Genomic DNA, 114042 nt, shown 5'->3' on the forward strand with positions numbered 1-114042 from the left:
GGCCCCGAACGGCAACACGCTCGCCGAGGTCTTCGCCGACCCGGCCGGTCTCGTCCTCCCGGTGGTGACCGGTGCCGCCGCCATAGTCGCCGTGTTCAGCCGGTACATGCGGTCGTCGACGCTCGAGAACCTCCAGGAGGACTACGTGCGCACCGCGCGGGCCGGCGGCGCACGACAGGGTGCGATCCTCCGACGGCACGTCCTCCGCAACTCGCTCACGCCGGTGATCGCGATGCTCGGGTACTACGTCCCGGTGCTCTTCGGCGGATCGCTCGTCGTCGAGCAGCTCTTCAACTACCCGGGCATGGGCCTGCTGTTCTGGAGTGCCGCGCAGTCGTCCGACTACCCGGTGCTCCTCGGCTGCGTCCTCGTCATCTCCGTGGCCACCGTCGTCGGCACGCTCCTGGCCGACGTCATCCAGTCGATCGTCGACCCCCGCGTCAGGGCGGCGACGGCATGACCGGCGACCGGTCCCCGAACCCCCGAAGCAAGGCAGGTCCCGCATGAGCGCCGTCCTCCAACCCGGGCAGACGCCACTGAGCCCGGACTCCGCCGCCGGGCCCGCCGTCGAGGTCGTCGGTGCCACCGGCTTCCGGATCGCGCTGCGCCGGTTCCTCCGCAACCGGCTCGCGGTCGTCGGCCTCGTCGTGGTCGTCCTGTTCGTGCTGTTCTGCTTCGTGGGCCCACTCGTGTACCCGACCGACCAGACGCACACCACGCTGTCGCAGGCGAACCTCCGGCCCGGCGGCGCACACCTGCTCGGCACCGACGCCGTCGGCCACGACGAGCTCGGTCGCCTGATGTACGGCGGGACCGTGTCGCTCCTCGTCGGTCTCGCCGCCGGGCTGCTCGCCACGGTCATCGGCACGCTCTGGGGTGCGATCGCCGGGTACGCGGGCGGATGGGTCGACGCGGTCATGATGCGCGTCGTCGACGCCGGCATCGCCATCCCCGCGCTGTTCATCCTGCTCGTCATCTCGGCGATCTCGACGCCGGACGTCCTCGGGCTCATCGTGATCCTCGGCCTCGTGTCGTGGCTCGTGCCGTCGCGCCTCATCCGAGCCGAGACCCTGACGCTCAAGAACCGCGACTACGTCCTGACACTCCGGGCGATCGGCGGCACGCACGCCCGCGCCGTCATGCGTCACGTGCTCCCGAACTCCGTGTCGACGATCGTCGTCGCCGCGACGTTCCAGGTGGCCGACGCGATCCTCCTCGTCGCCTACGTGTCCTACCTCGGCCTCGGCGTGCAGCCACCCGCGACCGACTGGGGTGGCATGCTCTCGGCGGGCCTCACCGCCGCGTACTCGGGCCGGTGGTGGCTCATCCTGCCGCCCGGCCTCGCCGTGATCCTCGTCGTCTGCGCGTTCAACGCGATCGGCGACGGGCTCCGGGACGCCTTCGACGCGAGAGGACGCGGCTGATGCCGACGACCACCCAGACGACCGTGCCGATCCTCGACGTCGAGGACCTCGACGTCACCTTCGCCACCGAGACCGGCGCCGTGCCCGCGGTGCGCGGGGTGTCCCTCCAGGTCCGGCCGGGCGAGACGCTCGCTCTCGTCGGCGAGTCCGGATCGGGCAAGTCCACGATCGCGCTCGCCGCGATGGGCCTGCTCGCCCCGAACGCCACGCCGAGCGGCCGAGCCACGGTCGGCGGGACCGACGTCGTCGGCGCGTCCGAGCCGTCGCTCGCGGCACTCCGTGGCCGGACGGTGTCGATGGTCTTCCAGGAACCCGCGACCGCACTCGACCCGCTCACCCGGATCGGCGCCCAGATCGCCGAGGTGATCCGCAACCACCGGCAGATCACCGCGGCCGACGCCGCTCGCGAGGCCGTCGACCTGCTCCGCCGCGTCGGCATCCCCGACCCCGAGCAGCGCGCCTCCGCGTTCCCGTTCCAGCTGTCGGGCGGCCAGCGGCAGCGCGTCGTCATCGCGATGGCCATCGCGAACGAACCGCGGCTCCTCATCGCCGACGAACCGACCACCGCACTCGACGTGACCGTCCAGGCCGAGATCCTGGAACTCCTCCGCCGCCTCGCCGTCGACACCGGCACCGGGGTGCTGCTCGTCACGCACAACATGGGCGTCGTCGCCGACTTCGCCGACCGCGTCGCCGTCATGCTCCGCGGCGAGATCGTCGAGACGGGCAGCGTCGAGGACGTCCTCCTCCGACCGGAGCACGAGTACACGAAGCGGCTCCTCGCCGCCGTGCCGCGGCTCCTCGTGGCGGATCCGGACCGGCCCGCGCCCGTCCCGGACGACCCGTCGACGGTCGGGAGGGACGGCACGCCTCCGGTGGTCGACCTGCGGGACGTCGGGGTCGCCTTCGGTCGAGGCCGCCGCGCCGTGCAGGCCCTCGCCGGGGTCGACATCCGCGTGCACGCCGGGGAGACCGTGGGCCTCGTCGGCGAGTCCGGGTCGGGCAAGTCGACCGCGGCGCGCGTGGCGCTCGGCCTCGTGCTGCCCACCTCCGGGACCGTCGCGCTCTTCGGCCAGGACCTCCGCCGGACGCGAGGGCGTGCACGACGGGCCCTCCAGGGCGGAATCGGGGTGGTCCTCCAGGACCCGGTCGCGTCGCTCGACGCCCGCATGGCGGTCGGCGAGTGCATCGCCGAGCCGCTCCGCGTCCACCGCCGGGGCATGGGTGGTGCCGAACGGGACCGCCTCGTCGCCGAGGCCCTGGACGCCGTCCGGCTGCCCCGTGCCCTGGCCGGACGCGCGCCGCGCGAGCTCTCGGGAGGGCAACGGCAACGCGTCAGTCTCGCCCGGGCCCTCGTGCTCGGGCCGAAGCTCCTCGTGGCCGACGAACCGACGAGTGCCCTCGACGTCAGCGTGCAGGAGGCCGTGCTCGAGGTCATCACCGACCTGCAGCACGACCTCGGGTTCGCGTGCCTGTTCGTGTCGCACGACCTCGCCGTCGTGCAGCACTTCGCCGCACGGGTCGTCGTCATGCGCGGCGGGCGGATCGAGGAGCAGGGCCCCACCGGCCGGACCCTGCTGCACCCCGAGACCGACTACACGCGCCGGCTCCTCGCGGCCGTGCCGGTCCCGGACCCCGTGCTCCAGCGCCGCCGACGGTCGGAGCGACAGGCGGCGCTCGCCGCCGGCTCCGGAGGACCGGTCCCGGGGGAACGCGCGTGAGCCGCACGGACACCGCGGCCCCGGCCCTCCCGACCGATGCGCCACGTCGCCTGCTCGGCGGGATCGACGTCGGCGGCACGAACACGAAGGTGCTGCTGTGCACCGAGGACCTCGTGGTGCTCGACCGGACGGACGTCCCGACACCGGCGCACGACGGCGGCGCTGCGATCGTCCGCGCGGCGGTCGCGGCGGTGGGCGCCTTGCTCACGCGGCAGCACGGCACGCTCATCGGCGTCGGGGTGGGCGCGGCCGGTGTCGTCGACGCGGCGAGCGGCACCGTGCTCGTGACCGGCGACTCGTTCACCGGCTGGGCCGGCTTCGGGGTGACCGCAGCGATCGAGGCCGCGCTCGGCGTCCCGGCGACCCTCGACAACGACGTGAACGCGTTCCTCCGCGGCGAGGTCTCGGCCGGCGCCGTGGCGGGGGAGCGGGACGTGCTCGGCATGACGCTCGGCACCGGGGTCGGCGGCGCCCTCATCCTGGCGGGCGAGCTGTACGACGGGCCCGGTGGTGCCGCCGGCGAGATCGGTCACGTCCCGGGGTTCGGCGACGCCCGGTGCACCTGCGGGCAGCGCGGGCACCTCGAGACCCTGGCGTCCGCGCGGAGCATCAGCGCGCGCTACGCCGAGCGCACGGGCCGGACCCGCCACGCGCACGAGGTCGCCGCCGCTGCCGAGGCCGGCGACGCCGACGCCCGTGCGGTGTTCGACGCCGCCGGGTGGGGGCTCGCGCGGGCGATCCTCCTGACCGCGGGGATCCTCGACGTCCGGACCGTCGTCATCGGCGGCGGGGTGTCCGCCGCGTGGGCGTTGCTCGAGCCGCCGATGCGCCGGGCGCTCGAGGCCGAACCCCCCGTCAGCGGTGCCGTCGTCCGGGTCGAGCGGGCCCGGCTGGGCAGCGACGCGGTGGCGCTCGGTGCGGCGTCGCGCGCCCGGGCGCTCCTGGCCGGCTGACCGTCAGTCGGCGGAGGCCCCGGCCACCGGCACCCCCGCAGCCCACACCCCCGAGACGGTCCAGTCCCCGCGGAACGCGACGACGTCGGCCGCGTACCCGGGTGCCAGTCGGCCCAGGCGCTCCCCCTCGCCGATGGCACCCGCGGGGACGGCCGTGAGCGCCGCGACGGCATCGACGAGCGACACGTCGGTCTGCGTCAGGGCGATGCGGAGGGCGGCGTCCTGCGTCAGCGTCGATCCGGCGATGGTGTCCGAGCCGGCCACGTGCGCGACGCCGTCGGTCACCCGCACCCCCAGGTCGCCGAGCATGTAGTCGCCGTCGGGGGAACCAGCGGCCGCCATCGCGTCGGTGATCAGGGCGACACGGCCGGGCGCGGCACGGAGCAGGATCTGCGCGACCGCCGGCGCGACGTGGACACCGTCGAGGATGAGCTCGAGCGTCACACGGTCGTCGGCGATCGCGGCCGAGATCGGCCCGGGGGCACGGTGGTGGATCCCCGGCATGGCGTTGAAGGCGTGGGTGAGCATCGAGGCACCGAGGTCGAAGGCCCGCTGCGCGGTCCCGTGGTCCGCCGTGGTGTGCCCGACCGCGGCGACGACCCCGGCCTCCACGACGGCGGGGATCGCCCGCTCGGCGCCGGGCAGTTCCGGCGCGATCGTGATCTGGCGCAGGACTCCCTCGCCCGCGGTGAGCAGCGCGGCGACGGCGTCCGGCTCCGGGGGGACCAGGTACGCGGGGTGGTGCGCTCCGCGGTTGTCGGGCGACAGGAACGGTCCCTCGAGGTGCGCGCCGAGCACGAGTGGGTCCCGGGCGGCGAGCGCGCGGATCGCGGTGAGGTGGTCGACGAGCACCGGCACGGGGTTCGCCACGAGGCTGATCACCGACCGCGTCGTGCCGTGTGCACGGTGGACGGCGAGTCCCGTCGGGATCTGGTCCGGGTGGTCGTAGGCGCCGCCGCCCCCACCGTGCCCGTGGAGGTCGACGAACCCGGGCGTGATCGTGGCCGTGCCGAGGTCGACGACCTCCGCCGCTGCGGGCGCGTCCGGTCCGCTGCCCGTCGCTCGGATCGTGTCGCCGTCGAGCAGCAGCCACGGGTCCTCGACGATCCCGGACACGTCGACCGCGCGAGCGGCGCGGAGGAGCGTGGTCCGGGCCTCCCCGCCGGTCACGGTGCGGTCTCCCGGCGACCGACGACGATGCCCGACACCGCGGCGACGACGATGAACACGAGTCCGACCCACGGCCGGCCGATGGAGAGCCAGGCGCCGCCCGCGGCGACGATGAGCGCGACCTCGACGATCGTCTTGCCGACCGCGTCCGTCGGGATCGGGGACCGCGGCGAGCGGAAGAAGAACCACACGAGTGCGGCGAACACCGGCGCGCCGACCATGAACACGACGGCGGGGCTCGGGAAGGCCCACGAGATGTAGCCCCAGTACGCGAGCGAGAACAGGCCGAACACCATGACGGCCACCCGGACGACCGTCCAGACGTCGACGCGGGGGCGCGGCCGGGAGGCTCGGGGAGCCCCCGCCGCCGACGTGCGGCCCACGGCGGGTGCGGCGCGGCCTGGAGCGGGGGCGGCGTGGCCCGCGCCGGCTGCGGGCGGTGGGACGTCCTCCCAGTCGACGGGGGACTGCGGCGGGTTCGACATGTCGCTCACCGGAAGATGATCGTGCGGGAGCCGCCGTCGAGGAGCACGCGGTCCTCGGCGATCCAGCGGACGGCCTGGGTCAGCGTGCGCGACTCCTCGTCCTGTCCGATGGACACGAGCTGCTGCGGCGTGCGGGAGTGGTCGACCCGGACGACGTTCTGCTCGATGATCGGCCCCTCGTCGAGGTCGCTCGTCACGAAGTGCGCCGTCGCCCCGATGAGCTTGACGCCCCGCGCGTGGGCCTGCCGGTACGGGTTGGCGCCCTTGAACCCGGGCAGGAACGAGTGGTGGATGTTCACCGCACGGCCGGCGAGCGCGGCGCACAGCTCGGGCGAGAGGATCTGCATGTAGCGTGCGAGCACGACGAGCTCGATGTCGTGCTCCTCGACGGCCTGGAGGACCCGCGCTTCCATGGCACGCTTGCTGGCGTCGTCGACGACCGCGCGGTGCTCGAACGGCACGGAGTAGAACGCGGCGAGCTCGCCGAGGTCCGGGTGGTTCGACAGCACCAGGGGGACCTCGATCGGGAGCTGCCCGTTCCGCTGCCGGTACAGCAGGTCGTTCATGCAGTGGCCGGCCTTCGACACGAGCACGAGCGTGCGCAGGGGGCGTCCGACGACGTCGAGCTGCACGGTCATGTCGTACCGCTCGACCACGGGGGCGAGTGCGGCCTCGAACGCCGCACGCGAGACGGGTGCGAGCACCTGGAGCCGCATGAAGAACGTGTTCGTGTCCTCGCTCGAGAACTGCTGCGACTCGGTGATGTTCCCCTCGGCCGCGACGACGGCGCCGCTCACCGCGTGGACGATCCCGGGGCGGTCCTGGCAGACGAGGGTGAGTGTCCAGTGGGTCGGGTCGGTCACCCGCTCAGCGTATCGGGGCGAGCGGACGGCCCGGGAGGCCCGGCGCACGTCCGCTCCGGGTCAGCCCGCGGCGCTGCGATCCGCCCGCCGCAGTGCCCGGTCGAGGATCGTCAGTGCGGACAGCAGCAGTGCGACGCCGACGATCACCCATCCGAGCAGGTGCAGGTCCGGCGTGGTGGGGCGCTCGCCGAAGACACCGCCGATGAGGGACGACGCCGCGATCGCCCCGATGTACACGCTCGTCCGGGACAGCCCGGCCGCGGTGCCGATGTACGACGAGGGCACCTGCCGGTACAGCGCCGCCTGGTTCGAGACCGACGCGAGCCCCTGCGGCACCCCGAACATGGTCGGCACGAGGGCGATGAGCCAGACCGGGCTGCCGGCGTGGAGGCCGAGGAGCAGCAGCCCGCCGACGACCGGGACCGTGGCTGCGATCACGAGCGGCGTCCGGACGCGGGTCCGTCGCGCCACGAGGAACGACACGACGCCGGCGATCACGGCGGAGGGCAGCTGGATGTACCCGGCCTGGTCGCTCGAGTAGCCGGCGACGTCCTGCACCCACTGCGAGAACCCGTAGGTCATCGTGTACGCGACCATGTACACGAGGAACAACCGGACGTAGGTGCGGCTCAGCGCGCGGTTCGTGGCGAGGAGCCGTACGTCGATGAACGGCTTGACGGCCCGGAGCTCGCGGAGCACGAGCGCCACGAGCAGCGCGACGGCGACCCCGAGCAGCCACCAGAGGCCGTCGGACAGGTCGAGCAGGAACACGAGCAGCGCGGACACGGTCCCGGTCATGAGGAGCATGCCGGCAGGGTCGAGCGCGGTGAGCACCGGCACCCCGTCGTCGTGGCGGGGCCGCGACGCGTCGGACGGCAGCCACAGCCCCGCGACGACGAACCCGAAGGCGGCGAGGGGCACGTTGACGAGGAAGATCGCGTGCCACCCGAAGGCGGCGATGAGTGCGCCCCCGAGCGGTGGCCCGGCGGCCGCGGAGACCAGGGACGTGATCGAGAGCGCGCCGAGCACGAGCGGCGGGGTCGGCTTGCCGATGCGCTCGGACTGCTGGCGGAGTGTGGTCAGGGCGGCCGGGTAGGCGGACGAGGTCCCGATGCCGATGAGCACGCGAGCGGTGACGGCGCCCCCGAACCCGGTGAGGAACTCGGGCACGAACCCGGCGACGCCGACGATGACGAGCCCCGTGAGGAACACCTTCTTCGGCCCGAACCGGTCAGCGAGCTTCCCCATCGACGGCTGGGCGACGGCGCTCGCGAGGTACAGCGCCGCGACGAGCCAGATCGCCTGCGCGGACCCGATGCCCAGGTCGCGGGAGATCGGCGCGAGCGCGACGGACACCATCGTGGTGTTGATCGGGTTGAGGAGCGGCCCGACGAGCACCGGGACGAGGAGCTTCGGGCCGAAACCGGGGTGGCGCTGCCGTGCGGGGCCGGTGGTGGGGACGGATGCGGTGGACGCGGACGTGACGGCGGCTTTCGGTCGGTGCGGCGAGCGGGAGGTACGGCGAGCTGGAGGTACGGCGAGCTGGAGGTGCGGCGAGCGAGCGACCGAGCGGGCGGGGTGGCGGTGGAGCCACGGCGGGAGCGCGGTGCGGCGCCCGCGTCAGGGGTCGACGAGCGACCCGAGCACGTCGACCGCGCGCTCGACGGCGGCGCGGTCCTCGGCCGGGAGGCCCGCGAGCCGGTCCGCGACGAGGCGCGTGCGGCTCGCGTGGGAACCGGCACGGGCCTCCCGGCCGGCGGTGGTGAGCTGGACGAGCGCCCGCCGGCCGTCCGTGGGATGCGGCTCACGGACGGCGAGACCGAGTTCGACGAGACCCGCGATCGTGGCACCCATCGACTGCGGGCGCACGCCCTCGGCGCGGGCGAGGTCCGCGGTGGTCTGCGGGCCGTCGCGGAGCAGGCGGCCGATCACGGCGGACTGGGTCGGCGAGATCTCGTCGGTCTTGGCGACGAGGAGCGTGCGACGGAACCGGCCGTGCACGGCGATGAGCGCCTCGGCGAGGTCGATGTCGGGTGCGCTGCGCTCGGTCACGCGACGACGCTACGCCTGGGAAGCCAGCCTTGCAAGGCAGGCTTCCATTGTGGGGCTCAGTCCCCGTGCCCCTGCAGGGTGACGACGAGGTGTTCCTGCACGTAGCCGAGCCAGTCGTAGACGTCGCGGAGTCCGATCTCGCTCCCGACACCGTCCGGATCGGCGTCGGGGTCGTCCGGGTCGTGGTCGGTGATCCCGAGCCGCTCCGCGACGGTGAGCCGCAGGTCGGTGAGGCAGCGGAGCCACGCCTGTTCGGCCTCCCGGTCGAAGGGTCCCGACGCGCGGCCGGTCAACCAGTCGTGCACGATGCGGGCGTTCTCGGCCTTCTGCGTCTGCAGGTCGACGATCGTGTAGCGGCGGAACTCCGCGGACGCCTCGGGGTCGTCCGGGTAGGCGACGGGGAACAGCCGCAGCGCGACCGGATCACCGGCCAGGTCCCCCTGCAGGATCTGCATGAGCTGCGCCGTCAGGCTCTCGAGCACGCTGCGCTCGCCCCGCGACAGCGTCAGGTGCACGCCGTCGCGACGTCGGACGAACGGGATCACGTGGCGTCCCTGCCGACCGTCGCCTGCAGACCGAACCCGTGCATGGCCTCGACGTGGCGCTCCATCTCCTCGCGCAGACCGCGCGCGACGACCGCCCTGCCCTCGTCGTTCACCTGTCGCATGAGCCGTTCGGCCTTCTGTCGCGGGAAGCCGAAGTAGGTCTGGAACACGTACGTCACGTACGACATGAGGTTGACCGGGTCGTCCCACACGACCGCGACCCAGGGCGGGTCCGAGCGCGTGCGCTCCCGTACGTCCAGGTCGGGCTCGAGCATCGTCACCCCTCCAGGGTCGCACGCGCCCGGTCGCTTCGCCCACTGCTCGTGCAGGCTCGGCCCTCGCGCCCGGGAGGCCTGCCTTGGTACGATCCCTGCTGTCGCGACTGGCGTTGGATGGGTCACCATCGGGGAGCGGCAACAGACACGGATCGCGGCCGTACGCCTGGGCCACGAGACCCGACCGTTCCGTGAACGACCACGAGGAGCCACCGTGTCCATCTCCGAGCCCAGCGCCGCCACGTCCGACCGCCTGCCGTCCACCTTCAACGCCCCGCTCGCCGAGGTCGACCCGGAGATCGCCCGGGTCCTCGAGCTCGAGCTCGGGCGCCAGCGCGATTACCTCGAGATGATCGCGTCCGAGAACTTCGTGCCCCGCGCGGTGCTCGAGTCGCAGGGCTCCGTCCTGACGAACAAGTACGCCGAGGGCTACCCGGGCAAGCGCTACTACGGCGGATGCGAGTTCGTCGACATCGCCGAGCAGCTGGCGATCGACCGGGCGAAGGCACTGTTCGGCGCCGCGTACGCGAACGTCCAGCCGCACTCCGGCGCCCAGGCGAACGCGGCCGTGCTGCACGCGCTCGCCTCCGCCGGGGACACCATCCTCGGGCTCGAGCTCGCGCACGGCGGGCACCTCACCCACGGCATGAAGCTCAACTTCTCGGGGCGGCTCTACAACGCGGTGGCCTACGGCGTCGACCCGGAGACCTTCGAGGTCGACTACGACGACATCCGGGCGAAGGCGCTCGAGCACCGGCCGAAGGTCATCATCGCCGGGTGGTCGGCGTACCCGCGGCAGCTCGACTTCGCGACGTTCCGGGCCATCGCCGACGAGGTCGACGCCAAGCTCTGGGTCGACATGGCGCACTTCGCCGGGCTCGTCGCCGCGGGCCTCCACCCGTCGCCGCTGCCGCACGCGCACGTCGTGTCCTCGACCGTCCACAAGACCCTCGCCGGGCCGCGGTCGGGCGTGATCCTGTCGAACGACGAATCGCTCTTCAAGAAGCTCAACTCGGCCGTGTTCCCCGGGCAGCAGGGCGGGCCGCTCATGCACGTCATCGCGGCGAAGGCCACGGCGTTCAAGCTCGCGGCCGAGCCCGAGTTCAAGGACCGCCAGGAGCGCACCGTCCGCGGCGCCAAGATCCTCGCCGAGCGCCTGACGCAGCCCGACGCCAAGGCAGCGGGCATCGACGTCCTGACCGGCGGGACCGACGTGCACCTCGTGCTCGTCGACCTGCGCGCGTCCGAGGTCGACGGCAAGCAGGCCGAGGACCTCCTCCACGAGGTCGGCATCACCGTGAACCGCAACAGCGTGCCGTTCGACCCGCGGCCGCCGATGGTGACCTCGGGCGTCCGGATCGGCACGCCCGCCCTCGCCACCCGCGGGTTCGGCGACGCGGAGTTCACCGAGGTCGCGGACGTCATCGCGGCCACGCTCATGCCGGAGCCGGACATCGCCGCGCTCTCGGCCCGGGTGAAGGCCCTGACCGCCGCGTTCCCGCTGTACGCGTGAGCGACACCGGCACGGCGGCGGAGCACGAGCTGCCGCCGCTCCCGCGCGACCGCTTCGACGCCGACAGCACGGCGATCCGGGTCGACGGCGCCGCGTTGGCCGCTCGCGTTCGGGGCGAACTCCGGAACCGCGTGGCACGACTGCACGAGCACGGCGTGCGCCCCGGACTCGGGACGATCCTGGTGGGCGAGAACCCCGGTTCGCTGTCCTACGTGGCCGGCAAGCACCGTGACTCGGCCGAGATCGGCATCGAGTCGGTGCGGATCGACCTGCCCGCGACGGCGTCGGCGGCCGACATCCGCGCGGCGATCCTGCAGATGAACGACGACCCCGCGGTCACCGCGTTCATCGTGCAGCTCCCGCTGCCCGAGGGCATCGACCCGACGCCGATGCTCGAGCTCATGGACCCGCACAAGGACGCCGACGGCCTCCACCCGACGAACCTCGGTGAGCTCGTGCTCGCGGTGCCGGGAGGCGCGGGGACGATCGACGCGCCGCTCCCGTGCACGCCGCGCGGCATCGTCGAGATGCTCCGCGCGTACGACGTCCCGATCCGAGGACAGCACGTCACGATCATCGGGCAGGGGCTGACCGTCGGACGACCCCTCGGGCTCCTCCTCACCCGGCTCGAGGCGACGGCCACGCTGACGCACTCGCTCACGTCCGACGTCGCGGCGGAGACCCGACGGGCGGACATCGTCGTCGCGGCCGCTGGTGTCGCGGGTCTGGTGCAGCCCGACTGGGTGCGCCCCGGTGCGGCGGTCATCGATGTCGGGATCACCCGCGTCGTCGACCCCGAGACGGGTCGGGCGAAGCTCCGTGGCGACGTCGACCCCGCCGTGGCGTCCGTGGCCGGGTTCCTGTCGCCGGTGCCGGGCGGCGTCGGGCCGATGACCCGGGCGATGCTCATGAAGAACGTCGTCGAGGCCGCCGAGCGCCACCGACACTGAGCTCACCGCGCCGGGCGTCGGCGTCGAACACGCTGATGCCGTTCGAACACCGGGATCCCCGTGTTCGAACGGCATCGCGCGGTTCGATCTCGCTGCTGGTCGGCGCCGTGGGAGCGTCGTCCCGACCGCCGGCGCTACGCGTCGTGCCGGGCACCCTCGTCGGCGTGCACGGTGAACACGGTGGGCGCGGAGTGCCCGGCCGCGGCGAAGGCGGCGGTGACCGCGTCCGCGATCGTGTCCTGGGCCTCCCGGTCGACGAGCGCGATGGCGGCGCCACCGAACCCGCCTCCCGTCATGCGGGCGCCGACGGCGCCGTGCTCGAGCGCGGTCTCCACCGCGAGGTCGAGTTCGGCGACCGAGATCTCGAAGTCGTCGCGCATCGACGCGTGCGACGCGACGAGCAGGTCGCCGATCGCGCGTGGACCCTGCTCGCGCAGCGTGCGGACGGTGTCGAGGACACGCTGGTCCTCGGTGACGACGTGCCGGACGCGGCGGAAGGTCTCGTCGTCGAGGAGCTCCTGCGCGCGGGGGAGGTCGTCGACGGACAGGTCGCGGAGCGCGGACACGCCCATCACCGAGGCCCCCCGCTCGCAGGACGCCCGACGTGCGGCGTAGCCCCCGGTGGCGTGGGCGTGCTGGACGTGCGTGTCGATGACGAGCAGCTCGAGCCCCGCGGCGTCGAAGCCGAGGTCGACGACCTCTGCCTCGAGCGATCGACAGTCGAGGAACACGGCCGCGTCCTGCCGGCCGAGCAGCGACGCCGATTGGTCCATGATGCCCGTGGGTGCCCCGACCGCCTTGTTCTCGGCCCACTGCCCGACGCGCGCGAGCTCCTGCCGGTCGAGGCCGAGGCCCCACAGCTCGTCGAACGCCAGCGCGACGCCGCACTCGATCGCGGCGCTCGACGACAACCCCGCCCCGACCGGGACCTCGGAGTGGATGAAGACGTCGAGCCCGGTCGCGCCGGACAGGTCCGCCCCCCGGTCCTGCAGGGCCCAGGCGATCCCGAACACGTACGCCGACCAGCCGTCCATGTCGGCGAGGTCGAGCGCGTCGAGTGAGCGCTCCTGCAGGCCGCCCTCCGGGTCGAACGACGACGCGACGCGGAGCAGCCGGTCGTCGCGCACGCGGATGTCGGCGACGGTGCGGCGGTCGATCGCGAACGGCAGGACGTACCCGTCGTTGTAGTCGGTGTGCTCGCCGATCAGGTTCACCCGGCCCGGTGCCGAGTACCGCGTGGTCGGCTCCGCGCCGAAGACGCTCTGGAAGTCGGTGGTCATACGCGTTCGATCCCTCCTCGGATGAACTCGGCCTGGGCCTCGGGGACGACGTCGCCGATCCAGGCGCCCATCGCGGCCTCGCTGCCGGCCAGGTACTTGAGCTTCGTCTCGGCACGCCGGGGCGACGTGATCTGCAGCATCAACCGGACGGCGTCGCGGCCGATCGACACCGGCGCCTGGTGCCACGCCGCGATGTAGGGCGTGGGGGAGTCGTAGAGGGCGTCGAGGGCCCGTGTCAGGCGCAGGTGCATGTGCGCGAGCTCGTCCTTCTCGGCGTCGGTGAGGCCGGCGAAGTCGGGGACGTGCCGGTGCGGCAGCATGTGGATCTCGAGCGGCCATCGAGCGGCGAAGGGCACGAACGCCGTGAAGTGCTCGCCCGCGAGGACCACCCGGTCCGATGCCCGCTCGTTCGCCAGGTGCTGCTCGAACAGGTCCGGTCCGAAGCGCTCGATCGACGCCAGGAGGCGCTGTGTGCGCGGTGTCACGTACGGGTAGGCGTAGATCTGCCCGTGCGGGTGGTGCAGCGTGACCCCGATCGCCTCGCCGCGGTTCTCGAACGGGAACACCTGCTCGATGCCCGGCATGGCGGACAGTGCGGCCGTGCGGTCGGCCCACGCCTCGACGACGGTCCGGGCGCGGGACTCGGTGATCGACGCGAACGAGCCGCTCGTCTCCGGGCTGAAGCAGACGACCTCGCAGCGCCCGACGGACCGGTAGGTGCGGTTGAGGCCGACCTCGGACAGCGCGGCCACCGACGGTGGTGCGTCGTCGGCCTCGAGGTCGGGACCGAACGAGGGTGACTTGTTCTCGAAGACGGCGACGTCGTACCGGCTCGGGATCTCCGACGGGTTCTCGTCCGTCTGGGGCGCGAGCGGGTCGAGGTTGGCCGGCGGCAGGAAGGCGCGGTTCTGTCGAGCCGAGGCGATCGACACCCACTCGCCCGTCAGGACGTCCTGCCGCATGTGCGCCGTGGCGGGACGGGAGTCGAGCACGCGCTCGTCGATGCGACGCTCGGCGGGCAGCTGCGTGTCCGCGTCGTCGAAGTAGATGAGGTCACGACCGTCCGCGAGGCTCGTCGCCCGCTTGGTGATCCCGCTCACTGGTGTTCCTTCCCATCGGTGGACACCGGGCCACCCTACTCCCGGACGAAGGATTGCGAAACGGAACGGAAGCAGACGAAACTGGTGTGATGACCGACCTGTCGCAGCGGGACCCCGACGCGGCGGAGCCGAGCGCGCTGCCGGCCGTCCTGCGCCACGACCGCATCGTCGAACTCATCGAGGAGGCACCGGGCCTCGTCCGGACCGCCGACCTCGCCGCCGCCGTGGGGACCAGTGCGGTGACCGTCCGCGCCGACCTCGCGACCCTCGACGCCGCCGGCCGGATCCGACGTGTGCACGGTGGTGCCCTGCGCCCGGCGCAGCCCGGGCGCGACGAACGCCCCTACGAGGAGACCGCGGTCGAGCACGCCGCCGCGAAGCGGGCGATCGGCCGGGCCGCCGCTGCCCTCGTCCGGTCGGGGCAGTGCGTCGTGCTCGACGTCGGCACCACGCCCGCCGCCGTCGCCGAGGAACTCGTCGCCCGCCGCGACCTCGCCGACGTCACCGTCGTCACGAACTCCCTGACGAACGCGCTCGTGCTCGAGCGGGCCGTGCCCCGGTTCACGGTCGTCGTGACCGGCGGCACGCTGCGTCCCCTGCAGCACTCGCTCGTCTCCCCGTTCGTCGGCACGGTCCTCCCGATGATCGCCGCCGACCTGGCGATCATCGGCTGCACGGGCGTGTCCGTCGAACGCGGCGTCACGAACGTCAACCTGCCGGAGACCGAGGTCAAGCGCCTGCTCGCCGGAGCGGCTCGGCGTACTGTCGTCGTTGCCGACGGGGCGAAGCTCGGTCGGTCCCACATCGGTGTGGTCGGTGCCCTCGACAGCGTCGACGTCCTCGTGACCGCCGGCGTGCGCGGGTTCGACCTCGCCCCCATCCGTGCCGCGGGCGTCCAGGTGCTCGTGGCGGACGATCCCGAGGAGGACCACGCATGAGCGGAGCACCCACCGGCGGCCAGTACCACCTGCGGCACGCCGGACCCGACGGTGTCGTCGAGGCCGACATCACCCAGGTCGCGGCCGGCATCCGGCAGCTCAGCGTGAACGGGTTCGCGCTCACCGAGTCGTTCGGTCCGCACGAGATGCCCGCGGGCGCGTGCGGGATCGTCCTCGTCCCGTGGCCGAACCGCGTCGCCGGGGCGACGTGGCAGCTCGACGGCACGACCCAGCAGCTCGACGTCACCGAGCCGAAGTACGGCAACGCCAGCCACGGGCTCCTGCGCTACGCGCCCTACCGCGTCGTCGAGCAGACCGAGTCGACGCTGGTGCAGGAGGCGACGGTGTACCCGCAGCACGGGTGGCCGTTCCTGCTCGAGACCCGCGTGCATCACGAACTCGTCGACGACGGCCTGCGCGTCACGCACGAGATCGTGAACCGGTCCGATCGCCGTGCGCCGTTCGCCGTCGGCAACCACCCGTACCTGCGGGCGGGGGACGCCCCCGTCGAGGAGCTCACCGTCACCCTGGATGCCGCGACCCGGTTCACGACCGACGAGCACAAGGTGCCGGACGGCTCCGAGTCGGTCGAGGGGACGCCGTTCGACCTCCGGGGTGGCCGCGTCGTGGGCGACAGTGACCTCGACACCGCGTACACGGACGTCGCCGCGGACGCCGAGGGCGTGCGACGGACCACCGTCCGGGCGGCCGACGGCGACGGCGTCGAACTCTGGCAGGACGCCTCGTTCCCCTACGTGCAGGTGTTCACCTCGCGCGAGTTCCCCCGCGGCGACGGTGTCGGGCTCGCGCTCGCGGTCGAGCCGATGACCGCGCCCGCGAACGCCCTCAACAGCGGTGAGGGGCTGCGCTGGCTCGAACCGGACGAAGCATGGACCGGCAGCTGGGGCATCCGCCGGGTCTGGTCGCGGTAGCGGGGGCGGGAGCCGCAGCCCGAGCGGCTCAGGCTCGGCGCATGCGGAGGGCCTCGACCGCGAGGGACTCGGATGGGTAGCGGCCGATCTCCTCGGCCCAGGCGGGGTCGTCCCCGCGGAGCGCCACGAAGGACTTGCGCTGCCCCTTGACGTACCCGAGCACGCGCGTGGGCGTGTGCACCTCGACGAAGTCCGCGCGGATCCGCCGCGTCGAGACCCGCGCGTTGCGGCGGAGCTCGTCGAGCAGGCGGTCATCGGAGAGCGCGAGGCGCCCCGTGGCCGGGGCCATCGCCCGTCGCGCTGCGCCGGTGGTGCTGGTGTGCGTGTCGTGGATGGGTTCGGTCACGGTGTACCCCGTTCCTCGTTGCTGGTGGTGCCGGTGTCGGGATCCACCTGGTGGATCCGCGAACGACGCTATCGGCGCCTCCCCCTCGAACCACTGAGCGGCAGCTGAACAGTGGACAAGATCAGCCGTGACAGCGCTGAGGAGCGCGTGTACCCCGCTGCGCCCACCTCGGGCGCGTCGCCCGAGGCGCGGGGACGCCGACCGTGCCCCGAGCGGACGCCGCGGGAACGACGAAGCGCGGGCCCCGATGAGGGACCCGCGCTCCGAACAGAGACCGGGAGGTCAGATGACGCGGATGTTCTCCGCCTGGAGCCCCTTCGGGCTGGTCGCGACGTCGAACTCGACGCGCTGGTTCTCCTCCAGCGAGCGGTAGCCGCCCGTCTGGATGGCGGAGTAGTGAGCGAAGAGGTCGCCGCTGCCGTCGTCGGCAGCGATGAAGCCGAAACCCTTCTCGGCGTTGAACCACTTGACGATGCCTGTAGCCATGACTGCGTTGTTTCCTTGTTCTGCTGGTGCGGTACGCGTCTGTTCTGCGCATCGACTGTCCGCCCAACCTACGGCATCCGGCCTGACAACGCGACGGTGGATCCGATGGATGTGCGTATTTCATCTGCGGGTCACGGTCCCGTCACCCGGACGGAGACCCGCGCCGCTGCCGCCACCACTCGGAGGGGCGCCCCGGATCGCGTTCGCGACGGTGGGCCCCGTGGGGCTCGAACCCACGACCCTCGGATTAAAAGTCCGGTGCTCTACCGACTGAGCTAGAGGCCCTCGCCCTCCAGCGTATCGGCCGACGGAGCGCCGTCCCACCTGACCACCGTGTCACCGGTCCCGCCTACACTGACGCCGATGCCACGCGACTACCACCGACCCGTGCAGTTCACCGCCGCCGAGTTCGAGGCCATCCAGGGCGGCAACGACCCGGCGCTCATCAACCGTGTCGCGCACGAGACCGCGACGGCGTTGGTGCACCGCGTCCGCACCGATCCGGACCCCGCCGTCGTCGAGCGCCTCGTGACCTACACGGACGTGCACGGGATCGACGCCCTCGCAGAGCTCTGGGCACGGGTCGGCGCCCACACCCTGCCCGGTGCGCTCTGGCGGATCTACCTCGTCCGCACCCTGATCCGGCAGAACCCGGACGAGGTCGCGTACCTCTTCGAGCGCGGCACCGAGGCGGTCTCGACGATCGACCAGGCCGTCGCGGGCGCGGAGCAACCGACCGGACCGGCCGAGATCGTCACCCTGGCGGACGAGATCCTCCGCGGCCTGTACACCGGCGACTTCGCGGTCGCGCTCGAGCGCGGAGCGGCGTTCTGCCGCCTGACGGCCGCCGGAGCGACGAGCGTCGCGGACGACGCCGACCTCACGGCGGAGGACCGAGCCAGTGAGCTCACCCGTCGTGCGTTGCGCCTGTCCGAACTCGCCGAGGACCTCGCTGCGGCCGCCGGGTTGTGGCGCCGCGACAGCCTCGACTGACCGCACCGACGCGCCCGGGGCGCGCGCACGTCCTCTCTGCGTGAACACCCGACGGTGGCCAGGGCGCCTTCGCTACACTCGTCCACGTCGGGCCGCAGTAACCCCGGGCTCCAAAATTCGCCGCTCCGAGCGGCCTCGCGCCGAGAGGCGTTTCTGCGGTCCGGCGTCCACGTCACGACGGGCCCGGCGGTTCCCTCCGCCGGGCCCGTCGTCGTTCCCGCGACCCGGATCATCGGGCGTCCGGTGCCGACGACGGTCCCGCTGGAGCCTGATGCGGGAGCGGGCGCAGGTGTCGACGGGGCCGCTGTCGTTCGACCTCCGCACTGTCGTGTCCGCCGCCCCGGACCTTCTGCCGCCCCGGACCTTCCGCGGCACCCCGCCGGAAGCCCGCCCAATCCGATCCGCGGGGGACGCCGAATCCCTGCTGTGACGGCGGGACGGCCGCTCACCACCGGAACCACCCCGTGCGACCCGGGCCGACGGCCCATTCCCTGCGGGTCGCACGGGGTCCGGTGCCGTCGCCGTCCAGCCGCCATCGACGTACCCGGAACCACCAGCGCGTCGTGGACAACGGCTGCGCTCCGACGCCCTGTGAGGAGGAAAACCTGCGATGCTGACTCTCGTGGAACGCGACACGAACGGCTACGAGGCCCCCTCGTCCCCACTCGTTGCGTCGCCTGACGAACTCCTCACACGCGTCGCCGCTGGCGATCAAGAGGCGTTCGGAGCCCTGTACGACCAGCTCTCGGGCCGCGTCATGGGTCTCATCACGCGGCTGCTCCGAGATCATGCCCAGTCCGAAGAGGTGACGCAAGAGGTCTTCCTCGAGGTCTGGCAGAACGCCAGCCGGTTCGACGCCGCGCGCGGTTCGGCCCCGAGCTGGATCCTGACGATGGCGCACCGACGCGCGGTCGACCGGGTGCGGGCCGCACAGTCCTCGCGTGACCGGGACACGAAGGTGGGCATCCGCGACTTCGAGACGGACTTCGACTCGGTGACCGAGTCGGTCGAGATCCGCATCGAGCACGAGCGGGTGAGCCGGGCGCTCGCCCGCCTCACCGAGTTCCAACGCCAGGCCGTCACCATGGCCTACTACGGCGGCTACTCGCACAGCGAGATGGCCGCGATCCTCGGTGTCCCGATCGGCACCGTGAAGACCCGTCTCCGTGACGGGATGATCCGACTCCGCGACGAGATGGGGGTGAGGTCATGACCATCCGACCCGACGACGTGGCGCTCATGACGGGTTCCTACGCGACCGATGCGGTCGACGCCGTCGAGCGCGCTGCGGTCGACGCGGCGATGGCCGCATCCGACCCGGTGCGTGCCGAGGTGGACTCGCTCCATGAGACCGCACTGCTGCTGGCCTACGCGGTCGAGCCGGTCGAGCCGCCGCGCGACCTCCGGGCCGCGCTCATGGCGAAGATCGCCACGACGCCCCAGCTCCCGGCGCTGCCGGTCGAGGACGCACAGGGCGGCTCGTCCGTGGGTGACCTCGCCGCCGCCGCGCCCGGCTCCGCACAGTCCGTCGCGCCGCAGCCGGTCGCCCGGGAGGCCCGGCATGCGGCCGTCACGGACGTCACCGCCGCCCCCGCCGGCACGGCGTCGGGGAACGCGCGGGTCCGCTGGTTCCAGCGTCCGGCTCGCGTGGTCCTGGCCGCCGCCGCGGTGGCCGTGATCGCCGGCGGCACCCTCGGGATCCAGTCGCTCGCCGAGCACGAGACCGGACCCGGACAGGGGCAGGTCCAGGCCTCGACGAAGCTCGACCAGATCTACGCCGCCGCGGACTTCCAGCGGGCGTCGACGGCGGTCAAGGGTGGAGGCACGGCCACGGTCGTGTGGTCCGACCAGCTCCGCAAGTCCGCCGTGATCTTCAAGGGCGTCAAGGCCGCGCCCGCCGGCAAGACGTACGAACTCTGGTACATCGGGTCCTCGATCACGCCGGCGGGACTCGTCGGCTCGGTCGACGGTGGCACGACGAGCGCGGTGCTCTCCGGCGCCAAGGCGGCGGGCGACACCATCGGCATCACGGTCGAACCCGCCGGGGGCTCGAAGCAGCCGACCACGAAGCCGATCGTGGCGGTACCCACGAGCGCCTGACGACCAGGTCCAGGACGGACGGGAGGCGGTGCACCTGCTGGTGCACCGCCTCCCGTCATCCGCTCTGCCCCGCGGCGCGTGGCCGGTGGGATCACCCGAAGCGGCCCGAGACGTAGTCCTCGGTGGCCTGCACGGTCGGGTTCGAGAAGATGTTCGCCGTCTCGCCGTACTCGATGAGGTGACCGGGCTGGCCGGTGCCCGCGATGTTGAAGAACGCGGTCTTGTCGCTGACTCGGGAGGCCTGCTGCATGTTGTGCGTCACGATGACGATCGTGTAGTCCTGCTTCAGCTCCTCGATGAGATCCTCGATCGCCAGGGTCGAGATCGGGTCGAGCGCCGAGCAGGGTTCGTCCATGAGCAGGACGTCGGGCTGTACCGCGATCGCCCGAGCGATGCACAGGCGCTGCTGCTGCCCACCGGACAGGCCCATGCCGGGCTTGTCGAGGCGGTCCTTGACCTCGTTCCACAGGTTCGCGCCCTGGAGGGACTTCTCGACGATGTCGTCGGACTCCGAGCGGCTGATGCGCTTGTTGTTGAGCTTGACGCCGGCGAGGACGTTGTCCTTGATCGACATCGTCGGGAACGGGTTGGCGCGCTGGAAGACCATGCCGACCTGTCGACGTACGAGCACCGGGTCGACGCCGGGCGCGTAGAGGTCGTCGCCGTCGATGCGGACCTCGCCCTGCACCGTCGCGCCGGGGATGACCTCGTGCATGCGGTTCAGGGTGCGGAGGAACGTCGACTTGCCACAGCCGGACGGGCCGATGAAGGCGGTGACCGTCCGCGGCTCGATCGTCATCGAGACGTCCTCGACGGCCTTGAACTTGTTGTAGTAGACGTTGAGGCCGGAGACCTCGATGCGCTTGGACACGCTGGTTCCTTCTGGGATGGGTGGTCGGGTGCCGGTGGCCGGGGGAGTGGCTACCGACCGATCTTGGGTGCGAAGACGCGGGCGATCAAGCGGGCGATGAGGTTGAGCAGCATGACGATGAGGATGAGCACGAGCGCTGCGGTCCAGGCGCGGTCGACGAACGGCACGGGGTTCGCGCCCTGCTGCGAGTACTGCGTGTACGCGAACACGGGCAGCGTCATCATCGGGTTGCCGAACAGGTCGTAGTTCATGCTCGTCGTGAAGCCGGCGGTGACGAGCAGGGGGGCGGTCTCGCCGATGACGCGGGCGATCGCCAGCATGACGCCGGTGGTGATGCCCGCGAGGCTCGTGGGCAGCACGACCTTGACGATGGTGAGCCACTTCGGCACGCCGAGGGCGTACGAGGCCTCGCGGAGGTCCATCGGGACGATCTTCAGGACCTCCTCGGTCGACCGGACGACGACGGGGATCATGAGGACCGACAGCGCGACCGACCCGATCGCGCCCGTGCGGGTGCCCGGCCCGACGATGAGCGCGAACAGCGAGTAGGCGAACAGCCCGGCGACGATCGAGGGGATCCCGGTCATGACGTCGACGAAGAACGTGATGCCGCGGGCGAGCCAGCCGCGGCCGTACTCGACGAGGTAGATCGAGGTGAGGAGCCCGATCGGCACGCTGATGAGCGTCGCGAGCAGGGTGATCTCGACGGTGCCGACGATGGCGTGCAGTGCGCCGCCGCCCACGGTGATGACGTTGCGCATCGAGTACGTGAAGAACTCGGCGTCGAAGCGGTGCAGCCCCTGGGCGATGACGGTCCAGAGCAGCGACACGAGCGGCAGCACCGCGACGATGAACGCGGTCGCGACGAGCGAGGTGACGAGCCGGTCGATCGCCTTGCGGCCACCCTCGACGATCCGCGAGATCACGACGATGAGGACGTCGAACAGGACGGTCCCGAGGAACAGTGCGCCGACGACGTTGAAGTCCGCGACGGTACCGCCCGCGTTGAGCAGGGCGAAGACGAGGCCGAAGGCGATCCAGCTGCCGGCGAGCAGGATCCAGGGGAACGGCTTCGGGAGCTTGCCCGACGCGTAGACGTTGCCGCGGGCGGGGCGGAGCGCGATGGTCATGGTTCTGGCCTTCCCGTCAGGCGACGCGCTTGCGGACGATGAACCGCGCGGCGATGTTGATCACGAGGGTGATGGCGAACAGGATCAGGCCCGATGCGACGAGCGCGTTGAGCCGGACGCCGGACGCCTCGCTGAACTGCAGCGCGATGTTCGCGGCGATGGTGCTCGGGTTGAGCGAGGTGAGCACCTTCGGCGTGACGCTGTTCGACACGGACAGCACGATGGCGACCGCGAGTGTCTCGCCCAGCGCGCGCCCGAGGCCGAGCATGATCGCCGAGACCATGCCGGACCGGGCGAACGGGAACACCGACAGCCGGATCATCTCCCAGCGCGTGGCACCGAGGGCCAGGGCGGCCTCCTCGTTGAGGCGCGGCGCCTGCAGGAAGATCTCGCGCATGACCGCGGTCATGATCGGGATCGTCATGACCGCGAGCACGATCGCCGCCGTCAGGATCGTGCGACCCGTGCCGGACACCTGTCCGGAGAACAGCGGGAACCAGCCGAGGGAGTGGTTGAGGAAGACGTAGAAGGGCTGCACGAAGCGAGCCAGGACCAGGACGCCCCACAGGCCGAACACGACGCTCGGTACGGCGGCGAGCAGGTCGATCACGTACCCGAGCAGGGCGGCCATCCGTCGCGGCGCGTAGTGCGAGATGAAGAGGGCGATGCCGATGGAGATCGGCGTCGCCATGACGAGCGCGAGGAGCGCCGCCCAGACGGTCCCGAAGACGAGGGGACCGACGTAGTCCCAGAAGCCCGTGGCGTCGTTCGGCAGGTCCCCGGGCTTGGCGGAGAACGCCGGGATGCTCTGCCAGACGAGGAACAGGGCGACGAGGGCGAGGACGAGGAGGATGAGCCCGCCGGCCAGGACGGTCGCGGTGGAGAACATGCGGTCGCCGATGCGGACGGTCGCACGCGGCTTCGGGGGCTGCACGGCCTGCGGCTGCGGTGCCGGGGCTGCGGACATGGGGCTCCTGTCGGGGAGGGCGCCGGGGGAGGCGTCGGGTGGGGTGTGCTCGGTGGCTGCGATGGCTGCGGTGGCTGCGGGGCCGGGAGGAACGGTGCGGGTCGGGTGGACCGCGCGCCGGTCGGAGCCGCTCGCGGTCGGAGCCGCTCGCGGTCAGGCCCGTGAACGGGTCCGGCCCAGACGTCCGGTCGGATGGGTGGTGACCGGGCGTCTGGGCTGACACGGTGTCACTTGATGGTGGCGACGGCCTTCTGGACCTTGCTCTCGAGGTCCGAGGACAGCGGGGCAGAGCCGGCCTGCTGCGCGGCGGCCTGCTGGGCGTCCGACGAGGCGACGTAGTTCAGGTACGCCTTGACGAGGTCGGCCTTGCTGCTGTCGCTGTACTGCTGGCACGCGATGGCGTACGAGACGAGCACGAGCGGCCAGGCGCCCTTCGCGGTGTCCTTGCGGTTGATGTCGATCGCGAGGTCGTTCTTCGCGCGGCCCGACACGACGTCGGAGTCCGCGACGACCTTGGCGGCGCCGTCGGCGCTGATCTTGGTGGCGGTGCCGCCGACCATGAGCTTGGCCTTCGAGAGGCTACCGGCGCCGGAGTCGTCGATGTAGGTGATCGAGTTCGACGCACCACCCATGGCGCTCGCGACACCCGAGGTGCCCTGCGCGCCGTCACCGACCTTGTACGGGTAGGTCTGGCTCGGGGCGGCGTTCCAGACGTCCGACGCGTTCGCCGAGAGGTACTCGGTGAAGTTCTGCGTCGTGCCCGAGTCGTCCGAGCGGTGGATCACGTTGATCGAGGCGGACGGCAGCGACGCGCTCTTGTTGAGCTTGGCGATCGCCGGGTCGTTCCACTTGGTGATCGTGCCCTTGAAGATGCCGGCGACGGTCTCGGCGTCGAGCGTGAGGTTCTTGACGCCGTCGACCTTGTAGGCGATGGCGATCGGCGAGATGTAGATCGGCAGGTCGATGCCCTTGGTGCCGGTCTTGCACTCCTTGAAGTCGCCCGACAGCTCGGTGTCGGCGAGTGCTGCGTCGGAGCCGGCGAAGTCGGCGGCACCCGAGATGAAGCTCGAGCGGCCCGCGCCGGAGCCCTGCGGGTTGTAGTTGACCGTCACGCCGGACGCCTTCGACTGGAAGCCCGAGATCCAGGTCGTCTCGGCGGTCCCCTGCGCGCTCGAGCCGATGCCGTTCAGGGTGCCGGAGAGGCTGGAGAGGTCCGCGCCCGTCGAGGCGGAGGACGAGGCGCTGGCGGAGCTGCCGCTGCCGCTGCCCTCGTTCGCCGCGCAGGAGGAGAGCACGATCGCGCCGGCGATCGCGATGGCCGCGACCGAACCGATTCGCTTGATGTTCACAGGGGTCCCTTCGGGGATGTCAGGTGCAGGGGCGGCCGGTGGGTGGCCGACCTGCGAGTGACAGTAAGGAAGGGAGGTGACGGGGACGACGCCGCTCGGTGAACGACGGGTGAACGAGCGGGGAACGGGATCGCGGGATCGTGCGGCGCAGTGCCGAGCGCGCTATACGTGGATCCGTGTGTGCCCGCTCCGGCACCGCAGGCGCGTCAGTCGTGGACGCCGGACGAGTGGGTCTCGACGGCGATGAGCTCGTCGTCGGCGATGTGGAGCACCGCGAAGTCCCCGGTCGAGAGCATCGCGGCCCGGTGCAGGTCGAAGCGCGAGTCCTCGCCCGAGGTCGCAGCGGCGATGTGCGCGATGATGTCGGGGAGCACCGGGCCGTGCGAGCAGAGCACGGTGGTGCGTGCCTTCCGGAGCCGCTTGCGCACGACCCCCGGCACGTCGCTCTTGCCGTGCTCGTGGGCGTCCTGGCTGATGTCGGCGGTGCTCGTGACGCCGATCTTCGTCCGCGCAGAGAGCGGCTCGACCGTCGCCAGGCATCGCGCGGCCGTGCTGCTCACGATCTTCCGCGGGCCGAAGGCGGCGATCGCCGGCGCGACCTGCTTGGCCTGCGTCCGCCCGACCGGCAGGAGTGGCCGGGTGGCGTCGGGTCCGCTCCACTGGTGCCGCGGCGTGGTCTTGCCGTGCCGGAGGGCGATCATCGCGAACGTCCGGTGCTGGCCCACGGCGGCCCGTTCGGCGAAGCGGTCGAGGATGGCGATGTCGCGCTCGTACGTGAGCATCGACCGTGCGGCGTCGATGTCCACCCACTCGAGCGCGGCGACCTCGTCGTTCGGGTGGAAGGCCCCGGCCCGCTCGATCTCGGTGTCCTTGACCTGAGCCACCCAGTAGTGGACGACCTTGTCGCGGCCGTTCGGGAGCACGTACTCGGCCGTACCGATCGGAGCACCGAGGTGCACGCGGTAGCCCGTCTCCTCACGGATCTCGCGGACCGCTGCATGCGGCACCGACTCGCCCGGGTCCACCTTGCCCTTGGGGAACGAGACGTCCTTGTGGTGCTCGCGGTGGATCAGGAGCACCTGGGGGCCGCCCTCGTGCCGTCGCCAGCACACGGCACCGGCGGCGACCACGAGGCCGTCGGGTGTCGTCTGACTCATCGGGAGGAACGCTTCCGCGCTGAGATCTGGCGCATCAGGCTGTCCTGCAGGTCGAGTAGGGGTTCGCCGTCGTCGTCCACCGCGTGCCGGGTCCACTCGCCGTCGGACTCGAGGTGCCACGAGCTCGTGGTGTCGGCCATCGCGAGGTCGAACAGCCGCTCCATCTCGTCGATGTGCCGCGGCGCGGTGAGTCGGACGAGGGCCTCGACGCGGCGGTCGAGGTTGCGGTGCATCATGTCGGCACTGCCGATGTAGACCGCCGGGTCGCCGTCGTTGTGGAACGAGAAGACCCGCGAGTGCTCGAGGTACCGGCCGACGATGGAGCGCACGCGGATGGTCTCGCTGTAGCCCTCCATCGCGGGCTTGAGCGAGCAGATGCCACGGACCCAGATGTCGATCGGGACACCCGCCTGGCTGGCGAGGTACAGGGCGTCGATGATCTCCTCGTCGACCATCGAGTTCACCTTGATCCGGATGCCCGAGGGCTTGCCCGCGAGCGCGTTCACCGTCTCGGTGTGGATCCGCTTGAGCAGGCCCTTGCGGAGGTGGAGCGGGGCGACGAGCAGCCGCTTGAACTTCTTCTCGATCGCGTAGCCGGACAGCTCGTTGAACAGGCGGGTGACGTCCTTGCCGACCTGATCGTCGGTGGTGAACAGCCCCATGTCCTCGTAGATACGGCTCGTCTTCGGGTTGTAGTTGCCCGTGCCGATGTGCGTGTAGTGCCGCAGCCCGTTCTTCTCCTGGCGGATCACCAGGGCGATCTTGCAGTGTGTCTTGAGCCCGACGAGTCCGTAGACGACGTGCACCCCGGCACGCTCGAGCTTGCGCGCCCAGCCGATGTTGTTCTGCTCGTCGAACCGGGCCTTGATCTCGACGAGTGCGAGCACCTGCTTGCCGGCCTCCGCGGCGTCGATCAGGGCCTCGACGATGGGGCTGTCACCCGACGTCCGGTAGAGCGTCTGCTTGATGGCCAGGACGTTCGGATCGGCGGCGGCCTGCTGCAGGAACGCCTGCACGCTCGTGGAGAAGGACTCGTACGGGTGGTGGACGAGGACGTCCTCGCGTCCGATCGCACGGAACAGGTCGGGCTTCATGTTCGGCTCGTCGGGCTGCAGCTGCACCGCGGTGGTGGGCACGTGCCGCGGGTAGTGCAACTCCGGGCGGTTGATCTTGGCGATCTCGAACAGCCCGCCGAGGTCGAGCGGCGACGGCAGACGGAAGACCTCTTGCTCGGTGACGTCGAGCTCGCGGATGAGCAGGTCGAGGGTCACCGGGTCCATGTCCTCGGTGATCTCGAGGCGGATCGGCGGCCCGAACCGGCGTCGGAGCAGCTCGCGCTCGAGCGCCTGCAGGAGGTTCTCGGCCTCGTCCTCCTCGATCTCGACGTCCTCGTTGCGGGTGACGCGGAACACGTGGTGCTCGACCACCTGCATGCCGGGGAACAGGTCGTCCAGGTGGTTCGCGATGAGGTCCTCGAGCGGGATGAAGCGCAGCCGCCCCGACCCGTCGTCCGGGAGCTGCACGAAGCGCGGGAAGTTCTGCGGCACCTTGAGCCGGGCGAACTCCTGTCGCTCCGTCTTGGGGTTCCGCACCCGCACCGCGAGGTTGAGGGAGAGTCCCGAGATGTAGGGGAACGGGTGGGCCGGGTCGACCGCCAGGGGCATGAGCACCGGGAAGATCTGGTCGGTGAAGTACTCGTCCATCCGGACGCGGTCGGCCTCGGCCAGGTCCGACCAGTTCTCGACGTGGATCCCCGCGGCGTCGAGGTCGGGCTTGAGCGAGTCGCGGAAGGCGTGCGCGTGGCGGTCCTGGAGCTCGTGGGCGTCGCGGGCGATGTCGGCGAGCACGTCGAGCGGGGCGCGGCCCACGTTCGTCGGCACGGCGATGCCGGTGTCGATGCGGCGCTTGAGCCCCGCGATGCGCACCATGAAGAACTCGTCGAGGTTCGAGGCGAAGATCGCGAGGAAGTTCGCACGCTCGAGCAGGGGAACCGCGCGGTCCTCGCCGAGTTCGAGCACGCGCTGGTTGAACCGGAGCCAGCTGAGCTCGCGGTCGAAGTACCGATCCGTCGGCAACGACTCGTGCTCGACGCGGACGATCTCGTCGAAGTCGTCGAGATCCGGGGTGACGGATTCGCCGTCCAGCTGCGGCTCGGTTTCCATGAACTCATCCTGCCATCCGGGTCCCCCACGCGGTGGTGGTGGGACGACCTCGTGGAGAACCCAGGGCGAACGGACGACGTGGAGGCGTCGGTCAGGGCGCCCCGTACTGCACGTCCACCGCGTGCTCGGTGAACCCGGTGCGACGGTAGAGCGCGAGCGCCGGGACGTTGTCGCCCTCGACGTAGAGCGCCGCCGCGGTGAGTCCCCGCCCGCGCAGACGCGCCATCCCCGCGCGCATGAGCACGCCGCCGATCCCCTGCCCCTGCAGGTCCGGGCGCACGGCCACGGCGTAGAACTCACCGATGCCGTCCTCGACCTTGAGCCAGCAGGAGCCGGCGAGCCGGGGGTCGTCTCCGCGTCGGAGGAGGAGCAGGTCGGCACCATCGAACCACGGCTCGCGCTCGCGGTCGCGGAGGTCGTCGAGCGTCATCCGGCCCTGCTCCGGGTGGTGCGCGAACGCGGCGGCGTTGAGGTCGAGCCAGGCGTCCTCGTCGATGCCCGGACGGAACGCGTCGACGTGCTGGTCGGCCGGGAGGCCCGGGTCGGCCGCGACGCGGACCTCGCCTCCGCCTGCCGGTGCGGTCCCGGCCCCTGCGCTCCCCTCCGTGAGTGGGGCGCGCAGCTGGAGCAGCCGGCGGACGGGGTGCCACCCGGCCCGGGCCGCGAGGGCCCGCGCCGCCGGTGCGTCGCCGTGGGCCCATGCGAGCGACGGAACCGGTCGGACCGCGAGCGCACGGTCGACGAGCGCGGTCCCGATGCCGCGGCCCCGGGCCTCCCGGCCGACCGCGAGTTCGAGTTCGCCGTCGCGCAGCACCGCGACCCCGCGGCCGTCGTCGTCGCTGAGGACGCGGGCGCGTCCGGCGCGGACGTCGACGAGGGTCTGGTCGGAGAACGGCGGTGCCTCGCCGTGGGCGGCGGCCTCGGCCGCGAGCGCCCGGACGAGGTCACCCGCTGCGGTGTCAGACACCGTCGCCGGCCAACCGGTCGGCGTCGTCGTCGTAGACGTTGAAGCGGTAGCCGACGTTGCGGACGGTGCCGATGAGCGACTCGAGGTCCCCGAGCTTCGCGCGCAGACGCCGGACGTGGACGTCGACCGTGCGCGTGCCGCCGAAGTAGTCGTAGCCCCAGACCTCGCTGAGCAGCTGCTCGCGCGTGAACACCCGTGAGGGGTGGGTCGCGAAGAAGCGGAGGAGCTCGAACTCCTTGAAGGTGAGGTCGAGCGGCCGGCCGCGCACCTTTGCCGAGTAGCTCGCCTCGTCGATGACGACGCCCGACGCCTGGATCTTCGACCCGGACTGCGCCTGAGAGGCCCGGCCCACGACGAGGCGGATGCGGGCGTCGACCTCGGCCGGGCCGGCGGTCTCGAGCACGACGTCGTCGATGCTCCACTCGCTGTTCACCGCGGTGAGTCCACCCTCGGTCACGACGAGCACGACCGGCGTGGTCGATCCGGTGGTCGAGAGGATCTTGCAGAGGGACTTCGCGCTCACGAGGTCCGTCCGGGCGTCGACGAACATGAGGTCGCTCGACGGCGCGTTGACCAGCTGCGAGGCCTCGGCCGGGACATGTCGGATGCGGTGGCTCAGGAGACCGAGCGCGGGCAGCACCTCACCGGGCGCGGTCGAGGTGAGCACCAGCAGCTGGGCCACGGAACCTCCAGGACGGGTCGGGGCGGTCCCCCACATCCTAGTGACGCCCCCGGGCGGACCCTGCGCCCGGTCCCGGCACCGGCCGCACGCCCCGCGCCGGTGCGATGATGTGACGATGAGCGACACGACACGGACGAGCCGCATGACCACCCTGTCGGTCGTCCCGGTGTGGGTGCTCGCCGTGGTCGGGGCCGTCCTCGTCCTGCTGCTCGCGCACGAGGACCCCTTCGCCTGGATGCTCCTCGTGCTCGTGGGCAGCGTGCTCGTCGGCTTCGTGCTCCAGCTCGCGACCCAGACCAAGGACGGACTCGTGCTCCGCATCAGTGCGGCGTCGTCCGGGGCGTTCGTCGTGGTGCTCGTCGGGACCGTCCTGCTGCTCGTCCGAGCGTGACGGGCGCGACGGGCAGCACGGGCGCCACCGGCCGGACGGGGCCGACGGCCTGACGGATCGCCCGGCCTGCGGCTCGCCGTCCGCGCCGGACGCGGGAGCGTCAGGGCCGCCGCGTAGACTCCGGGCATGGATTCGCTGCTCCCGCTCGAGCTCTTCTACGTGGGTCTCCTCGGGCTCGCGTCGCTCGCCATCGCGTTCACATCGGTCGTCGTGCTCGTCAAGCTCTTCAAGGGTCAGCGCTGACCCGATGATCGACATCCCATCGAACCTCCCGGCCGAGCTCGTCCCGCTGTCCTGGCTCATCGGCGTGTGGGAAGGCACGGGCGTCGTGCACTACCCCGTGGGCGACGACGTCCGTGAGCACGAGTTCGGCCAGCGGGTCAGCTTCAGCCACGACGGCCTGCCCTACCTCAACTACTCGTCGTCCGCCTGGCTCCTCGACGAACGGCAGACGCCACTCACCGCCGAGATGGGGTACTGGCGGCTCGACCGTCCGTCCGAGCCGGGGGACCGCGGTCCCGCCATGCTCCTGGGCGAAGGCGCGATGCCGTTCACCACCGCCCGGAGCGTCGAGGCGCTCCGCAACAACGACGACGGCTTCGACATCGAGGCCTCGATCATCCACCCGACCGGCGTCAACGAGCTCTACGTCGGGCGCATCCACGGGCCCCGGATCGATCTGTCGACCGACGCCGTGATGCGCTCCTCGAACGCCAAGGAGTACTCCGCGGCGACGCGCATGTACGGCCTCGTCGAGGGCAAGTTGTTCTGGGCGTGGGACATCGCGGCGCTCGGGCAGGAACTCACCTCGCACGCCTCCGGGCAGCTCGCCCGGGTCGAGTGACCATGTCGAACGCCGACGGCACCACCTCGCCGGACCGGGAGGGCACCCCCTTCGCGACGCGGGACGGGTACGTCGACGACGGCGCGGGTGTCGCGGCGCACTACGGCAACCCGCTCGGCGAACAGCGTCTGCTCGAGCGGGGCCGCGCCGTGGTCGACCTCGGCACGTACGGCGTCGTCACGGTGACCGGCCCGGACCGGCTGTCGTGGCTCAACTCGATGACGACGCAGCTGTTGCTCGGCCTCGCTCCGGGCGTCCCGACCGAGACCCTCGTGCTCGATGCCTCCGGACGACTCGAGCACGCGGCGCGCGTCGTCGACGACGGCACCACCACCTGGCTCGTGACCGACCCCGGCGACGCCGCACCACTCGCGGCGTGGCTGACGTCGATGCGGTTCATGCTCCGCGTCGACGTGGCCGACCGGTCGGCCGAGCACCGGGTCGTCGGCGCCTTCGCGGACGCGCCCCTGGCCGCGTTCGCCCCCGTCGTCACCTGGACGGACCCCTGGGCCGCGATCGCCGTCGGTGGCTGGAGCTACGCCGACCCGTCCGACCACCCGGGCCGGGACTGGTCGCTCCGTCTCGCCGTGCTCACGCCCGCGGACGCCGCCGCGCTCGCCGCGTCCGACGTGCCCGTCGCGGGCACGCTCGCCCTGGAGGCCCTGCGCATCGCCGCGTGGCGCCCGCGTCTCGCGGACGCCGACGAGCGAACGATCCCGCACGAGCTCGACTGGATGCGTTCCGCCGTCCACCTCGACAAGGGGTGCTACCGCGGGCAGGAGACCGTCGCGAAGGTGCACAACCTCGGGCATCCGCCGCGCCGCCTCGTGCTCCTGCACCTCGACGGCTCCCAGGGGGTCCTGCCCACGCCGGGCGCCGTGGTCCGGGTGCAGTCCGACGACGCCGAGGTCGGCCGGGTCACCGCGGTGGCGACGCACCACGAGCTCGGTCCGATCGCGCTCGCGGTGGTCAAGCGCACGGTCGACCCGACCGCGGTCCTCGTCACGGACGCCGAGGACACCTTGGTCACGGCCGCGCAGCAGGTGATCGTCCCGCCGAGCGCGGGGGCGACCGCGGACGTGCCCCGGATGCCGCGCCTCGGCGCGGTCCGACGCCCGACCTCCTGACCCCTGTGCCGCCGACGTCGGTCCGGCGGCGGCGCGCTGATCCGGCCGCGCTCACGCCGGCGCGACCGCCGACCACGGCACGGTCACCTCGCCGAGGCGCCATCGGGTGACGCCGTGGAGGACCGGCCACCCCCGGTCGCGCATCGCCCGGACGGTGGCGATCCACCGCTGGCGGGGCCCGTAGGTCCCGAGCGGCGCGGCGACCGCCCACGCGTGGTCGAGGTCCCGCAGGTAGTCGTGCACGCGCTCCCCGGGCACGTTCCGGTGGATGAGTGCCTTCGGCAGCCGTTCGGCCACGATCGAGGGGGCCTCGAGTCCGGCCAGGCGGAGCGACACCGTGAGGGTCTGCGGGCCGCCCCGCGTGACGTCGATCCAGCTCGCGACGCGGCCGACCTCGTTGCACGTGCCCTCGACCAGGACCCCGTCGGGCTGGAGTCGGTCGGTCATGAGCGCCCAGGCGGCCGGGACCTCGTCCTCGGCGTACTGGCGAAGCACGTTGAACGCGCGGATGACGGCGGGGCGACGACCCCGGGGCGTGGGTGTCTCGAATCCGCCGAGCCGGAACGTCACCGCGTCACGTTCGGCGAGCCGTGCGATCCGGACCCGCTCGGGCTCGATCTCGATCCCGGTGACCTCGACGTCGGGCCGGACCCGCGCCAGGCGGTCCCGGAGTTCGAGCGTCGTCGTCGGGCTCGCCCCGTAGCCGAGGTCGGCCACGAGCGGATCCTCCGTGCGGCGCAGCACCGGGAGTGCGGCGATCCACCGGTCCACGCGCCGCAACCGGTTCGTGCCGGTGGTGCCGCGCGTGACGTTCCCGATCGGCATCCACCCAGGGTAGGGCCAGGGCGGGCTCGTCCGATCGGGCCTCCGGGCCGCTCGGTAGACTCCGGGCATGACCTCGACACTCGTCCTCCTGCGGCACGGCAACAGCGACTGGAACCAGAAGAACCTCTTCACCGGTTGGGTCGACGTGCGGCTCAGTGAGCTCGGCGAGCAAGAGGCGAAGCGTGCGGGGCAGCTCATCGCCGAGTCGGGGATCGTGCCCGACGTCCTCTACACCTCGGTGCTCACGCGGGCGATCCAGACGGCGGACATCGCCCTGCTCGAAGCCGACCTCGCGTGGCTGCCGGTCAAGCGGAACTGGCGTCTCAACGAGCGGCACTACGGCGACCTGCAGGGCAAGGACAAGGCGCAGACGCTCGAGCAGTACGGCGAGGAGCAGTTCATGGAGTGGCGTCGGTCGTTCGACGTCCCGCCGCCCCCCATCGCCGACGACGCCGAGTGGTCCCAGGCGCACGACCGGCGGTACGCGGGCCTCGGCGACGACCTGCCGCGGACGGAGTCGCTCGCGCTCGTGATCGACCGCCTGCTGCCGTACTGGCAGTCGGACATCGTGCCCGACCTCGCGGCGGGCCGCACGGTGCTCGTCACCGCCCACGGCAACTCGCTCCGGGCGCTCGTCAAGCACCTCGACGGCATCTCGGACACCGACATCGCCGGCCTCAACATCCCGACGGGCATCCCCCTGGTGTACGAGCTCGACGACGAGCAGCGTCCGACCGGTCCCGGCCGGTACCTCGACCCGGACGCCGCCGCCGCGGGTGCCGCCGCGGTCGCCGCTCAGGGCAAGAAGTAGGGGCAGCTCCCGGCCTTCCCCCTCCCCGCCGAGATCGCACAACGCGCCGCTCACCTCCAGAGGTGAGCGGCGTGTTCTGCGATCTCGGCGCCCTCTTCAGGCGCCGAAGTGTCGGCTGATCTCCAGCACCAGTTGCGCGACGTCGAGGGCCGCGCCGGTGTCGACCCGCACGACGGGCCCGAGCCCGACCGGCCCCGCGGCGGCCGCGTGCTCGTCCCAGAAGGCGAGCACGTCCTCCAGATCGCCGTGCGTGGGGTGCCGCAGGGGCGAGCCGGGGTCGTACCGGTCGCGCAGGCGTTCCTCGGCGACCGTCCGGTCGACGTCGCACCAGACCTCGACGAACCGCGGGGACCCGGCGCGCGCCAGTCCCGTCACGAGGTGCTCCCGATCACGCGTCGGGAGCCACACCGCGTCGAGCACGACGCCGGCTTCGACCGCCGCGGCCATGCCCCAGACGGTGTCCATCGCGACGCCGCCCAGTGCACGCGACGTGATCATCGGGCCCGCGATGTCGGCGAGCGGTTCCTTGACGGCGTCCTTCGACAGGAGCGGGCATCCGAGCACCTCGGCCAGGCCGGCCGCGAGCGTGGTCTTGCCCGATCCCGGGAGTCCGTTGACGAGGATCGCGACGGCAGCCATACGACCATCCTCGCAGAGCCGGGTCGGCCATCGACCCGGCGGGTCCGGCTACTCGGCCGCCGCGCCCACCCAGTCGCCGGTCGCCAGGTACTGCACCTTCTTGGCGATGGACACGGCGTGGTCGGCGAAGCGCTCGTGGTACCGGCTGGCGAGGGTCGCGTCGACCGTGTCGATCGTCGCGCCCTTCCAGGTCTCCCCGAGCACGGCGTCGAACACGCTGGCGTGCAGCTCGTCGACCCGGTCGTCCTCGTCACGGATCTCCTCGGCGAGGGTGACGTCCTCGGTCAGGAGCAGCCGCGCGAGCTTGTCGGCCATCGCGACGTCCAGGGCGCCCATGTCGCGGAACGTGGAGCGGAGGCTCTTCGGGACGACCTTCTCCGGGAAGCGGTAGCGGGCGAGCTGCGCGATGTGCTCGGCCATGTCGCCCATGCGCTCGAGCGAGGCGCTGATGCGGAGCGCACTGACGACGGTCCGGAGGTCGCGGGCGACGGGGGCCTGGCGGGCCAGGATGTCGATCGCGAGCTCGTCGAGCGACTGGGCGGCGTGGTCGATCTTCGCGTCGTCGGCGATCACCTGCTCGGCGAGCGCGACGTCCGAGTCGTTGAACGCCGTGGTCGCGCGGTCGATCGCGGTCGCCACGAGCGCGGCGATCTCGGCGAGCCGCTCCTGGACGTCCTGGAGCTCCTGCTGGAACACTTCGCGCATCATGAGCCCTTCCGTCGGCACATCTCACCTGGTGCATCGTCGGCGGATGCCCGAACAGTGTCGGCCGTCCAGGTGAACGGACGGTGACGGCCGACTGAACGGTCGTCGCGGCACCCCCGGTCCTCCGTGCACCGGGGCTGGAGGGGTGGGCGTCCGTCCTTACACTGGCGTCCATGGACAACGCGTGGCTCGTGCCACTGTCGATGCTCCTCGGCGGTGTGTTCGGTGCGGGCGTCGTGGTGTTGGTGATCGCGGCGGAGCGGACCGCCCGGGCGGCCGACGTCGCCGAGCGGCACCTGCCGGACGGCGTCGCGGCGGTGATCGCGACGATGCACAACCCCGCGGTGGTCGTCGACCCGTCGAACACGGTGGTCGCGGCCTCGCCGCAGGCGCTCGTCGTGGGCCTCGTCGTGCGGCGGCGGCTCGTGCACGACGAGCTCGTCGACCTCGTGGACCGGGTGCGCCGCAGTGGCGAGAACGCGACCGAGGACCTCGAGCTGACCCGGGGGAGCCGCGACGCGGTCGGGTACCTCGGGTTCCGCGCGGCGTTGCTCGGGAACCGGTACGTGCTGCTCACCGCCGACGACCTCACCGAGAGTCGACGGATCGACGAGGTCCGTCGTGACTTCGTCGCGAACATCTCCCACGAGCTCAAGACCCCGATCGGTGCGATCGGCCTGCTCGCCGAGACCCTCGTCGCGGCGGCGGACGACCCGGAGCACGTCCGCCGGTTCGCCGCCCAGCTCGTGACCGAGTCCGAGCGGCTCGGCGCACTGACGAAGGACATCATCGAGCTGTCCCGGCTGCAGTCGCTCGACGTCGTCGAGACGAGCGAGGAGGTCGCCGTGGACGGCATCGTGCAGGCGGCGATCGACGCGAACTCGGTCGTCGCCGCGAGCCGCGACATCCAGATCGTCCGCGCCAAGAAGTCGAAGCTCCGGGTCATGGGCGACGCGGCGCTGCTCCAGGTCGCGGTCTCGAACCTCGTCGCGAACGCGGTCAAGTACTCACCGGACCACACCCGCGTCGGACTCGGCGTGCGGCGGGCGGACGGCTTCGTCGAGATCACCGTCACCGACCAGGGGGTCGGGATCCCGGAGGTCGACCTGGACCGCGTTTTCGAGCGGTTCTACCGGGTCGATCCTGCGCGGTCCCGGGCGACCGGCGGCACCGGCCTCGGGCTCGCGATCGTCAAGCACATCGTCGCGAACCACGGCGGCGACGTCCGCGTCTGGTCCCAGCCCGGCCGCGGATCGACGTTCACCATCCGGATCCCGGAAGCCGACCCTGAACTCACATCAGCCCTCGAAGAGCACCTGGAAGAGCAGCAATCGTGACCCACATCCTCATCGTCGACGACGAACCCGCCCTGAGCGACCCCCTGAGCTTCCTGCTGCAGCGCGAGGGCTACGAGACCACCGTGGCCGCCGACGGCGTCGCCGCACTCGCGCAGTTCGACGCCGTGACGCCGGACCTCGTGCTCCTCGACCTCATGCTCCCGGGGCTGCCCGGCACCGAGGTCTGCCGACAGATCCGGACGCGGTCGAACGTGCCGATCATCATGCTCACGGCGAAGGACTCCGAGGTGGACGTCGTCGTGGGCCTCGAGCTCGGTGCCGACGACTACGTCACGAAGCCGTACTCGACCCGCGAGCTCCTGGCCCGGATCCGCGCGGTGCTCCGGCGCCGCGTCGACGACGACCAGGCGGACAGCGGCGTGCTGCAGGTGGGCGCCATCCGGATGGACGTCGAGCGGCACACGGTCACCGTGGACGGCGCCGAGACGCCGATGCCGCTCAAGGAGTTCGAGCTCCTCGAGCTGCTCCTCCGGAACGCCGGGCGCGTCCTGACCCGCGGTCAGCTCATCGACCGCGTGTGGGGGTCCGACTACTTCGGGGACACGAAGACCCTCGACGTGCACATCAAGCGGATCCGCTCGAAGATCGAGCGGACGCCGTCCGTGCCCGAGGTGCTCGTCACCGTGCGCGGGCTCGGCTACCGCATCGAGGCCTGATCCGGCGGCCGCCGACTGGGAGGGACGGTGCGGGCCCGACCCGCGCCTCTCGGCCGCGCGCGGCGCTGCCTGCCCGGCGCTGCCTGCGCGGCGCTGCCTGCGCGGCGCTGCCTGCGCGGCGCTGCGTCCGCGGCGGCCGGTCCGATCCGATCCCCGTTCGGCGGGGCGGACGACGCGGCGCCCCCGACCCGGAGGTCGGAGGCGCCGTCGGTGCTGCGGGACGTCGGACCGTCAGCCGACCGGCGTGGCCGTCGAGGTCGGCGTCGGCGTGAGGGTGGGGGTCTGCGACTGCTGCGGGGTGGGCAGGAGCGTGCGGTACTCCTCCATCGCGCCGTTCAGCACGGGGACCGAGATCGACTTGCCCGAGGCGCCGGAGTAGGTGAAGTAGACGCGGGCCAGCGAGCCGGCCTTCGAGTCGAGCTTCGGGAACACGACCTCCTGCGCGGTGGGGCTCGTGCTGCCGAGGTCCACCGAGGAGTTGCCCGGGATGACGACGGTCACGGACTGCCCCGCGTGGTCCTTCGGCTCGATCGTCACGGTGCGCTTGCTGTCCGCGTTGTTCACGAGCGACGCGACGAGCCGTGCCCGCTTGCCGTTCTTGGTGAGGAGGAGGGCGTTGCGCACGTCGACGGCACCGACGGAGGTGCTCACGCCGTCACTCGCGTTGTACCCCTTGGTGGTGCCGGCCTCGGTGAGGAACTCGCAGCCGGCGGTCCCGACGGCGATGGACGCCGCCACGGCGATGGACACGAGAACCCGAGCTCTCACACTTTCCTCCAGGAGTCACGATGCTTGACCGGTGGGACAGCCGTCATGGACGCATCCGAGCTTGGCGCGGTGCGGCTGGGGCCGCTGTCAGCGACCCGCGCGACACCGGATCGCAGCGGGCCCACGGCGACCCGCCCCATCCTAGCGATGGGCGGGGGCACTGCCCGTGCAGCCCCACCGGCCGCCCATTACTCGACAAATGCTTGTGGTAAACTGAAGGTCTCGGAACGGAGCTCAACACATGCAATTCGAGGTCGGCGAAACCGTCGTCTACCCCCACCACGGGGCGGCAACCATCTCTGAAGTCAAGACGCGGATCATCAAGGGCGAGGAGAAGGTCTACCTCAAGCTGCGTGTCACCCAGGGTGACCTGACGATCGAGGTGCCGGCGGACAACGTCGACCTCGTCGGTGTCCGTGACGTCATCGGCAAAGAGGGCCTGGACCGCGTGTTCGAGGTCCTGCGCGCCCCGTTCACCGAGGAGCCGACGAACTGGTCGCGCCGGTACAAGGCGAACCTCGAGAAGCTCGCCTCGGGTGACGTCATCAAGGTCTCCGAGGTCGTCCGCGACCTCTGGCGCCGCGACCAGGACCGCGGTCTCTCCGCCGGCGAGAAGCGCATGCTCGCCAAGGCCCGTCAGATCCTGATCTCCGAGCTCGCCCTCGCCGAGAAGACCGACGAGGACCAGGCCTCGACCGTCCTCGACGAGGTCCTCGCCTCCTGATGCATCCGTGACCCTCCGGTCACCCACGACGGCGCCGACGTCCCATGACGTCGGTGCCGTCGTGCGCGCGGTCGTCGTGGTCGCGGCGGGTTCGGGGACCCGGCTCGGGTTCGGCGTCCCGAAGGCGTTCGTGCCGGTCGCCGGCCGCCGGATGCTCGAGCGGGCGCTCGAACCGCTGTTCACGCTCGCCGAGCCCACGTTCGTCGTGGTCGTCGCTCCCGTCGAGCGGCTCGACGAGTGCCGTGCCCTCGTCGCCGACGTCGCCGGACCGGCGGTCGGCCACACGGCGGTCGTGCCGGGAGGCCCCGATCGCCACGCGTCCGTCGAGGCCGGCCTGGCAGCCCTGCCGGACTCCGTCGCCTCGGTGCTCGTCCACGACGCCGCCCGGTGCCTCACCCCGGCCGACCAGGTCGAGCGGGTGTTCCAGGCCGTGCGGACCACGGGCGCGGGGGTCGTCCCGGCGCTCCCGGTGACGGACACCGTGAAGCGCGTCGACGTCCTCGGTCCCGGTGACGGCGCCGTCGTCGTGGAGACCGTGGACCGAGCCGCACTGGTCGGTGTGCAGACGCCCCAGGGGTTCCCGCTCGACGCACTCCGGGCCGCGTACGCGTCCGCCGCTCGCTCCGAGACCGACGACGCCGGGGTGTTCCAGGCCGCGGGCGGCGTGGTGCACGTGGTGGCGGGTGACGCGGACGCCTTCAAGATCACGACCGCCTGGGACCTCCGTCGCGCGGAGGCCGTGGTGGCCGACCGCGGGGCGGACCGGCGGCCGTCGGGTTCGCCTGGTCCGGGCCTCCCGGCCGAGGTGCCGGTCGCCACACGCGTCGGGCTCGGTGTCGACGTCCACGCGTTCGACGCCGCGGTGCCGTGCCGGGTCGGGCTGCTCGCGTTCCCGGATGAGCCCGGACTCGCGGGCCACAGCGATGGGGACGCCGTCGCGCACGCGGTGTGCGACGCCCTGTTGTCCGCCGCCGGGCTCGGGGACATCGGCGGCCGGTTCGGGACCGATGATCCCCGCTACGCCGGCGCGTCGGGGACCGTGTTCCTGCAGGGGGCGGTGGCGCTCCTGGCCGAGGCCGGTTGGGTGCCGACGAGCGTCAGCGTGCAGGTCATCGGGAACCGGCCGCGGATCGGTGCCCGGCGCGAGGAGATGCAGGACGCACTCGCGGCGGTCGTCGGTGTGCCGGTCGCGGTGTCCGGGACGACCACCGACGGCCTCGGGTTCACGGGTCGGGGCGAGGGGCTCGCCGCCATCGCCACGGCGCTCGTGCACAGGGCGACGGGTGCCGACACCGTCCACATGGCGGCCGTCGACTGAGTCACGCGGACGGACGACCCCATAGTCTTGAGGCCGTGACCGTTCGCCTGTACGACTCCCGCGTGGGGGAGGTCGTCCCCTTCACGCCGCTGACCGACGGCCACGTGGGCATGTACGTCTGCGGTCCGACGGTGCAGTCCTCCCCGCACATCGGGCACCTCCGTTCGGCGCTGGTCTACGACCTCTGGCGGCGGTGGCTCGTGCACCGTGGGTACGAGGTCACGCTCGTCCGGAACGTCACGGACATCGACGACAAGATCCTCGACCTCGCGGCCGGGTCCGGCGAGGAGTGGTGGGCCCGCGCCTACCGGTTCGAGCTCGAGTTCGCGGCCGGCTACCGGGCGCTCGGGATCCTCCCCCCGACCTACGAACCGCGGGCCACCGCGAGCGTGTCCGAGATGCAGGCGATCATCACGCGCCTGGTCGAGCGCGGGCACGCCTACCCCGCGGCGGACGACTCGGGCGACGTCTACTTCGACACGGCGAGCTGGCCGGACTACGGAGCGCTGACGCACCAGCGTCGCGACGACATGGTGGACGCCACCGATGCCGATCCGCGGGGCAAGCGCGACCCGCGTGACTTCGCCCTCTGGAAGGGCACGAAGGCGGGTGAGCCCGCATCCGCGTCCTGGCCGTCCCCGTGGGGTGCGGGGCGACCGGGGTGGCACATCGAGTGCTCCGCGATGTCCCGGCGGTACCTGGGTGCGGCGTTCGACATCCACGGGGGCGGCCTCGACCTGCGCTTCCCGCACCACGAGAACGAACTCGCGCAGTCGACGGCGGCCGGTGACGCCTTCGCCACCTACTGGCTGCACAACGGCCTCGTCACGGTCGACGGCCAGAAGATGTCGAAGTCGCTCGGCAACTCGATCTTCGCGGCGGACTTCCTCGCGGCCGCGCGCCCCGTCGTGGTGCGGTACTTCCTGGCGTCGGCGCACTACCGCTCGACGATCGACCACCACGAGGGCTCCCTCGCCGAGGCCGAGGCGGCGTTCGAGCGCATCGCCGGGTTCCTGTCGCGTGCCCGCCGGCGCCTCGTGGACGAGCCCGTGCGCGTGGCCGCCGTCGTCCCCGACGCGTTCGCCGCCGCGATGGACGACGACCTCGCCGTTCCGCAGGCCCTCGCGGTGCTCCACGAGACGGTCCGGGCCGGCAACGCCGCGCTCGACGCCGACGACATCGCCGCGCTCGGCGCCGCCCACCAGCAGGTCACGGCCATGGTCGAGGTGCTCGGGATCGACCCGCTCGCCGACACCTGGTCCGCCGGCCCCGAGGCCTCGGACCGCGCCGCCGGTCCGCTCGCCCAACTCGTCGAGCGGCTCGTCGCCGAGCGCACCACTGCCCGTGCCGCCCGCGACTTCGCCACGGCGGACCGCGTGCGCGACGACCTCGCCGCCGCCGGCATCACGATCGAGGACACCCCCTCCGGAACCCATTGGAGCATCGCGTGAAGAACACCTCCGGCAAGCGCAAGGGCCGTCCGGGCGCCGTCCGCTCCGGCCGCACCGGCAACAAGCAGGTCGGTTCGGGCGGGCAGGGGCGCCAGGCGCTCGAGGGGCGTGGCCCCACCCCGAAGGCCGAGGACCGGCCGTACCACCCCGCGGGCAAGCGCAAGGCCGCGCAGGAACGGCTCGAGACCGCCCGTCAGCGGCACGGTGCGTCGAGCGCGCCGCAGCCCCGCGCCTCCCGGCCGGCACCGCGGCGGTCGGGTGACGAGTCGGAGCTCGTGACGGGGCGCAACTCCGTGCTCGAGGCGCTCCGCGCGCGGATCCCGGCGAGCACGCTCTACGTCGCCGCCCGGATCGAGGTCGACGACCGCGTCAAGGAGATCCTGGCGCTGGCGACGCACCGCGGTGTGCCGGTGCTCGAGGTCATGCGGCCCGAGCTCGACCGCATCTCGGGCCACGACGCGGTGCACCAGGGTGTCGCGCTCAAGGTGCCGCCGTACGAGTACGCCCACGCGGACGACCTCGTCGACGCGGCCGAGCGTCGCGACCAGGTGCCGTTGCTCGTGGCACTCGACGGCGTGACGGACCCCCGGAACCTCGGCGCGATCATCCGCTCCACGGCTGCGTTCGGCGGCCACGGTGTCATCGTGCCGCAGCGCCGTTCGGTCGGCGTCACGGCCTCGGCGTGGAAGACCTCGGCCGGTGCCGCGGCGCGCATCCCCGTGGCGATGGCGCCGAACCTCACGCAGACGCTCAAAGCCCTGCAGCAGCGCGGGCTGTTCGTGCTCGGACTCGACGGTGACGGCGACGTGCAGCTCGACGAACTCGAACTCGCCGACCGGCCGATCGTCATCGTCGTCGGGAGCGAGGGCAAGGGCCTGTCGCGGCTCGTCACGGACACGTGCGACGCCGTCGTGTCGATCCCGATCTCGAGCGCCACGGAGTCGCTCAACGCCGGGATCGCCGCGAGCGTCACCCTGTGGGAGGTCGCCCGCCGCCGTCGACGGGCCTGACGCTCGGATCCGTCGTCACCGGGACTGCGCTGGAGGCGTCGTCCGCGGGGTCGGTGCGGCTGCGGCTGCGGCGGGTGCCGTTCCTGCTGGTGTGGGTGCGGCTGCGGCGGGTGCCGTTGCTGCTGCTGTGGCTGCGGAGGCCACTCCCGCGGTCGGTGCGGTCCGAGCGTCCGCGAGTTCGGCGCGCAGCGCGCGGATCTCGGCGGCGAGCTCGCGGACCTGCCGCTGGGTCACCGCCTGGCTCTCCTCGTCGCGGCGTCCGACCTGGTCGATGATCCAGCTCGCCAGGGTCGCCGTGACGACACCGATGAGCGCGATGCCGCCGATCATCACGGCGGCCGCGATCAACCGGCCCTCGGGCGTCACCGGCACGACGTCGCCGTAGCCCACCGTGGTGATCGTGACGAGCGCCCACCAGATCGCGGCGCCGAAGTCCGTGATCGTCGCGTGCGGGGCGTGGCGCTCGACGTCGAGCATCGCCAGTGCCGCGACGAACACGAGCAGCGCGGTCGTCACCGTCACGTAGATGATGACGCGGCCCCGGACCGCCGTGCCGGTGGTGCGTTGCAGGACCCGGAACAGCTGCACGAGGCGGAGGAGCCGCAGCGGGCGGAGCGTCGGGAGGGCGATCGCCGCGAGGTCGAGCAAGTGGCGGCGGAACCACCGGCCGCGGTGCTCCGCGAGGACGAGCATGACGACGTAGTCGACCGCGAACATCACCCAGGTGGCGTTGATGACGAGATCCGACGGCAGGGCGGCTGCGCCGTGCAGGTCCGCGAGCACCTGGACGGCGAACGCCACGAGGAACGCCACGGCGGCGACCGTGAGCGGCCACTGGCTCATGCGCTGCCAGCGGGCCTGGTCCCACACGCGCTGTTCCTCGGACGTCACGGTCCGACCGTATCGTCGGTGTCGTCGCCCACGAGCCGGTGTCGTCACCGGTGCACCGCAGCCGTCAGACGTTCGCCCGCCAGTCCTCGTCCTCGTCCTCGTCCTCGAGGGGCAGCGCGATCGAGTTCGTCGGCGGGTCGATGAGCATGCGCTCGTCGCGGCGGTGCCGCAGCACGTCGTTCATGTAGGCCGTGGTGGCCTCGGGCAGCGACACCGACCGCTGCTCCTGCTGCGCCATGTACCAGCGGTGCTCGAGGAGCTCGTGGAACACCTCGGCGGGTTCGAGCCGCCCGCGGAGCTCCCGGGGGATCGCCCGGACCACGGGTTCGAAGACGCGGGACACCCACTCGTGCGCGACCATCTCCTCGTCGAGTTCGTCGCGGCCGTTGCGGGCACGGTAGGCGTCGAGGTCGTTGAGGAGCCGCCGTGCCTGGTTCTCGCCGGCGTCGATGCCGGTGAGCCGGAGCAGCCGCCGCTGGTGGTGGCCAGCGTCCACGACCTTCGGCTGGATACGGACCTGCTGGCCGCCCTCGGTCGTGCGGATCGCGAGTTCCTCGATGTCGAACCCGAGGTCGTTGAGGCGCTCGACCCGGCTGTTGATGCGCCAGCGCTCCGAGGCGTCGAACTCCTCGGACCCGGTCAGTTCCTTCCACAGCGTCCGGTACTGGGCCACGATGCCGTCGGACACCGTGACCGGGTCCGCGTTCTCGTCGAGGCGACCGCCGGCCTCCAGGTCGAGGAGCTCGCCGGCGATGTTGACGCGCGCGATCTCGAGGTCGTTCTCACGCTGCCCGTTCGACAGGCCGCCGGGGTAGAGCTTGCCCGTCTCGGCGTCGACGAGGTACGCGGCGAACGCACCGGCGTCGCGGCGGAAGAGGGTGTTCGAGAGCGACACGTCGCCCCAGAAGAAACCGATGATGTGCAGCCGCACCAGGAGGACCGCCAGGGCGTCGACGAGGCGCGTCGCGGTGTCCGGCCGCAGCGTCTGCGAGTAGAGCGCGCGGTACGGGAGCGAGAACCGGAGGTGCCGGGTCACGAGGACCGGCTGCAGGGCCTCCCCGTCGCGTCCCACGCGGTTCGTGATGACGGCGACCGGGTCCACGCACGGGACGTCCATGCGCTGGAGCGTCCGGAGCATGTCGTACTCACTGCGGGCGAGCTCCTCGCTCGTCTCCTTGACCGCCACGACGTAGCCGCTGAGGTGCACGAACCGCACGAGGTGTCGCGAGATGCCCTTCGGCAGCGCGGCGATCGTGTCGTCGGGCCAGGCGTCGAGCGGGAGGTCCCACGGCAGGTCGAGCAGGCCAGGGTCGACGGTGGCGGCGGTGATGGACATCGAGTCGGGCACGAGGGGGTCGCTTTCGGTGGTGCAGGGTGCGGACGGTACGGTCTGGCCGAACGCCGGGAGCCTGCCGGCCCGCCTTCGTGGGGCGGTCCGGCAGGCTCCCGGTGGTGTCGGTCCGATCAGGCGCTGACGACGGCCTTGTCGCCGAGGCGCTCGCCCGACTCGGTGTCGAACACGTGCACGCGGCCCGGCTGGGCCGTGATGTACACGGTGTCGCCCGCGAAGGGGTGGTGACGGCCGTCGACGCGTGCGACGACGTCGACGCGGCTCCCGGCGGCCTCGCTGTGGCCGTACAGGTAGCCGTCGGCGCCGAGCTCCTCGACGACGTCGACCTGGACCGGCAGCCCCTCGCCCGACTGCGAGACGACGACGTCCTCGGGGCGGACCCCGATGGTGACGTTCGACGACTTGGCGTTGCTGAGGACGTCGCGGTCGACCGCGGCGACCGACGTGCCGAAGCGCACGCCACCGTCGGCGATGTCCGCCGGCAGGAGGTTCATGGCCGGCGAGCCGATGAACCCGGCGACGAACACGTTGTTCGGCTTCTCGTACAGGTCGCGCGGGGTGCCGACCTGCTGGAGGATGCCGTCCTTGAGGACCGCGATGCGGTCGCCCATGGTCAGGGCCTCGGTCTGGTCGTGCGTGACGTAGACGGTCGTGACCCCGAGCCGACGCTGGAGCGACGCGATCTGCGTGCGGGTCTGGACGCGGAGCTTGGCGTCGAGGTTCGACAGCGGCTCGTCCATGAGGAACACCTGGGGCTGACGGACGATCGCGCGGCCCATCGCGACGCGCTGCCGCTGACCACCCGAGAGCGCCTTCGGCTTGCGCGAGAGGTACTGCTCGAGGTCGAGGAGCTTGGCCGCCTCGAGGACGCGGGTCGCGCGCTCCTCCTTGCCGACGCCGGCGATCTTGAGCGCGAAGCCCATGTTCTCGGCGACGGTCATGTGCGGGTACAGCGCGTAGTTCTGGAAGACCATCGCGATGTCGCGGTCCTTCGGCGGGATGTCGGTGACGTCGCGGTCACCGATGAGGATCCGGCCGTCGTTCACTTCTTCCAGGCCCGCGAGCATGCGGAGGGAGGTCGACTTGCCACAGCCCGACGGGCCGACGAGGACGAGGAACTCGCCGTCCGCGATGTCGAGGTCGAGGCCGTCGACGGCGGGGCGGTTGCCTCCGGGGTAGAGACGGGTTGCCTTGTCGTAGGTGACGGACGCCATGATGCGTTCTTGCTCCTTCACCGGCAGGTACGTGCCGGACGATCCGTAGTGAGGAACGGTGACCCTGAGGCCCCCGGATGGGCGACATCGACCATCGAGGGACATACAACACGGTTTCGCACGTCGGCGCCAGTGGCGCGGCCGTCGATGGGCCTCCCGACCACGGTCTCCCAGCCCACGCAAGTACACTTCCCAGGTCCGTCCGGGCGGTGCGGGAGGTACCGCGGACGACAGGAGGGCCGGAGGGGCCGGCCCGATCACGGAGGACCGGTATGACGAATCGTCCCGAGGGCGACGAGCGCGCCACGCGGAACGAGCGCCGCGCGGCTGCGAGGATCCGAGCACAACAGGCCAGGGCCCGCCAGAAGCGACGCCAGCGCGGTGTGCGCATCGGGCTGCAGGCGGGCCTCGTCGTCGTCCTCATCGCGATCGTCGCGGTCGTGTCGATCGTGCTCGTCCGCTCGGTGCAGCCGGCCGGTCCGGGGCCCGCGCACATGGCGGGCGGCGGCATCACCATCGGGCAGGGGCTGCGCGCGGTCGGAGCGGGGCGCGGTGACGCCGGCGGCGCGGGGCGTGCCACGTCGAGTGCGTCGGCGTCCGCCGGTTCGAGCGGCACCGCATCGGCGACGCCGAGTGCTTCGGCGACCGGGGACGCCTCGGGTGCGGTCGACGTCGCGGGCACCGTCCACATCACGATGTACATCGACTACCTCTGCCCGATCTGTGGCCAGTTCGAGCACGAGAACAACGCGTACATCCGGGGCCTCGTGACGTCCGGTGCCGCGACCGTCGAGATCCACCCCATCGCGATCCTGACGAACCGATCGCAGGGCACGAAGTACTCGCTCCGTGCGGCGAACGCGGCGGCCTGTGTGGCGAACTCGTCGCCCGACCAGTTCTTCGCCGTGAACCAGGCGTTGTACGCCGAGCAGCCCGAGGAGAACACGAAGGGCCTCGACGACGCACAGCTCCGACACCTCGTGGCGGGCGTGCACGGGATCCGGCACCTCGACGCCATCGAGCGGTGCATCGACACCCAGCGCTACGCCGCGTGGGTGGACGCCCGGACGAACGACGTCCTCACCCACGGGGTGCCCGGCACCGGGCTCCGGCAGCTCACCGGCACGCCGACGATCTTCGTGAACGGCAAGCGGTACGACTACAGCCTGCCGTTCACGAACGCCGAGTTCCGGACCTTCGTCGTGACCGCCGCGGGCAGCACGTACGCGTCCGGCGACGAGACGCCGGCGCCGACCCCGACCCCGACTCCGACCGCGACGTCCTCGGCGGGCTGACCCGACCCGCGGGCGGGCGAGCCGATCCGCGGGCGGGCGAGCCGACCCGCGGCCGGCCGCGCCGACCCGCGGCCGGTCGCGCCGACCCTCGGGCGGCTGCCAGGGCGACGGCGTTCGATCGGTGGAGGCGGGCCTCCCGGGCCGCGCCCGGAGGGAGCGCCACATGTCCACGTTCGACGACCGACCGCAGCTCGACGCGGAGCATCCCGTGTTCATCCTGGCGATGGACCACCGGGACTCGCTCGCCAAGCACACCTACCGGATCGCGTCCGGACAGCCCGACGACGAGGACGACATCCAGCGGATCCGGGACGGCAAGATGCTCGTCTACCGGGGGCTGCTCGACGCCCTCACCCGCGGAGCCGACCGAGAGCGCACCGGCGTGCTCGTCGACGAACGCTACGGCGCCGAGGTCGCACGGGCGGCCAAGGCCGCGGGACTCCAGCTCGCGATGCCGATCGAGGCGTCGGGCCACGACTTCTTCACGTTCGAGTACGGCGACGGGGACGACGGGCTGTGGATGCAGCACGTCGAGGAGTTCGACCCCGACCACGTCAAGGTCCTCGTCCGCGACAACCCGGACCTCGACGCCGACGAACGACGCGGGCAGGCCGAACGGCTCGCCGGCGTGACGAGCACCCTGCGCGACGCGGGCCGGTCGTTCCTGCTCGAACTGCTCGTCCCCGGCACGGACGAGCAGAAGGCGTCGGTCGAGGACTACGACCGGGACCTGCGCCCGTCGCTCACCGTCGACGTCATCGGGTTCCTGCAGGAGCACGGCGTGGATCCGGACATCTGGAAGATCGAGGGCCTCGACCGCCGCGAGGACGCCGAGCGGGTCGTCGCCGCCACGAAGCAGGGCGGCCGGGACAGCGTGCAGTGCGTCATCCTCGGTCGGGACGCCTCGGAGGACGCGCTCGACCACTGGCTCTCGGTGGCCGCACCACTCGACGGGTTCGTCGGCTTCGCGATCGGCCGGAGCATCTGGGAGCAGCCGCTCGGCGACGTCCTGGACCGCGGCCTCGCCGAGGAGGACGCCCAGGACCTCATCGCCGTCACGTACCTGCGGTTCGTCGAGGCGTACCGGGAGGCGCGGGGCTGAGTCCCGCGGGGCGGGTGCGCTCCCGGTCGGGTCAGGTCCGGACGAGCGGCTCCACGGCGGCGAGGTCCGCGACGATGCCGACGTCGACGAGCACGACGCGTCCCGCGAGGGCCCGCCCCGGACCGCGCAGCAGCCCCGCCTTGACGCCGCCGAACGTGACGGTCACGTCGGCCTCGAGCACGTGGTCGTCGGCGACCGCGCCCGTGTCGGGGTCGATGCCGCTCGGGACGTCCACGGCGACGACGGACGGAGCGCGCTGGTCCCGCGCGAGGTCCCGGATGACGCCCACGGCCTCCCGTGCGGGCGAGCGGAGTGCCGTCGAGCTCGTCCGTCCGATCCCGAGCACGGCGTCGAGCACGAGGTCGGCCCGCAGCGCCGCCGCCCGCACCGTCTCGTCGTCGTCCGGGTGCTCGAGGAGGACCGCGCCGGCCTGCTGCGCGGCCGCCGCCCCCGCCTCGTGCACGCGCGACCCGAGGCACAGCACCTCGACGCGGTGACCGCGTGCGGCGAGCGCCGCACCGGCGAACAACGCGTCGCCGCCGTTGTCGCCGCTGCCGACGAGCAGGAGCACGGTGCGCTCGCCGTCGCCGGGGACGACCGCGGGGTCGCCGAGCAGCTCGTCGACCACGTCGGCGAGTCCGGCGGCGGCCCGCTGCATGAGCGGCTCGCCCGCGGCGAGGTGCGGCGCCTCGGCCGCCCGGATCTGGTCTGCGCCGTAGCCGTCCATGCCGCCACGATGCCACGTCGTCGGTAGCCTGGTCCGCGCCATGTCGCTCGTCCCCGAAGCCCCCCGTCCACGCGTCGTCGTCTCGCCGGACGGTCTCGACATCGCCACGTACGACCACGGCGACCCGGACGCCCCCGCGGTGGTCGCCGTGCACGGGTTCGCGTCCTCCGGGCTCCTCAACTGGCACGCGTCGGGGTGGACCCGTGACCTCACGCGCACCGGCCACCGCGTCGTCGTCGTCGACCTGCGCGGGCACGGCCGCAGCAGCAAGCCGCACCGGCCGCAGGAGTACTCGATGGACCTCCTCGTCGCCGACGTCACCGCGGTCGTCGACGCCTACCTGCTCGACGACGTCGCGTACCTCGGGTACTCGCTCGGGGCACGCGTCGGATGGCACACCGCGGACCGGATCCCCGACCGGATCAGTCGAGCGGTCCTCGGGGGCATCCCGGACGCGGACCCGATGCGACGGGTCCGGGTCGACCAGGCGCGGGCGTTCATCGAGCGTGGCGAGCCCGTCGAGGACCGCGTGACGAACGCCTACCTGACCATGGCCTCCGGTGTCCCGGGCAACGACCTCCGTGCGCTCGTCGCGATGGTCGAGGGGATGCGGGACAGCGTCGAGCCCAGACCGGACAACGCGCCGACGCAGCCGTTGCTCCTGGCGGCGGGGAGCGAGGACGGCATCCTCGCGGCGTCGCAGCGCCTCGCGGCCGCGGCGCCGCGTGCCGAGTTCGTCGAGATCCCGGGCCGGAACCACTTCAACGCGCCGACCTCGCGGGCGTTCCGGGAGGCCGCGATCGCGTTCCTGCAGCGCACCCGCGCGGACGCGGAGGCCACCCAGGGCTAGCGTCCACGACATGGACTACAGACTCCTCGGTAACAGCGGTGCCGCCGTGTCGTCGTTGACGCTCGGCACCATGACGTTCGGCAGTGAAGCCGACGAACCCACCTCACGCACGATCCTCGACGCATTCGTCGAGGCCGGCGGTACCTTCATCGACACGGCGGACGTCTACTCGGGCAACGAGTCCGAGCGGATCATCGGTCGCTGGCTCGCAGACCACCCGACCGAGGCGCAGCAGGTCGTCATCGCCACGAAGGGCCGGTTCCCCCAGGGCGACGGCCCGAACGACGTCGGCCTCTCGCGCCGCCACCTGACGCGGGCGCTCGACGCGTCCCTCGAGCGGCTCGGTGTCGACTACATCGACCTGTACCAGATGCACGCGTGGGACGCCCTGACGCCGATCGAGGAGACCCTCCGGTTCCTCGACGACGCCGTGTCCGCCGGCAAGATCGGCGCGTACGGGTTCTCGAACTACCTCGGCTACCAGATCACGAAGGCGGTCTACGAGGCGAAGGCGAACCACTGGGCTCCGCCCGTGACCCTGCAGCCGCAGTACAACCTGCTCGTGCGCGACATCGAGCACGAGATCGTGCCCGCGTGCCTCGACGCGAACATCGGTCTCCTGCCGTGGTCGCCGCTCGCCGGCGGGTGGCTGTCGGGCAAGTACCAGCGGGACCAGGCCCCGACGGGTGCGACCCGGCTGGGTGAGAACCCGAAGCGCGGCATGGAGGCGTGGGAGGCGCGGAACGCCGACGAGCGCACGTGGGCCGTCCTCGGGGCGGTCGGCGCGGCCGCGGAGGCCCACGGCACGTCGTACTCGCAGGTCGCGTTGGCCTGGCTGCTCGCGCAGCCGGCCGTCACCTCGGTCATCCTCGGTGCCCGCACGGTGGAGCAGCTGCAGGACAACCTGGCGTCGGCGGACCTCGTGCTGACCCCGGAGGAGCTGACGGCGCTCTCCGAGGCGAGCACGCCCCGTATCGACGACTACCCGTACGGCACCGCCGGTGTGGCGCAGCGCGACCGGAAGCTGACCGGGGGCCGCTGAGCGTCCCCCTCGATACCAAGAATCCTCACAGGAAGCGGCGCGGCGTGGCTCGGAGACGTTGTCCGACGTCGATCCGCCTGTCATGCTCTCGGCATCGGTGGGCTGGTTACCCGCTGTCGCGCCGGTCGCTCTCCTGATCCGTGACCGGACGCACCACGAGGCCACGCGCGCTCCCCGGGGGCGGTGCGTGGCCTCGTGCCGTGCAGCGTCCACGTCGACCGAGGGGGACCATGCGGAGCGGACGCAGGCGTCCGGCCCGGCTCACCGCGTTGCTCGTGGCGGTCATCGGCGTGCTCGCGCTCGCCGTCGCGGCGGGTGTGGCCGTCGGGTCCGCACGGTCGTCCCACCTCGCGGCGGACGGGTCGTCCGGTGACCGGTTCACGCCGCTGACCCGCGCCCTCGTGTTCCGCGGCGACGTCGGCACACGACCCGTGGCGGTGCCGGTCGCTGGTCGCGCGGGGGTCGCCCCCGCGGCCGATGCCGTCGTCGTCGACGTCCGCGTCACGGCTCCGACGGACGACGGCTGGGTCCGGGTCACGCCGGCGGGGCAGGACGCACCGGTGGCCACACAGCGCGTCACGGCGGGCACGACCGTCACCGGGCTCGCGACGGTCCGTCTCGTCCACGGTCGCCTCCAGGTCGCGCTGTCGGACGGCTCCGCCTCGGTGTCGGTGATCGTGTCGGGGGCCTACACGAGCGCCGCGCAGGGATCGACGTACCAGCCGGTCGACACCACCAGGGCGTTCCGTGGCACGGTCGGCACGCATCCGGTCCGCGTCCCCGTGGCGGACGGCGTCACGGTGCCCAGGGGCGCCACCGCCGTCGTCCTCGAGGCCACCGTGGTGCACCCGACCGCGCCGGGGTCGTTGCGGGTCGGCCCGGCAGGACGCACGAACCGGATCGGCGTCCAGCAGTTCACGCGCGGGGCCGTCGCGGCGAACGCGGTCGTGGCCCAGCTCGACGACGGCGCCCTGTCCGTCGCGGTGTCGGCCGGCTCGGCCACGGTGACCCTCGACGTGCTCGGCGCGTACGCGCGCTCGGACTCCGGGGCCGTGTTCACCCCGATGACGGCCGTTCGGGCGTACACCGGCACGACGACGGGCGCCGCGACGCAGATCCAACTCGCCGGGGGCGCGGGCGTCCCGGGCGACGCGACCGCCGTGCTCGTCACCGCATCGCTCGAACGATCCGGCCCCGCCGGTGCGCTCCGGGTCGCCCCCTACGGCCGGGACGACGGCGGGGTCGCGCTCGCGTTCACCGCGGGCCGAGCCGTGGCGGGACTCGTGCCGGTCGCGCTCCGACAGGCGTCGGTGCAGGCCGTCGCGTCGGGAGGCGTGGCGACCCTCCACCTGGACGTCGCCGGCTACTTCACGGACGGCTCGGCGCCCTCCGGCCTCGGGAACGACGTCTCGTGGCCGCAGTGCCACGGGGCCCTGCCGGCAGGACAGGCGTTCGCGGTGATCGGTGTGAACGACGGGTCCGGCACCACGACGAACCCGTGCCTCGCCGCGCAGCTCGCCTGGGCGCGGGACTCCGCGGGCGGTGCCGGGCAGCCCCGTGCCGCGCTGTACGTCAACACGGCGAACCCGGGCCGCCACGTGCCGGGCGGTGGCTGGCCGACGTCGAACGTCGATCCCGAGGGGGCCAGGGTCACGAGCGTGTACGGCGTGTGCACGCCCGGTTCCGACGGCGTCGCCTGTTCGTACATGTACGGCTGGGACATCGCGGTCCGCGACGTCGTCGACCGGGGCGTGTCCCATCCGACGGCGTACCGCTGGTGGCTCGACGTCGAGACCGGTGCCACGTGGCGGGACCCCGCCACGAACGTCGCGGTGCTCGACGGCATGACCGACGCGTTCGCCGCCCGGGGGATCGCCGTCGGGCTCTACTCGACCGGGTACCAGTGGGGGATCATCAGTGGCGGGACCACACCGAACAGCGCCCTGGCCTCGGCGCCGAGCTGGATCGCCACGGGTGAGACCCCGCTCGCCCGGGCGAAGGAGGCGTGCGCCGGGCCGGGCCTCGTCGACGGCGGGGTGGCCATGGTGCAGTACGTCGTCGGGGGTGTGGCGAGCGGACTCGACTTCGACTGGTCGTGCCGCTGACACCGCGGCAGACGGACACCGCGGACGCGGCGATCGGGGCCGGCAGCGGGACTCGAACCCGCAACCCCCGTATTACAAGTACGGTGCGCTACCAATTGCGCCATGCCGGCTGGCCCGCCAAGTGTACCGACGAGCCGAGGTGTCGCGGTGGAGGTCAGTCCGCCGCGGGGGAGAACCCGAGCGAGATCGAGTTCATGCAGTACCGGTCGCCGGTCGGGGTGCCGAAACCGTCCGGGAACACGTGCCCGAGGTGCGAACCGCAGCTCGCGCAGCGGACCTCGGTGCGCACCATGCCGAGCGTGCGGTCCTCGATGAGCTGCACGGCCTCGGGGCGCACCGACTCGTAGAACGACGGCCACCCGCAGCCCGAGTCGAACTTGGTGCCGCTCTTGAACAGCTCCGCACCGCACGCCGCACAGGTGTAGACGCCGGCGCGCTCCTCGTCGAGCAGCTCACCCGTCCACGGGCGCTCGGTCGCGGCCTGCCGCAGCACGGCGTACTGCTGCGGGTCGAGTTCCTCACGCCACTCGGCGTCGGTCTTCTCCACGTTGTATGCCATGGGTTCCTCCTGGTCGTGACCGCACTCGTGACGCGGTCATGTCATTAAACTCGCACCGATGACCGAGCATTCCGTCCACCGTGGCCGGTGGGACGCCCTGACGACGGACGACCTCTACGCCGTGGTCCGCCTGCGCAACCGGGTGTTCGCGCTCGAGCAGCGCGTGACGGCCGAGGACTTCGACGGCCGGGACCGCGAACCGGAGACGGAACACTGGTGGATCCCCGGCGAGGACGGCGTCGCCCGCGCCTACCTGCGCTGCATCCGACCCGCCGCGGACGAGGTCCAGCCGGCCGTCGACCTGCCCGCGACCCGGGTCATCGGCCGCGTGGCCACGGCCGTCGAGCACCGCGGACAGGGGCTCGCGCGTCGGCTCGTCGAGGCCGTGCTCGCCGCCCACCCGGACGAGGCCTTCCTCCTCCACGCGCAGGAGTACGTCGCCGGCCTGTACGCCGCCGCCGGGTTCGTGCCGTTCGGCGAACCCTACGTCGAGGCGGGCATCCGCCACGTGGGGATGTACCGCGCGGCGGCGGTCGGGGACGATGCTGTCCGCTGACGCACCGGGCCGCGCGGAGCCCCCGCACCAGCCGGAGCCGGACGGCCCCGAGGCCACCCGCCGCCGCTACCGCCACCACGCCGAGCGCATGGTGACCGCCTCGCCGACCTCCGCCCGCTGGGCGGCGTCGATCGCCGAGGACGACGCCGCCGTCGACCTGCTGATCCGTGTCGCCCCGACCAAGCGGCAGCCCGAGCTGCTCTTCGCCGTCGCGCGCCGCCTGGGCGCCGACCCGACCGACCGGGAGGCCCTCCTCCGGCTCGTCCGCGACGCCCCCGACCGGCTGCTCGCCGAGCTGGCCGTGTCCACGACCCAGACGAACGACCCCCGACGCATGGCGCCGGTCGTCCCCGTGCTCGCGGGCATCCCGGGGCCGCTCGCGCTCCTCGAGGTGGGGGTGAGCGCCGGCCTCTGCATCGTCCCGGACCACGCCACCGTCGACGTCGACCGCCTCGACGACACCGTCCGCGTCGCCGAGGCCGCGCGCGAGCCGGAGATCCCGCTCCGGTTCCAGATGCGTCCGGGACCCGCCGCTCCGTCTGCCGGGAGGCGCGGTGCGGGCCGGTCCCGTGCCTCCCGGCCGTCGACGGGTGACGCCGGGAGCCGGGCCGACGGGACGGGGTCGCGCCGGCCCTCCCAGCTCGACGTGGTGGCGCGGGTCGGGCTCGATCCGGCGCCGATCGACCTGCGGTCCCCCGGGGCGTTCGACCGGCTCGTCGAGTCCGTCCCCGTCGAGGGGACCGACCGTGTCGCGCTCATGCGGCGGGCCGCCGACGCCGTGCGGGCCGACCCGTACACCGCCGTCCGCGGGACCGCCCCGGACGACCTCGACCGCGCGATCGACCTGCTGCCGCGCGGGGCGACGCCCGTCGTGCTCACGCTCGGCACGCTCGTCTACCTGCCGGGCTCGGACCGGCAGCGCGTCGTCGAGCGGCTCCGGGACCGCGGGGTCCGCTGGGTGGCGATGGAGCGGACGGGGTCGCTCCACGACGTCGCCGCGACCCTGCCGCCCGTGGGGGAACTCGCCGAGCGGGGCATCGACCTCGCCGCTCCGTCGGCCTTCGCCACGGTCTCGCTCGACGGGGTCGCCCTGGCGCTCGCCGACGCCCACGGCACGACCGTCACGCCCCTCGGTGCGAACCCGTCCTGGATGCTCGGCGCACCGACGGCCTGATCGGTGTCTTTCCGACCTGCCAGGGCCATGCCAGGGTCCGGCGTGGATGCCGCCCTAGCATGACCGGAGGCCAGCCGACCGGCGAGCCATCCGACCAGGAGGACCGACGTGACCGGATCCCGGACCGACTCCGATCTCTCGGAGCTCGCACGGAGCATCCTCACGTTCGAGCACGATCGGGCGCGGCACGACCGGACGAAGGAAGCCGACATCCGCGTCCGCTTCGACATGTCGCCGGCCCGCTACTATCAGGTGCTCAACCGCGTGATCGACTCCCCGGCCGCGCTCGCCTACGATCCGCAGCTCGTGACGCGACTGCAGCGACTGCGCCGGGCACGGACCAGTGCCCGCGCCGCACGGTCCTTCGCACCGCCTCGCGCCGACCGTGAAGGGCCCGCAGGACAGCCATGACGAGATACCCCCGAGACCGATTCGACGACGTCGCCGACGGCCCGAGGGTCGGGGCACACCGCGGTCTCCCGAGGCGCGGCCGTGGCTGGATCCTGGTGGCCTGGTCCGCGCTCGCCTGCGCGGTGCTCGTCGTGATCGGCATCGTCGTGCTCGAGGTCGCCAACAACAGCACGCAGTTCACCGACCCCGGGACGACCGGGTCGTCCGCGTCCGCGTCGGCCACGAGCGGAGCGTCGTCCTCGTCGACGACGGCCGCGACCGCCGCGCCGAGCGACCAGCCGAAGACCATGACGCTCACGGTGCTCAACGGGACCTCCACCGCCGGACTCGCCGCCACCGGTACCGCGACGCTCGAGAACGCGGGTTGGGTGGTCGCGAGCGACGGCAACGCCGGATCCCAGGACGCCTCGCAGACGATCGTCTACTACCAGACGGATGCCGAGGCGGCGATCGCGCGCGGGATCGTCAAGACGCTCGGCGTCGGAACGGTCGCCAAGTCGTCGGCGTTCCCGAACGCGGCCGTCACCGTGGTGCTCGGCGCCGATTACGCCGGCTGACCCGCGACGGGCGTTCCGCCCCACTCGTCGTGCCGTTTGTTGCACGTTTGTTTCGGGCATGTTGAGTTCCGTCGGCCGGGATGAAGAAGTTGGTCCGCACCTCTTGTCGGCGGCGCGTCCGCCGATACGATCTGGAATTGGTCACCCCAGTGATCCGAGGGCGACACCGTGCCGGTGCCTCCACCGCGAAGACCCGGGTGAGGCAGGTATGCGCTCGGACCCGGCGGTCGCGGACCGGTCGCGCCGTCGTCAGTGGCAATGCAACACCGCAGGGAGCAAGAGAATGGCCAACGGCACCGTCAAGTGGTTCAACGCCGAGAAGGGCTACGGATTCATCACCGTCGACGGCGGGGGGCAGGACGTCTTCGTCCACTACTCCGCGATCGACATGAACGGCTACAAGGTCCTCGAAGAAGGGCAGGCGGTCACCTTCGACGTCGGCACCGGCTCGAAGGGTCCGCAGGCCGAGTCCGTCCGACCGGCCTGACCTCGGTCGCCGGTCTGCCGGCGACGGTCGTCGACCACCACGCGTCCGAGCGCGTCGTCCCCGACGGGGCGGCGCGCTCGTCGTCGTCTGGAGGGGGCCCCGACGGGGAACCCGGCGGCGGGGTCCGATCTCGGGCGGTGGCGGGCCTCCCGGTCCGCGTCCCCGGAACGCGGCATGCCGCGTGAGGTCGCTGTGTTGCACTCGACAGGTGCGAGTGCCAGAATCAGTTGGCACTCAGTTGTACCGAGTGCCAAGACCATTGCGACGTCCGGGAGGGACGAGGAACACACATGGCTAAGATCATTGCTTTCGACGAGGAGGCCCGTCGCGGCCTCGAGCGCGGCCTCAACACGCTGGCCGACGCCGTGAAGGTGACGCTCGGCCCGCGCGGCCGCAACGTCGTCCTCGAGAAGAAGTGGGGCGCCCCCACGATCACCAACGACGGTGTCTCCATCGCCAAGGAGATCGAGCTCGACGACCCCTACGAGAAGATCGGCGCCGAGCTGGTCAAGGAGGTCGCCAAGAAGACCGACGACGTCGCGGGTGACGGTACCACCACCGCCACGGTCCTCGCGCAGGCGCTGGTCCGTGAGGGCCTCCGCAACGTCGCCGCCGGCGCCGACCCGATCAGCCTCAAGAAGGGCATCGAGAAGGCCGTCGCGGCCGTCTCCGCCGCGCTCCTCGAGAACGCCAAGGAGATCGAGACCAAGGACCAGATCGCCGCCACGGCGTCGATCTCGGCCGCCGACAGCACGATCGGTGAGCTCATCGCCGAGGCGATCGACAAGGTCGGCAAGGAGGGCGTCGTCACCGTCGAGGAGTCGAACACCTTCGGCACCGAGCTCGAGCTGACCGAGGGCATGCGCTTCGACAAGGGCTACCTGTCGCAGTACTTCGTCACGGACCCGGAGCGCCAGGAGGCCGTCTTCGAGGACCCGTACATCCTCATCGTCAACTCGAAGATCTCGAACATCAAGGACCTGCTCCCGGTGGTCGACAAGGTCATCCAGTCGGGCAAGCAGCTCCTCATCATCGCCGAGGACGTCGACGGCGAGGCCCTGGCCACGCTCGTCGTGAACAAGATCCGCGGCATCTTCAAGTCCGTCGCCGTCAAGGCCCCGGGCTTCGGTGACCGCCGCAAGGCCATGCTGCAGGACATCGCGATCCTCACCGGTGGCCAGGTCATCTCCGAAGAGGTCGGCCTCAGCCTCGAGAACGCGACGCTCGACCTCCTCGGCCGTGCCCGCAAGGTCGTCATCACCAAGGACGAGACCACGATCGTCGAGGGCGCTGGGGACTCCGAGCAGATCGCCGGCCGCGTCCGCCAGATCCGCGGCGAGATCGAGTCGACCGACTCGGACTACGACCGCGAGAAGCTCCAGGAGCGCCTCGCCAAGCTCGCCGGTGGCGTCGCCGTCATCAAGGCCGGTGCCGCGACCGAGGTCGAGCTCAAGGAGCGCAAGCACCGCATCGAGGACGCCGTCCGCAACGCGAAGGCCGCTGTCGAGGAGGGCATCGTCGCCGGTGGTGGTGTCGCCCTCATCCAGGCCGGCAAGACCGCGCTCGAGGGTCTCGAGCTCACGGGTGACGAGGCGACCGGCGCGAACATCGTCCGCGTCGCGATCGATGCGCCGCTCAAGCAGATCGCGCTGAACGCCGGTCTCGAGCCGGGCGTCGTCGCCGCGAAGGTGCGCGAGCTCGAGTCGGGCTGGGGCCTCAACGCCGCGACGGGTGAGTACGTCGACCTCGTCGCCGCGGGCATCATCGACCCGGCGAAGGTCACGCGCTCGGCGCTGCAGAACGCCGCGTCGATCGCCGGCCTCTTCCTCACCACCGAGGCCGTCGTCGCCGACAAGCCCGAGAAGTCGGCGCCGGTTCCGGCCGACCCGACGGGTGGCATGGACTTCTGATCCACGCCTGACGGTTCCGAACGGGCCGCTCTCCTCCGGGAGGGCGGCCCGTTCGCCGTTCCTCCCTCCTCTCCCTCCGCCGAGATCGCACTTGTTGCCGGTTTGACCCACCGCACACCGGCAACGACTGCGATCTCGGCGGAGGGGGAGTCGGGCCAGGTGTCCGGTCCTCCACCGGGGGAGCCGGGCAGCGGCCGTCCACAGGTCGGGCGCGCACGTGCTCCGCGTTGCGGTACGGCCGGGAGGCTCGGCGCATGACGCGCACGCCGGCCCGCCTCCCGGATCCTTTCCTCGGTCAGGCCTTCCACACGGCTGATGCGGTCCGGAACGGGGTCACTCCGGGTCGGCTCCGTCGGGAGGACCTCGCCGCGCCGACCCGAGGCGTGCGGGTCCCTGCCGAGCTGGACCTGGCGGACCTCTCGGCACGGGTCGCCGCGTTCGGCCTCGTCCTCGGTGAACGGCATCACTTCAGCCACACCACCGCCCTCGCCCTCTGGGAGCTCCCACTGCCGCCCTGGGTCGTTTCCGACGCGACCGTGCACGTGAGCACGGTGGGGGACGGACCGGTCATGCGCCGCACCGGGGTGGTAGGCCATCGCGTCTCGCCACCGTTCGCCGATGTGGTGACGTGTGCGGGCCTCCCGGCCAGCAGCCCGGTGGCGGCGTGGTGCGAGAGTGCGGGCCTGTTGGCCGAGCGTGACCTGGTGGTGATCGGGGACCACCTGGTCGCGCGGGCGCTCGCCGATCCGGAGCAACTCGAGCGCCGGAGTCGTGAGCGGCGGTCCCGGTGGGCACGGCGGCTCCGGGCCGCGGCCCATCGCGTGCGGCTCGGGTCGGAGTCCCCGATGGAGACGCTCATCCGACTCGTCATCGTCGACGCGGGATTCCCGGAGCCCCAGCTCAACATCGACGTGCACAGCCCCGCCGGTCGATTCCTCGGACGCGTCGACCTCGCCTACCCGGACCTCCGGATCGGAGTCGAGTACGACGGCGAGCACCACCGGACGGATCGTGCCACGTGGCAGCACGATGCAACCCGGTCGAACGGCTTCGTGTCCGCCGGATGGCTGATCCTGCACGTCACCGCACGTGACGTTGCCGACCCGACGGCGTTCCTCCTGCGACTGTCGGACGTGTTCCGCACCCGGGCGTCATCACCGCTGCCGTGAGATCGCAGTCGTTGCCGCTCTGATGGACCTCAGAACGGCAACGACTGCGATCTCGCGAGAGGGGTCAGGGGGTGGGGGCGACGTAGTCGCGCGGGAGGAGGGGGAGCCACACGCGGAAGGTCGCACCACCGCCCGGGGTGTCGAACACCTCGACCTCGCCGTGGTGCGCCGCCACGATGCCGGACACGATCGCGAGCCCGAGGCCCGAGCCGCCGGTGTCCCGAGCGCGCGAGGTGTCGGCGCGCCAGAACCGCTGGAAGATCTTCTCGCGGATCTGCGGCGGGATGCCCTCACCGTGGTCGATCACGTCGAGGTGCGCCATGCCCCGGGCCTCGTCCACGCCGATCCCGATCTCGATGGGGTCGTCCTGCGGCGTGAACCGCATGGCGTTGCCCATGAGGTTCGTCACGACCTGACGGATCTTGTTTTCCTCGGCGAGGACGACCGGCGGCCGCACGGGCAGGACGACGGTCGGCAGCGGGGCCGTGGTCGGCGCGGCCGGGCCGGACTCGATGCCGACGGGACGACCACGACGTGCGCGCAGCCGGGCGAGCGTCTGCCCCGCGAAGGCGATCGGCCCGGTGACGTTCAACGGCGGCGAGGTCGGGGACTGTCCGTTCCGCGCTCCGGGTGCCGCAGGACCGACCCACTGCGGCACGACCTGCGGGACGTTCTCGCCGGTGACGGAGTCGGCGAGCAGGACCTGGATCTCGCGGTCGGGGTTCGACGCCATCGTGTCGAGCGCCGAGTCCCGCGCGATGGCGACGAGGTCGACCGGCCCGAGCTCGAGGGGCTTCGACTCGTCGATGCGGGCGAGCTGCAGGAGGTCCTGCACGAGGAGGCCCATGCGCTGGGCCTCCTTCTCGATGCGCTCCATCGCCTGGGCGACGTCCTCTTCTTTCCGGAGGGCCCCCATCCGGTACAGCTCGGCGTACCCCCGCAGGGACACGAGCGGGGTCCGCAGCTCGTGCGAGGCGTCACCGACGAAGCGGCGCATCTGCTCGATCGTGCGTTGGCGGTCCTCGAACGCCGAGTCGATGCGCTCGAGCATGACGTTGAGGGAGTGGTTGAGGCGACCGACCTCGGTGTTCGGGGTGTCCGCACCGAGGCGTTGCGAGAAGTCCCCCGCGGCGAAGCGTGCGGCCGTGGCCTCGACGTCCCGCAGGGGGTCGAACGTGGCGGTGACGAGCAGCTGGGTGAGCATGCCGCCGAGCAGGACGACCGAGATGCCGAACCCGAGGAAGATCACCGTGAACCGCGCGATGGTCGAGTCGGTGCCCTGGCTCGAGACGGCCGCGACGATCGTGTAGTGGTTGCCGGCGGCGTCGGTGGTCGGCGACGTCATCGCGAGGGCCCGCCACTCGTGCTGGCCCTTGTCGTCGACCACGCTGAAGGGGTGGTCGTCGTCGACGTGCGAGCTGCCCACGACCCCGCCGAGGTCCGGCGTGTAGTCGCTCTTCGTGTGACAGGCGATGCCGCCGTCGGGCTTGAGCACGGCGATGTAGGCCGCGCTCTGCAGGGTGACGTTGATCTGGCAGTAGCCCTCGACGTTCGTCAGCTTCTGGCCGTTCAGCGAGGTCTTCGTCGCTTGGACGTCGTTGTCGAGCTGCTTCATCAGGTATGTGCTGAGCACCGTCATGGTGCCGAGCCCCGCGACGAGCAGACCGAGGGTCACCAGGAGGACGGTGATCCCGGTGATCTTGGTCCGGAGCGAGATCTCGTTCCACCAGCGGGCGAGGCGTGTGTGCATGCTGCGATCACAGTAATCGGCGCGACCCAGCCGCTGCTGGGATCGCGCCGATGACCTGCTGGATCAGGACGCCTTGGCGGCCTTGAGCATGTACCCGAAGCCGCGCTTGGTCTGGATGACCGGCTCGGCCGAGTACTGGTCGAGCTTGCGGCGCAGGTACGAGATGTAGGACTCGACGATGCCGGCGTCGCCGTTGAAGTCGTACTCCCACACGTGGTCGAGGATCTGGGCCTTCGACAGCACCCGGTTCGGGTTGAGCATGAGGTAGCGGAGCAGCTTGAACTCGGTGGGTGAGAGCTCGATCTGCGCCTCGCCGATGCTGACCTCGTGCGTGTCCTGGTCCATCGTCAGCTCACCGGCGCGGATGATCGCGTCTTCTTCGTCGTTCATGGTGCGCCGGAGGATCGCCTTGATGCGGGCGACGATCTCGTCGAGCGAGAACGGCTTGGTCACGTAGTCGTCGCCGCCGACGGTGAGTCCCGTGATCTTGTCCTCGGTGTCGTCCTTGGCGGTGAGGAACAGGATCGGCGACGTGTAGCCCGACGACCGGAGGCGCTTGGTCACGCCGAACCCGTTCATGTCGGGGAGCATGACGTCGAGGATGATGAGGTCCGGCTCTTCCTCGAGCACGGCGGAGATCGCCTGCGCACCGTTGCCCACCGCGCGGACGGCGAAGCCCGCGAACCGGAGCGAGGTGGTGAGGAGGTCGCGAATGTTCGGCTCGTCGTCGACGATGAGGATCTTCGGTCCGTCGGTCATGTGACCCAGTATCTGGTCGTGGCCTCTGGGTTGCCTGGGAACGGATGGGACGCTGTCTGACAGGACGACGGGATTTCCTGGTGCAGACGTCGAGGGGGCGATGACTGTCTGGATCTGCTCACGCGGCCGCTAGGGAATCGGCGTCGAGGATCGTGTACGCGTACCCCTGCTCGGCCAGGAACCGCTGCCGGTTCTGCGCGAAGTCCTGGTCGACGGTGTCCCGCGTGACGAGTGTGTAGAAGGACGCCGGGAGGCCGTCCTTGTTCGGGCGGAGCAGCCGGCCGAGCCGCTGGGCCTCCTCCTGCCGTGAGCCGAAGGAGCCCGACACCTGGATCGCCACCGTCGCGTCCGGCAGATCGACCGAGAAGTTCGCGACCTTGGACACCACGAGCACGTCGATCGTGCCCTCGCGGAACGCCTGGTACAGCCGTTCGCGCTCGTCGATCGGGGTCGCCCCGGTGATCTCGGCCGCGTCGAGCTGTGCCGCGAGTTCGTCGAGCTGGTCGATGTACTGCCCGATCACCAGGATCTGCTCGCCGCGGTGCTTCTCGATGAGGTCGCGCACGACCGGGGTCTTGGCCGGCGAGGTCGCGGCGAGCCGGTACCGGTCGTCGTCCGTGGAGGCCGCGTACTCGAGGCGGTCCTCGTGGGGCAGGTCGATCCGCACCTCGTAGCACTCGGCGGGGGAGATGTACCCCTGCGCCTCGATCTCCTTCCACGGCGCGTCGTACCGCTTCGGCCCGATGAGCGAGAACACGTCGCCTTCGCGGCCGTCCTCGCGCACGAGCGTCGCCGTGAGTCCCAGGCGCCGTCGCGCCTGGAGGTCCGCGGTCAGCTTGAACACCGGCGCGGGCAGCAGGTGGACCTCGTCGTAGACGATGAGGCCCCAGTCGAGGGCGTCGAGCAGGGACAGGTGCGTGTACACGCCCTTCCGCCGTGCGGTGAGGATCTGGTACGTCGCGATCGTGACCGGCCGGACCTCCTTGACGCTCCCGGAGTACTCGCCGATCTCGTCCGGGGTGAGCGACGTGCGGCGGAGGAGTTCGTCGCGCCACTGCCGCGCCGAGACCGTGTTGGTGACGAGGATGAGCGTCGTCGCCTTGGCGGTGGCCATCGCGCCCGCGCCGACCAGGGTCTTGCCCGCACCACAGGGCAGCACGACGACACCGGACCCCTGGGCGAAGAAGCTCTTGACCGCGTCCTCCTGGTACGCGCGGAGGTGCCACTCGGTCTCGTCGAGGTCGATCCGGTGCGGTTGTCCGGGCGTGTACCCGGCGAGGTCGTCGGCAGGCCAGCCGATCTTGACGAGCTCCTGCTTGACCTGGCCGCGCGCCCACTGCTCGAGCTCGACGGCGGTGTCCGACCGGCGGGCGCCGAGCAGCGGGGCGATCCGCTTCGAGCGGGTGACCTCGGCGAGGATCGACGGGTCCGATGCGGTGAGGACCAGCCTCGGCTGCTGCTCCAGCTCCTCCGTCGCGTCGTTCGCGATCGCCGGCGCGTCCGCCGGGTCCTCGCGGCGGATGACGAGACGGCCGTAGCGGCTGACGGTGTCACGGATGTCGACGACGACGCTCTGCGGCACCGGGAACTTGGCGAACCGCTCGAGCGTGTCGATCATCGCGTCGGCGTCGTGACCCGCGGCGCGCGCGTTCCACAGCCCGAGGCGGGTGATGCGGTAGGTGTGGACGTGTTCGGGGGCGCGCTCGAGTTCGGCGAACACCGCGAGTTCGTGTCGCGCGTCCTCGGCCTCGGGATGCGCCACCTCGAGCAGCACGGTCCGGTCGCTCTGGACGATGAGTGGCCCGTTCATGACCGTCGAGCCTAGCCGCGCCGCGGACGAGACGTCCGGGTCGGTCGGTCAGGCGACGTGCTCGACCGCGATCACGAGGGACAGGGGCAGGGTCCGCTCGACGTCGGCGTGCGTGTCGCGGCCCCGGATCCGGCCACCGCTCACCGACGTCGGCACGATCGTGAACGGGGCCTCGGTGCCGTCGGGCATCCGCACGACGACGCGCACGGCCACCTTGCCGCGCACGGCCAGGTCGATCTGCCGTCCCATCCACTCCTGCGCGGGCTCCTGGTCGCCTCGTCGGGTCGCGGCGCGGAGGCGCTCCACGAGCTCGCGCGCCTGCTCCTCGGGTGTGCGCGCGGTCCGGCGACGAACGGGAGGCCCGGCCGCGTCCGCCACGCGGGCGGCGGGAGCGAGCACGGCCGGGTACCGCTGGTCCTCGAGCGCGGAGACCACGGACGAGGGCGGGTACGGGCTGACGAGCACCGTCGGGGACCGCCGGGCCCAGGCGAGTGAGCGCAGTTCGGCGTCGACGGACACCAGGTCGAGCTGCTCGGCGGGACCTCGCACCACGCTGCCCCGCTCAGCGGCGTGGTCGACGACGATGCTGCCGGCACGGGCGCTGACCTGCTCCACCAGGTAGCGGACCGGCTGGGGCACGTCGGCCGCCGAGAGTCGGCCGAGCGTGTCCAGGACCGCGGTTCCGTCGTACCCCTCGAGCAGTGCGCGGCGGACGCTGTCCTCGGAGATCCGGTAGCGGCTCGCGAGTCCCGGTGCCTCGACGTCGGCCACGGTGCGGAGTGCCGCGTCGTCGGCCGGTTCGAGCGGGCCGGGGGCGATGACGGTGAGGTCGTTCTGCAGGTACACGCCCGGCACGGTCGACGGCAGGTCGGCGCCGGCGTGGTCGATCGCCGCGGTGTCGTCGGTGGTCCGCGCCGCGAACAGGACGCGCCCCGTCGCGGTGACCACGCCGTCGACCGTGATGCCGAGGGCCTCCGCGGTCTCGGCGCTCCGCACGAGTTCCGCGGGGAGCCACTCCGCGCCGCCGGGGTAGGCCCAGCGCCCGAGGGCCTCGAGCCCACGCCAGTCGTCCGCGGCGAGGGCGAGGACCTCGACCACCGGATCACCCAGCGTCGCCCGCCACCGGACCACGAGCTCGACCCACCGGAGGGGCCAGGGCGCCACGAGCCAGCCGCGACCGTCGTCGGTGACGGTCCACGTCGGGCTCGTGGGATCGACGAGCGCGGTCTCGGCGAGCAGGGCCAGCAGGTCCGGGACCCGCACCGGGTCGGCCGCGGCGCGCTCGCCGAGGTGCCGCGCGAGCGGCGCCCCGATCCCGCCCTTCGCGAGCTCGTGCACCTCGTCCCCGGCGACCGCGCGGACCAGTTCGGCGAGTGACGTCAGGGTCGCGAACGCCGTCTCGGCGGCCACCGCGCGCACCCGGTCGACGTCCTGCGGGACGGGGGTCGGGCCTCCCGGCCGGGGAGCGTCGTCCGGTCGCAACTCCGGATGCTCGGCGAGTCGCGCGGCGACCGCGTCGTCGAGCTCTGCTCCGTCGGTGAGGCCGAGTGCCACGGCGGGCGCGAGTGCCGCGGGGTCCGCGTCGGCGGGGTGCTGGAGGGCGGCGAGCGTCGCGCGCGGGAGTCGTGCCAGCGCACGGTCGATGACGTCGGGCGTCCGGAGGGCGTCCGCGAGGTCGAAGAAGTCGGCCACGGCCGACGGGCCATGTGCGGCGAGCGCCGCGCCGGGCAGGCGCCGCGCGGCGACGAGCGCGACGAGGTCGTCGTCGGGCATGGCCCGCAGTCGGGCGGCGAGGGCGGCTGCCGTCGTCATCGTCGTGTCCGTCCGCCCCGGAGCGGGGTCAGCGCGCGTCGTCCCGGTTCTCGCGTGCCCGCTTGGTCCAGTTGACCGCGAGCAGCGCGATGATGAGCAGCAGCCCGATCGGGAAGCCGATGAGCGGGAAGGCCTCGACCGTCGGCCAGATGCCCGTGCCGGGGATGGACCCGACCGTGAGCCACGCCACGATGAGCACGAGGAAGCACACCAGTGCGACCGCGATGATCCCCGCGATCATGTACATCAGAATGCGTTCGATACGATTGGCCACCGGGGGCTCGGGCGTCTGCGGGCGCTCCGGGGTCCTGGTCGACTGCGCAGGGCCGGTGGCCTGCGTCCGAACGGGACGCTGTCGCGCGGTTGATCGGGTCTTGGCCACCGGCTCAGGATAGTCGACACAGGATGATCGACAAGGAACGCCGTCCGCGGACACCGCGGACGTCAGATCGAGGAGTGCAGTCATGCCGACCGGCAAGGTCAAGTTCTACGACGAGCAGAAGGGGTTCGGCTTCATCACGGGCGATGACGGCGACCAGGTCTTCCTGCACGCGTCGGCGCTCCCGTCCGGGGTCACCACCGTCAAGGCCGGAGCGCGTCTGGAGTACGGCGTCGTCGCGGGCAAGCGTGGCTCGCAGGCGCTGTCGGTCCGCGTGCTCGAGGAGGGTCCGAGCCTCGCGAAGATCAACCGGCGCTCGGCCGACGACATGGCCGTCATCGTGGAGGACCTGGTGAAGGAGCTCGACCGCATCAGCGGCGACCTGCGCCACGGCCACTACCCGAAGAACGGGTCGCGGACGGCGGCCATCCTCCGTCACGTCGCCGACCAGCTGGACGCCTGACCGTGATCGAGGACCCGACGGGGCTCGCGCGTACCGCGCTGCTCGAGGTCACGCCCGAGGACACCGTCGGAGCGGTCGTCGGCACCGTGGACGAGGGCAACGGCGTGGTGTCCGTGCTGTTCGCCAACACGATGCCCGGCTACCCCGGATGGCGCTGGACCGTCAGCCTGGCGCAGGTCGACGGCGAGGACCCCACCGTGCTCGAGGTCGAGCTGATGCCCGGCGACGGCTCGCTGCTCGCGCCCGACTGGGTGCCGTGGTCGGAGCGGCTCGCCGAGTACCGGGCGACGCAAGAGGGCGATGCGGACGCCGAGGCCGGCGACGCGGAGGACCTGGGCTCGGACGAGGACGACTCCGACGACGACCCTGACGAGGACGAGGACGACGACGAGGACGAGTCGGACGAGGACGACGACGACGCGGACGAGGACGACGAGGACCTGCTCGACGACGACGACGAGGACGACCCCGACGAGGACGACGACCTGGGCGACGACGCGTTCGACGGCGTGGACGTCGAGGAGGCCATCGCCGTCGTCGAAGGTGACGAGGAGGACGAGGACTCGGACGAGGACGACTCGGATGAGGACGACTCGGACGAGGACGACGAGCCTGACCAGGACGACGAGCCGGACGAGGACGACGACGCGGACGGCGACGACTCGGACGACGACGACTCCGACGACGCAGGTCGCACCAGCGCTGGGCATGGCGAGGCGGCGGACGAGGCGGAGTGACGCCGGGCCTCCCGGCCGGATCGGACGCTGCGGCGACCTCTGGTCGTGAGGCGCAGGACGGCCCCCGGGATCGGATCCCGGGGGCCGTCGTCGTCCGTCGTGCGGCCGTCAGCCGCGCAGCGCGGCCACCGTGTAGTCGATGGCCTTGATGAGCTGACGGACGTCGTCGGGGTCGATTGCGGTGAACGTCGCGATGCGGAGCTGGTTACGGCCGAGCTTGCGGTACGGCTCCGTGTCGACGATGCCGTTCTGCCGGAGCGCGGCGCTGACGGCCTTGGCGTCGATCGCGTCATCGAGGTCGATGGTGGCGACGACCTGCGACCGGTGTGCCGGGTCGGCGACGAACGGCGTGGCGTAGTCGACGGACTCGGCCCACTCGTAGAGCGCGTTCGACGACTCCTTGGTGCGGATGTCCGCCCAAGCCAGGCCGCCCGACCCGTTGATCCACCGGATCTGGTCGTCGAGCAGCAGGAGGGTCGTGATCGCGGGGGTGTTCAGTGTCTGGTCGAGGCGCGAGTTGTCCACGGCGTTCTTCAGGCTGAGGAACTCGGGGATGTAGCGGTCGCTCGCGGCGATGCGCTCGACGCGCTCGATCGCGGCCGGCGAGAACAGGGCGAGCCACAGACCGCCGTCGGATGCGAAGTTCTTCTGCGGTGCGAAGTAGTAGACGTCGGCGGCACCGGTGTCGAACTGCACGCCACCGGCGGCGCTCGTGGCGTCGACGACGGTCAGCGCGCCGGGATCGCCGGCCGCGCGGACGACGGGGGCCATCACGCCCGTGGAGGTCTCGTTGTGCGGGTAGGCGTAGACGTCGACGCCCTCGACGATCTCGAGCTCCGACCGGGATCCACCGGGCGCGGCGACGACGTGCGGGGCTTCGAGCCAGGGAGCGGCGACCGCCTTGGCGAACTTCGAGCCGAACTCGCCGAACGAGAGGTTCTCGGCACGGCGCTCGACGAGGCCGAACGCGGCAGCGTCCCAGAACGCCGTCGAGCCACCGTTGCCGAGCACGACCTCGTACCCGTCGGGGATGTCGAACAGCGTCGCGAGGCCCTCGCGAACGCTGCCGACGAGGTTCTTGACGGGCGCCTGACGGTGGCTCGTGCCGAGGATCGTCGCCCCTGCCGTCACCAGGGACTCGAGCTGCGCACCGCGGATCTTGGACGGGCCGCACCCGAAGCGTCCGTCGGTGGGGAGGAGGTCAGCGGGGATGACGATGTCTGCCATGGGTCGATCCTAGTGAGCTGGTATCCCACGCCCGACGGGCGCGCGACCCCCTGTGGAGCACTGTCCGGGCCGCGGCATGTGAACAAGTAGGCTGGACGAGTTGTGCACGTGACAGGGGAGGCGTTCCGGTGACCGATCTCGTCGACACCACGGAGATGTACCTGCGCACGATCCTCGACCTCGAGGAGGAGGCGATCGTCCCCCTGCGCGCACGGATCTCGGAGCGACTCGGACACTCGGGCCCCACGGTCTCGCAGACCATCGCCCGCATGGAGCGCGACGGCCTGGTCGTCGTCTCCGGGGACCGCCACCTCGAGCTCACGTCGGAGGGTCGCCAGCGGGCCACCCACGTCATGCGCAAGCACCGGCTGGCCGAGCGCCTGTTGTCCGACGTCATCGGTCTCGACTGGGCCTTCGTCCACGACGAGGCCTGTCGCTGGGAGCACGTCATGAGCGAGCAGGTCGAGCGTCGGATCATCGAGATGCTCGGCCACCCGACCGAGTCCCCCTACGGCAACCCGATCCCCGGCCTCGACGAGCTCGGCGACGCCCCGGCCGGACGGTTCCTCGACGGCGTCCGGAGCATCGTCGCCGCGACCGACGGCTCGTCGACGGTGAGCACGGGGACCATCCGCCGCCTGGGCGAACCCGTGCAGTTCGAGCCCGAACTCCTCGCGCAACTCCGTGCCGCCGGGGTCATGCCGGGACGGACCGCGAGCGTGCAGCGCGCCGGAGCGTACGTCGCCGTGCGGGTCGAGGGCGAGGACCAGGGCCTCGAGCTGCCGGTCGAGGTCGCACAGCACGTGTACATCGGCAGCTGACGGCCGGGGATGCCGTCCCCCTCGGCGTACCCCGAGCGGTGGGCTGCGGGGTACCCGGATCGGGGCGCCTACACGACTTCCGGCGGTCCCGCCCGCGCGGCGTCGGAACATATCAAAACGGCCTCTGACCAGGCTTTCTTGATCGAATCGTTACCAACTTGCTCGCAGGCCTCGACACCGTCGGAGGCGTTGCGTACACTCGACGAGTCCCGCAGAGCCTGGAAGCGAGCTGGCGGGAACCGTGGCAGGACGTCTCGAACCCGTCTCCTGCCTGATCGGAAACGATGACGAACGGATGGGGTTGCACCCGACGGCCTCGGTCGCGTGTGCAGTCGAGGCGCCGGAGACAACACTCTTGACGCAGACCGGTTCCACCACGGACGCCCAGCGAGCCGACACCACCACGGGTGCCGCCGCCCGTTCGACCGACATCCAGTTCGCGAGTCGCCGCGAGCGCCGCGCCGCCGAGGCCGCCGCCGCCCGCACGGGGTGGACCGCGCCCGTCGCACCGGTCGCGGTCGCCGCGACGACTGCCGCGGCGTCCGAGCAGACCATCGCCGAGGCCGCACCCGCCGCCGAGGCCACCCTCGTGGCGGCGACCGAGCCCGCCCCCAAGCCCGCCGTCGCGGCCGGCGCCGCCGTGGTCCGCTCGGTCGACCCGGAGCTCGAGACCCCCATCGCGCCGGTCACATCGTCGTTCGCCAAGTCCCCCGTCGCCACCGCCGCCCGCCGTGCCGCCGCCAGCCGCGCGGCGGTCGCGAGCAGCGCCTCCCGGCCAGCCGCGCGCGGGAAGCGCAAGGTCCTGCCGGTCGCCGTCATGACGATCACGGCGGGGCTCTTCGGCACGATGGCGCTCCCCGCCATCGCCGCGACCGCCCCGCAGCCGACCGCCGGCTCGCAGCAGGCCGTCGCCCAGGGCAATCTCCGCTCGGCGGACAGCCAGTCGCTCACCGTCGCGAACACCGCGGCGCTCGCCGACACCGTCCGCGACGGCTACACCGCGACGGCCCCGAAGGTCGTCGCCCCGAAGGTCACCGCGTCCACCGCGACGACGACGACCACGACGAGCGACACCGCCCTCGCCACGGCCCGCGCGCAGACCGCCGCCTCGTACGCCTCGTACACCGGTCCGAGCGCCGCGGACTACGTCGCGAGCCCGAAGTACCCGAGCTTCAGCCTGTCGCAGGTCGTCTCGGTCGCAGAGCAGTACATCGGCACGCCGTACGTCTACGGCGGTGCGACCCCGGCCGGTTTCGACTGCTCCGGCTACGTCATGTACGTCTACGCCCAGTTCGGCATCTCGCTGGCGCACTCCGTGCCGCTGCAGGACGCCGCCGGCACGACGATCCCGACCTCCGAGGCCCAGCCCGGTGACGTCGTGATCTTCAACACCGAGGCGCACGAGGGCTTCTACATGGGCAACGGCATGATCATGGACGCCCCGAAGCCCGGCGGCTCGGTCAGCATCCGCCCGATCTGGACGACCGACTACCACATCGTCCGCTTCGGCATCAAGTGAACGGACGGGCCCAGGCCCGCTGAACGCACCGGAAACCGGTCCACACGCTCTCGTGTCGGGCCGGTTTCTGGGTTAACCTGGCGACACGGTCCACTCGACCTCGAACGGGAGATCACATGCCAGCCTGCCGCACGACCCGCACCATGGGTCGGCGCGCGCACGTCGACATATGGTCGACCACGACCTGCCGCGTGCCCCAGCACGCGCCCGCGAACTGAGCACCGCCCACCAGGGCGGTGCTCTTCTGCTTCCGGGGTCGGGTCACCCGCTCGAGGACCGAGGGGACCGTGAGCAGCGTCGTCCGCCTGGAAGCCGTCCAGGCACGTCGGAAGGGACCCCATGCGCACTCTCGTCCTCAACGCCGGTTACGAACCCCTCGCGGTGATCTCGTTCCGACGGGCCCTCGTCCTGGTCATGAACCAGAAGGCCACCGTCATAACCGCCGACGCCGACCACCCGGTCTTCGGCTCCACCACGAGCTACGACCGGCCGTCGGTCATCGTCCTCACCCGGTACGTGCGCATCCCGCAGAGCCGGCTCGTCCCCGTATCCCGCCGCGGGGTGCTGCGCCGCGACGGCAACCGCTGCGCCTACTGCAACCGGCACGCCACGACGATCGACCACGTGCACCCGAAGTCCCGCGGCGGTGCGGACTCGTGGGAGAACCTCGTCGCCTGCTGCCTGGCGTGCAACAACGTCAAGGGCGACCGCACGCCGCACGAGATGGGCTGGACGCTGCGCTTCCGCCCACGTGCTCCGCACGGCACGGCGTGGATCGTGCGCGGCATCGAGCGGCCGCAGCCGGACTGGGACGAGTACCTCGCCGCCGCCTGACCCGGCGGGCGTCGGACGGGAGGGACGGTGCAGACCCGCACCGTCCCTCCCGTCCGTCACTCAGGTCGTGGGCACGTGCCACTGCTGCGTCGAGAGCCCGTTGCAGTCGTAGATCTGCAACTGTGTCCCGTCGGCGGTCTGCGCCTGCGGGTCGTCGAGGCAGCGTCCGGACTGCGGGTTGTACAGCGAACCGTCACTCCGCGCGACCCACTGTTGGCCGCCAGCCGCGTCACACCCCCACAGCTCGACCTTGGTCGAGTTCGCGGTGCCGTTGCCGACGATGTCGAGGCACTTGTCGTAGGCCCGGATCGTGCCGTCCGTCTCGAGCGCCCACTGCTGGCCGGTCGCGGTACCGCACGTGTACAGCTGCACCGCGTTGCCGTTCGTGTTCGTGTTCGTGTTGACGTCGAGGCACTTGCCCGTGGCGCCCGGACCGGTGATCTGCCCCTGGTGGGTCGGCAGGGTCGCGGTGGCGAAGTCGGTCTCGCACTTGCCGGTGCTGACGTGGACGCCGGCGAGCATCAGGAAGCTCGAGCTGGACGGGTCGGCCAGGAGCGGCGAGCTGTATCCGGCACACGAGGTCTCACCGCTGTCGTAGCCCCCGGTCGGGTCCGTCGTGACCGCGGTCGTGATCTCCTGCCACGCCCCGACGCCGAGGTTCTTGTTGACGAAGAGCACGTGCCCGCTCTCGGGCTGCACGGCGAGCGCGCCGTCGTTGCCCGCGACCACGCGTTGGCCCGAGGCGATGAGCGTGCCGTTGCTGCCACCGGCCGGTGACCAGGTCAGGTAGGGCGTGTGGAGGAGGAAGCGGCTGTCCGCCGTCTGGATCCGCGTGCCCAGGCTGGACGGGTTCCACGACTCGGCGTTCGAGGTCGTCTTGATGTACACGTCGCACGCCTGGTCCGGGTCGTACCCGTTCTTGCAGTCCTCGTAGGTCATCGCGTAGGTGCCGTTCGGGAGGTTCACCACCGTCGCCATCCCGGGGCGTTCAACACCGTTCTGCACGGCGACGTCGTAGGTCTCGGCACCCCAGGTCGAGCCGCCGTTCGTCGAGACGACGTGCGCGAGCACCTGGTTGTAGTTGTTCGACGAGGGGCGCTCGTCCGAGAAGTAACACACGAGGTCACCGTTCGCGGCGACGTCGAACTCCGGCTCCCAGATGCCGTGCCCGATGGTGTTCGCGGTGCCGGACTCGCTCGCGCAGGAGCTGCGGTAGCTCCAGCTCGCGCCCTGGTTCGTCGACGCGAACACCTCGACCGCCTGCTGGGTGTAGTCGCCGTGGTTCCAGGCCGTCCCCGCCGCCAGGATCGTGCCGGCGGGCAGGTTCCCCTCGGCCTGCGGGAGTTCGTACAGCGTCGGCCCGTCGAGGTCCCACCCGTGTTGGGTGTCGGTGACGGTGCTGATCGGTGACGAGGTCCAGGTAACGCCGTTGTTCGTCGACCGGTAGATGGGGAAGTTCGCCTTCGTCACGCCGGTGCCGGAGTGCGAGAACGTGGCCAGGAGCGTGCCGTTCGCGCTGCCGCTGTGTTGGAGTCGGATGACACGGGGGTAGCTGGCGTCCTCGGTGGAACCGCTCGCCGTGCCCGGGTGGTGGAGAGTGCCGCTCGAGGTGGTGGCGGCCTCGGCCGTGCCGGGGAGAACGGTGCCGCCGAGTGCAGCGATCGCGACGGCGGCTGCGATCAGCCCGATCCGTGCGAACAGACGTGGGTGTTGGTGCATGGTGCGACCTCCGGGGTTCGCTTCGTTGCGATGGTGTGGTGGGGGCGCGCGTCGGGCCGCGGGGGTGCTGCGATCATGCAGATTTTGCATCGTTGCAGCACCGGACGTACCGGATGCTAGGACGACGCTGTGCGTCCACGCAAGAGCAGTCCGAGAGAAAATTGCAACGATGCAAGAACGCTGCTAGCTTGCGCGGAGACCACCGCACTCCGAAGGGCATCGACGATGACGACCACGACCACCGGCCCGGCTCGGCCGACCGACACGACCGCCGGTCCGGGCCAGCCGTCCGACAGCACGACCAGGTCCCACCCGGAGGAGTCCGTGCCGCGCGCGGAGTACCCACGGCCCCACTTCGACCGGTCGCACCACTGGCAGACCCTGAACGGTGTGTGGGAGTTCCGACGCGGCGCCGCCGCCGACCGCGCTGGCAGCGAGGGAGCCGCTGGGGACGACGCCGCTGGGGACGACGCCGCTGGCGTCAGCACCCAGGCGACCGAACAGATCCTCGTGCCGTTCGCCTGGGAGACCCCGCGCTCGGGCATCGAGGCGCACTGGCTCGACCGCGCCCGCTACCGTCGGTCCTTCACGGTCCCGGCGGACTGGACGGGCCAGCGGACCGTGCTGCACTTCGGCGCCGTGCACCACGAAGCGACCGTCTCGGTGGACGGCGTGCGCGTCGGGACCCACGTGGGTGGGTACGTCCCGTTCGAGTTCGACATCACGGACGCGCTCGTGGGCGACGACGTGCACGAGCTCGTCGTCGAGGTCGCCGCGCCGATCGACAAGCGCGGCATCGCCCACGGCAAGCAGCGGAGCGTTCCCCGCGACGACTACGACAGCTGCGCGTTCACCCCCTCGAGCGGGATCTGGCAGCCGGTGTGGCTCGAGTCCCGTCCGGCGACCCACCTCGGCACGCTCGTGCTCCGGCCGAACGACCGCCTCGACGGGATCGTCGTCTCGGGAACGATCGCGGGCCCGGACGCCGCCGGCGCCACCGCACGGGTCACCACGACCGAGATCGGCTCCGACGTCGAGGTGAGCACCCTGCTCGTCGACGCCGGCGAACTCAGCGAGGGTGTGCTGGTCGACATCAGCGCCCCGAAGCTCTGGTCGCCCGCGGAGCCGAACCGCTACCGCGTCGAGGTCGAGGTCACCTCGGCGGACGGCGTCGACGTCGTCGGCGGCAGCACGGGGCTCCGCAGCATCACGACACGCGGGGACGCGATCTTCCTCAACGGCACCCGCATCTCGCTCCGCGGCGTGCTCGACCAGGGGTACTGGCCGGACAGCGGCATCACCGCGCTCACCGACGAGGACTTCGTCCGCGATCTCGAGATCGCGCGCGACGCCGGCTTCAACCTCGTCCGCAAGCACCTCAAGCTCGAGGACCCCCGGTTCCACCACCACGCCGACCGCCTGGGGATGCTCGTCTGGGCCGAGCCCGCGTCCACCGGTCGGTTCTCCGCCGAGGGCGCGGCCGCGTTCGCGGACCAGATCGCCCCGATGGTGCAGCGCGACGGGAACCACCCGAGCATCGTCGTGTGGGGGCTGTACAACGAGGAGTGGGGCCTCGACTGGGCGCTCCCCGAGGACCCGGCCAAGCAGGAGGTCGTCCGCGACGCCGTTCGCGAGCTCACGGACCTCGACTCATCACGTCCCGTCGTCGACAACTCCGGCTGGACGCACCTCGACACCGACCTCGTCGACTGGCACGTGTACGACGAGCACCCGGCGGGCTGGGCACGGAAGGTCCAGGACCTCGTCGACGCCGACGCGCCGTCGTTCCCGGTGGCGATCGCCGTCGACACCATCGTCCAGAAGCTGCTCATGGTGGACGGTCCGGTCCCCCGGGACGTCCCGTTCCTCAACAGCGAGTTCGGCGGCGGCTGGACCTCGATCGACCGCGGGTGGAACCTGCACTGGCAGACCCAGGAGTTGCGCAAGCACGACCGCATCTCGGGCTGGGTGTGGACCGAACTCAACGACATCGAGCACGAGTCCGCCGGCATCGTCGACACGAACCGCGTCGTGAAGGACCACGGCGGCCGGCCACCCGCCCACGCCAACGGCGAGACCGTCCCGGTGTTCGACATCCTGCCGATCGCACCCGGCCGGGACGTCGTCGCGACGGACGGCACAGTCGACCTCGGCGTCGCGGTCTCGCATCACGGGGTCGACGACATCGACGTCCAGGTCAGCGTCGGCTGGGGACCGGTCTTCGGGCTGGAGCCCACCGCGTCGATGGAAGCCGTCGGTACCGCCACCGCGTCGCCGTTCACCCTGTCCGAGCACGTCCGGGTCCACGCCGAGCTGCCCGAGGGACACGTGCAGGCTCGCCTGCACGTCCTGCTCGAGCAGGACGGTCGGGTCGTCGGACGCGGTGCGCTGGACGTCGTCCGCGCCTGACCGGTCTGGAGGCACGGATCGCCCGGCCGGGACGGCTCGCTCAGGTGGACCGATCCGGCAGCGGGAGGCCCGACGGTCGGCCGGACCTACGAGGTCCGGCCGACCGTGCTCTCGCGGACCACGAGCTCGTGTCGCGCGTAGTGGTCCCCGGGTTCCCCCTCCGCGGTGCCGTCGAGGATCGCGACGAGCCGCTCGACGGCCAACCGAGCGATGGTCTCGCGGTCCGGCCGGACCGTCGTGAGCGACGGTGTCTGGTACGCGGCCGCCTCGATGTCGTCGAACCCCACGAGTGCGACGTCCTCGGGCACGCGCCGACCCTGCGAGAGGAGCACGCGCATCGCCCCCATCGCGACGAGGTCGTTGTAACAGAACACGGCGTCCGGTGGCCCGTCGGGGTGCTCGAGCAACTCGGTCATCGCGCGAGCCCCGTCCGAGAAGTGGAAGTTCGCCGTCGGGACGACGAGGGACCGGTCGACCGGCACGCCCCGCGCCTCGTGTGCCGATTCGTACCCGCGGGTGCGGAGCTGCGCGGTCTCTCCCGTGTCGTAGGGCTGGTCACCGATGGCCGCGATCCGCCGGCGACCGATCGCGAACAGGTGCTCCGTCGCTGCCCGCGCCGCGGCGACGTTGTCGATGGCGACGTGGTCGTACCCGCTGTCGGCGATCCGCTCACCGAGCAGCACGAGTGCCCGGCCCCGATCCGGAGCCGGCAGGTCGCCGCGTGACAGCGCCAGAGGGCTGAAGATCACGCCGTCGAACAGCACCGCGTTGCCGTCCCCCTGGATGAGCTCCCGCTCGCGGTCCGGCTGCCCGTCGGTCTGGTCGACCACCACCGTGAGGCCGAGCGTCTGAGCGTGTGACACGACCGCACGGGCGAGTTCGGCGAAGTACGGGACGTCGATCTCCGGGACGATGAGCGCGATGAGCCCGCTCCGCCCGTTTCGGAGGTTCCGGGCGAGCACGTTCGGCCGGTACCCGAGCTCCGCCACGGCCTCCTCGACCCGGACGCGCTTGGCCTCGGACACCCGCGCGTAGCCGTTGACGACGTTCGACACCGTGCGGATGGAGACGCCGGCACGCTCGGCCACGTCGCGCAGCCGCGGAGGTCCCTCAGGCACGTTCCCTCCGCGATCGTCGTCGTGCTCCCACGCCCGGCATCACGCCCCGGGGGCACGCGTTGGGCAGCTCGGTCCAGTGCGCGCTGCTCCGATCAGTATCGCGCAGTCCCCTGATCGCCAGGGTCACCCCGTGGTGCTGCCCTGGAGCAGGCCGCCACGGAAGTAGCGCTCGAGGAGCAGGAACAGCACGATCAGTGGCAGGACCGTGACGAGCCCGCCCGTGATGAGCACCGGCACCAGCTCGGACTTCGACCCGGTCTCGGCCGCCTGCGACAGCGCCGAGAGCCCGACCGTCAGCGGGTAGAGCCCGTTCTTGCTGAAGATCACGAGCGGCAGGAAGTAGTTGTTCCAGATCGCCACGACCGAGATGAGCAGCACCGTCATCAGGCCCGGGAGCGACAGCGGCAGCGCGAGCCGGACGAAGATCCGCAGTTCGCCCGCACCGTCGAGCCGCGCGGCCTCGATGAGGTCCTTCGGCACCGAGGAGTCGATGTAGGTGCGCATGAGGTAGATGCCGACGGGCGACACCATGCTCGGCAGGATCATGCCCCAGATCGAGTTGACGAGCCCGACCTTCGAGTACACGAGGAACAGCGGCAGCGCGATGGAGGTGATGGGCACGAGCAGGGTCGCCATCACCAGGAAGAACAGGGCGTTGGCACCCCGGAACCGGTAGCGCGAGAACCCGTACCCGGCGAGCGCGGACAGGATCGTCGCCCCGATGGCGCCGCCGATCGCGTAGACGAGGGTGTTGCCGAGCCATCGCACGAACACTCCCGCGCCGCTGATGTCCTGGCCGAGTGCGGCGAGGTTGTCCCAGAGCCGGAAGGGGCCGGCGAACCAGAACCCGAAGCTCGAGTAGATGTCCGCCTGCGATTTCGTCGCGTTGACGAGGAGCCACACGAGCGGTGCGAGCACGAACACCGCGAAGACCCCGGCGAGTGCCGTCAGGACGACGCTCGTCCCGCGCGGCAGTCCGTAGAGGCGCGGGTCGATCTGGTCGGCGGGCAGCCGGGAGGCACGGTGCGGGTGCGACGTGCGCCCCGCCTCCCGGCCGGATGCGGTCACATGACCGGTCGTGCGGGTGGTGGTCATCGGAATTCTCCGTTCCGACGGCGGAACGCGAACCCGGCCACCGAGATGGCACCGATGATCACCGCGAGCACGATCGCGGCTGCGGCGCCGAGTTCGTACTGGCCGCTGCCGACCGCCGTGTTGTAGACGTAGAGAGAAGGGGTGAACCCGAACGAGACCGCCTGTGGCTGGAACGCCGCGAGGATGGACGGTTCGGTGAACAACTGCAATGCCCCCACCGCGTTGAGGAACACGAGCATCACGACCGACGGCATCACCATCGGCAGTTTGATCCGCGTGATGATGCGCCAGAGCGAGGCGCCCTCCATGATCGCGGCCTCGGTGACCTCGCGCGGGATCGACTTCAGCGACGTGTAGATGATCGTCATGTTGTAGCCGGTCCACTCCCACACGACGATGAGCATGATCGTCGGCAGGATCAGACCGCTCGAGAAGAAGTCGACGTTGCCGAGCCCGAGACCGCGGAGGATCTGCGCGTAGGGCCCGAAGCCCGGCAACAGCAGGAACGACCACATCACGGCCGCGACGACACCGGGGACGGCGAAGGGCATGAAGAACACGGTGCGGAAGAACTTGCTGGCGCGGATCACCCCGGCGTCGAACAGGGCGGCGAAGAGGAACGCGAGCGCGAGGGTGACCGGCACCTGGACGACGCCGAACACGAGCACGCGCACGACGCCGGACCAGAAGTCCGCCGAGTGCAGGATCGTGACGTAGTTCGCGGCTCCGACGAACTGGTGTCCGCCGATGATCCTGGTCGAGTACAGGCTCGACCAGAGCGCGTAGATGGTCGGTACGAGCATGAAGAGCCCGAGCATGAGCATCCCGGGCGTGATGAACACGAGGCCTGCCGACTCCCGCACGGCGCGGCGGGGGCGGCGACGAGCGCTCGGCGTGGCTCCCGCCGGAGCGGGCGTGCGCTGCCGCACGCTCCGCTCCGACAGGTCGGTCAGTCCGGTCACGGCAGCGTCACGACCCGTTCACGGTGAAGCCCTGCGACTTCGCGTACGACGTCATCTGGGACTGGAACTTCGTGAACGCCTGCTGCAGCGTCTCGGTCCCCTTCGTCACGCCGGCGAACGTCGAGGTCCACTGGGTCAGCGCTGCCGTCATGATCGGCGGGAACTGTGCGGGGTCGATGTCCTTCGCCGCGGCTGCGAACACCGTGTTCGGCGTCGTCGTGCCCGTGATCTTCAGCGTCTTCTGCTGGAAGGCCGTGTCGTCGAGGAGCGGCAGGTAGCCCGGGAACGCACCCCCGACGTCGCCGCTGAGGATCTTCCACGACGCGTCGGAGCCGCCGAACCACTTGACGAACTCGGTCGCCGCCTTGGCGTGCTTGGTGCCCTTGACGACCGCGAGGGTCGAGCCGCCCCAGTTGCCGGCAGCGGTCCCGCCCGCCGTCACCTGCGGCAGCGGTGCGGTCTGCCAATCACCGATGGTGTTCTTGATGCTGAGCTGCATGCCCACCGGGCCCCACGCCGGGCTGAGGCGCGACGCGGCCGCACCGTTGTCGAAGGCGGACCACTGAGCGGGGGAGAAGTCCGCGGCCGTGGTGGCCTCCTTCGCCGAGATGAGGTCCTGCCAGTACTTGGCGAACTGCATCTCCTTCGCCCCGGTGAAGTGGATGCCGAGCTTCGATCCGCCCGTGTAGGTGAAGGGGAACGCACCGTACTGCTGCATCAAGGCGAGGACGTCCTGCGCGCTCTCCGGGTCGAAGTTCGTGATCGCGGCCTTCGGGTCCTTGCGGTGCAGCGTCGCCGCCTCGGACGCGAACTGCTCCCACGTCGTGGGGACGCTCAGGCCCGCCGAGGCGAACTGCTTCTGGTTGTAGAACAGCGCCATCGGGCCGAGATCCACGGGCATCGCGTAGACGTGCGACCCCTGTGACACCTGCGACCATGCGGCGGGCGCCTCGTTCTTCTTCGCGGAGGCGATGCCCTGGTCCGCCAGGTCGACGAGGCTGTTGGTCGCCTCGAACGACGGCAGCTCGAAGTACTCGATCGTCGCCACGTCCGGAGCGCCGTTGCCCGCCTTGATCGCGTCAGTGAGCTTCGTGTACTCCTGCGTCGACGCACCGGCGTTCTCGAGCGCGACGCAGACGTCGGGGTGGGTCTTGTTGAACTCCTCGACGGCGAGGTCGTAGCCGGCCGGCCATCCCCAGAACGTCAGCTTGGTGGCGGACGAGGAGCAGGAGGCCGTCGTCGTGGACGACGGGCTCGGGGACGAGTGCCCGGCTCCGCTCGCCGTCGAGCTACCGCTGCTCGAGCAGGCCGCGAGGCCGATCGCGGCGACGGCGGCCAGCGCGATCGCCGCCGCGCCGCGACCTCGGGTACGCGCGGTCGGGCGCCGCGCTGCCTGTCCTCGAAGGATCATGGGGTCTTCCTATCGTCGTTGATCAGAGAGCCGCCGGGCGTGCCAGCCGGGGCGACGCCGCAACCATAGGGCAGTTTTTGCATCGTTGCAATCCGTTCCGACATCGCCGTGCCGACGTTGCACACCGATCGTCCCGTCGAGCCCCGGGATCGCGGTGTTCAGCAGGACGACGGGTGTTCGACGGCGTCACGCGTGTCTGCGGAATGCTGAGCCAGCGCTCGGAGTTGCCCCGGGGGTGTCTGCACCCTCTGCACCTCCTGCTCGCTCCGGCGTGGGCCTGCGCTCCGAGCGCGGCCCGATCCTCCTGGCCCTGATGCTCGCGACCGCACTGGTCGCCCTCGACTCCACGATCATCGCGACGGCGTCGTCGTCCATCGCCAAGGACCTCGGGCACTTCCAGCAGCTGCCCTGGCTGTTCTCGGTGTACCTGCTCGCGCAGGCGGTCTCGGTGCCGATCTACGGCCGCCTCGCCGACGTGCTCGGCCGCAAGCGTCTGCTGCTCGTCGGGATCGGCCTGTTCCTGCTCGGCTCGGTGCTGTGTGGCGCCGCGTGGTCGATGCCCGTCCTCATCCTGGCGCGGGTCGTGCAGGGCCTCGGCGCGGGCGCCGTGCTGCCGATCTCGATGACGATCACGAGCGACATCTACACGCTCGAGGAGCGCGCGAAGACGCAGGGCTACCTCGCCTCGGTCTGGGGCATCGCCTCGGTCGTCGGGCCGACCCTCGGTGGCCTGTTCAGCCAGATCGGCGCGTGGCGGTGGATCTTCTGGATCAACATCCCGCTCGCCATCGTCGCCGGCGTCATGCTCATCCGCGCCTACCACGAGCAGCGTGACGCGTCGCAGGACCGGCAGCGCATCGACTCCCTCGGCGCGGCCCTGCTCGGCGGCGGGACGACCGCGCTCCTGCTCGGTCTGCTCGAGGGCGGGACGTCGTGGGCCTGGGACGCCCCCGCTTCGTTCGCGATCTTCATCGCCGCCGCGGTCCTCCTGGTCGCGTTCGTCGTCGTCGAGCTCCGCGTCGCGCAGCCGATCTTCTCGCTCGGCCTGCTGAAGCGCCGCGTGGTCGCCGCGTCCACGATCGCGTCGCTCATCATCGGCGTCATCGTGATGGGCCTGTCCACGTACGTACCGATCTACGCGCAGGACGTCCTCGGGGCCTCGGCCCTGATCGCCGGGTTCGCGCTCGCGGCGCTCACCCTCGGATGGCCGATCTCGGCGTCGCAGGCCGGGCGCTTCTACCTGCGGTTCGGGTTCCGCGTCACCTCGGTCATCGGGTCGACGCTCGTGCTCATCGGTGCGGTGCTCACCATCACGCTCGCCGTGCACTCGTCGATCTGGCTCGTCGCCCTGTTCTGCTTCGTCATCGGCGCGGGCATGGGCCTGACCGCCGTGCCGACCCTGATCGCCGCCCAGTCGTCCGCCACCTGGAGCGAGCGCGGTGCCGTGACCGGCACGAACATGTTCGCCCGCTCGATGGGTTCGGCCATCGGCGTCGCGGTGTTCGGCGCGGTCGTCAACGCGCACGTGCAGCTCAACGCCGCCGGCGTCCCCGAGGGCGCCGGGCTCATGACCGCGATGCACCTGGTGTTCGTCGCGATCGCCGCGATCGCCGTCGTGCTCCTGGTCGCCGTGCTGTTCCTGCCGGGGCACCGGCGGGCGGCGCAGGGCGGGGTGGCGTCTACCGCCGGGGCCGCTGAGGACGCGGAGCCGGCGCTCGGCGCTGCGCCCGCGACCGCAGCTGCGCGGGCCGAGGCCGGGGCCGAGCAGCCGGTGGCGTCCGCGTAGGAGCCGCCCCACCCCCCCCCACGTCGATCGGACGGGAGGCGCGGCACCGGGCTGGTGTCGCGCCTCCCGTCCGTCCGTGGTGGGGCCGGTAGAGTGGCTGGCGCCTGCCTCTGTAGCTCAATGGAAGAGCAGTTCCGTCCTAAGGAAAGGGTTGGGGGTTCGAGTCCCTCCAGGGGCACCACCGTGGTCGTCGCCGTGCCGGGATCGAAGGTCCAACCAGCTCGGTAGCCGCGCCCTTGGGAGTCCCTCCTCCTGCCCCAGCGACCACCGCACACCTCGTCCGCCGGTTTCTCCGACTGATCCGCGCGCTGCCCATGGGTCGCAGGCGCGCTTCCAGGCGGCGAGAGGAGGCTCGAGGAGCGGCCACCACAGATCCGCTCGGGATCCTCTCGAGCGCGAGCGTGCGGGAGCCGTCGACGGAAGCGGCGACATCATGACCGACACCAACCTCCAATCGCTCGCTCTGGCCGGGGTCGTGGCCTCGGGCCTCCCGGCTCCGCTCCCCGCCTCGTCGGCGCGGTACACCGTCCCGGCGGTGTTCAACCGTCGTCCCGAACCCATGGAGGCCCAGGCGATCGTCACGAGCAGTGTCCGGAGCGCCATGGCGACGGCGGGGTACCCCGAGGTCACGCTCGAGATCGCCGACCGTCGCCTCCTGATCGGTCACACCTCGTTGGACGAGCTCGAGCAGGGTCTCGCGGAGGAGATCGCAACGGTGGTCGATGAGATCAGCCGGAACGTGGCCGTGGAGAAGCAGCGACGGATCGATGTGGCACAGGGCGAGGCCGAGGACCGTGATGCGCGGGCGAAGGAAGTGACCCGCGCCGCGGAACGGATCTCCTTCACGCCCCGGGGTCGAGCGTGAACGACGTGTACGCGGTCGTGGGCGGCCGCGAGTACCGCCTCGACGTCGTGGCCGATGGCCGGCAGCTCGACTCGTTGGTCAACGACCCTGGTGTGAAGCACGTCGACCTCGACGGGGGCGGCACGCTCGTCTACCAGGGTGGGCCCGGTTGCCCGGTCGTCATCGTGCAGCGGCCCCAATCGCGCTCCACGGCCGACGTCCACCGGTAGGCGATCGACCGAGACCCCGCGATCCGCGCGTGGATCTTCTCGAGCCGAGCAGCACCGCGGCAGCCTCAGCACGAACCGCTGGTGCCCGGAGGATCGCGAGGACGAGCCATGAGCGATCTGCCGGCCGGAACCGACGCGTTCCACGATCTGGCGTGGGTGGAAGCCGATGATGGTCTGGACGCGTTCCTCGGAGGACACCTCGTCGGCTCGGTGACCCACGAGCAGGGCTTCGTGGCGCGTTCGATCGACGGGACCGTCGAGGGAAGTCACCACAGCGTGGAAGCAGCACGAGCCGAGCTCGAAGGCTGGCTCCGAGGGGTTCGCGCCCTGTCTGCGCAGCGCCGCAGGAACCACTGACGGCAGCTGCCACGACCTCCGCCCGCGCAGGCACAGCGCGAGCGTCGCCGATAGCCTGCCGTCCGTGGTTCCCGCGCTGCCCTTCCTCATCCCTGCCGCGATCGTCGTCTGGGTGCTCCTGTTGTGGCGGCTGCGGCAGCGCGACCGCCTGACCCTCTCGCGCACGATCACCGCTGGCGCCGCCTGCCTGTTCGGGATCGTGCTGCTCCGGTCGGTGCTGTTCCCCGCCCCGATCGTCCTCGGCGCGGAACGAGCCACGCTCCCGCCATGGCCGGTGTTCGTGCAACTCATCCCGGTGGCGACCGTGCCGCGCGACCCGTCGGGCATGGTCCTCAACATCGTCCTGTTCGTTCCGATCGGGGTGCTCCTGCCGTTCCTCGTCCGGGGATCCGTCATCCGACTCGGAACCATCGCGTTCCTGCTGAGCGTCACGATCGAAGTGGTCCAGCTCGTCGGCGACATGACCGTGAGCACGGGGCGTGTCGCCGACATCGACGACGTGATCGGCAACACCGTCGGGGCGCTCGTGGGGATCGCGGTCGTCCGCCTCCTGTCGCGCGTACCACAGCTCTCGCGCGTCGCGACGCCGTTCGTGTGGTGGCCGAGTCCGGACCCGAGGTCACCGAGGCCCGGGAAGCGCGGAGCCTCAGCCCGCTCCCGGTGGGGATCAGGTCTGCACTGACGGAGCGCGGTCGGGCGATCCGACCGGCGTGGCCTGATGAGCGACCCGAGCGATCAACGGGTCCGCTCTCCAAGGGGCTGAGGCAGGGTGGCTCCTCCTCGGAGTTCGTGCCGAGGGGGCTCGGTCGAAGCTGGTGTGGAAGCGGTCCCCGGAGGAGACGGGATGGCCGAGCCCGCGCCACTGCGGTGATCGACCGGAGTGCCGACGCTGACGACCATCGTCTCTCGCCCGTCCATTTCCGGATCACCCCTTGTCCGCGGCGCGCAACTCGTGTTAACTCAGCGTCAGGAAGCGACGCAACACGAGTTGAACAAGGGAGTTCGCGATGACTCGTCTCATCCTCGACACCGACCTCGCCATGGGTGCCCCGGGCAGCGACATCGATGACGGGTTCGCGCTCGCCCTCGCGGTGGCCGAACCCGAGATCGACCTCGAACTGGTCACCACCGTCAACGGGAACACCGACGTCGAGAGCGCCACGCTCCTGACGCTCGAACTCCGCCGTCGGCTGGGCATCGACGTCCCGGTCGTCAAGGGCGCCCCGACACCGCTCGTCCACCCGGAGCGCCGGCGTGAGCCGTCCCCCGAGGTCGTCAGCACGTACGGGGTCGGCCTGGAGCCCGACCCGGGCCACGCGGCGCACCGGATCATCGAGCACGTGATGGCGAACCCGGGCGAGATCACGATCTGCGCGATCGGGCCGCTGACGAACATCGCGCTCGCCCTCACGATGGAGCCACGACTGGCGTCGTCGGTCAAGGAGATCGTGATGATGGGCGGCGTGTTCCTCGGGACCATGGCCCATCGGAGCATGCCGGGCGAGTTCAACGTCTGGGTGGACCCCGAAGCCGCCGCGACCGTGCTGCGCTCCGGTGCACCGCAGCGGTGGGTCGGTCTCGACGTCACCTTGCAGGTCCGACTCACCCGTGACGACGCTCGTCGTCTCACCGACTCGGGCCGCGACTTCGCCACCCTCGCGGGCGAATCGACGAACGCGTGGATCGACCACATCGCCGAGCGCGACCCGGGCGACCCGCGCAACCGCGATTCGTGCGCGATGCACGACCCGCTCGCCGTCGCGGCGCTGACGCACCCCGAGTTCCTCACCTGGGTCGACGCCGCGGTCGACGTCGTCACCGGCGACGGACTCGCGCGTGGCGTGCTCGTCACCGACCTCGGGCACGGGCCGGACGCACCCACGCCGAACTGCAGGATCGCGACCGAGGTCGACGTCGCCGCGTTCACCGACCACTTCCTGGGGCGCATCGCCGACCTCTGAGCCGTCGGAGCGCCCGACCGGCACCCGCTCCGACCGCCGCCCGCCACAACCGTCGCCCGCCCCGGGCGCCGGGCCGTTCACCGTACCCACGATCCGCACACCCAATGGAGGGACCAATGCGATCACACGTCCACCACGGCCGTCGTCGGCTGCTCGTCACCGCCGCCGGCGTCATCGCCGGCGCACTCGCCCTGACCGGATGCTCGAGCGGCGGGGGTGCCGCATCCTCCTCGGGGAGCTGGTCCATCCCGTCGAAGGACCCGAAGACCACCGTCAAGGTGCTCAGCATCCTCAGCCTCAAGTCCCCGGACAACATGCAGCCGGTCGTCGACGCGTTCGAGAAGGCACACCCGAACATCACGATCAAGTGGCAGACCGTGCCGTTCGACTCCCTCAACTCGACCGTCGACTCGCACGTGTCGAACAAGGGCGGCGACCCGGACCTCTACTGGGCGGACCAGCCGCGTATCGCCGCGCTGGCCAGCCGCGGTGAGGCCGAGGACCTGACGTCCCAGTTCGGCGGGTACTCGTCGTCGTTCGACAAGGTGTCGTACGAGACGGGCGTCCAGAAGGGCAAGCTGTACGCCCTCCCGATCGCGAACTCCACGCAACTCCTGTACTACAACAAGGACCTGCTGGCGAAGGCCGGGCTCCCCACACCCTCCGCGTCCACGAGCAGCCGGATGACCTGGCAGGACCTGGCGTCCGACGCGCTGAAGGCCAAGCAGGCCGGCGCGCAGTACGGCATGACGTTCGGCCAGTTCGACCGCTACTACCAGCTCGAGCCGCTCTCGGTCCAGCTCGGAGGCTCGGTCGGGGCGGACGGCAAGGACAACCTGACGCCGGACTTCACCAACAGTGCGTGGGTGAAGGCGATGACGTGGTACCGCTCGATCTTCGCCTCGGGCGCGGCTCCGAAGGGCATGACCGCTGACCAGACCGACCCCGCGTTCCTCGCCGGCCAGGTGGCGTACTCGGTCGAGGGGCCCTGGCTCCTGCCGGAGCTCCAGGCGTCGAAGGTGCACTGGGGCGTGGCACCGATGCCCGCGTTCGCGGACAGCAAGCAGGTCGCGACGCCGACCGGTTCGTGGTCCGTCGCGATGAACCCCTTCAGCAAGCAGAAGGACGCCACCGCGGTGTTCATGAAGTGGCTCGCGGTCGACAACGGCTCGGGCTACATCCGCTACCGGAGCAACCCGGAGCTCGCCGCGAACGTCAAGGGCAAGCAGCTCTACTTCGACAAGCCCGTGTTCCAGTCGGCTGCAGGGGCCGACGCGGCGAAGATCATCAACCACGAGACGTCGCAGACCGCGGTGTCGCGCGTCAAGACGATCGGCTACATCGAGTTCGAGTCCATCATCAACCAGGCCTACTCGGACATCCGGAACGGGGCCGACCCGAAGCAGGCGCTCGACGCCGCGAAGGCGAAGCTGACGACCGCCTGGGCCAAGTACAAGTAGGCCGCCCGTGATCTCGACCACCGACACCACGACCGGGGCGGCCCGCACGCGCCGCCCCGGTCCCCGGACCGCACCCCGGGAGGTCCGCAACCGCTTCGGCACGCCCGTCCCGGTCCGGCGCCGCACCGGCCGCGCGGGCGCACGACGCGAGCTCGTCTGGGGCATCGTGTTCCTCGCCCCCGCGGTCATCGCCCTCGCCGTCCTGCGGGTCGCCCCGACGATCGACGCCGTCGGGTCCAGCCTGCTCAAGGCGTTCCCGGGCGGCCTCATCCCCCCGACCTTCACCGGACTCGGCAACTACGAGTCGCTGTTCGGCGATCCGGCCTTCCTGGCGACGGTCGGCCGCACGCTCCTGTTCAACGTCGTCATCAACCCGCTGCAGATCGTGGTCGCGCTCCTCGTCGCCGTGCTCCTGACCCAGCGGATCCCGCTCGTCGGGCTCTGGCGGACACTCCTCGTCGTGCCGGTGACGATCCCGATCGTCGGCTCCTGCATCGCCTGGGGCGCGGCGTTCAACCCGCAGGGGCCGATCAACGCTGCGATCACCGCGATCGGCGGCGGCACGCAGCCGTTCCTCACCTCGCCGCGGCAGGCGCTGGCCTGCATCATCATCGTCGCGTCCTGGATCGGCATCGGCTACTGGATGATGTTCCTGGTGTCCGGCATCCAGGCGATCCCGGGCGAGCTCTACGAAGCGGCCAAGCTCGACCGCGCCGGTCCCGTCCGGACGTTCCTGCGGATCACCCTGCCGATGCTCCGTCGACAGCTGCTGTTCGTGCTCGTCGCCGACACGGTCGCGAACTTCGTGCTGTTCGTCCCCGTGCAGCTGCTGACGAACGGTGGACCGCAGGACAGCACCACGCTGCTCATGTTCGACGCGTACCGGACCACCTACGGGTACGGCAGCCAGAACCTCGGCTCGGCCGAGGTGATCGTGCTGACCGTGATCATGCTGGTGTTCGTCGTCCTGCAGTTCCGGCTGCTCCGCGAGGACGGAGAGGACGCATGACGGCCGACAGCGGCATGGTGGGCCTCCCGGCCGCGGTCGCGTCGACCGTGAGCGACGACGTCGCGTCACCCGGAGCACCCCGTCGGCGGCGGTGGTCGACGACCCGCTTCGTGCTGACGGTCGTCGCGATCGTCGTCAGCGCCGTCTTCATGCTCCCGGCGCTGTGGATCCTCATCGGGTCCTTCCGGCCGAACATGGACGTGCTCACGACCATGTCGCCGTTGACCTGGCGCCTGTTCGTCCCCTCGCGGGTGACGGTGCAGAACTACGTCGGGCTGCTCGTCCACGACGGCTTCGGCACGGCGCTCCTCAACTCGGCGATCGTGTGCATCGCGTCCGTCGTCGTCGGGATCCTCGTGTCCGCGGCCGCCGCGTACCCGCTCGCCGTGTACCGGTTCCGCGGACGGAACATCGTCTTCGCCGTCATCGTGATCAGCTTCATGGTCCCCTTCGAGGCGATCGCCATCCCGCTGGCGCAGCAGTTCACGGACTGGGGGCTCGGCAACAGCCTCATCGGTCTGATCCTGCCCGGGATCGGGAACGGCCTGGCCATCTTCAACCTCCGGCAGGCGTTCCTCGGCATCCCGGTTTCCTACCGAGAAGCCGCCATGCTCGACGGCGCGAGCGAGCCGAAGATCCTCTTCTCGTTGTACCTCCGGATGTCCGGTCCGGCGCTGACGAACTCCGCCCTGCTCATCTTCCTTGCGCAGTGGACCTCGTACCTGTGGCCGCTGCTGGTCGTGACCGACGACTCGAAGCAGCTCGCGCCGGTGGCGCTCGCGTCGACGTTCGGGGAGCACAGCGCGAACTACGGCAAGAACTTCGCGGGTGCCGTCCTGCTGTCGCTCGTGCCGGCGATCAGTCTCTTCATCCTGCAGCGGTTCTTCGGCCGGCTGTCGATCGGAAGTGGTGAGAAGTGAGCACGGAAGCGCCGGGATCCGCGCACATCATCGTCGTCGGCTCGGCCAACCAGGACTACATCGTGCGGGTGACCGCTCCGCCTGCGCCGGGGGAGACGGTCCTCGCCCAGGACCTCCTGCGACAGCCCGGTGGCAAGGGAGCGAACCAGGCCGTCGCCGCAGCACGGCTCAACGGCGACGTGAGCTTCGTCGCCAGCGTCGGTGACGACCCGGACGGCACCGACCTCCTCCGCGGCCTGCGGAGCGAGGGCGTCGACACCTCGGAGGTCGAGATCATCGACCGCGGTCGGACGGGACTCGCGCTCGTGTCGGTGTACGACTCCGGCGAGAACGCGATCACGGTGGTGCCCGGCACGAACTTCGCGCTCACCGCGAGCCGCGTCGACCGGACGGTGCGACGCCTCGCGGCGGAGGCCGAGCGGGCGATCGTCGTCGTGCAGGCGGAGCTCCGACCGCAGATCATCGCGACGGCGCTCCGGGCGGGGGTGGAGGCGGGAGCGCGGTGCGTGCTCAACCTCGCTCCGTACCAGCGCCTCCCGGACGACCTGCTCGCGGTCTGCGACCCACTGGTGCTCAACGAGTCCGAGGCGACCGCGCTCGTCGGGCGGCCCATCGCGGATCCGGAGCAGGCCGCTGCGGCGGTCCGCACCCTGCTCGGTACCGCCCGTTCGGTGGTCATCACCCTCGGCGCGCAGGGCGCCTGCTGGGCCGACTCGGGAGGCGAGGGGCACCTCCCCGCCACGCCACCGGACCGGGTCGTCGACACGACCGGTGCCGGCGACGCGTTCGTCGGTGCACTCGCGGCGACGCTCGCGCGCGGCGGCGGGCTCGGCGAGGCGACCGCGATCGGTGTGGCCGCCGGGACGTTCGCGGTCCGCACGCCGGGGGCGCAGTCCTCGTACCCGACGCTCGCCGACCTCACGACGGAGAGGGCCGTCACCGGACCGATCAGCTGACGCGGGAAGATCGACCCATGCCAGTGACACGGTCGGACGTCGCTCGGGCTGCGGGGGTCTCGCCCGCCGTCGTGAGCTACGTCATCAACAACGGGCCGCGCCCCGTCTCCGCCACCACCCGCGAGCGGGTCGAGGCGGCGATCGCCGACCTCGGGTACCGACCGAACGCCATCGCGTCGTCGCTCCGCAACGGCAGCACCCGGTCGATCGGGTACCTCACGCCGAACCCCCGCGATCCGTTCATGGCGGAACTCGGGGAGTCGGTGGAGCGGCAGTTCAGCGCTCGGGGCTACCTCGTGCTCACCGGCAACACGTACTTCGACCGGGCACGTGAGGAGCGGTACCTGCAGTCGTTCATCGACCGCAACGTCGACGGCCTCGTGTTCGCCCCCGGTGTCTCGCTCGCCAGCACCCCGACGTGGCAGGCCGATCGTCCCGTGGTGAGTCTCGACGGAGCGGGGACCCATCCGGGCTGGTCGACCGTGAGCGCCCAGGACGCGTTGGACGCCGCGACCGCCGTCGGGCACCTGGTCCTGCAGCACGGGCACATGCTGGTCGCCTGCATCGCCGGGACGCCGCGGCTCACCAGCGAGGCGGAGCGCATCGCCGGGTGGCGCACCGCGACCGGGAGCGAGGGACTGCCCTCCGGACCGGAACTGCTCGCCTACGGGGAGATCTCGGAGGAGGGTGGGTACTCGGCCGCCATGCAGCTCCTGAGCAGTCACGGTCGTCCCTGGGTCGTCCACGGCCGCGGCCCCACCGCCGTCTTCGCCACGAACGACGCCCAGGCGGTCGGCGTCATCTCCGCCTGCGCCGAACTCGGGCTCCGCGTCCCCGAGGACGTCGCCGTCGTCGCAGTGGGAGGCACGCGGATCGCCCCGTACACCGTGCCCCCGCTGTCGACGGTGCGGCAGGACGTCGAGCTGATCGCGGAACTCGCCGCCCGGCAGCTCATCGCAGGCATCGCGGACCCGACGGCTCCGGCAGCGCGCAGTCGGCTCCGTGGGAACCTCGTCGTCGGCCGGAGCTGCGGGTGCGAGCTCCTCGCCCCGTCGGCCGTGGACCACGGGACGACGACTGGGAGACCGACGAGCAGGTGACGCGGTTCAACTCGGGGCGCGACGACGCTCCGAGTGGGGCGGGCGGACGGTCCCCACGGAGCTGCCCCGACGAGCCGGGACGCACAAGCGCCTGGCCGGTGTTCGTCATCACGGACGTCAGGCGATGCGCGGATCCGATGCCGGTTCCTCGGTGGCGGCGAGGAGCTCACCAGGTGACGGAGGGTTCGCCCCCGGCCGGCTCACGGCCACCGCCGCCGACGCGGCAGCGACCGCGCCCACCCGGGCCAGCGTGGTCGCATCCACTTTTGCGTCCCGTACCCGGCGGAGACCGTCGCCCCGCAGCAGCGCGAAGAGCAGGCCCGACATGTACGCGTCTCCCGCTCCGATGGTGTCGGCCACATCCACGGATGGTGCCGGCACCTCCACCCGGCCGGCGGCACTGGCGATGACCGACCCGGCCGCGCCCCTCGTGATCGCAGCGAGTCGGACTCCGGCGTCGAGGAGGCGATCGAGGACGCCGTCCGGGTCGACGCCGGGATGGATCCACTCGGCGTCCTCGTCACTGAGCTTGACGACGTGCGCGCGACCGACGAGGAGGTGGAACTGCTCGAGCGCTGCCTCCCGATCGAGCAGGGCTGGCCGTATGTTCGGGTCGAAGCTGCGGATCGTCGACGGGGGAAGCTGGCGGAACAGATCGGCTGCTGCCCGGTTTCCGGGCTGCAGGAACGCGCCGATGGACCCCGTGTGCGCGACCGCGGGCACGGTGGCAGTGACCGGCGCATCCCGATCCCACTCGATGTCGAAGTCGTATCGCGCGGAACCGTCTGCGTTGAGCTCGGCACGGGCCACGGATGTCCGACCGTCTGCACGGTCGACGGTGACGTGGTCCTTCGCGAGGTGCGCAGCGATCAGGCGGCCGTACTCGTCATCACCGAACTGCGTGGCGAGCGTGACGGGAACACCGAGTCGGGCGAGCCCCACGGCCACGTTCATCGGGCTTCCGCCTGGGGTCAGCCGGCTCCCGGCCGCGTCGACGACCGCGTCGATGAGGGCCTCACCGAGGACCAGGGCAGGTGGGGAGGAGGGGTTCATCACAATCCTTCGCTGCGCGGTGGGATCACCGTCGCATCGTCATCTCGGGGGAGCGGCTATCGATTCACGTCGGACGATCGGGCAGGGCAGGAACACCGGCTCGGTGTCCGCCGTGTGGTCGTCCGCTGGGCTCCCGCCCTGCAGCTGGACGAGTCGCTCGAGGGCCCACTCGCCCATCTCGTAGTGCGGGAGGGCCACCGTCGTCAGTGCCGGGAAGAGCCCTTCCGCGATGATCTCCTGGTTGTCGAACCCGACGATCGAGACGTCCTGGGGGATGCGCAGGCCCATCTCCGCAGCGGCACGGTAGGCGCCCATCGCCATCCGGTCGTTGTAGCAGAACAGAGCGGTCGGGCGATCCGGAAGTCCGAGGAGCGCGCGCGCGGCGTCGTACCCTCCGGGGCTCTCGGACGGTGCCGCGTGGACGAGCGCCTCATCGATCGCGATGCCCGCCTGCTGCAGGCTCTCCCGGTATCCCGCGAGGCGTTCCCGCGTGGCCGGGACGTCATCGACGTTGTTCATGAAACCGATCCGGCGATGGCCGTGCGTCAGGAGCTCCTGCATCGCGGCCCGTGCGCCGCCGCGCTCGTCGGGGGCGACGGCGGGATGGGTCCCCGTCCGGTCCGTGGAGTCGATGACGACGGTGGGGATGCCGTCGAGTTCGGCCGGCGGCGTGATCTCGCGGTGGAACATCGTGGCGTAGAGGACGCCGTCGACCTGCTGCCGGATGAGCGCAGTCGCGTTCGCAGCGACGTCGTCGCGCTCGGTGTTGATGATCACGAGTGTCAGGCCGTGTCGGCGCGCGGCGTTCTGCGCACCGAGGATGATGCGTCCGGCGTGCGGGGTGGTCGCGATCTCCTCGCTGAGGAGCCCGATCATCTCGGACCGCTGCATGCGCAAGCCCCGCGCCATGCGATTCGGGCCGTAGCCGAGCCGCTTCGCGGCGTCCTTGACCCGTTCGCGGGTCTCATCGCTCGCGCGGAGGAAGTCGACGTCGTTGAGGATGTGCGAGACGGTGGTCACCGACACGCCGGCCTCGGCGGCGACGTCCTTGATGCCGACACGTCTGCGATTCACCGTGGCTCCTTCCCGCTGACCACCGGCCGATCGCTCGGCCGCCTCCCGGCGCTCATCGTCAGCATCTGACTGGGTCCTCTGTTCCCCGTCACCGCGCTGCCCCACTCGCACGACGGCGGTGCGGTCGGCGCTCGACCGGACGATCGCTCCGTCATGCGCTCGGCTGCCTGGTTCACCTTAGATCCAACCGGTTCGACCACCCGCCTGAGACCGTCGTCAGCCCTTTACCGCCCCGAGCGTGAGTCCTGCGACGATGTGCCGTTGCAGCACGAACGTCAGGAGGATGACGGGGACCGAGTAGACGATGCCGAGGGCGGTCATCGTTCCCCAGTCGAGCCCGAACTGGGTCTGGAAGTCGGCGATCATCAGCGGTGTCGTCTGCGCCCGCACCGAGGTCAGCAAGAGCGCGAAGATGTAGTCGTTCCAGGACGCGAGGAACGCGAAGATCGCGGTCACGGCGAGGCCCCCGGCGGTGACCGGGAGGATGACTCGGACCAGCGCACCGATGCGTGACGCGCCGTCGACTCGTGCTGCTTCTTCGAGTTCTTCGGGCACGGCCTGGAAGAAGCTCGACAGCAGCCAGATCGACAGCGGCAGGGAGATCGTGGTGTGCGCGATCGCGAGCCCGAACGAGGTGTCCTGGATACCGATCGTGCGGAACATCGTGATCAGCGGAGCGCCGACCACGATCGCCGGGACCATCCGGGTCACGAGTGCGACGAGGATGAACACCTGTCCGAAGCGGGTCCGGTAGCGGGTCACCGCGTAGGCAGCTGGGACCGCGAGGACGAGCGACATCGCGGTGCTGATCACAGCGGTGACGATGCTGTTGACGAAGGACGCCGGCACGCCGCTGGTGCCGAGCGCCGATGCGTAGTTCTGCAGTGTCCAGTTCTGCGGCAGGATCCGCGGCGGCACGGCGATGGTCTCCACGGGCACCTTGAGCGAGGTGAGCAGCATGTAGACGAATGGGAACGCGTACAGCACCACCAGGAGGATCAGGGCGATCCAGAGGATCGTCCTCGTGCCGGTGCGTTGTGATTCGAGGCCGTTCACTGCTCACTCCCGGGTCGCCAGATCTTGAAGATCGCGAAGATGGCCACGGCCAGCATCGCGATGAGGTAGATGGTGCCCATCGCGCTCGCGAGCCCGGGGTCGCCGTACCGGATCTGTGTCTGGTACACCAGCAGCGACATCGTCTCGGTGGCGTTCTGGGGCCCGCCGTTCGTCTGCAGGACGATCACGTCGAACGCGCGCGCGGCGTCGACGCCGCGGACGATCAGCGCGACCGCGATGACCGGACGGAGCAGCGGGATCACGATGCGGAACAGCAGCGTCGGGTATCGCGCGCCGTCGAGCCTCGCCGCCTCGAGCACGTCTCCTGGGATGTTCTGCAACCCGGCGAAGAGCACCAGGGTGATGAACGACGTCGTGAGCCACACGTCGGGGATCGACACCGACACCAGCGCGATCTTGGGATCGCTCAACCATTGGATCGCGTTGGGCTGCGGCAGCAGGTGTGCGTCGTACAGCAGCTGACCGACGATCCCGAAGTTGTCGCTGAGCAGGAACTTCCAGAGCAGGCCGGCCACGATCGGGGCGATCATCAGGGGGTACAGGAAGATCGTGCGGAAGACGCGCGAGCGATCCCCGATCGTCGCGAACAGGAGTGCGACGAGCAGCCCGATCGCGAACTCGAAGAAGACGACGATGGCCGTGTAGACCGCCGTGCGCCACGCCGAGTTGCCGAAGTCGGGGTCGGTGAACGCGGTGAGGTAGTTGCCGAAGCCGACGAACCGACGGGTGCCCGCGAGCTGGTTGATGTCGAAGAAGCTGTTGCTGACGAACTGGATCAGCGGCCAGCCGATGAAGATGAGGAGGAACAGCGCTGCCGGCAGGATCATGAGCGCGGCGAAGCGTCGGTCGGTTGTACGCACGAGCGACCTTCCGGTCGGGGAGGGGGATTGGTGGCCCCGAAGGGCCACCACCCATTACTTGAGGATGCCCTCGATCTTGGTCTTGGCCTGATCCAGGAGCTGCTGGTTGTCGGCGCCCGGCTGAACCGCCTTCTGCAGCATCGGAACGAGCGCGTTGTCCACGATCTGCTGCCACTTCGGGTTCGACGGACGCGGGATCGTGCCCTTCGCCTGCAGGGTCTTCACCATGGGGGCGAAGGCTTCGTACCCGGGCTTGCCCTCGTACTTCTGGAATGCGGACACCCGTGCGGCCAGGCCGAGGTCGGTGGTCGCGCTCAGGTCGTTGTGCTTGTAGGCGAACTGGATGAACTTCTTCGCCGCGGCCTGGTTCGGTGACGCCTTGGGGACGCTGAGGTAGTAGGGGCCGGGGACACCGGCGACCCCAGCGGGACCGGCGATCATCGGTGCGACGCCGACCTTGCCGTAGACCTTCGAGTCCTTCGGGATCTGGCGGTAGGCGTGCCCCCAGAACAGCATGAGCGCGGTCTTGCCCTGGTAGAAGAGGTTCTGCGACGCCGCCCAGTCGGTCTGCGCTGCGCCGGGTGCCGACGACTTCAGCATGCTGGTGTAGAAGTCGAGCGCCTTCAAGCTCGCGGTGTCTCCGAGGGTGACGTTGCCCTTGGCGTCGATGACCATGTTCTTCTCGCCGGCCTGCGAGAGCGCGGCGAGGTACTCGGTCTCCACGGCGCCCTTGGTCGCGGTGCCGTACGTGCCGTCCTTGGTGAAGAACGCGGCTTCGTCCTGGTATTGCTGCCAGGTGGTCGGCGGAGTGAGGTCGTAGCCGTACTTCTGCTTGAAGGCCGTCTTGTTCGCCGGGTCGTCCAGGAGGTCCTTGCGGTAGTAGAGGATCTCCGAGTTCGTCCAGGCGGGCATGCCGACGTAGTCGCTGCCGATCTTGCCTTCCTGCAGCTCGGCCGGGAACAGGTCCTTCTTCCGTCGCCGGTGAACATCGAGTTCAGCGGCGTCAGGCCGTCCTTGAAGGTGGGGAGCCAGATCGCGTCGAGTGCAGCGACGTCGAAGGACACCGAACCGGAGTTGAGTTCGCTGTTCACGCGGTTGTAGAGCCCGTCGTACGGCAGCTCCACGAACTGGACCTTGGTCCCGGTCTGCTTCTTGTACAGGTCGGCGATGGGCTGCAGCTCGCCGTGACCACCGGCCTCCACGAGCACCGTCAGGCTGCTCGTGGCCTTGGCGCTGCCACCACCACCGGCGCCGCAGGCACTGAGGACCAGTGCCGAGACCACCGCGACGGCGGCACCGGCGGCGATGCGGGCCTTCTTGCCGGCTCGAGCGCCGGGCTTCCTACGAAGCATCATCACTTCGTCTCCTTGGTCTGCAGCAGCGATGCTGCGATCGGGTACGGTTGGCTCTGACAAAGCGTTTTGCCAAAACGACTTGGCCCAAGATATACAAGCACGGAGAGGTCGTCAAGCGGACGACACCGCCCGTCTCGAGGGGAACTCCTGCGCATGATCGACGACGATCGCCCGACCATCCACCTGACCGCCCGCGCCGGCTGGATCAACGACCCGCTGTCCCTGACCTGGCATGACGGCACCTACCACGTGTTCTTCCAGCACGTCCCGGGTCAGACCAGCTGGGCTCCTTCCTGCCACTGGGGACACGCCACCTCCGCCGACCTGCGGACATGGACCGAGCAGCCCGTCGCCCTCGCGCCGGGGGAGGGCGACGACGGCATCTGGTCCGGGTCGCTGGCCGTCGACGGAGACAGGACGACGATCTTCTACACGTCGATCGACGCGGCGGACTTCAGCATCGGCCGGATCCGAACCGCGACTCCCATGGACGCGGAGTGGAACCGATGGCAGAAGGGCGATGTCGTCGCTGTCCCGCCAGCGGACCTCGACGTGCAGGTGTACCGCGACCCGTTCGTCTTCCGGGACGGAGACCAGTGGCGGATGCTCGTCGGCGCGAACCTCCTCGGCACCACGGCGGCCGCCCTGTCGTACTCGTCTCCCGACTTGCGGGACTGGAGGTACGACGGGATCGCGGCGCAACGCGACGCAGCGGCCACCGACCCGGTGTGGACCGGGAAGCTCTGGGAGTGCCCGCAGATCTTCACGCTCGACGGAGTCGACGTCCTGATCACCTCCGTGTGGAGCGATGACGAGCTCCACTACGTCGCGTACGGGCTGGGGGCCTGGAACGACGGTGTGTTCACCGTCGAACACTGGGGCCGGCTCACCTGGGGAGACAGCTACTACGCACCCTCGTTCTACCGAGACGCGGACGGTCGCCCGGGGCTCGTCTTCTGGTTGCGGGAGATCCGCGACCGCGATGGCGACGTCTGGACCGGCGCGATGAGCGTTCCCCACGTGCTCTCCCTCGACGGCGACGTCCTCGTCGCCCGCCCGCACCCTGACGTCATCCGGGACGACGGCGTCACCACGCACACGGCGTTCGACCACGTCGAGCTCGCCAGTGACGGACGAGCCGACATCATCAACTGGGACCCGGAGTTCGGCGAGCTCGAGGTCACCCGGGACGGCGCGCCGGTCCTCACGCTCGAGCGGACGGCCGGGAAGGTGGTCGTGTCCGCTTCGGTCAGCGGATGGAGCGCCACGGTGGTGGCCGACGACAGCACGGTGCAGATCCTGATCGACGGCCCGATCCTCGAAATGAGCACGGGAGCCGGACTCTTCGCCGCTCCGCTGCGCTCCACGGCAGCCACCTCGCAGTAGTCGATCAGGTCTGGCCCAGCGGACAGTCCGGGCCCGGCCACGACCACGACCACGACCGGAAGGATTCCCACCCATGCAGAACAGCAATCACTACGACGTGACCGCGTGGCCGGTCGGCGACCCGACCACGGACATCGGCGGCGTGATCAACAGCATCATCGCCGACATCAAGAGTCGGCAGACCGCAACGGACGACGGCGACGGTGGGAGGCCCGGTGCGGTGATCTCCATCCCACCGGGCGACTATCACCTCCGCACACAGGTGGTCATCGACGTCAGCTTCCTCAAGATCCAGGGATCCGGGCACGGCTTCACGTCGTCGAGCATCCGGTTCAACGTCCCCGAGGACGAATGGCCCAGCCTGCACGAGCTCTGGCCCGGCGGCAGCCGCATCCTCGTCGACCTCCCGCTCACCGGCGGCGAGAGCGCTCGCGACGGCGCCGCGTTCATCGTCGAGCGCCAGGGCAGCCCTCGCCTCAGCTCGGTCGAGTTCGAGAACTTCTGCATCGACGGCATGCACTTCGTCGCGGACGGAGCGGATCTGCACCCCGAGAACACGTACGTCAACGGCAAGACCGGCATCCACGTCGCCACTCCGAACGACTCGTTCCGTGTCAACGGCATGGGGTTCGTGTACCTCGAGCACGCGCTCACCATCCACCACACCGACGCCCTGTCGATCCACGACAACTTCATCGCAGAATGCGGCAGTTGCATCGAGCTCCGCGGATGGGGTCAGGCGTCGAAGGTCACTGACAACCTCATCGGCGCCGGTCCCCGCGGCCATTCCATCTACGCCGAGAACCACGGCGGCCTCCTGATCACCGCCAACAACGTGTTCCCGCGGGGTGCGAGCAGCATCCACCTCGCCGGCGTCACCCGGTCGAGCGTCACGAACAACCGACTGCACTCGTTCTACCCGGGGATGGTGATCCTGACCGAGGGCAGTTCGGAGAACCTGGTCGCGTCCAACCACTTCCTGCGTGACCATGAGCCGTGGACGCCGTTCCTCGCGATCGACAACGGCCGACCCGACTCGTACGGACTCCTCCGGGTCGACGGAAGCGACAACACCATCGTCAGCAATCACTTCTCGGAGGTGGTCGACTCCCAGCGGGTGCGGCCGGCGGACCAGAAGCCCGTCATTATCCGGCTGGTGTCCGGGACCGGGAACTCCGTCTCCACCAACCACGTGGTCGCGAAGGACGTGCACATCCAGTCGAACGACTCGGCCTTCTCCGCGCAGGTCGACGCGCTCCTCACGACGGACGCCGCGGGTCGACTGAACGTGACGACGGTCATGGTCGACCCCGGCTCCGCTGGGAACACGGTCCTCGACTCGGGGACCGAGGACGAGTCCGTCCTCGACCGGACGGCCAATGCCTTCCGGGCCACGCCCGCCATCGGTTCGTAGCAGCGCGTCGAATCGGACATGCACCGTCGCCGGACGTGCGGTCCGAGGATCTCGGTGCTGGGCTTTGCGTCAACTCTGTTGACTGTCTAGCTTCGCATCAACCGATTGACGAGGAGGTTGATCATGCTGACGATGAAGGACGTGGCGACACGTGCGGGCGTGTCCACGTCGACCGTCTCCCTGGTCCTGAGCGGACGACACAAGGGGCGCGTCCGCGATGCCGTCGTCGAGCACGTCCGCGACGTCGCGGACATGTTGGGCTACGTCCCCGACCTCATGGCTCGTGGGCTCCGGACCCGTCAGACGCACACGATCGGGCTGATCTCCGACCGTGTCGCGAGCATCCCCTTCGCGGGCCAGATGATCGGTGGCGCCCAGCGCGTCGCGATCGACGAGCAGTACCTCATCCTGCTCGTGGACACGGACGGTGATCAGCGGGTGGTGCGCAACGCGCTCACCATGCTGCTGCAACGCAACGTCGACGCCCTCATCTACGCGTGCGAGTACCACCAGGTCATCGTGCCCCCCGCGGTCCCCGACCGGGTCCCGCTGGTGATCCTGGACGGGCGACCGGAGGACCCCTCCTCGCCGGTCGACTGGATCGTCCCCGACGAGCGCGGGGGAGCGTTCGCAGCGGTGGCCGAACTCACGGCGGTCGGTCACCGGCGGATCGGTTTCTGCACGGTGTCGCGCGACATCCCGGCTCGCAGCCTGCGGCTCCAGGGCTATCGGGATGCGCTCGAGGCCGCAGGGATCGTCTTCGACCCTGCCCTCGTCGTCGAGGCCGTCGAGGCAGGCACCGTGCACACGCTCGAGCCCGCGCGTGCGCTCCTCAGCCGTGACGACCGCCCGACAGCGGTGTTCTGCTTCGGTGACCGGATGGCCAACGCGGTCTACCACGTGGCGAACGAGTTGGGTCTCGCCATCCCTGGTGATCTCTCGGTCGTCGGGTTCGACAACCAGCTCGACATCGCCGACGGACTCGTACCCGGCCTCACCACCGTGCAGTTGCCCCACCGGGCGATGGGAGAACTCGCCGCGCAGGTCACCATCCAGCGCGCGCTCGAGGACCTCCACGCACCGCGTGTCCCCAGCGAACACATCGTCCCCTGTCCGATCGTGCGCCGCTGTTCAGTGGCCGCCCCTCGGACCGTCGCCACCATGACCTGATCGCAGAACGCCCGCCATCACCCTCGGCAGGCTGACGTCCCACCACCACTGCAGCGCTCGTCCACCGACGGTTCCTTCAGTGCGCCCGAAAATCCCCATCACAACGAGGTGTCTCACATGAAACGCACCACCCGCAGGCTCTGGCGTCTGGTCGCCGGCCTGATCGCAATCGGCCTCACCACCAGTGTCCTGACTGGATGCTCCAACGCCGGCAGCAGTTCCAAGACGTTCACGATCTGGCAGTACGAGGCCAGCAGCAGCGCGCAGTACAAGGGATGGAAGGAGGCCGTCTCGATCTTCGAGAAGAAGCACCCGGACGTGAACGTCAAGTTCGTCACGACGAGCTTCGGCAACATCCAGAAGAACGGGAAGCTCCTCCTCTCCGGGAACAAGGTCCCCGACGTCCTCGAGGTCAACAAGGGCGGCGCCGACGCTGGTCAGCTCGCTTCCCAGGGGCTGCTGGAGAACCTCAACGACCAGGTCGAGAAGCGCGGCTGGGACGAGAAGATCAAGGGCTCGGTCGCGAGCCTGGCGAAGTACGACTCCGACGGCAACGCCGGAAGCGGCAACTGGTACGGCATCCCGAACATCGGCGAGTTCATCGTCTGGTTCTACAACAAGGACATGTTCGCCAAGGCCGGGATCACCAACCCGCCGACCACGCGTGCCGAGCTGGAGAGCGACATGCAGAAGTTCGTCGACCAGGGCACCACACCGCTCGCCAGCAGCGCGAACGGGTTCGGTGCGCTCTGGACCTGGTACTCGCTCGTGTCCGCCGGCGCCACGCGCGACCAGATCGACGACTTCATGTTCCTCAAGGGGTCGCCGAACGTCGACGCCGCCCCGTGGTCGACCGGCACCAAGCAATTCCAGGACTGGATCGACAAGGGGTACCTCGGCACGCGACTGGCCTCGGTGACCGGCGACCAGATGGACCAGGCCTGGCTCAGCCAGAAGAACCCGCTGCTGCTGGAGGACTCGAACGCGTTCTCGAACGTCAAGGCCTCGGCGAAGTTCAACTGGGGCACCTTCGCGCTGCCGGACGCCAAGCTCAACGTCGGGTCGTCCGGACACCTCTGGGCAGTCCCCACGAAGTCCGGCAACAAGGAGCTCGCGTACGACTGGATCAGCACCACGCTGAGCCCCCAGGTGCAGAACGTGATGGCCAAGAACGCCGGCCTGCCGTTGGCCGGGGATCCGAGCGTGATCACCGACCCGCAGATCAAGGCGCTGAACCAGCAGTTCCAGACGCTGGTCGACGGCGACAAGCTGTCGTACTTCCCCGACTACCCGCTGCCGGGCCTGCTCGACTTCCAGCAGAGCGGCATGCAGTCGCTGACCAACAAGTCGACCACGGCCGCTGCGTTCAGCAAGTCGTTCCAGCAGTTCTACACCAAGGGCAAGGCGCAGTTGCAGTAGCCCCGCTCCTTCCCGTGGGCCGCTGTACCGTCCAGCGGCCCACGGGACCACCCCTCCACGGAAAGGGCACTCGTGGCCACTCTCATCACCGACCTGGCGCAGCCCGCGACCAGGCGGGCAACACCGCGGCGGCCACGGTCGGCCTCCTACTACTGGTACCTGCTCCCGATCGGCGTCGGCTTCGCGGCCATCGTCCTGGTGCCCTTCGCCTGCAACCTGTTCTTCAGCCTGTTCGAGTGGAAGGGCGGTCTGGCGCCGTTCCACTTCGTCGGGCTCGGCAACTACGAGGCCCTGCTCCACGACGAGCTCTTCTGGTCGTCGTTCAAGAACTCGATCTACATGATCGTCGCGATCGTCGTCATCCCGACGGCGATCGGCCTCGTGCTCGCCGCGCTGCTGTTCGACTACCTCGGCCGGAAGTTCGGCCCACGGGTGGCGAGTTTCCTCCGTGCTACGTACTACCTGCCGCAGATCGTTCCCGTGGCCGTGGCCGGAGTCATCTGGAGCTGGGTCCTCGGGGCGCAGAGCGGTGCGATCAACACGCTCCTCAGCACCGTCGGCATCAACGGTCCCGACTGGCTGGGCAACCCGCACCTCGCCCTGTACTCGATCATGATCGTGCTGATCTGGGGGCAGATCGGGTACCCGGTCGTGATCTTCATGTCCGGGCTGCAGCGGGTCGACCCGGAGCTGCTCGAAGCCGCCGAGGTCGACGGCGCAGGCTGGTGGCGCCGGTTCCGAGCGATCACCATCCCGCAGATCCGACCCGAGGTATTCATCGTGATCCTCACGGCGACGGTCGGTGCCCTGAAGGTGTTCGCCCCGGTCCTCATCCTCACCGGGGGCGGTCCCGAGAGTTCGACCTACGTGCCGTCGTACTACTCGTACCTCAACTTCTTCCAGCTCTCCCGCGTCGGATACGGCTCCTCGATCGCGACCGTCCTGACCATCCTGATCCTCATCATCGCCTCGCTCATCCTCTGGTGGCAGCGCGTCAGCATCGAAAGGGCGGAACGCTGATGACCGCAACGATCGGTACCTCCACGACCCCAGCGACAGCACCGGCACCACCCGCCGCGCGGCGAACACGGAGGAGTCCCGTGCGATGGCTCCTCCTCGCGGTCGCGGTGCTCGTCGGGGTGGTCCTCGCCGCGCCCTTCCTGGTCCTCATCCTCAACGCCTTCAAGACGCGCGCCGACTACTCCGCCAACGGCCCGTTCGCCTGGCCAGAGCAGTTCACCACCGCAGCCTTCGCGAAGTACCTCGCCGACGTCGACTTCCCGGTCGCGCTGGTCAACTCGATCCTCATCTCGGGGATCGTCGCGATCCTCGGCGTGGTCATCGCCCTGCTGGCCGCGTACGCGATCGGTATCGGCCGGATCCGTGGTGGCACCGTCATCACCGCCGTCCTGCTGTTCTCGACGATGCTCCCGCAGGAGTCGATCATCTACCCGCTGTTCTACGGTGCGCAGGCGGTCGGCCTCCAGGGGTCGATCTGGTCGGTCATCATCATCTTCTCGGTCCTGCAGGCCGCCTTCGGCACCTACTTGCTCGGGTCGATCATGGGCACGTTCGAGCCGTCGTTGCTCGAGGCCGCAGCCCTCGACGGGGCCAACCGGTGGCAGATCCTGTGGCGCGTCGTGTTCCCGGTCATGCGACCGACGCTCTCGGTCCTGGTGATCTTCTTCTTCATCTGGACGTGGAACGAGTTCTACATCCCCGTGATCATGCTCACCGACCCGTCGGCGCAGACCATCCCGATCGCGTTGTCGACACTGCAGGGTCAGCTCTCGACCGACATCACCGAGCAGAACGCCGGCTCGCTGCTGTCGCTCCTGCCGACGCTGATCTTCTTCATCATCTTCCAGCGCTCCCTCACCCGCGGCATCACCGCAGGCGCCGTCAAGTAAGGAACCCACACACATGTCGTTCTCCTGGGACACCGTCCTCTCCGCCCCCAAGCGGATCGAGAGCCGGTCCATCAACGCCGAGAACCCGACCGGCGAACGAGGAGCAGGCGCACGGACCCCGTCCGCCCTCGGGACCGGCCGGAAGGGCACCGCATTCGTTCCGATCGCCGCCGGCGAGACCATCACGCTGGCCGACATCGTCGGGCCAGGAACGATCCGGCACATCTGGATCACGGTGCCGGACCGTACCGACGGCGGTGCCTTCGTGCTCCGGAACCTCGTACTCCGCGCGTACTGGGACGGCGAGAGCGCCCCCTCCGTCGAGGTCCCCCTCGGTGACTTCTTCTGCAACGGGTTCGGTGCCAGGGCTCTGGTCACCTCGATCCCGATCGTCGTCGCGCCCACCGGCGGCATGAACTCCTACTTCCCGATGCCGTTCCGCGAGTCCGCGCGCATCACCCTCGAGAGCGAACACCCCGACGAGATCGGCGCGGTGTTCTTCCAGATCGACTACACGGTCGGCGACGAGCACCCCGACGACCTCGCCCGCTTCCACGCGCAGTGGCGCCGAAGCAACGCGACCACCGCCCTCGGGGAAGACCACGTGATCCTGGACGGCGTCGCCGGACGCGGCCACTACGTCGGCACCTACGTCGCCCTGTCGCAACTCGAGCGCTACTGGTGGGGCGAGGGCGAGGTCAAGTTCTACCTCGACGGCGACGACGAGTTCCCCACGCTCTGCAGTACCGGACTCGAGGACTACGCAGGCGGTGCCTGGGCGTTCCAGGACGAGCTCCGCGAGCATCCGGACCCGAACCCGCTGCCGTTCAGCGCACCGTACTTCGGCTACCCGCACGTGTCTCGGGTGGACGAGTCGAAGGGGTCGCCCTTCTGGCAGGCGATGCCGCCGTCGCACGCCCTGTACCGGTGGCATCTGCCGGACCCGATCGCGTTCCGAGAGCGGCTCCGGGTCACGCTGCAGCAGATCGGCGCCGCCGAGCACGGACTGTTCGAGCGTGCGGATGACATCAGCACGACCGCGTACTGGTACCAAGTCGAACCGCACGCGGCCTACCCGACGTTCCCCGACGCCTCCGCGCGTCGGCCGCGTTGACGAGGAGCTGCACGCCATGCGGCCGCAGCTGCACTTCACCGCGGACGGGTGGATCAACGACCCCCACGGGTTCGTCCACGCCAACGGCGAGTACCACGCGTTCTACCAGTACGTCCCGGGCAGCACCGAGTGGGAGACCGGTATCCACTGGGGGCACGCGGCGGGCCCTGATCTCATGTCGCTGCGACCCAGGGCGATCGCGATCGCGCCGGGCGACGGAGACGACGGGATCTGGACCGGCAGCATCGTCGACGGGGGCAGTGACACGCACCTGGCGTTCTACACGTCGGTGGCCGGGGCCGACACCGCGATGGGGACCGTCCGGGTCGCGACGACGCAGGACCGCTCCCTCGACAGATGGAGCAAGGGGCCGGTCGTCGTCGAGCCTCCCGAGGGGCTGGGACTGACCGCGTTCCGTGATCCGTTCGTCTTCGAGGACGACGGCTGCTGGCGGATGCTGGTCGGTGGCGCCATGGCCGACGGGGTCGCCGGCCTGCTCTCGTTCTCGTCGGTGGACCTCACGGACTGGCAGTTCGACGGTGTCGCTGCCTCCCGATCGACCCTCGCTCAGACTCCGATCTGGACGGGGGAACTGTGGGAGTGTCCACAACTGATCACCGTCGACGGGCATGACGTGCTGATGTTCAGCGTCTGGGCTGCGGACACCGGGTACGGCACCGTGTACGGAATCGGCCGCTGGCACGGCGGCAAGTTCGACGTCCAGCGGTGGGGAACGCTCGCCTACGGATCGAGCTACTACGCCCCGACCGTCTACCACGATGCGGACGGCCTACCCTGCATCACCTTCTGGATGCGGCACGTGGCGGACCCCGACGGGGCCTGGGTCGGGGCGCACAGTCTCCCCTGGGGGCTCTCGGTGATCGACGGCGATCTCCGGCTGGACATGCACGGCAGCGTCGAACGTCTCCTGGGCCGCGGGTTGGCTGGATCGACCAACGGACGCACCCTGATCCATTGGGATCCGGCCGTCGACGGTGATCTGGAACGTGCGACGGACGACGGGTCCTGGTCGCTCCGAGCGACACCGACCGAGCTCGAGTTCCTCGTTGACGGTCAGCGTTCGGCCATGCCGCGCCGGCAGGGTGGCGCACTGGTCGTGGTCGACGGCCCGATCCTCGAGCTGGCTCACGCTGGTTCAATCCTCGGCGGTGCGATCCCGACCGACAGGTCCTCGACCGCCCAAGGCGGATGAGTGCCGCCGGTCCTCGCCGAACCCGTGCATCATGGCGGTGCTCGGCGGGACCGCTCCCGGCTGTCGTGCAGCGGCCCGGACCGCGGTCCACCGCCGACGTGCGCCGGTGAGCCGTCACTCCATCGAGCTCACGGACCCGGCGCCTCCACTCGCCTGGCAGCGTCAGCGACGCCGCGTTCCCCGGTCGCTCCGGCCGGCGTGGGCGGTCTCCCAGAAGTCGAGCTCGATCGAGTCGTCCGGGCCGAGTTCCCGAGCGATGGCCGCGGCCAGGTGCTCGCCCTCGGCGCGTTGTGCCTGACAGGTCCGCGCGTCCGGCCACCCGGTCTTGTACGAGTACAGCTCGTTGAACGTCGCCGCCCAGTCCCGGACCTGCGCTGCCAGCCGCTGTGACAGCTCGGGCTCGCCCTCCGGCGCTCCGCCGTCGTCGCGCCAGAGCGGCCAGTCCACCGTGTACTCGTTCATGAGTCGGTATTCCACGCCGCGCCCTTCGCCAGCCCGCCCTGTCCTCGGGGCTCCGAACCGAGCGTGCCCGAAGGGGCCGGGGGGCGCAAGCGTCATGCGCGAGCACGGTCGACGGGCCGTCGCCCACGACGCACCCGGGAGCGCAGGACCCTGGGTGCCGCGGCGCCGACGGCGAGATACTGGTTCCGTGCGTGAACTCCAAGCGGCCATCGCCGCCGACCTCGACGTCCAGCCGGTCATCGACCCGGAGCAGGAGGTGGCGCGCCGTGTCGCCTTCCTCCGGGACTACCTGCTCGCCACCGGCGCCAAGGGCTTCGTGCTCGCGATCAGCGGCGGTCAGGACTCCTCGCTCGCCGGGCGTCTGTGCCAGCTCGCCGTCGAGTCGCTCCGGGCCGAGGGGCATCCGGCCGAGTTCACCACGGTGCGCATGCCGTACCGCGTGCAGGCCGACGAGGACGACGCGCAGCTCGCGCTCCGCTTCATCGCCGCCGACCCGGGCATCACCGTGAACATCGAGCACGGGGTCGACGGCGTCGTCCAGGACGTCGCCGAGTCGGGCACCGCCCTGAGCGACTTCGTCAAGGGCAACGTCAAGGCCCGCATGCGGATGGTCGCGCAGTACGCGGTCGCCGGGCAGCGCGGTCTGCTCGTCGTCGGCACCGACCACGCCGCGGAGGCCGTGACCGGCTTCTTCACGAAGTACGGGGACGGCGGCGTCGACATCACCCCGCTGACCGGCCTGACGAAGAGCCAGGGCCGTCAGCTCCTCGAGCACCTCGGCGCGCCGGCGCGGCTCTACGAGAAGGCGCCCACGGCCGACCTGCTCGACGACCTGCCCGGTCAGACCGACGAGGCGAACCTCGGCCTCAGCTACGCCGAGATCGACGCCTACCTGCAGGGGCACGACGTGCCCGAGGAGGTCGCCGAGGCGATCGAGACCCGCTACCGGGCCACCGAGCACAAGCGCCGCGTGCCCGCGACACCGTTCGACACGTGGTGGGGCGGGGCGAGCCCGCGACCGTAGCGCAGGAGCAGGACCCGGGGCGCCGGACGCTCGGGCGCCCGCTCCTACCGCCCGGCGAGCTCGGCGCGGATCGCCTCGACGGCCAGTCGGACCTCCGCGAACGTGGTCGACAGGGGTGAGAGCCCGAGCCGGATGCCGTTCGGGTTCCGGTGGTCGGGGATGACGTCCTGCGCCCAGAGCGCCGCGGTCACCTCGCGGAACGCCGGGTGCGTGATCGTCACGTGGCTGCCGCGGACGTCGGCGTCGCGGGGGCTGGAGACGACGACGCCGAACGGGGCGAGCAGGTCGTCGACGAGCGCGATCGCGTGTTCGGTGAGCGCGACGGACTTCGCGCGGACCGCGTCGATGCCGACCCGCTCGAGGAGGTCGAGCATGTCCTGCATCGCGAGCATGCCGACGACGGGCGGCGTCCCGCTGACGAGCCGGCGCACCCCCGGCGAGGGCGTGTAACCGTCAGCCATGCTGAACACGTCGGCGGCGCCCATCCACCCCTGGATCGGCTGCCGCAGGTCGGCCTGCAGCCGCTCGGCGGCGTAGGCGAACGCGGGGGAGCCCGGGCCGCCGTTGAGGAACTTGTAGGTGCAGCCGACGGCGAGGTCGACGTCCCACGCGTCGAGCGACGTCGGCACGACGCCAGCCGAGTGGCACAGGTCCCAGAGGACGAGCGCGCCCACCGCGTGTGCCGCCGCGGTGATGCCGGGCACGTCGGCGATGACTCCCGAGCGGTAGGCGACGTGGCTCAGCACGACCACCGCGGTCGACGTGGACACAGCATCCTCGACCTGCTCGACCGTCACACCGGTGACCGGGTCGGCCGCGATCCACTGCACCGAGAGCCCGCACTCGGCGGCGATGCCCTCGACGACGAAGCGGTCGGTCGGGAAGTCGTCGTCGTCGATGACGATCTCGGTGCGGTCGGGCCGCGCGGCCACGGCGGCGCGGATCGTCTTGTACAGGAGCACCGTCGTGGAGTCCGCGACGACGGTCTGCCCCGCCGCGGCGCCGAGGCACACGGCACCGATCCGGTCGCCGAGCTCGAGCGGAAGCGTCATCCACTGCTCGTCCCACGAGCGGATGAGGCGACTGCCCCAGTCGTGCGTCACGAATCGCTGCAGCCGCTCGGCAGTGGCGAGGAGCGGTCGCCCGAGCGAGTTGCCGTCGAGGTACGCGCGGACCTCGGTGCTCGGGACGAATGCGGCGACGTGTTCCGCGAGCGGGTCGGTGCGGTCGAGTTCGAGCGAGTCCGGTGCGGTCGCCCGCGGGGCGTCGCGTCCGACCCGGTCGTCGGCGACGGACGTCTGGTCGGTCATGTCAGGGACTCCTCGGCGCGGTCGGCGGTCAGGACCCGAGCGCCGGACAGCCAGCGTACGGCGTCGCGGGGGGCCGCGCTCCGTCCCCGGGCCGTCCGGCCGACGCCGATGTGCGGTCGCAGCGGCCCGAGCCTCAGATCTGCCGGTAGATCGTCAGCGTCTGCTCGGGCTGGTCGGGCACCAGGAACGACGCATGCGCCAGGTGCTGGACACGCCCCGACCGTGTGCGGACCCGTTTGACGCCGGCCTGGCTGGACGCAACGCCTCCAGCCTCGAGCGGCTCGCCGCACTCGTCCAGCCTCGAGCGGCTCGCCGCACTTGACCCGCGCGTGCGGACCGTCCGGTCCGTCGGCGACCGCGCTGCGGACGCGTCGGCGATCACCGCGACGGTCGAGGGTGACGCCGACGTCGTGATCGACGCGCTCGGGCCGACACCGACCGCGGACCTCACGATGGCGGGCTTCGACGTGGTCCGCGTCGACGGCACGATGGTGCTGCTCGGCGGGGTGCGACAGACGCTCCCCGTGCCCTACGGCGAACTCATGCGTCGCCGGATCACGCTGCGCGGGAATGCGCATCGCCCGGTCCGGTTGTACCTCGTCAGGAACGTCAGGAGCACCGATGCAGCGACCCGTGGTGGACCCACAGCAGCAGACCGACGAGCGTGAGGTCGTGAGCGGACGCCGGTTCGGCGCGTGGCTCGGCCTCATCAACCACGGCGAGGAGCCGATCGCGCGACGCTGATCCGCGCGAGCACGGGCCCGGGGCCGTCCCCGATCTCGATCGCCCCACTCGCTGCGGGTCGGGTGCCGTGCGCGGTGATCGCCGAGACCGACAGCACGGAGGTCGCGCGGGCACCGAGGGACCCCGTTGTGTACCACGGAGCGGCGGCGCCGAGGGCCGTCACCGCCTGCGGAGTCGAGGCCGTCGCGTCCTGCACGGGCTCGGAGTCCCCGGTCCGCCGAAGCGGCCCTCGCGGATCGCGAGCACGGACTCGTCCTGGTCAGTCGGTGTCTGTTCGGGCACGCGCACCACCCCCGCACGTGACGGTGACGCCGTGGTGCTCGCGCCGGTCGGAACGTCCCCCGTTGGCTGGCGAAGTCCCCCTCGCTGTACCCCGTTCGCTGAGAACCAGGAACGCTGCGCTCCAACCGGTGCTTTCCTCAGGTCATCTGACCGACCACGACACCGAGGAGCCCGATCCCATGGTCACCAACACCCAGCCCGAGCGGTACGGCACCGCAGACTCCGGACGGCGCAACGGCGTCGCCATCTCCGCACTCGTCATCGGCATCGTCGGCCTCGTCATCAGCTTCTGGGGCGTCCTCAGCCTCGTCGCCCTGGTCCTCGGCGTCGTCGGCCTGCGTCGCTCGCCGGCCAAGGGGGAGCGCGGTCACGGCCAGGCGATCGCGGGCATCGTCCTCGGCGTCATCGGCGTCGTGTGGGGCATCCTCGCGCTCGTCTTCGGCCTGCAGCACTACTTCTTCTTCGTCAACCACTGACCCCGCATGGGAGCCTCGCTCCCATGACACGGCGCCGGTCACCGCTCCGCGAGCAGACGCTCCGCATCGTCACGTCGCTCGTGGGGATGGTGGCCGGCGGTGGCCGCGAACGGGCCGTGCCCGGGCTCGTAGGCTGGTCCGATGCGAGCACTGGTGCGGAGCAGCGGTCCGACGACGGCGGTGGCGGCGCGGAACGGGGTCGGCTTCTCCTCCGCCGAGGCGTACCTGGTGGAGCGACACGGCCCCGACCAGACGGTCGCCGAGGTCCCGTTCGCGGCCGAGCGGCCGGTGGCCTCGGGCGACCGGCTCACGTGGGTGTGGTTCCCGGAGCGGGTGCTGCCGGCCGGTCGCGCCGAGCCGACCGAGGCCGACCTCGACGGGTTCTGGGACGCGACCGCCTTCGCGCTCGACGTCGTGTTCACGGACGGCAGCCGTGCCTCCGCGTCAGCGCGCGACCAGTACGCGGTCCCGATGACGCCGGAGGCGCAGGACGACGCGCGCATGCTCTGGGTGGACCAGTGGAACCGCCGCACCGTCGACCTGACGCCGTTCGCCGGGCGCACGGTGGACCGTCTGGAGGCACGGCTCGGCCGCGCCGACCGGGTCGCCGCCGACGGCGCGGCGGCACCGCTACGGGGCTGGCTCGACGACGTGCGGATCGAGACGGCGCCGCCCCGGGCCTCCCGGCCGCTCGACCACGTCGTGACGACCCGCGGGACGCACGCGTCGTCGCGGTTCTCCCGCGGGAACACGGCGCCCCTCGTGGCGGTCCCGCACGGCGGCGTGTTCGGGCTGCCCATGACCGACGCGTCCGATCCTCGCTGGCCGTACGCGTACCACGAGCACGTCGACGGCGACGGCCGGCCGGCGCTCCAGGCGTTCGCCACGTCCCACATCCCCTCGCCGTGGATGGGCGACCGCGGGGTGTTCCAGATCATGCCGAACCCGCTCGTCGAGCCGGACACTGACCGCACGGCCCGCGCGCTGCCGTTCGACCGCGCGGACGAGGTCGCCGGCCCGCACCGCTACCGGGTCGCGTTCGACGGCGGAGTGACCGCGGAGATGACGGCGGGGGAGTTCGCCCTCGGGTTCCGGTTCACCTTCCCGAGGGAGCGTGCATCGGTGGTGCTGGACCACCACGGCGTCGTCCGCTCGGCGTCCGTGCAGGTCGAGGACGGCGTCGGGGTCGTCGACGCGCTCCTCGACGACCGGCCGCAGACACCGCCGCACCACGTGCACCTCCGCGTCCACGGCGTGGTGGCGGACCGGACGACCGTCGAGGAGGGCCGGCTCGGTGGCTGGTTCGTCGTCGACGGGACGGCTCCGGTCGACGTGCTCCTCGGGATCTCGACGGTGTCGGCGGAGGACGCGGCCGCGAACCTGCGCGCTGCGGGCGACGTCGACGCCATGTGCGCCGAGGCCGAGCGGCGGTGGTCGGCGGCGCTCGCCACGATGTCGTTCGAGGGTGCCTCCGAGGACCAGCTCGTGTCGCTCTACTCGGGCCTGTACCGGCTGTTCCTGTACCCGAACACCGCCGGGGAGACCGCGCTGACCGGCGCGTCCCGCTACCGCTCGCCCTACGGCGCGGTCCTCGACACCCCCGTCCGCGACGAGCCCGGTCCCGAGGTCGGGTCGGGGCCGTTCACGACGACGAACGGGTTCTGGGACACCTACCGCACGGCGTGGCCGCTGCTCGCGCTCCTCACACCCGAGCGGACCGGGGCGCTCGCCGAGGGCTTCGTGCAGCACCACCACGACGGCGGCTGGACGCCCCGCTGGAGTGCCCCCGGTGCCGAGGACGTCATGACCGGCACGACGAGTGACACCGTGTTCGCGGACCTCGCGGCCAAGGGTGTCCCGGGGTTCGACCTCGCGACGGCGTACCGGAGCGCGGTGCGCAACGCGACCGTGCCGTCACCGGACCCGCGTGTGGGACGCAAGGGGATCCTCCCGGGCGCGTTCCGCGGGTACGTCGACACCGACACGCACGAGGGGATGTCGTGGACCCTCGACGCGGCGATCAACGACTGGGGGCTCGCGGTCATGGCGCGGCTGCTCGCCGACCGCGCCGTGCCCGGTTCGTCGGAGGCGGAACGACTCGACGCCGAGGCCGAGTGGTTCGCCCGGCGGTCCCTGCAGTACCGGAACGTGTTCCACCCGGGGCTCGGGTTCTTCGTCGGCCGTCGTCCCGACGGGGACTGGCGGGTCGAGGGCGAGGCGTTCGACCCGGCGGAGTGGGGGACGGACTACACCGAGACGAACGCGTGGGGCACGATGGTCACCGCCCCGCACGACGGGGCCGGTGTCATGGCCCTGCACGGCGGGCCCGAGGGGCTCCTCGCCGCGATGGCCCGGTTCCGCGCCGTCGGCGAGACCGGTGCGACGGACCGTTCCGGCTCGTACGGGTTCGCGATCCACGAGATGACCGAGGCGCGGGACGTCCGCATGGGGATGCTCGGTCTGTCGAACCAGCCGGCGCACCACATCCCGTTCGCACCGATGTGGGCCGGCCGACACGACGACGCGCACGCGACGCTCCGCGAGTGCGTCACGCGCCTGTTCGTCGGTTCGGACCTCGGCCAGGGGTACCCGGGCGACGAGGACAACGGCGAGATGAGCGCCTGGTACGTGTTCGTCACGATCGGGCTGTACCCGCTCGCGCCCGCGACCGGGACCTACGTGCTCGTCCCGCCGACCGTCCGACGGACCGAGCTGCACCTGGGCGACGCGACCACGGTCGTCGAGGTCGCGGGGCCGTGCCGCGGCCCGTACGTGGCGTCCGTCACCGTCGACGGTGAACCGTGGGAGTCGGTGTCGATCCCGCACGCGGTGATCGCCCGCGGCGCGCACGTGGTGTTCACGCTGTCGGACGAGCCGCTCGGGTGGGCCGCCGGGTCGCGCCCGGTGTCGGCGTCCGAGCTCCACGGCTTCGCGGACACGCCCGCGGACGTCCTGCCGGTCGGCGCGTCGCCGGTCACCGACGACACCGGGCGGAGCGTCGTGCGGCTCGCCGAGGGGGAACACGTCGAGGTGCCGGTGTCCGTCGCGGCCGCGTCGCTCTACACCGTCACGGTGGCCGAGCCGGGGACGTACGGGTGGACGGTGGCGTGGGTCGACGCGGACGGCCGGGTCGCCACGGCGGACGAGCGGGTCGGCGAGGAGTTCGCCTGGGCCGCGCAGACCCGGGTGTTCCGGATCGCGGGCGGGGTCGAGCGCGGTGCGATCCGGTTCACGGCGTCGCGGCCGGTCGGGCTCACCCAGCTCGAGGTCGTCGCGGCCTCGCGGTCGACTCCCGGACGCTGAGCGTCAGGGCGGGGCCGGGGCGCGACGTCAGCGGGGTCCCGGCCTCGACCTGCTCGAGCAGCAGTCGGGCCGCACGCTCGCCGAGCTCGACGGTGTCGCGGGTCAGGGTCGTGAGCGCGGGCCGGACGAGCCGCGCCATGGCGGAGTCGTCGAACGACGCGATCGACAGGTCGTCGGGCACGGGGACCCCCATCTCGGCGGCGACACCGAGCCCGGCGACGGCGAGCACGTCGTTGTCGTAGACGATCGCCGTGGGGCGGCGCGGGCCGACGAGCAGGGTCCGGGTGATCGCGGCGCCGGCGTCCGACGAGTAGTCGGTGGTGAACGACTCGGCGGACTCGAGCCGGGCCTCCCGGGCGAATCGCTGCAGCGCCGCGGCGCGCATGGCCGTGTGCTCGAACTGCGGTGGCCCGGCGACGTGCGCGATGCGGGTGTGGCCGAGCGCGTGCAGGTACCCGAACACGGTGTCCGCGGCGTCCGAGTCGTCGATCCACACGGTGGGCCAGGTGC

110 protein-coding genes, 3 tRNA genes, 1 pseudogene and 1 riboswitch (2 of these 115 running past the window's edge) are annotated in these 114042 nt (G+C 71.1%); of the genes and pseudogenes, 63 read left to right on the plus strand and 51 right to left on the minus strand.

The genetic code is table 11. From position 1 onward, the window contains the following. The 4 genes in view from DEI92_RS07825 to DEI92_RS07840 are tightly spaced (at most 43 nt apart) and all read left to right on the plus strand, a layout consistent with a single transcriptional unit that may run on beyond the window. Nucleotides 1-460: the 3' portion of an ABC transporter permease gene (locus DEI92_RS07825; protein ID WP_111013065.1), read on the plus strand. Its footprint begins 500 nt before the window's first position; 460 of the gene's 960 nt are visible here — the last part of the coding sequence; the start codon falls outside the window, past its left edge; its stop codon occupies nt 458-460. 43 nt (nt 461-503) lie between these two features. Next, the gene (locus tag DEI92_RS07830) at nt 504-1424 is read left to right on the plus strand and encodes an ABC transporter permease (protein ID WP_111011522.1); all 921 of its coding nucleotides are present in this window, start codon (nt 504-506) and stop codon (nt 1422-1424) included. Beyond that, nucleotides 1424-3145 carry an ABC transporter ATP-binding protein gene (locus tag DEI92_RS07835; RefSeq protein WP_111013066.1) on the plus strand — a complete coding sequence of 574 codons (1722 nt, stop codon included), beginning with the start codon at nt 1424-1426 and terminating at the stop codon, nt 3143-3145. The genes DEI92_RS07830 and DEI92_RS07835 overlap by 1 nt, the downstream gene beginning before the upstream one ends. Further along, nucleotides 3142-4098, plus strand: coding sequence for an ROK family protein (locus tag DEI92_RS07840; protein ID WP_220037475.1), 957 nt, complete (start codon nt 3142-3144; stop codon nt 4096-4098). The genes DEI92_RS07835 and DEI92_RS07840 overlap by 4 nt, the downstream gene beginning before the upstream one ends. A gap of 3 nt (nt 4099-4101) precedes the next feature. Here the strand turns inward: DEI92_RS07840 and DEI92_RS07845 are convergent, their stop codons facing one another. The 7 genes from DEI92_RS07845 to clpS all read right to left on the minus strand — a co-directional run bounded on the left by DEI92_RS07845 (nt 4102) and on the right by clpS (nt 9488). Continuing rightward, nucleotides 4102-5268 (minus strand): N-acetylglucosamine-6-phosphate deacetylase, encoded by a 1167-nt coding sequence (locus tag DEI92_RS07845; RefSeq protein ID WP_111013067.1) that lies wholly within the window; start codon nt 5266-5268, stop codon nt 4102-4104. Continuing rightward, nucleotides 5265-5753 carry a YrdB family protein gene (locus DEI92_RS07850; protein ID WP_258370141.1) on the minus strand — a complete coding sequence of 163 codons (489 nt, stop codon included), beginning with the start codon at nt 5751-5753 and terminating at the stop codon, nt 5265-5267. The genes DEI92_RS07845 and DEI92_RS07850 overlap by 4 nt, the downstream gene beginning before the upstream one ends. Before the next feature lie 5 nt (nt 5754-5758). Next, the gene (purU, locus tag DEI92_RS07855) at nt 5759-6616 is read right to left on the minus strand and encodes a formyltetrahydrofolate deformylase (RefSeq protein WP_111013069.1); all 858 of its coding nucleotides are present in this window, start codon (nt 6614-6616) and stop codon (nt 5759-5761) included. 60 nt (nt 6617-6676) lie between these two features. Further along, complete coding sequence (locus tag DEI92_RS07860; RefSeq protein WP_111013070.1) at nt 6677-8014, minus strand: MFS transporter; 1338 nt, start codon at nt 8012-8014, stop codon at nt 6677-6679. A 222-nt stretch (nt 8015-8236) separates the two neighbouring features. Then, a complete protein-coding gene (locus tag DEI92_RS07865) occupies nt 8237-8668 on the minus strand; it encodes a MarR family winged helix-turn-helix transcriptional regulator (protein WP_111013071.1) in 432 nt (143 codons plus the stop codon). A gap of 56 nt (nt 8669-8724) precedes the next feature. Continuing rightward, complete coding sequence (locus DEI92_RS07870; protein WP_111013072.1) at nt 8725-9213, minus strand: DUF2017 family protein; 489 nt, start codon at nt 9211-9213, stop codon at nt 8725-8727. Next, on the minus strand, nt 9210-9488 hold the full coding sequence (gene clpS / locus DEI92_RS07875; RefSeq protein WP_111013195.1) for an ATP-dependent Clp protease adapter ClpS: 279 nt from the start codon (nt 9486-9488) through the stop codon (nt 9210-9212). Before clpS ends, DEI92_RS07870 begins: the two co-directional genes overlap by 4 nt. A 93-nt stretch (nt 9489-9581) precedes the next feature. Next, a riboswitch (ZMP/ZTP riboswitch) is annotated at nt 9582-9667 on the plus strand. Between the two features lie 35 nt (nt 9668-9702). Here clpS and glyA point away from each other — a divergent pair. Next, nucleotides 9703-11001 (plus strand): serine hydroxymethyltransferase, encoded by a 1299-nt coding sequence (gene glyA, locus DEI92_RS07880; RefSeq protein WP_284183573.1) that lies wholly within the window; start codon nt 9703-9705, stop codon nt 10999-11001. A 29-nt stretch (nt 11002-11030) separates the two neighbouring features. Next, a complete protein-coding gene (locus DEI92_RS07885; RefSeq protein WP_111013197.1) occupies nt 11031-11951 on the plus strand; it encodes a bifunctional methylenetetrahydrofolate dehydrogenase/methenyltetrahydrofolate cyclohydrolase in 921 nt (306 codons plus the stop codon). A gap of 134 nt (nt 11952-12085) precedes the next feature. Here DEI92_RS07885 and galK read toward each other — a convergent pair whose 3' ends face one another. Further along, nucleotides 12086-13231 (minus strand): galactokinase, encoded by a 1146-nt coding sequence (gene galK, locus DEI92_RS07890; RefSeq protein WP_111013073.1) that lies wholly within the window; start codon nt 13229-13231, stop codon nt 12086-12088. Then, the gene (gene galT / locus DEI92_RS07895) at nt 13228-14331 is read right to left on the minus strand and encodes a galactose-1-phosphate uridylyltransferase (protein WP_111013074.1); all 1104 of its coding nucleotides are present in this window, start codon (nt 14329-14331) and stop codon (nt 13228-13230) included. The genes galK and galT overlap by 4 nt, the downstream gene beginning before the upstream one ends. 89 nt (nt 14332-14420) lie before the next feature. Between galT and DEI92_RS07900 the strand changes: the two genes are divergently transcribed. Together DEI92_RS07900 and DEI92_RS07905 are read left to right on the plus strand one after the other, a co-directional pair. Beyond that, a complete protein-coding gene (locus tag DEI92_RS07900; RefSeq protein ID WP_111013198.1) occupies nt 14421-15269 on the plus strand; it encodes a DeoR/GlpR family DNA-binding transcription regulator in 849 nt (282 codons plus the stop codon). After that, the gene (locus DEI92_RS07905) at nt 15266-16201 is read left to right on the plus strand and encodes an aldose 1-epimerase family protein (RefSeq protein ID WP_111013075.1); all 936 of its coding nucleotides are present in this window, start codon (nt 15266-15268) and stop codon (nt 16199-16201) included. The genes DEI92_RS07900 and DEI92_RS07905 overlap by 4 nt, the downstream gene beginning before the upstream one ends. A gap of 28 nt (nt 16202-16229) precedes the next feature. On the opposite strand, the gene DEI92_RS07910 is transcribed toward DEI92_RS07905, so the two are convergent. The 3 genes from DEI92_RS07910 to DEI92_RS07920 all read right to left on the minus strand — a co-directional run bounded on the left by DEI92_RS07910 (nt 16230) and on the right by DEI92_RS07920 (nt 17318). Then, the gene (locus DEI92_RS07910; protein WP_111013076.1) at nt 16230-16547 is read right to left on the minus strand and encodes a hypothetical protein; all 318 of its coding nucleotides are present in this window, start codon (nt 16545-16547) and stop codon (nt 16230-16232) included. A 282-nt stretch (nt 16548-16829) separates the two neighbouring features. After that, nucleotides 16830-17033, minus strand: a complete 204-nt coding sequence (locus DEI92_RS07915) for a cold-shock protein (protein ID WP_111011681.1) — start codon at nt 17031-17033, stop codon at nt 16830-16832. A gap of 212 nt (nt 17034-17245) precedes the next feature. Continuing rightward, nucleotides 17246-17318, minus strand: a tRNA-Lys gene (locus tag DEI92_RS07920). A gap of 78 nt (nt 17319-17396) precedes the next feature. Here DEI92_RS07920 and DEI92_RS07925 point away from each other — a divergent pair. The 3 genes from DEI92_RS07925 (at nt 17397) to DEI92_RS07935 (ending at nt 20126) form a co-directional block, all read left to right on the plus strand. After that, the gene (locus DEI92_RS07925) at nt 17397-18026 is read left to right on the plus strand and encodes a DNA-directed RNA polymerase subunit beta (protein ID WP_111011682.1); all 630 of its coding nucleotides are present in this window, start codon (nt 17397-17399) and stop codon (nt 18024-18026) included. Nucleotides 18027-18636: 610 nt separating this feature from the next. After that, nucleotides 18637-19239: an ECF RNA polymerase sigma factor SigK gene (sigK, locus tag DEI92_RS07930; RefSeq protein ID WP_111011683.1), complete on the plus strand. Its 603-nt coding sequence runs from the start codon at nt 18637-18639 to the stop codon at nt 19237-19239. Then, nucleotides 19236-20126, plus strand: a complete 891-nt coding sequence (locus DEI92_RS07935; RefSeq protein WP_111013077.1) for an anti-sigma factor domain-containing protein — start codon at nt 19236-19238, stop codon at nt 20124-20126. Before sigK ends, DEI92_RS07935 begins: the two co-directional genes overlap by 4 nt. A gap of 91 nt (nt 20127-20217) precedes the next feature. Here DEI92_RS07935 and pstB read toward each other — a convergent pair whose 3' ends face one another. From pstB to DEI92_RS07975, 8 genes are all read right to left on the minus strand, one after another. Continuing rightward, entirely contained in the window at nt 20218-20997 is a 780-nt protein-coding gene (gene pstB / locus DEI92_RS07940) for a phosphate ABC transporter ATP-binding protein PstB (protein ID WP_111013078.1), read from the minus strand. A 50-nt stretch (nt 20998-21047) separates the two neighbouring features. Continuing rightward, complete coding sequence (gene pstA / locus DEI92_RS07945) at nt 21048-22127, minus strand: phosphate ABC transporter permease PstA (RefSeq protein WP_111011686.1); 1080 nt, start codon at nt 22125-22127, stop codon at nt 21048-21050. Between the two features lie 16 nt (nt 22128-22143). Beyond that, entirely contained in the window at nt 22144-23094 is a 951-nt protein-coding gene (gene pstC / locus DEI92_RS07950; protein ID WP_111011687.1) for a phosphate ABC transporter permease subunit PstC, read from the minus strand. 227 nt (nt 23095-23321) lie between these two features. After that, nucleotides 23322-24443 carry a phosphate ABC transporter substrate-binding protein PstS gene (locus DEI92_RS07955; protein WP_111013079.1) on the minus strand — a complete coding sequence of 374 codons (1122 nt, stop codon included), beginning with the start codon at nt 24441-24443 and terminating at the stop codon, nt 23322-23324. Between the two features lie 206 nt (nt 24444-24649). Then, nucleotides 24650-25600, minus strand: a complete 951-nt coding sequence (locus DEI92_RS07960; protein WP_111013080.1) for an NUDIX domain-containing protein — start codon at nt 25598-25600, stop codon at nt 24650-24652. After that, complete coding sequence (locus DEI92_RS07965) at nt 25597-27762, minus strand: RNA degradosome polyphosphate kinase (RefSeq protein WP_111010529.1); 2166 nt, start codon at nt 27760-27762, stop codon at nt 25597-25599. Before DEI92_RS07965 ends, DEI92_RS07960 begins: the two co-directional genes overlap by 4 nt. A 91-nt stretch (nt 27763-27853) precedes the next feature. Further along, nucleotides 27854-28729: a mycothiol synthase gene (gene mshD, locus DEI92_RS07970; protein ID WP_111013081.1), complete on the minus strand. Its 876-nt coding sequence runs from the start codon at nt 28727-28729 to the stop codon at nt 27854-27856. Then, nucleotides 28722-29411: a winged helix-turn-helix domain-containing protein gene (locus tag DEI92_RS07975; protein ID WP_181434755.1), complete on the minus strand. Its 690-nt coding sequence runs from the start codon at nt 29409-29411 to the stop codon at nt 28722-28724. The genes mshD and DEI92_RS07975 overlap by 8 nt, the downstream gene beginning before the upstream one ends. Nucleotides 29412-29526: 115 nt before the next feature. On the opposite strand from DEI92_RS07975, the gene DEI92_RS07980 reads away from it, so the two are divergent. The 3 genes from DEI92_RS07980 (at nt 29527) to DEI92_RS07990 (ending at nt 31773) form a co-directional block, all read left to right on the plus strand. Beyond that, a complete protein-coding gene (locus tag DEI92_RS07980; protein WP_111010526.1) occupies nt 29527-29802 on the plus strand; it encodes a hypothetical protein in 276 nt (91 codons plus the stop codon). Between the two features lie 247 nt (nt 29803-30049). Then, nucleotides 30050-30646 carry an FABP family protein gene (locus tag DEI92_RS07985; protein WP_111010525.1) on the plus strand — a complete coding sequence of 199 codons (597 nt, stop codon included), beginning with the start codon at nt 30050-30052 and terminating at the stop codon, nt 30644-30646. A 2-nt stretch (nt 30647-30648) separates the two neighbouring features. Further along, on the plus strand, nt 30649-31773 hold the full coding sequence (locus DEI92_RS07990; protein WP_111013082.1) for a folate-binding protein YgfZ: 1125 nt from the start codon (nt 30649-30651) through the stop codon (nt 31771-31773). A gap of 51 nt (nt 31774-31824) precedes the next feature. Here the strand turns inward: DEI92_RS07990 and DEI92_RS07995 are convergent, their stop codons facing one another. Continuing rightward, entirely contained in the window at nt 31825-32598 is a 774-nt protein-coding gene (locus DEI92_RS07995; protein WP_111013083.1) for a class I SAM-dependent methyltransferase, read from the minus strand. 67 nt (nt 32599-32665) lie between these two features. Between DEI92_RS07995 and DEI92_RS08000 the strand changes: the two genes are divergently transcribed. Beyond that, complete coding sequence (locus DEI92_RS08000) at nt 32666-33409, plus strand: phosphoglyceromutase (RefSeq protein WP_111013084.1); 744 nt, start codon at nt 32666-32668, stop codon at nt 33407-33409. A 96-nt stretch (nt 33410-33505) separates the two neighbouring features. Here the strand turns inward: DEI92_RS08000 and DEI92_RS08005 are convergent, their stop codons facing one another. Further along, nucleotides 33506-34048, minus strand: a complete 543-nt coding sequence (locus tag DEI92_RS08005) for an ATP-binding protein (RefSeq protein WP_220037259.1) — start codon at nt 34046-34048, stop codon at nt 33506-33508. Between the two features lie 48 nt (nt 34049-34096). Continuing rightward, nucleotides 34097-34753 carry a phosphate signaling complex protein PhoU gene (phoU, locus tag DEI92_RS08010; RefSeq protein WP_111010556.1) on the minus strand — a complete coding sequence of 219 codons (657 nt, stop codon included), beginning with the start codon at nt 34751-34753 and terminating at the stop codon, nt 34097-34099. A gap of 173 nt (nt 34754-34926) precedes the next feature. On the opposite strand from phoU, the gene DEI92_RS08015 reads away from it, so the two are divergent. Together DEI92_RS08015 and DEI92_RS08020 are read left to right on the plus strand one after the other, a co-directional pair. Next, nucleotides 34927-36090: a cell wall metabolism sensor histidine kinase WalK gene (locus tag DEI92_RS08015; RefSeq protein WP_111013085.1), complete on the plus strand. Its 1164-nt coding sequence runs from the start codon at nt 34927-34929 to the stop codon at nt 36088-36090. Beyond that, a complete protein-coding gene (locus DEI92_RS08020; protein ID WP_111010520.1) occupies nt 36087-36767 on the plus strand; it encodes a response regulator transcription factor in 681 nt (226 codons plus the stop codon). The genes DEI92_RS08015 and DEI92_RS08020 overlap by 4 nt, the downstream gene beginning before the upstream one ends. A 231-nt stretch (nt 36768-36998) precedes the next feature. Here DEI92_RS08020 and DEI92_RS08025 read toward each other — a convergent pair whose 3' ends face one another. After that, nucleotides 36999-37535, minus strand: coding sequence for a hypothetical protein (locus tag DEI92_RS08025; protein ID WP_146242882.1), 537 nt, complete (start codon nt 37533-37535; stop codon nt 36999-37001). A gap of 241 nt (nt 37536-37776) precedes the next feature. Between DEI92_RS08025 and DEI92_RS08030 the strand changes: the two genes are divergently transcribed. The 4 genes from DEI92_RS08030 to rlmB all read left to right on the plus strand — a co-directional run bounded on the left by DEI92_RS08030 (nt 37777) and on the right by rlmB (nt 42038). Beyond that, the gene (locus DEI92_RS08030; RefSeq protein ID WP_111010518.1) at nt 37777-38259 is read left to right on the plus strand and encodes a CarD family transcriptional regulator; all 483 of its coding nucleotides are present in this window, start codon (nt 37777-37779) and stop codon (nt 38257-38259) included. A gap of 61 nt (nt 38260-38320) precedes the next feature. After that, nucleotides 38321-39577, plus strand: a complete 1257-nt coding sequence (ispD, locus tag DEI92_RS08035) for a 2-C-methyl-D-erythritol 4-phosphate cytidylyltransferase (RefSeq protein WP_258370142.1) — start codon at nt 38321-38323, stop codon at nt 39575-39577. A gap of 35 nt (nt 39578-39612) precedes the next feature. Further along, on the plus strand, nt 39613-41028 hold the full coding sequence (cysS, locus tag DEI92_RS08040) for a cysteine--tRNA ligase (protein WP_111013087.1): 1416 nt from the start codon (nt 39613-39615) through the stop codon (nt 41026-41028). Next, nucleotides 41025-42038 (plus strand): 23S rRNA (guanosine(2251)-2'-O)-methyltransferase RlmB, encoded by a 1014-nt coding sequence (gene rlmB, locus DEI92_RS08045; protein ID WP_111013088.1) that lies wholly within the window; start codon nt 41025-41027, stop codon nt 42036-42038. Before cysS ends, rlmB begins: the two co-directional genes overlap by 4 nt. 15 nt (nt 42039-42053) lie before the next feature. Here the strand turns inward: rlmB and DEI92_RS08050 are convergent, their stop codons facing one another. The 3 genes from DEI92_RS08050 to DEI92_RS08060 all read right to left on the minus strand — a co-directional run bounded on the left by DEI92_RS08050 (nt 42054) and on the right by DEI92_RS08060 (nt 45494). Beyond that, complete coding sequence (locus tag DEI92_RS08050) at nt 42054-42929, minus strand: potassium channel family protein (protein ID WP_258370126.1); 876 nt, start codon at nt 42927-42929, stop codon at nt 42054-42056. 64 nt (nt 42930-42993) lie between these two features. Then, nucleotides 42994-44277 (minus strand): DUF4032 domain-containing protein, encoded by a 1284-nt coding sequence (locus tag DEI92_RS08055; protein WP_111010515.1) that lies wholly within the window; start codon nt 44275-44277, stop codon nt 42994-42996. A gap of 116 nt (nt 44278-44393) precedes the next feature. Continuing rightward, nucleotides 44394-45494, minus strand: coding sequence for an ABC transporter ATP-binding protein (locus DEI92_RS08060; RefSeq protein ID WP_111013089.1), 1101 nt, complete (start codon nt 45492-45494; stop codon nt 44394-44396). A gap of 272 nt (nt 45495-45766) precedes the next feature. On the opposite strand from DEI92_RS08060, the gene DEI92_RS08065 reads away from it, so the two are divergent. Together DEI92_RS08065 and DEI92_RS08070 are read left to right on the plus strand one after the other, a co-directional pair. Continuing rightward, the gene (locus tag DEI92_RS08065; RefSeq protein ID WP_181434756.1) at nt 45767-46789 is read left to right on the plus strand and encodes a thioredoxin domain-containing protein; all 1023 of its coding nucleotides are present in this window, start codon (nt 45767-45769) and stop codon (nt 46787-46789) included. 163 nt (nt 46790-46952) lie between these two features. Beyond that, complete coding sequence (locus tag DEI92_RS08070; RefSeq protein ID WP_111013091.1) at nt 46953-47891, plus strand: 2-deoxy-5-keto-D-gluconate 6-phosphate aldolase domain-containing protein; 939 nt, start codon at nt 46953-46955, stop codon at nt 47889-47891. A gap of 31 nt (nt 47892-47922) precedes the next feature. On the opposite strand, the gene DEI92_RS08075 is transcribed toward DEI92_RS08070, so the two are convergent. Further along, entirely contained in the window at nt 47923-48618 is a 696-nt protein-coding gene (locus DEI92_RS08075; RefSeq protein ID WP_111013092.1) for an NAD(P)H-hydrate epimerase, read from the minus strand. A gap of 40 nt (nt 48619-48658) precedes the next feature. Between DEI92_RS08075 and DEI92_RS08080 the strand changes: the two genes are divergently transcribed. The 3 genes from DEI92_RS08080 to DEI92_RS08090 all read left to right on the plus strand — a co-directional run bounded on the left by DEI92_RS08080 (nt 48659) and on the right by DEI92_RS08090 (nt 52615). Continuing rightward, a complete protein-coding gene (locus DEI92_RS08080; protein WP_111013093.1) occupies nt 48659-49468 on the plus strand; it encodes an alpha/beta fold hydrolase in 810 nt (269 codons plus the stop codon). Nucleotides 49469-49478: 10 nt separating this feature from the next. Beyond that, nucleotides 49479-50510: an aldo/keto reductase gene (locus tag DEI92_RS08085; RefSeq protein ID WP_111013094.1), complete on the plus strand. Its 1032-nt coding sequence runs from the start codon at nt 49479-49481 to the stop codon at nt 50508-50510. A 230-nt stretch (nt 50511-50740) separates the two neighbouring features. Then, nucleotides 50741-52615: a hypothetical protein gene (locus DEI92_RS08090; protein ID WP_111013095.1), complete on the plus strand. Its 1875-nt coding sequence runs from the start codon at nt 50741-50743 to the stop codon at nt 52613-52615. A 37-nt stretch (nt 52616-52652) separates the two neighbouring features. On the opposite strand, the gene DEI92_RS08095 is transcribed toward DEI92_RS08090, so the two are convergent. After that, nucleotides 52653-52725: transfer RNA gene (locus DEI92_RS08095), tRNA-Thr, on the minus strand. Nucleotides 52726-52769: 44 nt separating this feature from the next. Next, nucleotides 52770-53174, minus strand: a complete 405-nt coding sequence (gene msrB / locus DEI92_RS08100) for a peptide-methionine (R)-S-oxide reductase MsrB (protein ID WP_111010507.1) — start codon at nt 53172-53174, stop codon at nt 52770-52772. Nucleotides 53175-53232: 58 nt separating this feature from the next. Between msrB and DEI92_RS08105 the strand changes: the two genes are divergently transcribed. The 7 genes from DEI92_RS08105 (at nt 53233) to DEI92_RS08135 (ending at nt 59438) form a co-directional block, all read left to right on the plus strand. Beyond that, nucleotides 53233-53730, plus strand: a complete 498-nt coding sequence (locus tag DEI92_RS08105) for a GNAT family N-acetyltransferase (protein WP_111013096.1) — start codon at nt 53233-53235, stop codon at nt 53728-53730. Further along, nucleotides 53717-54904, plus strand: coding sequence for a DUF2332 family protein (locus DEI92_RS08110; RefSeq protein WP_111013097.1), 1188 nt, complete (start codon nt 53717-53719; stop codon nt 54902-54904). Before DEI92_RS08105 ends, DEI92_RS08110 begins: the two co-directional genes overlap by 14 nt. A 108-nt stretch (nt 54905-55012) precedes the next feature. Beyond that, entirely contained in the window at nt 55013-55315 is a 303-nt protein-coding gene (locus tag DEI92_RS08115; RefSeq protein WP_111010504.1) for a DUF3263 domain-containing protein, read from the plus strand. Beyond that, the gene (locus DEI92_RS08120) at nt 55312-55872 is read left to right on the plus strand and encodes a LytR C-terminal domain-containing protein (RefSeq protein WP_111026291.1); all 561 of its coding nucleotides are present in this window, start codon (nt 55312-55314) and stop codon (nt 55870-55872) included. The genes DEI92_RS08115 and DEI92_RS08120 overlap by 4 nt, the downstream gene beginning before the upstream one ends. A gap of 283 nt (nt 55873-56155) precedes the next feature. Then, nucleotides 56156-56359, plus strand: coding sequence for a cold-shock protein (locus DEI92_RS08125; RefSeq protein ID WP_111010502.1), 204 nt, complete (start codon nt 56156-56158; stop codon nt 56357-56359). A gap of 290 nt (nt 56360-56649) precedes the next feature. Further along, a complete protein-coding gene (gene groL, locus DEI92_RS08130) occupies nt 56650-58269 on the plus strand; it encodes a chaperonin GroEL (protein WP_111010501.1) in 1620 nt (539 codons plus the stop codon). A gap of 254 nt (nt 58270-58523) precedes the next feature. Beyond that, nucleotides 58524-59438, plus strand: coding sequence for an endonuclease domain-containing protein (locus DEI92_RS08135; RefSeq protein WP_111013098.1), 915 nt, complete (start codon nt 58524-58526; stop codon nt 59436-59438). Between the two features lie 64 nt (nt 59439-59502). On the opposite strand, the gene DEI92_RS08140 is transcribed toward DEI92_RS08135, so the two are convergent. From DEI92_RS08140 to DEI92_RS08160, 5 genes are all read right to left on the minus strand, one after another. Beyond that, the gene (locus tag DEI92_RS08140) at nt 59503-61188 is read right to left on the minus strand and encodes a HAMP domain-containing sensor histidine kinase (protein WP_111013099.1); all 1686 of its coding nucleotides are present in this window, start codon (nt 61186-61188) and stop codon (nt 59503-59505) included. Between the two features lie 63 nt (nt 61189-61251). Beyond that, nucleotides 61252-61947 (minus strand): response regulator transcription factor, encoded by a 696-nt coding sequence (locus DEI92_RS08145; protein WP_111010498.1) that lies wholly within the window; start codon nt 61945-61947, stop codon nt 61252-61254. Nucleotides 61948-62065: 118 nt separating this feature from the next. After that, nucleotides 62066-63757: a DNA repair helicase XPB gene (locus tag DEI92_RS08150; protein ID WP_111013100.1), complete on the minus strand. Its 1692-nt coding sequence runs from the start codon at nt 63755-63757 to the stop codon at nt 62066-62068. Nucleotides 63758-63805: 48 nt separating this feature from the next. Further along, nucleotides 63806-65569, minus strand: coding sequence for a helicase-associated domain-containing protein (locus DEI92_RS08155; RefSeq protein ID WP_111013101.1), 1764 nt, complete (start codon nt 65567-65569; stop codon nt 63806-63808). Nucleotides 65570-65597: 28 nt separating this feature from the next. Beyond that, complete coding sequence (locus DEI92_RS08160) at nt 65598-65816, minus strand: hypothetical protein (protein ID WP_111010495.1); 219 nt, start codon at nt 65814-65816, stop codon at nt 65598-65600. A gap of 217 nt (nt 65817-66033) precedes the next feature. Here DEI92_RS08160 and DEI92_RS08165 point away from each other — a divergent pair, with 217 nt between their 5' ends. Next, entirely contained in the window at nt 66034-66411 is a 378-nt protein-coding gene (locus DEI92_RS08165) for a cold-shock protein (protein WP_111013102.1), read from the plus strand. 2 nt (nt 66412-66413) lie between these two features. Next, on the plus strand, nt 66414-67148 hold the full coding sequence (locus DEI92_RS08170; protein ID WP_181434760.1) for a DUF3027 domain-containing protein: 735 nt from the start codon (nt 66414-66416) through the stop codon (nt 67146-67148). A gap of 108 nt (nt 67149-67256) precedes the next feature. Here the strand turns inward: DEI92_RS08170 and serC are convergent, their stop codons facing one another. Next, nucleotides 67257-68375 (minus strand): phosphoserine transaminase, encoded by a 1119-nt coding sequence (gene serC / locus DEI92_RS08175; RefSeq protein ID WP_111013104.1) that lies wholly within the window; start codon nt 68373-68375, stop codon nt 67257-67259. Between the two features lie 128 nt (nt 68376-68503). Here serC and DEI92_RS08180 point away from each other — a divergent pair, with 128 nt between their 5' ends. The 3 genes from DEI92_RS08180 to DEI92_RS08190 all read left to right on the plus strand — a co-directional run bounded on the left by DEI92_RS08180 (nt 68504) and on the right by DEI92_RS08190 (nt 71549). Continuing rightward, on the plus strand, nt 68504-69196 hold the full coding sequence (locus DEI92_RS08180; RefSeq protein WP_111010491.1) for a metal-dependent transcriptional regulator: 693 nt from the start codon (nt 68504-68506) through the stop codon (nt 69194-69196). A gap of 355 nt (nt 69197-69551) precedes the next feature. After that, nucleotides 69552-70715 (plus strand): C40 family peptidase, encoded by a 1164-nt coding sequence (locus DEI92_RS16955; protein ID WP_181434762.1) that lies wholly within the window; start codon nt 69552-69554, stop codon nt 70713-70715. A 339-nt stretch (nt 70716-71054) separates the two neighbouring features. Continuing rightward, the gene (locus tag DEI92_RS08190; protein WP_111010489.1) at nt 71055-71549 is read left to right on the plus strand and encodes an HNH endonuclease; all 495 of its coding nucleotides are present in this window, start codon (nt 71055-71057) and stop codon (nt 71547-71549) included. 60 nt (nt 71550-71609) lie between these two features. On the opposite strand, the gene DEI92_RS08195 is transcribed toward DEI92_RS08190, so the two are convergent. Beyond that, nucleotides 71610-73268, minus strand: a complete 1659-nt coding sequence (locus DEI92_RS08195; RefSeq protein WP_111013106.1) for a sialidase family protein — start codon at nt 73266-73268, stop codon at nt 71610-71612. A gap of 225 nt (nt 73269-73493) precedes the next feature. On the opposite strand from DEI92_RS08195, the gene DEI92_RS08200 reads away from it, so the two are divergent. Next, nucleotides 73494-75677: a glycoside hydrolase family 2 protein gene (locus DEI92_RS08200; protein ID WP_111013107.1), complete on the plus strand. Its 2184-nt coding sequence runs from the start codon at nt 73494-73496 to the stop codon at nt 75675-75677. Nucleotides 75678-75763: 86 nt separating this feature from the next. Here DEI92_RS08200 and DEI92_RS08205 read toward each other — a convergent pair whose 3' ends face one another. The 4 genes from DEI92_RS08205 to DEI92_RS08220 form a co-directional block, all read right to left on the minus strand. After that, nucleotides 75764-76795, minus strand: a complete 1032-nt coding sequence (locus DEI92_RS08205) for a LacI family DNA-binding transcriptional regulator (protein WP_258370127.1) — start codon at nt 76793-76795, stop codon at nt 75764-75766. A gap of 123 nt (nt 76796-76918) precedes the next feature. Beyond that, entirely contained in the window at nt 76919-77890 is a 972-nt protein-coding gene (locus DEI92_RS08210) for a carbohydrate ABC transporter permease (RefSeq protein ID WP_111013109.1), read from the minus strand. After that, nucleotides 77887-78852 carry a carbohydrate ABC transporter permease gene (locus DEI92_RS08215; protein WP_220037260.1) on the minus strand — a complete coding sequence of 322 codons (966 nt, stop codon included), beginning with the start codon at nt 78850-78852 and terminating at the stop codon, nt 77887-77889. The genes DEI92_RS08210 and DEI92_RS08215 overlap by 4 nt, the downstream gene beginning before the upstream one ends. A gap of 7 nt (nt 78853-78859) precedes the next feature. Then, nucleotides 78860-80263 (minus strand): ABC transporter substrate-binding protein, encoded by a 1404-nt coding sequence (locus tag DEI92_RS08220; protein ID WP_111013110.1) that lies wholly within the window; start codon nt 80261-80263, stop codon nt 78860-78862. Nucleotides 80264-80576: 313 nt separating this feature from the next. On the opposite strand from DEI92_RS08220, the gene DEI92_RS08225 reads away from it, so the two are divergent. The 12 genes from DEI92_RS08225 (at nt 80577) to DEI92_RS08280 (ending at nt 90886) form a co-directional block, all read left to right on the plus strand. After that, nucleotides 80577-82049, plus strand: a complete 1473-nt coding sequence (locus tag DEI92_RS08225; RefSeq protein WP_111013201.1) for an MDR family MFS transporter — start codon at nt 80577-80579, stop codon at nt 82047-82049. A 106-nt stretch (nt 82050-82155) separates the two neighbouring features. Further along, nucleotides 82156-82230: transfer RNA gene (locus DEI92_RS08230), tRNA-Arg, on the plus strand. Between the two features lie 252 nt (nt 82231-82482). Further along, nucleotides 82483-82914, plus strand: coding sequence for a hypothetical protein (locus tag DEI92_RS08235; RefSeq protein WP_111013111.1), 432 nt, complete (start codon nt 82483-82485; stop codon nt 82912-82914). After that, a complete protein-coding gene (locus tag DEI92_RS08240; RefSeq protein WP_111010487.1) occupies nt 82911-83123 on the plus strand; it encodes a hypothetical protein in 213 nt (70 codons plus the stop codon). The genes DEI92_RS08235 and DEI92_RS08240 overlap by 4 nt, the downstream gene beginning before the upstream one ends. Before the next feature lie 108 nt (nt 83124-83231). Further along, the gene (locus DEI92_RS08245; RefSeq protein WP_111013112.1) at nt 83232-83480 is read left to right on the plus strand and encodes a hypothetical protein; all 249 of its coding nucleotides are present in this window, start codon (nt 83232-83234) and stop codon (nt 83478-83480) included. 64 nt (nt 83481-83544) lie between these two features. Then, nucleotides 83545-84162 (plus strand): VanZ family protein, encoded by a 618-nt coding sequence (locus DEI92_RS08250; RefSeq protein WP_181434764.1) that lies wholly within the window; start codon nt 83545-83547, stop codon nt 84160-84162. Nucleotides 84163-84487: 325 nt separating this feature from the next. Then, the gene (locus DEI92_RS08255) at nt 84488-85441 is read left to right on the plus strand and encodes a nucleoside hydrolase (protein WP_111013114.1); all 954 of its coding nucleotides are present in this window, start codon (nt 84488-84490) and stop codon (nt 85439-85441) included. Nucleotides 85442-85557: 116 nt separating this feature from the next. Then, on the plus strand, nt 85558-86901 hold the full coding sequence (locus DEI92_RS08260) for a sugar ABC transporter substrate-binding protein (protein ID WP_111010484.1): 1344 nt from the start codon (nt 85558-85560) through the stop codon (nt 86899-86901). 7 nt (nt 86902-86908) lie between these two features. After that, entirely contained in the window at nt 86909-87910 is a 1002-nt protein-coding gene (locus DEI92_RS08265) for a carbohydrate ABC transporter permease (protein ID WP_258370128.1), read from the plus strand. Next, complete coding sequence (locus DEI92_RS08270; RefSeq protein ID WP_258370129.1) at nt 87907-88830, plus strand: carbohydrate ABC transporter permease; 924 nt, start codon at nt 87907-87909, stop codon at nt 88828-88830. The genes DEI92_RS08265 and DEI92_RS08270 overlap by 4 nt, the downstream gene beginning before the upstream one ends. Next, nucleotides 88827-89786 carry a ribokinase gene (locus DEI92_RS08275; RefSeq protein ID WP_111010483.1) on the plus strand — a complete coding sequence of 320 codons (960 nt, stop codon included), beginning with the start codon at nt 88827-88829 and terminating at the stop codon, nt 89784-89786. Before DEI92_RS08270 ends, DEI92_RS08275 begins: the two co-directional genes overlap by 4 nt. A gap of 17 nt (nt 89787-89803) precedes the next feature. Beyond that, the gene (locus DEI92_RS08280) at nt 89804-90886 is read left to right on the plus strand and encodes a LacI family DNA-binding transcriptional regulator (RefSeq protein WP_111010482.1); all 1083 of its coding nucleotides are present in this window, start codon (nt 89804-89806) and stop codon (nt 90884-90886) included. Nucleotides 90887-91003: 117 nt separating this feature from the next. Here the strand turns inward: DEI92_RS08280 and DEI92_RS08285 are convergent, their stop codons facing one another. The 6 genes and pseudogenes from DEI92_RS08285 to DEI92_RS17025 all read right to left on the minus strand — a co-directional run. Continuing rightward, entirely contained in the window at nt 91004-91939 is a 936-nt protein-coding gene (locus DEI92_RS08285; protein ID WP_111013115.1) for a carbohydrate kinase, read from the minus strand. A gap of 39 nt (nt 91940-91978) precedes the next feature. Beyond that, entirely contained in the window at nt 91979-93013 is a 1035-nt protein-coding gene (locus DEI92_RS08290) for a LacI family DNA-binding transcriptional regulator (protein WP_111013116.1), read from the minus strand. A 216-nt stretch (nt 93014-93229) separates the two neighbouring features. After that, the gene (locus tag DEI92_RS08295) at nt 93230-94069 is read right to left on the minus strand and encodes a carbohydrate ABC transporter permease (protein ID WP_111013117.1); all 840 of its coding nucleotides are present in this window, start codon (nt 94067-94069) and stop codon (nt 93230-93232) included. Then, nucleotides 94066-94950 (minus strand): carbohydrate ABC transporter permease, encoded by an 885-nt coding sequence (locus DEI92_RS08300; protein WP_111013118.1) that lies wholly within the window; start codon nt 94948-94950, stop codon nt 94066-94068. The genes DEI92_RS08295 and DEI92_RS08300 overlap by 4 nt, the downstream gene beginning before the upstream one ends. 54 nt (nt 94951-95004) lie before the next feature. Next, nucleotides 95005-95862, minus strand: coding sequence for an extracellular solute-binding protein (locus DEI92_RS08305; protein WP_258370130.1), 858 nt, complete (start codon nt 95860-95862; stop codon nt 95005-95007). 122 nt (nt 95863-95984) lie between these two features. Beyond that, nucleotides 95985-96305 (minus strand): annotated as a pseudogene (locus tag DEI92_RS17025) (sugar ABC transporter substrate-binding protein); the annotation flags it as partial. A 153-nt stretch (nt 96306-96458) separates the two neighbouring features. On the opposite strand from DEI92_RS17025, the gene DEI92_RS08310 reads away from it, so the two are divergent. From DEI92_RS08310 to DEI92_RS08345, 8 genes are all read left to right on the plus strand, one after another. Further along, on the plus strand, nt 96459-97691 hold the full coding sequence (locus tag DEI92_RS08310) for a glycoside hydrolase family 32 protein (protein WP_111013119.1): 1233 nt from the start codon (nt 96459-96461) through the stop codon (nt 97689-97691). Between the two features lie 73 nt (nt 97692-97764). Next, nucleotides 97765-99105 (plus strand): right-handed parallel beta-helix repeat-containing protein, encoded by a 1341-nt coding sequence (locus DEI92_RS08315; protein WP_111013120.1) that lies wholly within the window; start codon nt 97765-97767, stop codon nt 99103-99105. Nucleotides 99106-99228: 123 nt separating this feature from the next. Then, nucleotides 99229-100275 (plus strand): LacI family DNA-binding transcriptional regulator, encoded by a 1047-nt coding sequence (locus DEI92_RS08320; RefSeq protein WP_258370131.1) that lies wholly within the window; start codon nt 99229-99231, stop codon nt 100273-100275. A 117-nt stretch (nt 100276-100392) separates the two neighbouring features. Further along, nucleotides 100393-101694: an ABC transporter substrate-binding protein gene (locus tag DEI92_RS08325; RefSeq protein WP_111013122.1), complete on the plus strand. Its 1302-nt coding sequence runs from the start codon at nt 100393-100395 to the stop codon at nt 101692-101694. Nucleotides 101695-101862: 168 nt separating this feature from the next. After that, nucleotides 101863-102714 carry a carbohydrate ABC transporter permease gene (locus tag DEI92_RS08330; protein ID WP_111010549.1) on the plus strand — a complete coding sequence of 284 codons (852 nt, stop codon included), beginning with the start codon at nt 101863-101865 and terminating at the stop codon, nt 102712-102714. After that, nucleotides 102714-103604: a carbohydrate ABC transporter permease gene (locus tag DEI92_RS08335; protein WP_111013123.1), complete on the plus strand. Its 891-nt coding sequence runs from the start codon at nt 102714-102716 to the stop codon at nt 103602-103604. Before DEI92_RS08330 ends, DEI92_RS08335 begins: the two co-directional genes overlap by 1 nt. Before the next feature lie 13 nt (nt 103605-103617). Then, on the plus strand, nt 103618-104718 hold the full coding sequence (locus DEI92_RS08340; RefSeq protein WP_111013124.1) for a glycoside hydrolase family 172 protein: 1101 nt from the start codon (nt 103618-103620) through the stop codon (nt 104716-104718). 16 nt (nt 104719-104734) lie between these two features. After that, nucleotides 104735-105931 carry a glycoside hydrolase family 32 protein gene (locus DEI92_RS08345; RefSeq protein WP_181434766.1) on the plus strand — a complete coding sequence of 399 codons (1197 nt, stop codon included), beginning with the start codon at nt 104735-104737 and terminating at the stop codon, nt 105929-105931. A 162-nt stretch (nt 105932-106093) separates the two neighbouring features. On the opposite strand, the gene DEI92_RS08350 is transcribed toward DEI92_RS08345, so the two are convergent. After that, complete coding sequence (locus DEI92_RS08350; RefSeq protein ID WP_146249132.1) at nt 106094-106408, minus strand: hypothetical protein; 315 nt, start codon at nt 106406-106408, stop codon at nt 106094-106096. A 172-nt stretch (nt 106409-106580) separates the two neighbouring features. On the opposite strand from DEI92_RS08350, the gene nadE reads away from it, so the two are divergent. Then, on the plus strand, nt 106581-107417 hold the full coding sequence (gene nadE, locus DEI92_RS08355) for an ammonia-dependent NAD(+) synthetase (protein ID WP_111013127.1): 837 nt from the start codon (nt 106581-106583) through the stop codon (nt 107415-107417). A gap of 44 nt (nt 107418-107461) precedes the next feature. Here nadE and DEI92_RS08360 read toward each other — a convergent pair whose 3' ends face one another. Continuing rightward, a complete protein-coding gene (locus DEI92_RS08360) occupies nt 107462-108727 on the minus strand; it encodes a kynureninase (RefSeq protein WP_111013128.1) in 1266 nt (421 codons plus the stop codon). A gap of 329 nt (nt 108728-109056) precedes the next feature. Here DEI92_RS08360 and DEI92_RS08365 point away from each other — a divergent pair, with 329 nt between their 5' ends. Beyond that, nucleotides 109057-109395: a hypothetical protein gene (locus tag DEI92_RS08365; protein WP_111013129.1), complete on the plus strand. Its 339-nt coding sequence runs from the start codon at nt 109057-109059 to the stop codon at nt 109393-109395. 41 nt (nt 109396-109436) lie between these two features. Here DEI92_RS08365 and DEI92_RS08370 read toward each other — a convergent pair whose 3' ends face one another. Continuing rightward, nucleotides 109437-109667, minus strand: a complete 231-nt coding sequence (locus DEI92_RS08370) for a hypothetical protein (RefSeq protein WP_111013130.1) — start codon at nt 109665-109667, stop codon at nt 109437-109439. 265 nt (nt 109668-109932) lie between these two features. Between DEI92_RS08370 and DEI92_RS08375 the strand changes: the two genes are divergently transcribed. Further along, nucleotides 109933-110229: a DUF4190 domain-containing protein gene (locus DEI92_RS08375; RefSeq protein WP_111013131.1), complete on the plus strand. Its 297-nt coding sequence runs from the start codon at nt 109933-109935 to the stop codon at nt 110227-110229. Nucleotides 110230-110370: 141 nt separating this feature from the next. Then, the gene (locus DEI92_RS08380; protein ID WP_258370132.1) at nt 110371-113532 is read left to right on the plus strand and encodes a GH92 family glycosyl hydrolase; all 3162 of its coding nucleotides are present in this window, start codon (nt 110371-110373) and stop codon (nt 113530-113532) included. Here DEI92_RS08380 and DEI92_RS08385 read toward each other — a convergent pair. Continuing rightward, a protein-coding gene (locus tag DEI92_RS08385) for a LacI family DNA-binding transcriptional regulator (protein WP_258370133.1) crosses the window boundary here: on the minus strand, nt 113483-114042 show its 3' portion. It continues 514 nt past the right edge of the window; the window shows 560 of its 1074 coding nt (coding positions 515-1074); the start codon falls outside the window, past its right edge; the stop codon is at nt 113483-113485. The two genes, DEI92_RS08380 and DEI92_RS08385, sit on opposite strands and share 50 nt — an antisense overlap.

Origin of the sequence: Curtobacterium sp. MCBD17_034 (assembly GCF_003234515.1) — a bacterium.
In the GTDB taxonomy this organism is placed as follows: domain Bacteria; phylum Actinomycetota; class Actinomycetes; order Actinomycetales; family Microbacteriaceae; genus Curtobacterium.

Bases quoted from the DNA above. Each gene is read 5' to 3' on its own strand.
- DEI92_RS08270 (WP_258370129.1), top strand. From the start codon at position 87,907: ATGACGGCCGACAGCGGCATGGTGGGCCTCCCGGCCGCGGTCGCGTCG.
- DEI92_RS07900 (WP_111013198.1), top strand. From the start codon at position 14,421: ATGACCGACCTGTCGCAGCGGGACCCCGACGCGGCGGAGCCGAGCGCG.
- DEI92_RS08235 (WP_111013111.1), top strand. From the start codon at position 82,483: ATGACCGACACCAACCTCCAATCGCTCGCTCTGGCCGGGGTCGTGGCC.
- DEI92_RS07850 (WP_258370141.1), bottom strand. From the start codon at position 5,753: ATGTCGAACCCGCCGCAGTCCCCCGTCGACTGGGAGGACGTCCCACCG.
- sigK (WP_111011683.1), top strand. From the start codon at position 18,637: ATGCTGACTCTCGTGGAACGCGACACGAACGGCTACGAGGCCCCCTCG.
- DEI92_RS07835 (WP_111013066.1), top strand. From the start codon at position 1,424: ATGCCGACGACCACCCAGACGACCGTGCCGATCCTCGACGTCGAGGAC.
- DEI92_RS07830 (WP_111011522.1), top strand. From the start codon at position 504: ATGAGCGCCGTCCTCCAACCCGGGCAGACGCCACTGAGCCCGGACTCC.
- msrB (WP_111010507.1), bottom strand. From the start codon at position 53,174: ATGGCATACAACGTGGAGAAGACCGACGCCGAGTGGCGTGAGGAACTC.
- DEI92_RS08345 (WP_181434766.1), top strand. From the start codon at position 104,735: ATGCGGCCGCAGCTGCACTTCACCGCGGACGGGTGGATCAACGACCCC.
- DEI92_RS08260 (WP_111010484.1), top strand. From the start codon at position 85,558: ATGCGATCACACGTCCACCACGGCCGTCGTCGGCTGCTCGTCACCGCC.
- clpS (WP_111013195.1), bottom strand. From the start codon at position 9,488: ATGCTCGAGCCCGACCTGGACGTACGGGAGCGCACGCGCTCGGACCCG.
- serC (WP_111013104.1), bottom strand. From the start codon at position 68,375: ATGGCAGACATCGTCATCCCCGCTGACCTCCTCCCCACCGACGGACGC.
- DEI92_RS08065 (WP_181434756.1), top strand. From the start codon at position 45,767: ATGACGAATCGTCCCGAGGGCGACGAGCGCGCCACGCGGAACGAGCGC.
- DEI92_RS08210 (WP_111013109.1), bottom strand. From the start codon at position 77,890: ATGACCACCACCCGCACGACCGGTCATGTGACCGCATCCGGCCGGGAG.
- DEI92_RS08310 (WP_111013119.1), top strand. From the start codon at position 96,459: ATGATCGACGACGATCGCCCGACCATCCACCTGACCGCCCGCGCCGGC.
- DEI92_RS08305 (WP_258370130.1), bottom strand. From the start codon at position 95,862: ATGCCCGCCTGGACGAACTCGGAGATCCTCTACTACCGCAAGGACCTC.
- DEI92_RS08000 (WP_111013084.1), top strand. From the start codon at position 32,666: ATGACCTCGACACTCGTCCTCCTGCGGCACGGCAACAGCGACTGGAAC.
- DEI92_RS07990 (WP_111013082.1), top strand. From the start codon at position 30,649: ATGTCGAACGCCGACGGCACCACCTCGCCGGACCGGGAGGGCACCCCC.
- DEI92_RS08005 (WP_220037259.1), bottom strand. From the start codon at position 34,048: ATGGCTGCCGTCGCGATCCTCGTCAACGGACTCCCGGGATCGGGCAAG.
- DEI92_RS08255 (WP_111013114.1), top strand. From the start codon at position 84,488: ATGACTCGTCTCATCCTCGACACCGACCTCGCCATGGGTGCCCCGGGC.
- DEI92_RS07985 (WP_111010525.1), top strand. From the start codon at position 30,050: ATGATCGACATCCCATCGAACCTCCCGGCCGAGCTCGTCCCGCTGTCC.
- DEI92_RS08165 (WP_111013102.1), top strand. From the start codon at position 66,034: ATGCCGACCGGCAAGGTCAAGTTCTACGACGAGCAGAAGGGGTTCGGC.
- DEI92_RS08140 (WP_111013099.1), bottom strand. From the start codon at position 61,188: ATGCACACACGCCTCGCCCGCTGGTGGAACGAGATCTCGCTCCGGACC.
- DEI92_RS08145 (WP_111010498.1), bottom strand. From the start codon at position 61,947: ATGACCGACGGACCGAAGATCCTCATCGTCGACGACGAGCCGAACATT.
- DEI92_RS08155 (WP_111013101.1), bottom strand. From the start codon at position 65,569: ATGACGACGGCAGCCGCCCTCGCCGCCCGACTGCGGGCCATGCCCGAC.
- pstC (WP_111011687.1), bottom strand. From the start codon at position 23,094: ATGTCCGCAGCCCCGGCACCGCAGCCGCAGGCCGTGCAGCCCCCGAAG.
- DEI92_RS08060 (WP_111013089.1), bottom strand. From the start codon at position 45,494: ATGGCGTCCGTCACCTACGACAAGGCAACCCGTCTCTACCCCGGAGGC.
- DEI92_RS07960 (WP_111013080.1), bottom strand. From the start codon at position 25,600: ATGAGTCAGACGACACCCGACGGCCTCGTGGTCGCCGCCGGTGCCGTG.
- DEI92_RS08105 (WP_111013096.1), top strand. From the start codon at position 53,233: ATGACCGAGCATTCCGTCCACCGTGGCCGGTGGGACGCCCTGACGACG.
- DEI92_RS08335 (WP_111013123.1), top strand. From the start codon at position 102,714: ATGACCGCAACGATCGGTACCTCCACGACCCCAGCGACAGCACCGGCA.
- DEI92_RS08090 (WP_111013095.1), top strand. From the start codon at position 50,741: ATGCGGAGCGGACGCAGGCGTCCGGCCCGGCTCACCGCGTTGCTCGTG.
- DEI92_RS08225 (WP_111013201.1), top strand. From the start codon at position 80,577: ATGCTCGCGACCGCACTGGTCGCCCTCGACTCCACGATCATCGCGACG.
- DEI92_RS08135 (WP_111013098.1), top strand. From the start codon at position 58,524: ATGACGCGCACGCCGGCCCGCCTCCCGGATCCTTTCCTCGGTCAGGCC.
- galK (WP_111013073.1), bottom strand. From the start codon at position 13,231: ATGACCACCGACTTCCAGAGCGTCTTCGGCGCGGAGCCGACCACGCGG.
- DEI92_RS07925 (WP_111011682.1), top strand. From the start codon at position 17,397: ATGCCACGCGACTACCACCGACCCGTGCAGTTCACCGCCGCCGAGTTC.
- DEI92_RS08360 (WP_111013128.1), bottom strand. From the start codon at position 108,727: ATGACCGACCAGACGTCCGTCGCCGACGACCGGGTCGGACGCGACGCC.
- DEI92_RS07905 (WP_111013075.1), top strand. From the start codon at position 15,266: ATGAGCGGAGCACCCACCGGCGGCCAGTACCACCTGCGGCACGCCGGA.
- DEI92_RS08245 (WP_111013112.1), top strand. From the start codon at position 83,232: ATGAGCGATCTGCCGGCCGGAACCGACGCGTTCCACGATCTGGCGTGG.
- pstA (WP_111011686.1), bottom strand. From the start codon at position 22,127: ATGACCATCGCGCTCCGCCCCGCCCGCGGCAACGTCTACGCGTCGGGC.
- DEI92_RS08195 (WP_111013106.1), bottom strand. From the start codon at position 73,268: ATGCACCAACACCCACGTCTGTTCGCACGGATCGGGCTGATCGCAGCC.
- DEI92_RS08015 (WP_111013085.1), top strand. From the start codon at position 34,927: ATGGACAACGCGTGGCTCGTGCCACTGTCGATGCTCCTCGGCGGTGTG.
- DEI92_RS08375 (WP_111013131.1), top strand. From the start codon at position 109,933: ATGGTCACCAACACCCAGCCCGAGCGGTACGGCACCGCAGACTCCGGA.
- DEI92_RS07915 (WP_111011681.1), bottom strand. From the start codon at position 17,033: ATGGCTACAGGCATCGTCAAGTGGTTCAACGCCGAGAAGGGTTTCGGC.
- groL (WP_111010501.1), top strand. From the start codon at position 56,650: ATGGCTAAGATCATTGCTTTCGACGAGGAGGCCCGTCGCGGCCTCGAG.
- DEI92_RS08315 (WP_111013120.1), top strand. From the start codon at position 97,765: ATGCAGAACAGCAATCACTACGACGTGACCGCGTGGCCGGTCGGCGAC.
- DEI92_RS08070 (WP_111013091.1), top strand. From the start codon at position 46,953: ATGTCCACGTTCGACGACCGACCGCAGCTCGACGCGGAGCATCCCGTG.
- DEI92_RS08150 (WP_111013100.1), bottom strand. From the start codon at position 63,757: ATGAACGGGCCACTCATCGTCCAGAGCGACCGGACCGTGCTGCTCGAG.
- DEI92_RS08285 (WP_111013115.1), bottom strand. From the start codon at position 91,939: ATGAACCCCTCCTCCCCACCTGCCCTGGTCCTCGGTGAGGCCCTCATC.
- DEI92_RS08080 (WP_111013093.1), top strand. From the start codon at position 48,659: ATGTCGCTCGTCCCCGAAGCCCCCCGTCCACGCGTCGTCGTCTCGCCG.
- DEI92_RS07935 (WP_111013077.1), top strand. From the start codon at position 19,236: ATGACCATCCGACCCGACGACGTGGCGCTCATGACGGGTTCCTACGCG.
- DEI92_RS08340 (WP_111013124.1), top strand. From the start codon at position 103,618: ATGTCGTTCTCCTGGGACACCGTCCTCTCCGCCCCCAAGCGGATCGAG.
- DEI92_RS08220 (WP_111013110.1), bottom strand. From the start codon at position 80,263: ATGATCCTTCGAGGACAGGCAGCGCGGCGCCCGACCGCGCGTACCCGA.
- DEI92_RS07965 (WP_111010529.1), bottom strand. From the start codon at position 27,762: ATGGAAACCGAGCCGCAGCTGGACGGCGAATCCGTCACCCCGGATCTC.
- DEI92_RS08110 (WP_111013097.1), top strand. From the start codon at position 53,717: ATGCTGTCCGCTGACGCACCGGGCCGCGCGGAGCCCCCGCACCAGCCG.
- DEI92_RS08120 (WP_111026291.1), top strand. From the start codon at position 55,312: ATGACGAGATACCCCCGAGACCGATTCGACGACGTCGCCGACGGCCCG.
- DEI92_RS08200 (WP_111013107.1), top strand. From the start codon at position 73,494: ATGACGACCACGACCACCGGCCCGGCTCGGCCGACCGACACGACCGCC.
- DEI92_RS07980 (WP_111010526.1), top strand. From the start codon at position 29,527: ATGAGCGACACGACACGGACGAGCCGCATGACCACCCTGTCGGTCGTC.
- DEI92_RS08030 (WP_111010518.1), top strand. From the start codon at position 37,777: ATGCAATTCGAGGTCGGCGAAACCGTCGTCTACCCCCACCACGGGGCG.
- DEI92_RS08320 (WP_258370131.1), top strand. From the start codon at position 99,229: ATGCTGACGATGAAGGACGTGGCGACACGTGCGGGCGTGTCCACGTCG.
- DEI92_RS07995 (WP_111013083.1), bottom strand. From the start codon at position 32,598: ATGCCGATCGGGAACGTCACGCGCGGCACCACCGGCACGAACCGGTTG.
- DEI92_RS08085 (WP_111013094.1), top strand. From the start codon at position 49,479: ATGGACTACAGACTCCTCGGTAACAGCGGTGCCGCCGTGTCGTCGTTG.
- DEI92_RS08325 (WP_111013122.1), top strand. From the start codon at position 100,393: ATGAAACGCACCACCCGCAGGCTCTGGCGTCTGGTCGCCGGCCTGATC.
- DEI92_RS08160 (WP_111010495.1), bottom strand. From the start codon at position 65,816: ATGTACATGATCGCGGGGATCATCGCGGTCGCACTGGTGTGCTTCCTC.
- DEI92_RS08280 (WP_111010482.1), top strand. From the start codon at position 89,804: ATGCCAGTGACACGGTCGGACGTCGCTCGGGCTGCGGGGGTCTCGCCC.
- DEI92_RS08190 (WP_111010489.1), top strand. From the start codon at position 71,055: ATGCGCACTCTCGTCCTCAACGCCGGTTACGAACCCCTCGCGGTGATC.
- DEI92_RS08075 (WP_111013092.1), bottom strand. From the start codon at position 48,618: ATGGACGGCTACGGCGCAGACCAGATCCGGGCGGCCGAGGCGCCGCAC.
- DEI92_RS08380 (WP_258370132.1), top strand. From the start codon at position 110,371: ATGCGAGCACTGGTGCGGAGCAGCGGTCCGACGACGGCGGTGGCGGCG.
- phoU (WP_111010556.1), bottom strand. From the start codon at position 34,753: ATGCGCGAAGTGTTCCAGCAGGAGCTCCAGGACGTCCAGGAGCGGCTC.
- DEI92_RS08125 (WP_111010502.1), top strand. From the start codon at position 56,156: ATGGCCAACGGCACCGTCAAGTGGTTCAACGCCGAGAAGGGCTACGGA.